The 114,519-nt window shown below is 69.6% G+C and carries 92 protein-coding genes and 1 pseudogene (2 of these 93 running past the window's edge); 49 read left to right on the top strand and 44 right to left on the bottom strand.

Translation table 11 applies throughout. From position 1 onward, the window contains the following. Both AC27L4_RS09315 and AC27L4_RS09310 read right to left on the bottom strand, forming a co-directional pair. Nucleotides 1-3,515 carry the 5' portion of a PAS domain S-box protein gene (locus tag AC27L4_RS09315; RefSeq protein ID WP_487141806.1) on the bottom strand. The gene continues 1,525 nt to the left of window position 1, outside the view, so 3,515 of the gene's 5,040 nt are visible here — the first part of the coding sequence; the start codon lies at nt 3,513-3,515; the stop codon falls past the left edge of the window. 197 nt (nt 3,516-3,712) lie between these two features. Next, on the bottom strand, nt 3,713-5,119 hold the full coding sequence (locus tag AC27L4_RS09310; RefSeq protein ID WP_487141805.1) for an aminotransferase-like domain-containing protein: 1,407 nt from the start codon (nt 5,117-5,119) through the stop codon (nt 3,713-3,715). 155 nt (nt 5,120-5,274) lie between these two features. Between AC27L4_RS09310 and AC27L4_RS09305 the strand changes: the two genes are divergently transcribed. The 15 genes from AC27L4_RS09305 (at nt 5,275) to nadC (ending at nt 20,802) form a co-directional block, all read left to right on the top strand. Beyond that, entirely contained in the window at nt 5,275-5,697 is a 423-nt protein-coding gene (locus tag AC27L4_RS09305; protein WP_487141804.1) for a DUF983 domain-containing protein, read from the top strand. 145 nt (nt 5,698-5,842) lie between these two features. After that, nucleotides 5,843-6,718 carry a MurR/RpiR family transcriptional regulator gene (locus AC27L4_RS09300; RefSeq protein ID WP_487141803.1) on the top strand — a complete coding sequence of 292 codons (876 nt, stop codon included), beginning with the start codon at nt 5,843-5,845 and terminating at the stop codon, nt 6,716-6,718. A gap of 215 nt (nt 6,719-6,933) precedes the next feature. Further along, nucleotides 6,934-8,250 (top strand): type I glutamate--ammonia ligase, encoded by a 1,317-nt coding sequence (locus AC27L4_RS09295; RefSeq protein WP_487141802.1) that lies wholly within the window; start codon nt 6,934-6,936, stop codon nt 8,248-8,250. A 2-nt stretch (nt 8,251-8,252) separates the two neighbouring features. Beyond that, nucleotides 8,253-9,047 carry an N-formylglutamate amidohydrolase gene (locus AC27L4_RS09290; RefSeq protein WP_487141801.1) on the top strand — a complete coding sequence of 265 codons (795 nt, stop codon included), beginning with the start codon at nt 8,253-8,255 and terminating at the stop codon, nt 9,045-9,047. A 1-nt stretch (nt 9,048) separates the two neighbouring features. Next, on the top strand, nt 9,049-9,846 hold the full coding sequence (locus tag AC27L4_RS09285) for an ABC transporter ATP-binding protein (RefSeq protein WP_487141800.1): 798 nt from the start codon (nt 9,049-9,051) through the stop codon (nt 9,844-9,846). Further along, nucleotides 9,839-10,567, top strand: coding sequence for an ABC transporter ATP-binding protein (locus AC27L4_RS09280; RefSeq protein WP_487141799.1), 729 nt, complete (start codon nt 9,839-9,841; stop codon nt 10,565-10,567). Before AC27L4_RS09285 ends, AC27L4_RS09280 begins: the two co-directional genes overlap by 8 nt. Further along, nucleotides 10,564-11,466 (top strand): branched-chain amino acid ABC transporter permease, encoded by a 903-nt coding sequence (locus AC27L4_RS09275; protein WP_487141798.1) that lies wholly within the window; start codon nt 10,564-10,566, stop codon nt 11,464-11,466. Before AC27L4_RS09280 ends, AC27L4_RS09275 begins: the two co-directional genes overlap by 4 nt. Next, complete coding sequence (locus AC27L4_RS09270; protein WP_487141797.1) at nt 11,463-12,512, top strand: branched-chain amino acid ABC transporter permease; 1,050 nt, start codon at nt 11,463-11,465, stop codon at nt 12,510-12,512. The genes AC27L4_RS09275 and AC27L4_RS09270 overlap by 4 nt, the downstream gene beginning before the upstream one ends. Continuing rightward, nucleotides 12,509-13,687, top strand: coding sequence for an ABC transporter substrate-binding protein (locus tag AC27L4_RS09265; RefSeq protein ID WP_487141796.1), 1,179 nt, complete (start codon nt 12,509-12,511; stop codon nt 13,685-13,687). The genes AC27L4_RS09270 and AC27L4_RS09265 overlap by 4 nt, the downstream gene beginning before the upstream one ends. Before the next feature lies 1 nt (nt 13,688). Beyond that, nucleotides 13,689-14,438: a cyclase family protein gene (locus AC27L4_RS09260; protein ID WP_487141795.1), complete on the top strand. Its 750-nt coding sequence runs from the start codon at nt 13,689-13,691 to the stop codon at nt 14,436-14,438. Between the two features lie 658 nt (nt 14,439-15,096). Next, nucleotides 15,097-16,251 carry an IS4 family transposase gene (locus AC27L4_RS09255; protein ID WP_487141794.1) on the top strand — a complete coding sequence of 385 codons (1,155 nt, stop codon included), beginning with the start codon at nt 15,097-15,099 and terminating at the stop codon, nt 16,249-16,251. Between the two features lie 168 nt (nt 16,252-16,419). Next, nucleotides 16,420-17,367, top strand: a complete 948-nt coding sequence (locus tag AC27L4_RS09250; protein WP_487141793.1) for an NUDIX hydrolase — start codon at nt 16,420-16,422, stop codon at nt 17,365-17,367. A gap of 58 nt (nt 17,368-17,425) precedes the next feature. Next, the gene (gene nadA, locus AC27L4_RS09245; protein WP_487141792.1) at nt 17,426-18,409 is read left to right on the top strand and encodes a quinolinate synthase NadA; all 984 of its coding nucleotides are present in this window, start codon (nt 17,426-17,428) and stop codon (nt 18,407-18,409) included. Further along, nucleotides 18,406-19,947, top strand: a complete 1,542-nt coding sequence (locus AC27L4_RS09240; protein WP_487141791.1) for an L-aspartate oxidase — start codon at nt 18,406-18,408, stop codon at nt 19,945-19,947. Before nadA ends, AC27L4_RS09240 begins: the two co-directional genes overlap by 4 nt. A gap of 3 nt (nt 19,948-19,950) precedes the next feature. Then, nucleotides 19,951-20,802, top strand: a complete 852-nt coding sequence (nadC, locus tag AC27L4_RS09235; protein ID WP_487141790.1) for a carboxylating nicotinate-nucleotide diphosphorylase — start codon at nt 19,951-19,953, stop codon at nt 20,800-20,802. 170 nt (nt 20,803-20,972) lie between these two features. Here the strand turns inward: nadC and AC27L4_RS09230 are convergent, their stop codons facing one another. After that, nucleotides 20,973-22,766, bottom strand: a complete 1,794-nt coding sequence (locus AC27L4_RS09230; protein ID WP_487139914.1) for an IS1634 family transposase — start codon at nt 22,764-22,766, stop codon at nt 20,973-20,975. A 638-nt stretch (nt 22,767-23,404) separates the two neighbouring features. Between AC27L4_RS09230 and AC27L4_RS09225 the strand changes: the two genes are divergently transcribed. After that, on the top strand, nt 23,405-23,575 hold the full coding sequence (locus AC27L4_RS09225; RefSeq protein WP_487141789.1) for a hypothetical protein: 171 nt from the start codon (nt 23,405-23,407) through the stop codon (nt 23,573-23,575). Nucleotides 23,576-24,051: 476 nt separating this feature from the next. Here AC27L4_RS09225 and AC27L4_RS09220 read toward each other — a convergent pair whose 3' ends face one another. The 6 genes from AC27L4_RS09220 to AC27L4_RS09195 form a co-directional block, all read right to left on the bottom strand. Beyond that, entirely contained in the window at nt 24,052-24,450 is a 399-nt protein-coding gene (locus tag AC27L4_RS09220; RefSeq protein ID WP_487141788.1) for a VOC family protein, read from the bottom strand. Between the two features lie 42 nt (nt 24,451-24,492). Further along, entirely contained in the window at nt 24,493-25,446 is a 954-nt protein-coding gene (locus tag AC27L4_RS09215) for a glucokinase (RefSeq protein ID WP_487141787.1), read from the bottom strand. 136 nt (nt 25,447-25,582) lie between these two features. After that, nucleotides 25,583-26,980 (bottom strand): NAD(P)(+) transhydrogenase (Re/Si-specific) subunit beta, encoded by a 1,398-nt coding sequence (locus AC27L4_RS09210; RefSeq protein WP_487141786.1) that lies wholly within the window; start codon nt 26,978-26,980, stop codon nt 25,583-25,585. A 9-nt stretch (nt 26,981-26,989) separates the two neighbouring features. Further along, entirely contained in the window at nt 26,990-27,460 is a 471-nt protein-coding gene (locus tag AC27L4_RS09205) for an NAD(P) transhydrogenase subunit alpha part 2 (RefSeq protein ID WP_487141785.1), read from the bottom strand. A 113-nt stretch (nt 27,461-27,573) separates the two neighbouring features. Then, nucleotides 27,574-28,713, bottom strand: a complete 1,140-nt coding sequence (locus tag AC27L4_RS09200) for a Re/Si-specific NAD(P)(+) transhydrogenase subunit alpha (RefSeq protein ID WP_487141784.1) — start codon at nt 28,711-28,713, stop codon at nt 27,574-27,576. Nucleotides 28,714-28,980: 267 nt separating this feature from the next. Next, complete coding sequence (locus tag AC27L4_RS09195) at nt 28,981-29,268, bottom strand: aa3-type cytochrome c oxidase subunit IV (protein ID WP_487141783.1); 288 nt, start codon at nt 29,266-29,268, stop codon at nt 28,981-28,983. Nucleotides 29,269-29,483: 215 nt separating this feature from the next. Here AC27L4_RS09195 and AC27L4_RS09190 point away from each other — a divergent pair, with 215 nt between their 5' ends. Continuing rightward, nucleotides 29,484-30,245, top strand: coding sequence for a motility protein A (locus AC27L4_RS09190; RefSeq protein WP_487141782.1), 762 nt, complete (start codon nt 29,484-29,486; stop codon nt 30,243-30,245). 9 nt (nt 30,246-30,254) lie between these two features. Continuing rightward, nucleotides 30,255-31,091 (top strand): OmpA/MotB family protein, encoded by an 837-nt coding sequence (locus tag AC27L4_RS09185; RefSeq protein WP_487141781.1) that lies wholly within the window; start codon nt 30,255-30,257, stop codon nt 31,089-31,091. 3 nt (nt 31,092-31,094) lie between these two features. On the opposite strand, the gene AC27L4_RS09180 is transcribed toward AC27L4_RS09185, so the two are convergent. Then, nucleotides 31,095-32,639 (bottom strand): trimethylamine methyltransferase family protein, encoded by a 1,545-nt coding sequence (locus AC27L4_RS09180; RefSeq protein WP_487141780.1) that lies wholly within the window; start codon nt 32,637-32,639, stop codon nt 31,095-31,097. Nucleotides 32,640-32,825: 186 nt separating this feature from the next. On the opposite strand from AC27L4_RS09180, the gene AC27L4_RS09175 reads away from it, so the two are divergent. Further along, nucleotides 32,826-33,326: a TspO/MBR family protein gene (locus AC27L4_RS09175; protein ID WP_487141779.1), complete on the top strand. Its 501-nt coding sequence runs from the start codon at nt 32,826-32,828 to the stop codon at nt 33,324-33,326. Nucleotides 33,327-33,332: 6 nt separating this feature from the next. Here AC27L4_RS09175 and AC27L4_RS09170 read toward each other — a convergent pair whose 3' ends face one another. Beyond that, nucleotides 33,333-33,932, bottom strand: a complete 600-nt coding sequence (locus tag AC27L4_RS09170) for a hypothetical protein (protein WP_487141778.1) — start codon at nt 33,930-33,932, stop codon at nt 33,333-33,335. A gap of 98 nt (nt 33,933-34,030) precedes the next feature. Between AC27L4_RS09170 and leuD the strand changes: the two genes are divergently transcribed. The 3 genes and pseudogenes from leuD to AC27L4_RS09155 form a co-directional block, all read left to right on the top strand. Next, a complete protein-coding gene (leuD, locus tag AC27L4_RS09165; RefSeq protein ID WP_487141777.1) occupies nt 34,031-34,639 on the top strand; it encodes a 3-isopropylmalate dehydratase small subunit in 609 nt (202 codons plus the stop codon). A gap of 276 nt (nt 34,640-34,915) precedes the next feature. Beyond that, the gene (htpX, locus tag AC27L4_RS09160) at nt 34,916-35,896 is read left to right on the top strand and encodes a zinc metalloprotease HtpX (protein ID WP_487141776.1); all 981 of its coding nucleotides are present in this window, start codon (nt 34,916-34,918) and stop codon (nt 35,894-35,896) included. 52 nt (nt 35,897-35,948) lie between these two features. Next, nucleotides 35,949-36,032: pseudogene (locus AC27L4_RS09155) on the top strand (type II toxin-antitoxin system RelE/ParE family toxin); the annotation flags it as partial. A gap of 8 nt (nt 36,033-36,040) precedes the next feature. Here the strand turns inward: AC27L4_RS09155 and AC27L4_RS09150 are convergent. The 4 genes from AC27L4_RS09150 to AC27L4_RS09135 form a co-directional block, all read right to left on the bottom strand. Beyond that, nucleotides 36,041-38,179 carry a CHASE2 domain-containing protein gene (locus tag AC27L4_RS09150; RefSeq protein ID WP_487141775.1) on the bottom strand — a complete coding sequence of 713 codons (2,139 nt, stop codon included), beginning with the start codon at nt 38,177-38,179 and terminating at the stop codon, nt 36,041-36,043. Continuing rightward, the gene (locus tag AC27L4_RS09145) at nt 38,172-38,903 is read right to left on the bottom strand and encodes a Crp/Fnr family transcriptional regulator (protein ID WP_487141774.1); all 732 of its coding nucleotides are present in this window, start codon (nt 38,901-38,903) and stop codon (nt 38,172-38,174) included. Before AC27L4_RS09145 ends, AC27L4_RS09150 begins: the two co-directional genes overlap by 8 nt. 153 nt (nt 38,904-39,056) lie before the next feature. Continuing rightward, complete coding sequence (locus AC27L4_RS09140) at nt 39,057-39,869, bottom strand: DUF72 domain-containing protein (protein WP_487141773.1); 813 nt, start codon at nt 39,867-39,869, stop codon at nt 39,057-39,059. A 209-nt stretch (nt 39,870-40,078) separates the two neighbouring features. Further along, nucleotides 40,079-42,532, bottom strand: a complete 2,454-nt coding sequence (locus AC27L4_RS09135; RefSeq protein WP_487141772.1) for a hypothetical protein — start codon at nt 42,530-42,532, stop codon at nt 40,079-40,081. Between the two features lie 226 nt (nt 42,533-42,758). On the opposite strand from AC27L4_RS09135, the gene AC27L4_RS09130 reads away from it, so the two are divergent. Next, nucleotides 42,759-47,483, top strand: coding sequence for an alpha/beta fold hydrolase (locus tag AC27L4_RS09130; protein WP_487141771.1), 4,725 nt, complete (start codon nt 42,759-42,761; stop codon nt 47,481-47,483). A gap of 23 nt (nt 47,484-47,506) precedes the next feature. Here AC27L4_RS09130 and AC27L4_RS09125 read toward each other — a convergent pair whose 3' ends face one another. From AC27L4_RS09125 to cysK, 3 genes are all read right to left on the bottom strand, one after another. Continuing rightward, a complete protein-coding gene (locus tag AC27L4_RS09125; RefSeq protein ID WP_487141770.1) occupies nt 47,507-48,787 on the bottom strand; it encodes a flavin-containing monooxygenase in 1,281 nt (426 codons plus the stop codon). Nucleotides 48,788-48,867: 80 nt separating this feature from the next. Next, nucleotides 48,868-49,452, bottom strand: a complete 585-nt coding sequence (locus tag AC27L4_RS09120) for an OsmC family protein (RefSeq protein ID WP_487141769.1) — start codon at nt 49,450-49,452, stop codon at nt 48,868-48,870. A gap of 193 nt (nt 49,453-49,645) precedes the next feature. Beyond that, a complete protein-coding gene (gene cysK / locus AC27L4_RS09115; RefSeq protein WP_487141768.1) occupies nt 49,646-51,160 on the bottom strand; it encodes a cysteine synthase A in 1,515 nt (504 codons plus the stop codon). Nucleotides 51,161-51,517: 357 nt separating this feature from the next. On the opposite strand from cysK, the gene AC27L4_RS09110 reads away from it, so the two are divergent. The 6 genes from AC27L4_RS09110 to AC27L4_RS09085 all read left to right on the top strand — a co-directional run bounded on the left by AC27L4_RS09110 (nt 51,518) and on the right by AC27L4_RS09085 (nt 55,629). Then, on the top strand, nt 51,518-52,471 hold the full coding sequence (locus tag AC27L4_RS09110) for a helix-turn-helix domain-containing protein (RefSeq protein WP_487141767.1): 954 nt from the start codon (nt 51,518-51,520) through the stop codon (nt 52,469-52,471). Between the two features lie 166 nt (nt 52,472-52,637). Beyond that, nucleotides 52,638-52,913 (top strand): hypothetical protein, encoded by a 276-nt coding sequence (locus tag AC27L4_RS09105; protein ID WP_487141766.1) that lies wholly within the window; start codon nt 52,638-52,640, stop codon nt 52,911-52,913. A 305-nt stretch (nt 52,914-53,218) separates the two neighbouring features. Next, nucleotides 53,219-53,989, top strand: a complete 771-nt coding sequence (locus AC27L4_RS09100) for a ComF family protein (protein ID WP_487141765.1) — start codon at nt 53,219-53,221, stop codon at nt 53,987-53,989. Between the two features lie 62 nt (nt 53,990-54,051). Continuing rightward, entirely contained in the window at nt 54,052-54,309 is a 258-nt protein-coding gene (gene grxC, locus AC27L4_RS09095; RefSeq protein ID WP_487141764.1) for a glutaredoxin 3, read from the top strand. A gap of 10 nt (nt 54,310-54,319) precedes the next feature. Beyond that, nucleotides 54,320-55,168 carry a carbon-nitrogen hydrolase family protein gene (locus AC27L4_RS09090; protein ID WP_487141763.1) on the top strand — a complete coding sequence of 283 codons (849 nt, stop codon included), beginning with the start codon at nt 54,320-54,322 and terminating at the stop codon, nt 55,166-55,168. Next, a complete protein-coding gene (locus AC27L4_RS09085; protein WP_487141762.1) occupies nt 55,165-55,629 on the top strand; it encodes a DUF1178 family protein in 465 nt (154 codons plus the stop codon). The genes AC27L4_RS09090 and AC27L4_RS09085 overlap by 4 nt, the downstream gene beginning before the upstream one ends. A gap of 34 nt (nt 55,630-55,663) precedes the next feature. Here the strand turns inward: AC27L4_RS09085 and ubiG are convergent, their stop codons facing one another. The 3 genes from ubiG to AC27L4_RS09070 form a co-directional block, all read right to left on the bottom strand. Beyond that, nucleotides 55,664-56,416 carry a bifunctional 2-polyprenyl-6-hydroxyphenol methylase/3-demethylubiquinol 3-O-methyltransferase UbiG gene (ubiG, locus tag AC27L4_RS09080; protein ID WP_487141761.1) on the bottom strand — a complete coding sequence of 251 codons (753 nt, stop codon included), beginning with the start codon at nt 56,414-56,416 and terminating at the stop codon, nt 55,664-55,666. A 72-nt stretch (nt 56,417-56,488) separates the two neighbouring features. Continuing rightward, a complete protein-coding gene (locus tag AC27L4_RS09075) occupies nt 56,489-57,034 on the bottom strand; it encodes an isoprenylcysteine carboxyl methyltransferase family protein (RefSeq protein ID WP_487141760.1) in 546 nt (181 codons plus the stop codon). Further along, complete coding sequence (locus tag AC27L4_RS09070) at nt 57,031-58,077, bottom strand: type III polyketide synthase (protein WP_487141759.1); 1,047 nt, start codon at nt 58,075-58,077, stop codon at nt 57,031-57,033. The genes AC27L4_RS09075 and AC27L4_RS09070 overlap by 4 nt, the downstream gene beginning before the upstream one ends. A gap of 191 nt (nt 58,078-58,268) precedes the next feature. Here AC27L4_RS09070 and AC27L4_RS09065 point away from each other — a divergent pair, with 191 nt between their 5' ends. Next, a complete protein-coding gene (locus AC27L4_RS09065; protein WP_487141758.1) occupies nt 58,269-63,092 on the top strand; it encodes an NAD-glutamate dehydrogenase in 4,824 nt (1,607 codons plus the stop codon). Between the two features lie 18 nt (nt 63,093-63,110). Here AC27L4_RS09065 and AC27L4_RS09060 read toward each other — a convergent pair whose 3' ends face one another. Continuing rightward, complete coding sequence (locus tag AC27L4_RS09060; RefSeq protein ID WP_487141757.1) at nt 63,111-63,911, bottom strand: TrmH family RNA methyltransferase; 801 nt, start codon at nt 63,909-63,911, stop codon at nt 63,111-63,113. A gap of 4 nt (nt 63,912-63,915) precedes the next feature. Further along, nucleotides 63,916-64,944, bottom strand: coding sequence for a histone deacetylase family protein (locus AC27L4_RS09055; protein WP_487141756.1), 1,029 nt, complete (start codon nt 64,942-64,944; stop codon nt 63,916-63,918). Nucleotides 64,945-65,076: 132 nt separating this feature from the next. On the opposite strand from AC27L4_RS09055, the gene AC27L4_RS09050 reads away from it, so the two are divergent. After that, entirely contained in the window at nt 65,077-65,949 is an 873-nt protein-coding gene (locus tag AC27L4_RS09050) for a class I SAM-dependent methyltransferase (RefSeq protein WP_487141755.1), read from the top strand. A gap of 8 nt (nt 65,950-65,957) precedes the next feature. On the opposite strand, the gene AC27L4_RS09045 is transcribed toward AC27L4_RS09050, so the two are convergent. The 4 genes from AC27L4_RS09045 to AC27L4_RS09030 all read right to left on the bottom strand — a co-directional run bounded on the left by AC27L4_RS09045 (nt 65,958) and on the right by AC27L4_RS09030 (nt 68,923). Beyond that, the gene (locus AC27L4_RS09045; protein WP_487141754.1) at nt 65,958-66,161 is read right to left on the bottom strand and encodes a Flp family type IVb pilin; all 204 of its coding nucleotides are present in this window, start codon (nt 66,159-66,161) and stop codon (nt 65,958-65,960) included. 28 nt (nt 66,162-66,189) lie between these two features. After that, the gene (locus AC27L4_RS09040) at nt 66,190-66,633 is read right to left on the bottom strand and encodes a (deoxy)nucleoside triphosphate pyrophosphohydrolase (RefSeq protein ID WP_487141753.1); all 444 of its coding nucleotides are present in this window, start codon (nt 66,631-66,633) and stop codon (nt 66,190-66,192) included. A 34-nt stretch (nt 66,634-66,667) separates the two neighbouring features. Beyond that, nucleotides 66,668-67,906, bottom strand: coding sequence for a bifunctional glutamate N-acetyltransferase/amino-acid acetyltransferase ArgJ (gene argJ / locus AC27L4_RS09035; protein WP_487141752.1), 1,239 nt, complete (start codon nt 67,904-67,906; stop codon nt 66,668-66,670). A 111-nt stretch (nt 67,907-68,017) separates the two neighbouring features. Beyond that, nucleotides 68,018-68,923 (bottom strand): peptidylprolyl isomerase, encoded by a 906-nt coding sequence (locus tag AC27L4_RS09030; RefSeq protein WP_487141751.1) that lies wholly within the window; start codon nt 68,921-68,923, stop codon nt 68,018-68,020. Nucleotides 68,924-69,350: 427 nt separating this feature from the next. Between AC27L4_RS09030 and secA the strand changes: the two genes are divergently transcribed. Further along, on the top strand, nt 69,351-72,140 hold the full coding sequence (gene secA, locus AC27L4_RS09025) for a preprotein translocase subunit SecA (protein ID WP_487141750.1): 2,790 nt from the start codon (nt 69,351-69,353) through the stop codon (nt 72,138-72,140). 415 nt (nt 72,141-72,555) lie between these two features. Here secA and AC27L4_RS09020 read toward each other — a convergent pair whose 3' ends face one another. The 3 genes from AC27L4_RS09020 to AC27L4_RS09010 form a co-directional block, all read right to left on the bottom strand. After that, nucleotides 72,556-75,732: an efflux RND transporter permease subunit gene (locus tag AC27L4_RS09020; protein ID WP_487141749.1), complete on the bottom strand. Its 3,177-nt coding sequence runs from the start codon at nt 75,730-75,732 to the stop codon at nt 72,556-72,558. Nucleotides 75,733-75,743: 11 nt separating this feature from the next. After that, nucleotides 75,744-76,913 (bottom strand): efflux RND transporter periplasmic adaptor subunit, encoded by a 1,170-nt coding sequence (locus AC27L4_RS09015; protein WP_487141748.1) that lies wholly within the window; start codon nt 76,911-76,913, stop codon nt 75,744-75,746. Nucleotides 76,914-77,639: 726 nt separating this feature from the next. Then, the gene (locus AC27L4_RS09010; RefSeq protein ID WP_487141747.1) at nt 77,640-78,275 is read right to left on the bottom strand and encodes a methyltransferase family protein; all 636 of its coding nucleotides are present in this window, start codon (nt 78,273-78,275) and stop codon (nt 77,640-77,642) included. Nucleotides 78,276-78,563: 288 nt separating this feature from the next. Here AC27L4_RS09010 and AC27L4_RS09005 point away from each other — a divergent pair, with 288 nt between their 5' ends. From AC27L4_RS09005 to AC27L4_RS08980, 6 genes are all read left to right on the top strand, one after another. Beyond that, the gene (locus AC27L4_RS09005) at nt 78,564-79,334 is read left to right on the top strand and encodes a J domain-containing protein (RefSeq protein ID WP_487141746.1); all 771 of its coding nucleotides are present in this window, start codon (nt 78,564-78,566) and stop codon (nt 79,332-79,334) included. Nucleotides 79,335-79,535: 201 nt separating this feature from the next. Further along, nucleotides 79,536-80,528, top strand: a complete 993-nt coding sequence (cobS, locus tag AC27L4_RS09000; protein WP_487141745.1) for a cobaltochelatase subunit CobS — start codon at nt 79,536-79,538, stop codon at nt 80,526-80,528. Between the two features lie 7 nt (nt 80,529-80,535). After that, on the top strand, nt 80,536-82,416 hold the full coding sequence (cobT, locus tag AC27L4_RS08995; protein WP_487141744.1) for a cobaltochelatase subunit CobT: 1,881 nt from the start codon (nt 80,536-80,538) through the stop codon (nt 82,414-82,416). A gap of 91 nt (nt 82,417-82,507) precedes the next feature. Beyond that, nucleotides 82,508-85,042: an ABC transporter permease gene (locus AC27L4_RS08990; protein ID WP_487141743.1), complete on the top strand. Its 2,535-nt coding sequence runs from the start codon at nt 82,508-82,510 to the stop codon at nt 85,040-85,042. 134 nt (nt 85,043-85,176) lie between these two features. Continuing rightward, nucleotides 85,177-85,938, top strand: coding sequence for a Bax inhibitor-1/YccA family protein (locus AC27L4_RS08985; protein ID WP_487141742.1), 762 nt, complete (start codon nt 85,177-85,179; stop codon nt 85,936-85,938). 61 nt (nt 85,939-85,999) lie between these two features. Continuing rightward, the gene (locus tag AC27L4_RS08980; RefSeq protein ID WP_487141741.1) at nt 86,000-86,530 is read left to right on the top strand and encodes a GNAT family N-acetyltransferase; all 531 of its coding nucleotides are present in this window, start codon (nt 86,000-86,002) and stop codon (nt 86,528-86,530) included. Nucleotides 86,531-86,563: 33 nt separating this feature from the next. On the opposite strand, the gene AC27L4_RS08975 is transcribed toward AC27L4_RS08980, so the two are convergent. The 4 genes from AC27L4_RS08975 to AC27L4_RS08960 form a co-directional block, all read right to left on the bottom strand. Further along, nucleotides 86,564-88,180: an AMP-binding protein gene (locus AC27L4_RS08975; RefSeq protein WP_487141740.1), complete on the bottom strand. Its 1,617-nt coding sequence runs from the start codon at nt 88,178-88,180 to the stop codon at nt 86,564-86,566. A 12-nt stretch (nt 88,181-88,192) separates the two neighbouring features. Next, a complete protein-coding gene (locus AC27L4_RS08970; RefSeq protein ID WP_487141739.1) occupies nt 88,193-88,861 on the bottom strand; it encodes a CAP domain-containing protein in 669 nt (222 codons plus the stop codon). Between the two features lie 142 nt (nt 88,862-89,003). Continuing rightward, the gene (locus AC27L4_RS08965) at nt 89,004-91,451 is read right to left on the bottom strand and encodes a DUF3772 domain-containing protein (RefSeq protein WP_487141738.1); all 2,448 of its coding nucleotides are present in this window, start codon (nt 91,449-91,451) and stop codon (nt 89,004-89,006) included. A gap of 172 nt (nt 91,452-91,623) precedes the next feature. Further along, on the bottom strand, nt 91,624-92,580 hold the full coding sequence (locus tag AC27L4_RS08960) for an AEC family transporter (RefSeq protein WP_487141737.1): 957 nt from the start codon (nt 92,578-92,580) through the stop codon (nt 91,624-91,626). A gap of 149 nt (nt 92,581-92,729) precedes the next feature. Here AC27L4_RS08960 and AC27L4_RS08955 point away from each other — a divergent pair, with 149 nt between their 5' ends. Continuing rightward, nucleotides 92,730-93,884 (top strand): ATP-binding protein, encoded by a 1,155-nt coding sequence (locus tag AC27L4_RS08955; protein ID WP_487141736.1) that lies wholly within the window; start codon nt 92,730-92,732, stop codon nt 93,882-93,884. A 21-nt stretch (nt 93,885-93,905) separates the two neighbouring features. On the opposite strand, the gene AC27L4_RS08950 is transcribed toward AC27L4_RS08955, so the two are convergent. The 3 genes from AC27L4_RS08950 to AC27L4_RS08940 all read right to left on the bottom strand — a co-directional run bounded on the left by AC27L4_RS08950 (nt 93,906) and on the right by AC27L4_RS08940 (nt 97,755). Beyond that, nucleotides 93,906-94,985: a GntR family transcriptional regulator gene (locus AC27L4_RS08950; RefSeq protein ID WP_487141735.1), complete on the bottom strand. Its 1,080-nt coding sequence runs from the start codon at nt 94,983-94,985 to the stop codon at nt 93,906-93,908. A 231-nt stretch (nt 94,986-95,216) separates the two neighbouring features. Further along, on the bottom strand, nt 95,217-96,947 hold the full coding sequence (locus AC27L4_RS08945) for an IlvD/Edd family dehydratase (protein WP_487141734.1): 1,731 nt from the start codon (nt 96,945-96,947) through the stop codon (nt 95,217-95,219). Then, nucleotides 96,937-97,755 (bottom strand): HpcH/HpaI aldolase family protein, encoded by an 819-nt coding sequence (locus AC27L4_RS08940; protein ID WP_487141733.1) that lies wholly within the window; start codon nt 97,753-97,755, stop codon nt 96,937-96,939. Before AC27L4_RS08940 ends, AC27L4_RS08945 begins: the two co-directional genes overlap by 11 nt. Nucleotides 97,756-97,979: 224 nt before the next feature. On the opposite strand from AC27L4_RS08940, the gene AC27L4_RS08935 reads away from it, so the two are divergent. From AC27L4_RS08935 to AC27L4_RS08920, 4 genes are read left to right on the top strand one after another with little or no spacing between them, the layout of a single operon-like run. Beyond that, a complete protein-coding gene (locus tag AC27L4_RS08935) occupies nt 97,980-98,963 on the top strand; it encodes an ABC transporter permease (protein ID WP_487141732.1) in 984 nt (327 codons plus the stop codon). Between the two features lie 47 nt (nt 98,964-99,010). Next, on the top strand, nt 99,011-99,964 hold the full coding sequence (locus AC27L4_RS08930) for a sugar-binding protein (RefSeq protein ID WP_487141731.1): 954 nt from the start codon (nt 99,011-99,013) through the stop codon (nt 99,962-99,964). Nucleotides 99,965-100,020: 56 nt separating this feature from the next. Next, nucleotides 100,021-100,761, top strand: coding sequence for an ATP-binding cassette domain-containing protein (locus AC27L4_RS08925; protein WP_487141730.1), 741 nt, complete (start codon nt 100,021-100,023; stop codon nt 100,759-100,761). A gap of 31 nt (nt 100,762-100,792) precedes the next feature. Continuing rightward, nucleotides 100,793-101,563: an SDR family NAD(P)-dependent oxidoreductase gene (locus tag AC27L4_RS08920; protein WP_487141729.1), complete on the top strand. Its 771-nt coding sequence runs from the start codon at nt 100,793-100,795 to the stop codon at nt 101,561-101,563. A 3-nt stretch (nt 101,564-101,566) separates the two neighbouring features. Here the strand turns inward: AC27L4_RS08920 and AC27L4_RS08915 are convergent, their stop codons facing one another. From AC27L4_RS08915 to AC27L4_RS08890, 6 genes are all read right to left on the bottom strand, one after another. Further along, nucleotides 101,567-102,028 carry a GNAT family N-acetyltransferase gene (locus tag AC27L4_RS08915; RefSeq protein WP_487141728.1) on the bottom strand — a complete coding sequence of 154 codons (462 nt, stop codon included), beginning with the start codon at nt 102,026-102,028 and terminating at the stop codon, nt 101,567-101,569. Next, the gene (kce, locus tag AC27L4_RS08910; protein WP_487141727.1) at nt 102,025-102,933 is read right to left on the bottom strand and encodes a 3,5-dioxohexanoate:acetyl-CoA acetone transferase; all 909 of its coding nucleotides are present in this window, start codon (nt 102,931-102,933) and stop codon (nt 102,025-102,027) included. Before kce ends, AC27L4_RS08915 begins: the two co-directional genes overlap by 4 nt. 11 nt (nt 102,934-102,944) lie before the next feature. Further along, nucleotides 102,945-104,303 (bottom strand): aspartate aminotransferase family protein, encoded by a 1,359-nt coding sequence (locus AC27L4_RS08905; RefSeq protein WP_487141726.1) that lies wholly within the window; start codon nt 104,301-104,303, stop codon nt 102,945-102,947. A 113-nt stretch (nt 104,304-104,416) separates the two neighbouring features. Next, nucleotides 104,417-105,307 (bottom strand): LysR family transcriptional regulator, encoded by an 891-nt coding sequence (locus AC27L4_RS08900; protein WP_487141725.1) that lies wholly within the window; start codon nt 105,305-105,307, stop codon nt 104,417-104,419. A gap of 232 nt (nt 105,308-105,539) precedes the next feature. Further along, nucleotides 105,540-106,007, bottom strand: coding sequence for an MgtC/SapB family protein (locus tag AC27L4_RS08895; protein WP_487141724.1), 468 nt, complete (start codon nt 106,005-106,007; stop codon nt 105,540-105,542). Beyond that, complete coding sequence (locus AC27L4_RS08890; protein ID WP_487141723.1) at nt 106,004-107,266, bottom strand: DUF2252 family protein; 1,263 nt, start codon at nt 107,264-107,266, stop codon at nt 106,004-106,006. The genes AC27L4_RS08895 and AC27L4_RS08890 overlap by 4 nt, the downstream gene beginning before the upstream one ends. Before the next feature lie 156 nt (nt 107,267-107,422). Between AC27L4_RS08890 and pyc the strand changes: the two genes are divergently transcribed. From pyc to nudC, 6 genes are all read left to right on the top strand, one after another. Continuing rightward, nucleotides 107,423-110,884, top strand: coding sequence for a pyruvate carboxylase (gene pyc / locus AC27L4_RS08885; protein ID WP_487141722.1), 3,462 nt, complete (start codon nt 107,423-107,425; stop codon nt 110,882-110,884). A 233-nt stretch (nt 110,885-111,117) separates the two neighbouring features. Further along, nucleotides 111,118-111,432 (top strand): ArsR/SmtB family transcription factor, encoded by a 315-nt coding sequence (locus tag AC27L4_RS08880; RefSeq protein WP_487141721.1) that lies wholly within the window; start codon nt 111,118-111,120, stop codon nt 111,430-111,432. After that, nucleotides 111,429-111,872 (top strand): SRPBCC family protein, encoded by a 444-nt coding sequence (locus tag AC27L4_RS08875; protein ID WP_487141720.1) that lies wholly within the window; start codon nt 111,429-111,431, stop codon nt 111,870-111,872. Before AC27L4_RS08880 ends, AC27L4_RS08875 begins: the two co-directional genes overlap by 4 nt. Before the next feature lie 27 nt (nt 111,873-111,899). After that, complete coding sequence (locus AC27L4_RS08870) at nt 111,900-112,505, top strand: ATP-dependent Clp protease proteolytic subunit (protein ID WP_487141719.1); 606 nt, start codon at nt 111,900-111,902, stop codon at nt 112,503-112,505. Nucleotides 112,506-112,625: 120 nt separating this feature from the next. Further along, entirely contained in the window at nt 112,626-113,048 is a 423-nt protein-coding gene (locus tag AC27L4_RS08865; protein ID WP_487141718.1) for an HIT family protein, read from the top strand. Between the two features lie 49 nt (nt 113,049-113,097). Further along, complete coding sequence (nudC, locus tag AC27L4_RS08860) at nt 113,098-114,060, top strand: NAD(+) diphosphatase (RefSeq protein WP_487141717.1); 963 nt, start codon at nt 113,098-113,100, stop codon at nt 114,058-114,060. A 134-nt stretch (nt 114,061-114,194) separates the two neighbouring features. Here the strand turns inward: nudC and AC27L4_RS08855 are convergent, their stop codons facing one another. Continuing rightward, nucleotides 114,195-114,519, bottom strand: partial view of a prephenate dehydratase gene (locus tag AC27L4_RS08855; RefSeq protein ID WP_487141716.1) — the 3' portion only. Its footprint extends 539 nt past the window's final position; the window shows 325 of its 864 coding nt (coding positions 540-864); its start codon lies beyond the right edge, outside the window; it ends in the stop codon at nt 114,195-114,197.

The following is a 114,519-nucleotide window of genomic DNA, read 5'->3' as shown; positions in this document are numbered from 1 at the left end:
CGCCCGGCTCGGATGGTGAAGCTGAAGGTGCTGCCCCGGCCCGGCGCGCTCTCGACCCAGATGCGGCCGCCCATGGCCTCGACGAGCTGGCGGCAGATGGCGAGGCCGAGGCCAGTGCCACCATAGCGCCGCGAGGTCTGGGCCTGGGCCTGGGCGAAGGGCTGGAACAGGCGGGCGATCTGGCCGGAGTCGAGGCCGATGCCGGTGTCACGCACGGCGAAGCGCAACTGGTCCTCGCCGGCGTGCTCGATGCTGACGACGACCTCGCCCTGGGCGGTGAACTTCACCGCATTGCCGATCAGATTGGTCAGGATCTGGCCGAGGCGCAGCGGGTCGCCACGCAGGTGGCGCGGCGTCTGCGGCGCGATCCGGTAGGCGATCTCCAGTCCCTTCTCCTCCGCCCGCATGGCCACCACGGCCGAGACCGTCTCCAGCACGGATTCGAGCGTGAACTCGGTGTCCTCCAGCTCCAGCTTCCCCGCGCCGATCTTGGAGAAGTCGAGCACGTCGTTGATGATCGAGAGCAGCATCTTCGCCGAGGCGTCGATCTTCTCCAGATAGTTGCGCTGCTTGGGCGCCAGGCCCGTCTGCAGGGCCAGCCGGGTCATGCCGATGACGGTGTTCATCGGCGTGCGGATCTCGTGGCTCATCGTGGCCAGGAAATCGCTCTTGGCGCTCTCGGCCGCCTCGGCCGCCTCCTTGGCCTCGCGCAGGGCCTGCGCCGCCTGCCGTTCCCGGGTGATGTCCCACATGATGCCGTCCCAGGCGGTGGTGCCGTCGGGCTGGACGCGCGGCGCCGATCGGCAATGCATCCAGATCATCCGGCCGTCGCGGCGCCAGGCCCGGAATTCGCAGTCGAACACCTCGCGCCTTGCCAGCGACGCCGCCACCGCCTCCTGGTAGCGGTCGAGATCGTCGACGTGGATGGTGCTGAGCAGCGTACGGCGGTCGGCCACGATCTCCGCCGCCGGAACGCCGAGGATGGCCTGGATGCCGCCGCTGACATAGGTCAGGCCGAACCGGCCGTCGGCCTTGTGCTCCAGCCGGTAAATCGCGCCGTTCGGCAGGTTGTCGGCCAGGGCCGCCAGGCGGGCTCGCGCCTCCTCGCGTTCGGTGACGTCCTGGAGTGTGCCGCTCAGGCCGACGATGGTGCCGACGGCGTCGCGGTTGGCCTGGCCGCGCAGATGGGCGATCAGGCGCGAGCCGTCGGGGCGGCCGCGGCGGATCTCGATGCCCCAGGGCTCGCCCTCGGCCAGGCAGCGCGCCACCGCGGCGCCGATCTCCTCGCGATGATCGGGCGCCAGCAGGGCCGGCAGGTCGGAGGGCATCAGGGCGCGCGTGACCGGGGCGACGCCGGTCATCTCATGGAACATGTCCGAGCCGGAGAAGCGGCCGGTGGCGAAATCCAGGGTCCAGCTGCCGATCTGCGCCAGCCTCTCGGCCTGGCGCAGCGCCTCGTAGCTGCGCTGGAGGCGGACCTCGGCGGCCCGGCTCTCCGTCACGTCCATGACGATGCCGACGATGCGGCGGGGCGCCTGCCCCTCGCCGCCGATCAGGCAGGCCGAGGAGGCGATGAAGCGTTCCTCGCCGGACGGCAGGATGATGCGAAAGTCGCTCTGGACGGTCTTGCTGCCGGCTTCGAGGGCCTGGCGGTCGAGGCGCGCGATCCGCTCGGCGTCGTCGGGATGGATCCGCGACCAGAAGACGTCGCGCCCCGCGTGCATGCGGCCCGGCTCCGTCGCGAAAATCTCGTGCCAGCGCGCATCGTAGACCGCCGTCCCGCTCTCCAGATCGACGTCCCAGATGCCGATGCGGCTGGCCTCGGCGGCGAGGGTCAGGCGCTCGCGCTCGACGCGAAGCTCCTCCTCGGCCGCCCTGCGGGCGGTGATGTCGGTGTGGGTGCCGATGACCCGCAGCGGCCGTCCGTCCGGCGCGCGCCGGATGGCGCGGCCGCGGTCCAGCACCCATTTCCACGAGCCGTCCTTGGCCCGCATGCGGTGCTCGATGACGAAGTCGGCCGTCTGGCTCTTGAAATGATGCTCGACCACCTGCCAGCAGCGGTCGAGATCGTCGGGATGAACGCGGGTCGACCATTCCTCGACCGTGTCGCCGATCTCGTCGGGGCCATGCCCGAGCATGGCCTTCCAGCCGGTGGAGAAGAAGACGCGGCCGGTCTCCAGGTCCCAGTCCCAGATGCCGTCGCCGGTGCCGTCGATGGCGAACTGCCAGCGGGCCTGGCCGTCGCGCAGGGCCTCCAGCTCGCGCTTGCGCTCGGTGATGTCGCGGGCGATGCCGATCAGCCCGACGACTTCGCCCCGTTCGTTGCGTTGAGGCGTGCGCGTGGTCAGGAAGGTGCGGGTCGCGCCGTTGATCGTGTACGTCTCCTCGACCGTGACCGGCTCGCCGCTGTCGACGACCTGCTCCTCGGCCCGGCGGATCGCGAGGCCGGTGGCCGGATCGTAGAGCTGCGTGGCGTCCCGCCCCAGCATCTCTCGGAGCCCGCGGCCGATGAACCGCGCCGCCGCCTCGTTGAAGAACAGGAAGCGGCCGTCGCGGTCCTTCATGAAGATGCCGTCCGTCGCCCCGTCCATGACGGTCTGGAGCAACTCGGAGGACTTGCGCCATTGCAGGGCGCGTTCGGTGACGCGCTGCTCCAGCTCGGCGTTGAGCCGCCGGAGGCGCCGGTCGGCCTCGGCGCGCTCGGTCATGTCGCGCGCCATGGCGAAGAAGAGCTTCTGTCCCCGCACCATCAGGCAGGAGACGCGGGCCTCGACGGGATAGGTGGTGCCGTCGCGGCGGCGCTGGGTGTTGTAGGCGGTGAAGCTGGCGCCCGGCTGGGCCACGGCCCAGATCTGCTCGAGGTCGGCCTGGCCGAGCGTGGCCGAGAAGTCCGAGACGCGCAGGGCGAGCAGGTCCTCGCGCGAATAGCCCTTGTTTTCGAAGGCGATCCTGTTGGCGTCGAGGATCCGGCCGCTGGCATCGTGCAGGATGAACTCGTCGGCGGAATTGTCGACCAGCAGGCGGTAGCGTTCTTCCTCGAAGCCGTCGTGCTCGCCGGCGCCGGGCGCGCCGAGGTTCGCCAGGTGCTCCTCGACCATGGCGCGGAACTGCCCGGCCAGGCGCCGGACCGGCGCCGGCCAGGCTCCTGCCGCCGGCGCCAGCGCGCAAAGCGCGCCGAAGAGGCTGCCGTCGGGCCAGTGGATGGGCAAGCCGAGGCCGTCCCCCACGGCGAGGCCGTCGCGGCCGCCCGTCGCCGCCCGGCGGCAGAAGGCGGCAGCGGCCGGCGTCACGGGCTGGTCGCGCCCGTCGGGCGTGGCGAGGAGCTCGAAGCCGGGACCGTCGAGGCGGACGATCAGGGCGGCGGGGACGGCCGCGATCTCCGCCAGCGTGCCGAGGAAGCCGCGCCATGTCCCGACGATGGATTCGGGGACGGGCCGTTGCGCCGCAGCCGTGCCGATACCCTCCATGCGATCCGCCCGCCCGACCGGGGCACCCTCACCTTCGTCGACCGCCACTGGCACGTCCCTGCAGACCCTTGCGCTGGACAAGGGCGGCGCCGCATTCCGGCGCGGTCCGCCGCGAGCCTGGAGCTTATTACCTCTCTCGCCGGTATGTAAGTCGTTGATGCGAACCCCGTCATTCTACGGATTCACTGCCGGTCGCCCGCCCTGGAGTCTTTTCCGCCTCGGCCGCCGGCGAGTGCGTCGGGCGCTCAGACGATGGCCGGCACGGCCCGGGACGGGCCGTCGAGCACGGCGGCCAGGACGGCGAGGCCGCGCTCCAGCGCCTCGCGGCTCGGCGGCGCGCCGAGCGAGATGCGCACGGCGTCGGGAATGTCGGAGACGGCGAAGGCGTCGCTGCCGACGACGGAGAGGCCGGCGCGGCGGGCGTCGGCGCCGACATCGTGTTGACGCCGGCCGGGCGGCAGGGCGAGCCAGAGGTGGTAGCCCTGCGGATGCGCCTCGAAGCGGAAGCCGGCCAGCACCCGGGCGGCGATCGCCTGGCGCGCCGCGCTCTCGCGCCGGATCGCGGCGGTGAGGGTCGGCAGGACGCCGTCCAGGATCCAGCGCGTGGCCAGGCCGGTCATCAGCGGCGGCGCCATCAGCGTGCCGGCCCGCATCTCCGCCGCCAGGCGGAATGCGCCGCCGACGTCGGGGGCGACGACATAGGCGACGCGCAGGGCCGGCATGGCGCATTTCGACAGGGTGGCGACGTGCCAGGTGACGTCCGGCGCCAGGGCGGCCAGAGCCGGCGGCGCATCGAGCGGCAGCGCGCCATAGGCATCATCCTCGATGATCGCGAGGCCGTGGCGGCGGGCGACGGCGATCAGCTCCTGGCGCCGGCGCAGCGGCAGCGTCGTCGTGGTCGGGTTGTCGATGGTCGGCACGACATAGAGCGCCCTGGGCCTGCGGCGTAGGCACAGATCCTCCAGCGCCTCGGGAACGATGCCGTCCCGGTCGAGCGCGGCACCCGCAAGCTCGATGCCGCATTTGCCGGCGGCCGAGCGCACGCCCGGATAGGTGACCGCCCCGGTGGCCAGCACGTCGCCCGGCGCCAGGACGGCGGCGAGGACGCCGGCGAGGGCGCATTGGGCGCCGGACGTCACGGTCAGCCGGTCGACGAGCGGGCCGTCGAGACGCCCGGAGAGGAAGCGGGCGCCTGCGGCCCGGTCGGCGCCGGCGCCGGCGCTGTCCTGGTAGTGCAACTGCATCAGGCCGGCGGGCGAGCGCAGCAACGCGTCAAGCCCGTCGCGGATGCTCTCGCGCAAAAGCCCGTCGGCCGGCTGCGGCGGCATGTTCATGCTGAGATCGATGACCGGCGAGGCGTCGGGCGGCGGCTCGGCATAGCGCGCCGTCGCCGGCAGGCGCACGAAGCTGCCGCGCTTGGTCGTGCCCTCCACCAGCCCCAGGCGGCGCGCCTCGCCGAAGGCGCGGGTGACGGTGGTCAGGTCCACGCCGAGCGCCCGCGCGAGGTTGCGCTGCGGCGGCAACTGGTCGCCGGGGGCCAGCCGGCCGGACCGGATGTCGGCTGCCAGCGCCCGGGCGATCGCCAGATATTTCGGCGTGCCGTCCTCGCGCAGCTCCGGCGACCAGGCCAACTGGGTATTTTTGTCTTGCATTTGTATGCCTACAATACTATACGAACGGCATCGAGACGCTCGGCTTTCCGCTGAGATGGCGGGACTCTCAAGCTGAAGAGCGATGAATTTAGGGTGTTTTGTATGGATTTGCAATGCATACAAATAGCCGATTCACGCGGATCAAGGTGGGCGAGATGGAACAGATGTCAGCGGCTGCGCAGTCGATAGTCCGGGTCGGGCTGCGAGGCGCCTGTCCGCGCTGCGGCCGGGGCAAGCTCTTCAACGGCTTTCTGCGGCTGGCGCCGCGCTGCAATGCCTGCGGCCTGGACTATTCCTTCGCCGATCCGGCGGACGGTCCGGCCTTCTTCGTGATGATGACCATGGCCTTCCCGGTGACCGGCTTCGGCATGTGGATCGAGCTGACCTACGAGCCGCCGGTCTGGGTGCACCTGGTCACCACCCTGCCGTTCCTGCTGCTCGCCTGCATCCCGATCCTGCGTCCCTTCAAGGGCATTCTCGTCGCCAGCCAATATATCAACAAGGCCGAGGAAGGTCGCTTCGCCGTTCCTGGCGCGCCGCCGCCCGCGCCTGCAGGCCGGCCCGGCTCGACCGGCTGACGGGAGGCCGGCGCGTCGGCGGCGGGGGCATGGCGGTTCCGCCGGCGAGGCTTCCGTCGCCGGCGTAACCAGGATTCCGGAATCGGGACGCTGTTCCCTGCCGCGAACTTCGCATAACCTGTCCGCCTCATCGAGGTGACGACGGATGACCGAGAGAACCGGCGCCCCTGCCGCCGCCGACCCCGGTGCTGCGACCCTGGCCGACCGCGTCGCCGCCAGCATGGCCTCGCTCAGCGACGCCGAACGCCGCGCGGCGCGGGCGCTGCTGGCGCGCTATCCCACCACCGGCATGGAAACGGTGGCGCTGTTCGCCGAGCGGGCCAAGGTGAGCGCGCCGACCATCCTGCGCTTCGTGGCCAAGCTCGGCTTCGCCGGCTATCCCGAGTTCCGCCGGGCCCTGCGCGAGGAGATGGAGGCGCAGGCCGAGAACCCGCTGATGCGCTCGCATGGCGCGAGCCGGCCCTCGACCCTGACGGCCTTCGGCCAGAGCCTGGCCGAGACCGTGCAGGGGTCGATCGCCATGGCAGCCGAAGGCGACATCGAGCGCCTCGCCGACCTGCTCAGCGACGGGCGGCGGCAGATTTTCCTGCTCGGCGGCGATTTCACCGAGCCGGCTTCCCGCCACCTGGAATTCCACCTGCGCAAGATGCGCGGCAAGGTGCGGGTGCTGTCGCCGGGCCTGCTGCGGCGGGCCGACGAGATCACGGAGATCAGGCGGCGCGACGTCGTCATCCTGTTCGATATCCGGCGCTACCAGGCCGATACGATCCGCACCGCCCAGGCGGCCCGCGACCGGCAGGCCGTGATCGCGCTGTTCACCGACCAGTGGATGTCGGACGTGGCGGAGATCGCCGATATCGTGCTACGGGCTCGCGTCAACGTGCCCTCGCCCTGGGACAGCCTGATCGGCGTGATCGCGCTGGTCGAGGCGCTGGCCCTGGCCATCGATGCGCGGCAATGGGCGGCGGCGCGGGCCCGTTTCGAGGCGATCGAGGCGGTGCGCGTCAAGCTGCTGCCGTAGCGGGCCCAATGGGCGGGCATGTTGCTGAAAATTACAACATCGTTGCCCAATGGCGAGTCTTGTAAATTTTTCATCATGCATGCTAGCGTCCCCGCCGGCTGACATGGCCGGCGGCTCGCCGCCTCCGAAAAGACCGTGCGGCTCCATCACGACCATACCCGGCGATTCGGGCCTCCCGCGCCGGGCCGTGCTTCCAGTCCCTTTCCGGAGGGGGAATGGCTATTGAACGCGAGCGGATCGTTACCGTCTGCTGCAGCGACATCGCCGGCCAGGTGCGCGGCAAGGGCTTCCCTGGCCGCGACCTGGAAGGCCGGCGCCGCTTTGGCGTCGGCTGGACGCCCACCAACATCATGATCAATTGCTTCGGGCGCATCCCCGCGACGCCCTTCGGGCCGCGCGGCGACCTGATGCTGGTGCCGAGCCCGGACGGCGACGTCACGCTCGACTACGGCGACGGCAGCCCGGTGGAGCAGTTCATCCTCGGCGACGTCCTGACCATGGCGGGCGAGCCGTGGGAGTGCTGCCTGCGCGGCTTTCTCAAGCGGTCACTCGCGGCGCTGGAGGAGGCGGGGCTGCGGCTCGTGGCGAGCTTCGAGCACGAGTTCTGGAGCGACGGCGTCGAGGAGCGGCCGGCCGACGCCTATGCCGCCAACAAGCTGCGCGGCTTCGAGCCCTTCATCGGCGACTTCATCGGCGCGCTCCGGGCCAACGGCCTGGCGCCGGACACCTTCCTGTCGGAATACGGGCCGCGGCAGTTCGAGATCACGGTCGATCCGGCTCCCGGCCTCGAGGCGGCCGACCGGGCGGTGAAGCTGCGCGAGATCGCCCGGTCGGTCGCACGCCGGCACGGCCATCGCATCAGCTTCTCGCCGATGGTGACGCGCGGCGTCGCCGGCAACGGCGTGCACATCCATTTCAGCCTGACGGACCTCTCCGGCGCGCCGATATGCCGCGATGCCGGCCGGCCCGGCGGTCTCAGCGTCGTGGCGGGCGCCTTCGCGGCCGGCATCCTCGACCATGCCAGGGCGCTGTGCGCGGTCACGGCACCCAGCATCGTTTCCTATGAGCGGCTGAAGCCGCATTCCTGGTCCGCCTATTATGCGAACCTGGCCGACCGCGACCGCGAGGCGCTGCTGCGCATCTGCCCGGTGCCGGAGGTCGAGGGTGTCGACGTCGCGCGGTGCTACAACCTCGAGTACCGCGGCGCCGACGCGGCCGCGAGCCCCTATCTCCAGCTCGGCATGCTGGTCCGGGCCGGCCTCGACGGCATCCGGCGCAAGCTGCCATGCCCGGCGATCACGACCGGCGATCCCGGCGAGCTCACGGCCGAGGAGCGCGCCGGCCTCGGTGTCCGCGACCTGCCGCGCAGCCTCGCGGAAGCGCTCGACGCCCTTGAGGCCGATCCCGACGCCATGGGCTGGCTCGGGCCGGTGCTGGGGCAGGCCTATCTCGTGCACAAGCGCGGCGAGATCTCCATGGCGGCCGGCACCGACATCGAGGAGCTGTGCCGCCTCTACGCCAGGGCCTACTGACCATGGTCGCCGCAGCCACCCGCAAGACCCTGCTCGGCGCCGCCGATCCCGCCCCGGTCGGCGTGCGCAACGGCGAGGCGCAGTCGCCGTTCCTCCTGATCTGCGACCATGCCGGCAACGCCGTCCCGGCGGCGCTGGACGGCCTCGGCCTCGACCGGGCCGAGCTCGACCGGCATATCGGCATCGACATCGGCATCCTCGGCGTGTCGGAGCGCCTCGCCGACCTCGTCGGCGCGCCGCTGGTGTTCCAGCGCTATTCGCGCCTGGTGGTCGAGTGCAACCGCCGCCACGACGCGCCGGACCTGATCGCGCCGGTCTCCGACGGCACGCATGTGCCGGGCAATCATGCCATCGGCCCGGCCGAGCGGCAGAGCCGCCTTGCCGAGATCGTCGCGCCCTATCACGGCGAGATCGTCGCCCGGCTCGACGACCGCGCCGCCCGGGACTTGCCGACGGTGCTGGTGTCGATGCACAGCTTCACCCCCTCGCTTCGGTCGCGGCCGGTGCCGCGGCCCTGGCATGTCGGGCTGTGCTACGGCGCCGACGAGCGTTTCACCCGCCCGGTGCTCGCTGCGCTGGACGCGGAACCGGGCCTGGTCGTCGGCCGCAACGAGCCCTACGGTGTCGACATGGACCACAGCTATTCGATCCCCGTGCATGGCGAGGAGCGAGGCCTGCCCTATGTCGAATTCGAGATCCGGCAGGACCTGATCGGCGATGCCGCCGGCCAGGAACTCTGGGCGGGCATCGTCGCGCGCGTCCTGCGCCGCGCCCATGCGGCCTTTGCGGGAGACTGAGATGGCGGACGCCGTGACCACCGGGGAGAAGGCCCGGCCCGTCGTCCTGAGGACGTCCGGGCTCACCAAGTCCTTTCGCGGGCTGGTGGCGCTGCGCGCCCAGGCGATCGAGCTGCGCGAGCGCGAGATCATGGGCGTGATCGGCCCGAACGGCTCGGGCAAGAGCACGTTCTTCAACCTGATCACCGGGTTTTCCCGGCCGGATTCCGGCGAGATCGAATTCCGCGGCCGTTCGATCGTCGGCGCGACGCCGGCGCGGATCGTGTCGCTCGGCATGGCCCGCACCTTCCAGGGATCGCGGCTGTTCGGCTCGCTGACCGTGGCGGAGAACGTCCTGGCGGCGGCGCAACTGCGCCACCGTGTCGGCCCCCTGGCCGCCGTGCTGCGGGGCCCGCGCTACCGCGCCCATGTCGGCGCGGCGCAGGCCATCGCCGACCGCCTGCTCGACCTGATGGGCCTGGCGAGCCAGGCCGGCCGCCCGGCCGTGGACCTGCCCTATGGCGACCAGCGGCGGCTGGAGATCGCCCGGGCGCTGGCGACCGAGCCGAGCCTGCTGCTGCTGGACGAGCCGGCGGCCGGGCTCAACTCCGGCGAGACGAAGGCGCTCACCGTCCTGATCCGCCGCATCCGCGACCTGTTCGGCACCACCATCGTCGTGGTCGAGCACGACATGGACCTGATCATGAACCTGTGCGAGCGCATCCAGGTGCTCGCCACCGGCGAGGCGATCTGCCTCGGCACGCCCGACGAGGTTCGCAGCCACCCCAGGGTAAGGGAGGCCTATCTCGGCCATGCCTGACGCCAGCCAGTCCCTGCTCAGTATCGACCGGCTCGCCGTCAGCTTCGGCGCGGTGCGGGCTCTCAAGGACATCACGCTCGAGGTGCGCGAGGGCGAGGTGGTGGCGTTGGTCGGCGCCAACGGCGCCGGCAAGAGCACGACGCTGCGCGCCATATCGGGCCTCGCCCGGCCGAAATCCGGGGCCATCGTCTTCGCCGGCGCCTCGATCGCCGGGTTGCCGCCGGTCCAGATCGTGCGCCGCGGCATCGCCCACAGCCCGGAAGGCCGGCGCCTGTTCGGCAGCCTGACGGTGGCCGAGAACCTCAGGCTCGGCGCCTGCACCCGCGGCGACAAGGCGGCGGTGGCGCGGGACGTCGAGCGCATGTTCGCGCTCTTCCCCATCCTCAAGCAGCGCTGGCACCAGCTGGCCGGCACCATGTCGGGCGGCGAGCAGCAGCAGCTGGCGCTGGCCCGCGCCCTGATGGCGGCGCCGCGCCTGCTCCTGCTCGACGAGCCCTCTCTCGGCGTCGCGCCGCTGCTGGTGCGCCACATCTTCGCGGCGCTGGCCGAGCTGAAGCGCCAGGGGATGACCATGCTGCTGGTCGAGCAGAACATCGCCCTGGCCCTCGACCTCGCCGACCGGGCCTATGTGCTGCGCACCGGCGCGGTGGCCCTGTCGGGTCTTGCCGCCGACCTGCGGTCGGACGACCGCATCGCTCAGGCCTATCTGGGGGCGGAATGACCAGCCTCGACTACATCATCCAGCAGATCATCAACGCCATCAGCCTCGGCAGCCTCTACGCGCTCGTGGCCGTCGGCCTGTCGATCGTGTTCGGGGTGCTGCGCCTGACCAATTTCGCCCATGGCGACGTGATGATGGTCGGCGCCTTCACCACGGTGGTGCTGAGCGGCTTCGGCCTGCCCTTCGTGCCGGCGCTGGTCTGCGGCGTCGCCGGCGCGGCGATCGCCGGGTTCCTGATCGAGCGCATCGCCTACCGGCCGATCCGCAGCGCACCGGACGTGACGCGCCTGCTGACCAGCCTCGCCGTCACCTACATCCTGGAGAATCTCGGCATCCTCCTCTTCACCTCCTCGCCGCGGAACTTCCCGCTGCCGGACCTGCTGAACGGTTCCTGGCAGGTCGGCGCCGGCGCGATCACCTTCACCAGCATCAATCTCCTGACCATCGCCCTGACCTTCGTGTCGCTGATCCTGCTCGGCTGGTTCATCACCCGCACCACGGTGGGGCTCGGCATGCGGGCGGCGGCCGAGGACATGGCGGCGGCCCAGCTCGTCGGCCTCGACGTCAACCGCCTGGTGATCATCGCCTTCCTGGTGGCCTCCGCCTATGCCGGGCTCGCCGGCGTGCTCTGGGCGGCCCAGGCCGGCGTGGTCCAGCCGCAGATGGGCTTCACGCCGCTGCTGAAAGCCTTCGTCGCGGCGATCATCGGCGGCTTCGGCTCGATCGCCGGCGCGCTGGTCGGCGGCTACATGCTGGGGGCGCTGGAGATCTTCATCGTCGCCTTCCTGCCCGACGCCGTGTCGCCCTATCGCGACGCGATCGTCTTCGCCCTGCTCATCGCCTTCCTGCTGTTCCGGCCGGGCGGGCTGCTGCAGCCGAACCGGGAGATCAAGCTGTGAGCAGGCCGGCGCGCATTCCCCTCGCCGTGGCGGCGGCGCTGATCGTGGCGACCGCGGTCGCCTTCGGCGCCCCGCATGTGATGGGCGATTACTTCGTCCGCATCCTGCTCCTGATGGCGCTGAACAGCATCCTGGTGCTGTCGCTCTCGCTCAGCAACGGCTTCACCGGCGTGTTCTCGCTCGGCCATGTCGGCTTCATCGGCGCCGGAGCCTATGTCTCGGGCATCCTGTCGCTGACCGTGCAGCAGAAGGCGGCGCTGCTGCCGCACCTGCCGGCCTTCCTCGGCAGCTTCAGCCTGCCCTTCCTGCCGGCGACGCTGGCGGCCGGGCTGTTCGCCGCGGTGCTGGCGGTGATCGTCGGCTATCCCCTGATGCGCCTCTCCGGCTATTTCGTCTCCGTGGCGACGATGGGCTTCCTGATCATCGTCAACGTCGTGCTGATCAACGCCTCGGACTTCACCCGCGGCGCCCGCACCTTCACCGGCGTGCCGCTGGAGACGACGCTGCCCTGGGTGTTCGGCTGGCTGGCGGTGACGCTGATCGTGCTCGCCCGCATGATCAGCTCGCCGTTCGGGCGGACGCTGAAGGCGGTGCGGGACGACACCATCGCGGCGAGCGCCATCGGCGTCGACGTGCTCAAGGCCCGGCTGATCGCCTTCGCCGTCGGCGCCTTCTTCGCCGGCGTCGGCGGCTCGCTCTATGCCCACTATCTCGGCTCGTTCTCGCCGACCACCTTCTACTTCGCCATGACCATGAACCTGATCGCCATGCTGGTGCTCGGGGGCATGGGCTCGCTCTCGGGCGCCATCGTCGGCGTGGTCGGCGTCACCATCCTGTCCGAGCTGCTGCGCTCGGTGGAGCGGGGCTTCTCGATCGGCGATCTCAAGGTTCCGGCGCTGTTCGGCGCCAGCCAGATCGTCCTCGGCTTCCTGTTCATCCTCATCATGATCTTCCGGCCGAAGGGGATCATGGGCGAGCGCGAGTTCACCTTCGGGCTCTCCGCACGATCGGCATCACACCGCCAGGCAGAAGGACAAGACAGATGATCACGCTGACACGACGCGGAGCCCTGCACCTGGGTCTTTGCGCGGCCGTCGTCTTCGGCGCCGCCGGCGCCGCACAGGCCGCAGACCCGATCAAGATCGGCTATTCCGCCAATCTCACCGGTGTCCAGGCCTCGCTGGACGGGCCGATGCTGAACGGCGCCAAGCTCGCCGCGGCCGAGATCAATGCCGCCGGCGGCGTGCTCGGCCGGCCGATCGAGCTGGTGATCTACGATTCCAAGAGCGACGCCACCGTCATCTCCACCGTGGCGAGCCAGCTGATCGACAGCGACAAGGTGGTCGGCATCATCGGCTTTGCCGATTCCGACAGCGTGCTGGCCATCGGCCCGCAGGTGCAGAAGGCGCAGGTCCCCTTCATCACCCCCGGCGCCACCTCGCCCAAGCTGCCGGGCCAGCTCGGCAACGAAATCTTCCTCGCCGCCTTCGGCGACAATGTGCAGGCGGCGGTCGGCGCCGAGTTCGCGCTGAACAAGCTCAACGCCAAGACAGCCTATCTGCTCACCGACATCGGCACCGAATACACCACCCTGCTGTCCGACTATTTCGTCAAGGCCTATGAGCACGGCGGCGGCAAGATCCTTGGCCAGGACAGCTACAAGATCGGCGACAAGACCTTCACCGCCCAGATCGCCAAGATCAAGGCGCTGCCCGAGAAGCCCGCCTTCATCTATTCCTCCTCGAATGCCGAGGAGATCGGCCTCATCCTCAAGCAGTTGCGGCAGGCGGGAATCGACCTGCCGGTGGTCGGCGGCGACGGCTACGACACGCCGCTGCTGCTCCAGGTCGGCGGCGACGCGGCCAACAACGCCTATTTCACCACCCATGCCTATATCGGCGACGGCGCCAGCGCCAATGTCCAGGCCTTCATGGACGCCTACAAGAAGACGACCGGCAACGTGCCCGAGAACGCCTTCGCGGCGCTCGGCTACGACGCGGTCAAGCTGATGGCCGATGCGATCAAGCGCGCCGGCGAGCCCGACCCGGCCAAGATCCGCGACGCCCTCGCCGCCACCTCCGGCCTGGCCGGCGTCACCGGCACCATCAGCTACCGCCCGGGCATCTCGGTGCCGGACAAGTCGGTGTCGGTGATCGGGGTCAAGGACGGCAAGCTGATGCTGGCCGGCGAAGCCGCCCCGTCCTTCGTCGCGGAGCCGTGACATGGCCGGCGGCAACGTACTCTGGGACCTGTTTCGCTCGCATCTGGCCGGCGCGACCTTCACGGACCTGACGCACCCCTTCCAGCCGGGGCAGCCGCATTTCGCGGCGTTCCCGGACGAGGAGCGCAGCATGGTGTTCGACTTCGCCAAGGGGGACGCCTTCCAGGTTCACCGCTACGGCTTCGTCGGCCAGTGGGGCACCCATGTCGACCCGCCCATCCACTTCATCAAGGGCGGGCGGACGCTGGACGCGATCCCGGTGACGGAGATGCTGCTGCCGCTGGTCGTGCTCGACATCGCCGCCCGGGCGGCGGCCGACCCCGACGCCATGCCGACGCTCGAGGATGTCGCCGCCTGGGAAGCCCGGCACGGCCGCATCCCGGAGAAGTCCTTCGTGGCGCTGCGCACCGGCTGGGCCTCGCGCTGGCCCGACGCCGAGCGCTTCTCCAACCGCTCGGCCGACGGCGTGTCGCACACGCCCGGCTGGTCGCAGCCGGTGCTGACGCAACTGTTCGAGGAGCGCGGCGTCACCGCGATCGGCCATGAGCAGATCGATACCGACCCCGGGATCGCCATCTCCGCCGGCGATTACCGGCTCGAGCACTATGTCCTGTCGATCGACCGCTGGCAGATCGAGCTCCTGGCCAATCTCGACAAGGTGCCGGAGGCCGGCGCCCTGATCATGGCGACCTGGCCCAAGGCCAAGGACGGCTCCGGCTTTCCGGCGCGGGCGATCGCCATCCACCGCTGACCGCCGGGATGCAGTCCCGCAGGACCCTCCCGGACCGGAGCAATAGGCGTGGGGACCCCTCTCCCTCCGGGCTGGCTCCCGCAGGGAGAGGGGGCTCGCGCCTCTCTTGACAGCCGGTCGCGCCAAGTGAACGCATCCGGGGATGGTCTTTCAAGCTGCCGCAACATCGTCGAACGCCCCCCAAGGTGAATGCGCACACAGGGCCGGCCCCCATAGGCGCTAAGGCGGCGTCCGGGACTAAGTGCTTCACCTCTATTTTGTGAAGCCCCCCTGTGGGCGAGATGGGCTCCATGCCGGACTTGCCGCGCCGCCCGCGTCTTCCCTCCGCAAGGGGGATGGGACCGGCCGGTGTCGCGCCTGGAACACTTATTCGCGGACGACGCCTAAGATAAGTGATCGTGGGAGACACGGGCTTGCCCGCTCCATCGCGTCATGGCCGGACTTGATCCCCCATCTCGACGAGATCGCATGCGATCTCGTAAGGGAACGTGACGATTGCAGAGCTGCCGCCACCCGATCCTGTGTCGTTGCGTGCGCGTGGATGGCCGGATCAAGTCCACGGCTGTCCGGTTGGTTTTGGTAGACAGGTTGCATGGCATTGATTCTACTTGTTTCCAAGCACTTGCCGGTGTTTTGGACACGAGAAGGAGCCAACGCCATGCGTCACCACAATAGCGTATTGCACGGGCTTCTGAAGCATGTGCCGTGGTCGGTGTTCGATCGGCTTGTGGATGAACAGGGAACGGATGCCCGGGTTCGGCGGCTGAGCACCAAGAGTCAGTTTGTGGCGCTGCTTTACGCGCAGCTTTCCGGCGCCGCCTCGCTGCGCGAGATCGAAACGGCGATGTCCAGCCACGCGGGCAGGCTCTATCACCTGGGCGTGCGTCAGGTGTCGCGCTCGACCTTGGCCGACGCCAACGCCCTGAGAACGCACGAGGTCTTCTCGGGCCTGTTCGCCCATATGGCGGCCCAGACCAGCCGGGGCTTTCGTCGGTCGAGCGCCGAGGTGGTGCGCCTGATCGACTCGACGAGCCTGCGGCTGTCGGGGATTGCTGCGGCCTGGGCACGCTTCTCCCGCAGCGCCGTCGGCGCCAAGGCGCACATCATCTACGACCCGGACGCCGACCGGCCGCTCTACCTTGAAGTCACGCCCGCCAAGGTCAACGACATCACGGCCGCGCACGCCATGCCCATCGAGCCCGGCGCCACTTATGTCTTTGATCTCGGCTATTATCATTACGGTTGGTGGGAGCGCCTGAACGCAGCCGGCTGCCGGATCGTCACCCGGCTCAAGAAGAATACGCCCCTGGCTCCGGTCGCCGAACAGCCTCTGCCGCCCGGATCGACCCTGCTCTATGATCGGATCGGCCACCTGCCCGAACGCCTGACGACGACGCGCATCAACCCCTTCCAGGATCCCGTGCGCGAGATCGGCGTCGTTCTCGATGACGGCAAAACACTGCGCATCCTCACCAACGACCTGGACGCCCCAGCCCAGGAGATCGCCGACCTCTACAAGCGCCGCTGGGCCATCGAACTCTTCTTCCGATGGGTCAAGCAGACCCTCCGCATCAAGCACTTCATCGGGCAATCGGAGAACGCCGTGCGCATCCAGATCGCCGTCGCCCTCATCGCCTACCTGCTGCTGCGCATCGCCAACGACGCCGTCAAAATCGTCGACAGCCCACTCGCCTTCGCCAGGCTCGTCCGCGCCAACATCATGCACCGTCGCAGCATCGACCAATTGCTCAAGCCGCCCACCATCCCAAAAAGCGACCCTCGCCAAGTCCATCTGGACTTACTCCCAACATGAACCGGACAGCCGTGGATCAAGTCCGGCCATGACGCCCACGTTGATTCGCTTGTTCGCGAACGGCCCCTTAGCGCCTATGGGGCCGGCCCCGGGGGGCCGGGCCGCTTTGCGCCGTGACGGGGCGATGCGCTATGTCATTCCCGTCGGGAACAGCCGAACGGAGAGGGAATGACCGCATCGCAGCAGGCGCAGGAGGCTGCGGGGAACGCCGTGGCGGCGGATCTGATCGCGGTGCTGGTGGCGGTTTCGGCCGGGGAGCCGCGGGTGCTGACGATTCGCGACGCGGCGGCGCTGCCGTCCGGACCGCTCGAGGCCGGCCATCGCTCGCTGCAATCGGGCCTGCGCGCCTGGGTCGAGCGGCAGACCGGGCATCCCGTCGGCTATGTCGAGCAGCTCTACACCTTCGCCGACCTCGACCGGGCGGGAGACGGCGACGGGCAGCGCGTCATTTCGGTCAGCTATCTCGGCCTGACCCGCGAGGGGGCGGCGCGGGAGCAGGCGCCGGGCTGGCGCAACTGGTACGATTATTTCCCCTGGGAGGATCATCGCGCCGGGGCGCCGGCCTGCCTGGAAGACGGGCTGGTGGCGCGGCTGCGGGCCTGGGCCGAGGCGGGCGCGGAGGCGGCGCGGAGTGAGCGCCGGCAGCGCGTCGCCATCGCCTTCGGCCTCGAGGGCAGCGACTGGAACGAGGAGCTGGTGCTGCAGCGCTACGAGCTGCTCTACGAGGCCGGCCTGGTGCCCGAGGCGCTGCGCGGCCGGCCGGAAGGGGCGGTGGTGCCGGCCGCCGGCCGGCCGATGACCGTCGACCATCGCCGCATCCTCGCCACCGGCATCGCCCGGCTGCGGGCCAAGATCAAGTACCGGCCGGTGGTGTTCGAGCTGATGCCCGCCACCTTCACGCTGCTGCAACTGCAGCGCAGCGTCGAGGCGCTGGCCGGGCGGCTGGTGCACAAGCAGAACTTCCGCCGGCTGATCGAGCAGCAGGACCTGGTCGAGGAGACCGGCGCCACCACCGCCGACACCGGCGGGCGGCCGGCGAAGCTGTTCCGCTTCCGCCATGCGGTGCTGGCCGAGCGGGCCGTGGCCGGCACGAAATTGCCGCTCACGCGGGCTTGACATCTCTTATGCTCAGGATCAGCATATGGCCACAATATGCTCATAGAGAGTATAAGACATGGCAAGCCTCAACGAAGCCCTGGCGCGCACGGCGCCGCTCTACGATCGGGTGCGGCGGGTGATCCCGCCGATGGAATGGCCGGTCTTCGCCGGGGACGTCGACGCCATCCTGGACCTGAAGCGCGAGCGCAATGCGGTGATCCTGGCGCACAACTACCAGACGCCGGAGATCTTCCACTGCGTCGCCGACCTCGTCGGCGACAGCCTGGCGCTGGCGCGCATGGCCGTCGACACCGAGGCCGACACCATCGTGCTGGCCGGCGTGCACTTCATGGCCGAGACCGCCAAGCTGCTCAACCCGGACCGCACCGTGCTGATCCCCGACATGCGGGCGGGCTGCTCGCTGGCCGATTCGATCACGGCCGCGGACGTGCGGCTCCTGCGCCAGCGCTATCCCGGCGTGCCGATCGTCACCTATGTCAACACCTCGGCCGCGGTGAAGGCCGAATCCGACATCTGCTGCACCTCCGGCAATGCCAAGGCCGTGGTGGAATCGCTCGGCGTCGACCGGGTGATCATGATCCCGGACGAGTTCCTCGCCCGGAACGTCGCGGCCGAGACCAAGGTGGAGATCATCGCCTGGAAGGGCCATTGCGAGGTGCATGAGCGCTTCTCGGCCGCGGAGGTCCGCCAGCTGCGCGAGGACCATCCCGGCGTCACCGTGCTCGCCCATCCCGAATGCCCGCCGGAGGTGGTGGCCGAGGCCGACTTCTCCGGCTCGACGGCGGTCATGTCGGACTATGTCCGCACCCGCCAGCCGGCCCGCGTCGTGCTGCTCACCGAATGCTCGATGAGCGACAACGTCGCGGTGCAGCACCCGAACGTCGAGTTCATCCGCCCCTGCAACCTCTGCCCGCACATGAAGCGGATCACGCTCAAGACCATCCGCGAGGCGCTGGAGCAGAACCGGCACGAGGTCACCATCGATCCGGCCGTGGCCGGGCGGGCCCGGCTGGCGGTCGAAAGGATGCTGGCGATATGACCCTCTCCCAACTCGCGGGGCGGCCGGTCGTCATCGGCGCCGGCCTCGCCGGCCTGATGACGGCGCTCAGGCTGGCGCCCGAGCCGGTGGTGCTGCTCTCCAAGGCGCCGCTCGGCGCCGACGCCTCCAGCCCCTGGGCCCAGGGCGGCCTCGCGGCCAGCCTGGGCGAAGACGACGACCCGGCTCGGCACCTCGCCGACACCCTCGCCGCCGGCGACGGGCTCTGCGACCCCGCGGCCGCCGGGCGCATCCTCGACGCCGCCCCGGCGGCGATCGCCGAGCTCGCCCGGCTCGGCGCCCGCTTCGACCGGGCGGCCGACGGCGCGCTGCAGCTCGGCCTCGAGGCCGCCCATAGCCGCAACCGCATCGTCCATGCCGCCGGCGACGGCACCGGCCGGGAGCTGATGCGCGCCCTGATCGAAGCGGTGCGCCGCACCCCGTCGATCGTCGTGGTCGAAGGGGTCGAGGCGCGGCGGATCCTGGTGGAGGACGGCGCCGTGGCCGGCGTGCTCGCCGCAGGATCCGCCGGCGCCGTGGCCCTGGCCTCGGACCGGGTGGTGCTGGCCACCGGCGGTATCGGCGGCCTGTTCCTCGACAGCACCAATCCCCTGGCCTGCTTCGGCCAGGGCCTCGCCCTGGCGGCGCGGGCGGGGGCGGTGCTCGCCGACCTCGAATTCATCCAGTTCCACCCGACGGCGCTGGACGGGCCGTCGCGGCCGATGAAGCTGGTCAGCGAGGCGGTGCGCGGCGAAGGCGCGGTGCTGATCGACGAGACCGGCCGGCGCTTCCTCGCCGGGATGCCGGGCGCCGAGCTCGCCCCGCGCGACGCGGTGGCGCGCGGCGTCTGGCGCCATCTCGCCGCCGGCCACCAGGTCTTCCTCGACGCGCGGCGCCGGCCCGGGGCGGATTTCGCCCGGCGCTTTCCCGGCATCGCCGCCCTCTGCCGCGAAGCGGGGTTCGACCCGGCCACCCAGCCGGTGCCGATCCGGCCGGCCGTGCACTACCACATGGGCGGCATCGCCGTGGACGAGGCCGGCCGCAGCTCGGTCGCCGGCCTATGGGCCTGCGGCGAGGTGGCCAGCACCGGCCTGCATGGGGCCAACCGGCTGGCCAGCAACTCGCTGACCGAGGCGGTCGTCTGCGCCGGCCGCGTCGCCGGGAGCGTGGCCGCGGCGGCGCCCGGCCGCGGCCGGCGGCTCGCCGCCCAGCCGCTGCCGCCGGCGGCGGATCCGGCGGCGGTGCGGCCGATCCTGTCGCGCGGGGTCGGCGTGCTGCGCGACGCGGCCGGCCTCGGCGCGGCGGTGGACGCGCTGCTGCCGCTCGCCGCCAATCCCGGCCCGGCGGCCGACCCGGCCGCGGTCGGGCTGATGATCGCCGTCGCGGCGCTGGGCCGCCGCGAGAGCCGTGGCGCCCATCACCGCACCGACTTTCCGCGGCCGGCGGCGGTGGCCCGCCGCTCGCGCCTCACCCTCGGCGAGGCCCTGGCCGCGGCCCGAGACCTCGCATCCCCCGTCCTGCCGCTCGCCAGGAGTGCCTGAGCCATGACCCTGTCGCCGCTGCCCCAGATCATGCTCGAGCCGCTGGTGCGGGCCGCCTTGCTGGAAGACCTCGGCCGGGCCGGGGATCTCACCACCGACGCGATCGTGCCGGCCGATTGCCGCGCGACCACGGTGCTGGCTGCGCGCCAGCCGGGCGTCGTCGCCGGGCTCGACCTGGCGGCGCTCGCCTTCCGCCTGATCGACCCGGCGATCTCGGTCGCCGCCCTGCGCGGCGACGGCGCCGCGGTCGCGCCGGGCGACGTCGTCGCCACCGTCGCCGGGCCGGCGCGCGGCCTGCTGACGGCCGAACGCACGGCGCTCAACTTCCTCTGCCGGCTCAGCGGCATCGCCACCGCCACGGCCGCCGTGGTCGCGGCGGTGGACGGCCACAAGGCGCGGATCGTCTGCACCCGCAAGACCACGCCGGGCCTCAGGGCGGTGGAGAAATATGCGGTCCGGGCCGGCGGCGGCAGCAACCACCGCTTCGGCCTCGACGACGCCGTGCTGATCAAGGACAACCACGTCGCCATCGCCGGCGGCATCCGGCCGGCGGTGGAGCGGGCCCGGGCCGGCGTCGGCCACCTCGTCAAGATCGAGCTGGAGGTCGACACCATGGCCCAGCTGGAGGAGGCGCTCGGCCTCGGCGTCGATGCGGTGCTGCTCGACAACATGACGCCGGAGGAACTCGGCCGGGCCGTGGCCATGGTCGGCGGCCGCGCCATCACCGAGGCGTCGGGGCGGGTGACGCGCGAGACCGCGCCGGCGATCGCCGCCACCGGCGTCGACCTGATCTCGATCGGCTGGCTGACGCACAGCGCGCCGATCCTCGACATCGGGCTGGATTATCGGGGGTAGGAGAGGGGGGGCGAGCGCGGCGGTCTCGAAGTTCGGCGCAGCGTCGCGCTTCACCGCGGGCCTAATGGGGGTTATCGCGGAGGTCGGGGGCCTCCGTGGCCGCCGCGCTCTAACCCGTCTTCGCGGATTGGGGGCAGATTGAGGCATCCCCGCGGTTGGCGATCAATGGGTTAGGCTAAAAGGTCTTCACTACGTCGACTGGCTTGGGCGAGGACGGAGGAGGTGATTCTGGGCGGGGGCTGTGGCGGCAATTGGAGCTTGAGGCGGCTGATGAGGAGGCTGAGTTCGGGCTCGGGCTGGGTGTAGCGGGTCAGCTGGATCTCGCGACCATCGGTGGTGGGCAAGTGGACGTCGATCATCTGGATGGCAACGAACTTTTCCAGAGCACTTCGAGCGGTCAGTCCCGGGGCCAGGGCGTGGAGGCGGCGGGTCAGGGTGATCTGCAGGCAATAGGCCAGGAAGGCGATGAAGATGTGGGCTTCTATCCGCCTCTCATCCTTGTGGAAGACCGGGCGGATCGCCAGGTCGCCTTTCAGGGTCTTGAAGACCTCTTCGACGGCGACGAGCTGAATGTAATATTGCCATAGCAGGGCGGGATCGTTGTCGGTGAGATTGGTTCGCAGCAGATAGCGCCCTTCACGCCGTCTGATGGTTCGCAGCCTCTTGCGGTCGAGGCGGAAGGTCAGCCCGCCGTTCTTGTCGATGTCGACATCGACCAGGCGCCAGGCGGTCGGCGCCTTGGAGCGCGCGGCGCCCAGCTTCATCAGGAGCTCCTCGCGGGAGACCGCCATGGCGGCGATCTGCCGGAGCCGCTTCCACAGCCATTTCAACTGCCGCCGCCGCATGGCCCGTTCCTTGGAGACGCGGTCGAGGCTCTGGGCGAAGACATAGAGTTCGCCATCCTCGGCCAGCAGCTTCACCTGAACGCCCTGCCGCGCCTCCTGCCAGGGCTTGTCCAGCAGGTGCTTTTCCAGGCGGTTCAGCCGTCCCTTGGGCGTTCCCACCAGATACTGGACCGGCGGGTCACTGGCCCGCATCTGTGCCAGGGCCGCCTCGGTGGGAATGCCGCGATCCATCACCCAGACGCGCCGCGCCTTGCCGTATTGCTGCTCGATCTTGCCGAGGAACATCCCCAGCGTCTTGCTGTCGGCGGTGTTGCCGGCCAGCACCTCGTAGGCCAAAGGCAAGCCCTCCGGGGTGACGACCAGGGCGATCACCACTTGCGGACAGTCCGGCCGCTTGTCGCGGCTATAGCCGTGACGGCGCTTGTCGCCCTCGGGCAGATCCGAGGCGTTGACCTCAAAATAGGTGCTGGTCAGATCGTAGAGCAGCACGTCGAAGCGGGCGTTGAACAGATCGCGCCAGCGCTCCGCCAGATGAGCGAACAGGGTCTGCCTGTGCGCCAGGAGCAGGTCGTGGCAGGCATACAGTTTGTGCGCCTCGGCCAACCCGAAGTCCGCCCCCAAGAGGTCGGCCATGGCGCTACGCTCGAACCATTCGCGATGCAGGCGCCATTCGCTGCCCGGTGCGATCAGGCGATAGGTCACCAGAACCTGAAGCACCTGGTCCCAGCGTGTCCCCTTGCGGCTCGGCGGCAGGCGGTCGGCCCAGAACCGATCGAGGTGCAGGTCGCGCCATAGGAGCCCGGCCAGCCAACAGGCACCCCATTGGCGCGGCCGGCACAGCCGGAGCTCCGACAAGCGAAGCTGCACCACTGAGGCATCGGCCGCGACGGCTTGGCAGCGATCCTCCGGAAACAGAGCCAGCGTCTGTCGATCGCCGGTGTCGGTATCGAGCACCTCGATGGCTTTGCGCCAGGCGGCGGCCTGAGAAGAGTTGATTTCACCCAAATACAAAACCTGCCGCTGCACCACCCGGCCATCGTCGAGACGCTTGTTCTCGACGATGTTCCAGTAGGTATGCGTCTTGCCGTCCTTCCTTCGCTCGGTTCGTCGCAGAAACATGGCGACATGAATCTATGCACGCCAAACCGTATCTTGGAAATAGCCTAGGTCTTCACTACAGCCGATTCCGGTAGAACATGCGAACCTCGCCTCAATCAGATCAAATACTTACGCGCTCAAAAAACCTCGAAATCGACGTTTCCGCGCGCGAATCCGCGAAGACGGGCTAAGTGTAGGCGGCTTTGCCAGAGCGCGACCAGACCGGGGATGAAAATCGCTCCTGCCGGGACGAGGGCACCGAATGCGAGAAGCTGCCGAACAAGCAATGATTGGGAAGGGCCAGCCAGCAGAACGACAAAAAAAGAAGGAGTGAATGTCAAGTAAGATGCAAAATAAACGAAGATGCCCAGTCCTAGTTAAATGTCATAATCAATGTTTCGCCGACTGTCATGAATGCGACAAAAAAAGGCGGCGGCAAAGCTATGCAGTGGGTTGAGGAATAATTTCTCTATGCCAAGTTTCGCCATCAAAAATACTGGATAATAAAAAATCGCGATCACGAGTCCCGCCTTCCACGGAGATACGTTCATGCGTGGTCCGCTTTTGCCTACGAACTGTTCCGCCTCTTCCGTTGATCTATGGTAGTATCCGATTGCGTCACAAAGTTGGGTGACTCCACCCTGCGATGGAAGAACCCGATGCTTGTGACGATCCTGTCGAGCCTTGGGTTCAATCGGGACATCGGCCGGACGGCGGCCCGGCTGACCGATCGCAGCGCCCCGACGACGAGGCCGTGCGGGTCAGGAGCGCTTCTGGTTCCGGTGGAGGATTACGAAGCCGACGATGAAATTCGCGCCGGCCGACGCTAGGGCCCCAGACACGAGAATTTCACGGAAGAGAGGTGATTGAGGAATTCCGGCCAGCATGACGACGACGAATGAGGGGATTACAGAGATATACGTGAAAATGATCGTCCAATACCTCGACTCTCGGTGCCCAAGTTCGATCATCAAGTCTCCTGACATTAATAATATTATATAATAGATCACGTATTCACTATGCATCGAATTTGGAAATATTGTATCTATACCAAGTTTATAGAATAGAAAGTTAGGAAAATATATAAGTGTAGAAACGATTGAATAGGAAAATATTTGTTTCCACCAGGTTTGGCTGCCTATCCGAGGGTCCATGATGACGCCCGAACTCTCTGGAATTATCTGTCTTCCCGTTAGTCCGTAGCTTGGGATTGTGGCCTAAACCGGATCAACTTGTCGTCGAAGCGAAGCAAATCGTCAGGGCGCGACATGGATCAGATTGAACGTCAGGAATGCCTCCGCGCAGCCTATCCCGCCGACTTGCAGACCGCCTCAATGGGATGCCCGTCCGGGTCGATGACGAAGGCCGCGAAATAATCCGGCCCATAGTGCGGCCGCAGCCCCGGAGGGCCGTTGTCCGTGCCGCCATGGGCTAGGGCGGCGGCGTGGAACAGGGCGACGGCCTCGCGGCTGGGCGCGGCGAAGGCGAGGTGGAAGCCCGGCCCCGGAGGCCGCAATCCCTCGGCCCGCAGCTTGATCGCGAACTTGTCGCCGCCGCCGGGCGGGCCGTAGCCGACGGCCTGGTTCGGATCGCCTGGGTTCAGGTCTTCCCAGACGCGGACATAGCCGAGCGGGGCGAGGGCGGCATCATAGAACGCCGCCGCGCGCTCGATGTTCGAGACCCCGAAGGACAGATGGTGCAGCATGCCATTTGGGCTCGCGTTCGGGCAGTCCGGTCCGTCCCCGCCCTACCAGTCGGCCGCGGCCGCCGCGCAGCCGGCGAGACCCGGCGTCGGGCTGGTGATCAGGCGCACCGGGATCGGCCGCAGGAACGCCTCCATCGGCGACTTGGCCTCGAAGGTGGCGCGGAAGCGGTCGGGGGCGATCAGCGACGACAGCTTCTGCACCACGCCGCCATAGAGGAACACGCCGCCCTTGGCCGCGAACATCAGCGCCACGTCGCCGGAGAAGCGGGCGAGGTAGTCGAGGAACAGGTCGGCGCTGTCGCGGGCGACGGCGTCGCCGCCGGCGAGGGCCAGCGTGCCGATCTCGGCGGCGTTCAGCCGTCTGATGTCGCCGGCCAGCTCGCGCAGGGCGGCGTCGATGCGCTCCAGGCCCGGGCCGGACAGCACGTGCTCGCCGGAGACGCGCCCGACCTGCCGACGGATGAGGTCGTGCGCCGCGGCCCAGCGTCCGTCCGGCGGGCCGATCTCGGCATGGCCGCCCTCGGAGGGCACGGCCGTCCAGTGGCCGCCGCCGCGCACCAACGCGCCGACGCCCAGGCCCGTGCCCGGGCCGAGCACGGCGACATTGCCGTCCGGGACGCCGTCGGCCACGTCGCCGATCACCTGCAGCTCGTCGCGCTGCAGGTGCGGCAGGGCGCGGGCGACCGCCTCGAAATCGTTGATCACGTCCAGCCGGGAGAAGCGCAGTGCCGCGGTGAGCTCCGGCGGGCGGAAGCGGAAGCGCGCCAGGTTGGTCGGGCCGACGACCTCGCCCGCCACCGGGCCGGCGATGGCGACGACCCCGGCATCGGGCCGCTCGCCGACCTCGGCGATATAGGCTTCGATCGCCGCCTGGAAGGTCGGGAAGGCCGCGTTCTTGTAGTGGCGCACCGAACGCGGCGCCGTCTCGCCGCGTCGCACCAGGGCGAACCGGCTGTTGGTGCCGCCGATATCGCCCAGCAGGATCAGTTCGCCCATCGGTTCGCTCCCCGGGCGGGATGCCGGAACCCGCCGAGGCGGCGAATCCGGCATCGCGCGGATAGTCCCATTCCAGCAAAGCGCCCGGACCGGACCTCAGGTTCCGTCCGGGCGGGTGATCCGGTCCCCGTCTTCGTCAGAGGGACTTCAGGATCTCTTCCACCATCTTCTTGGCGTCGCCGAACAGCATCATGGTGTTGTCCTTGAAGAACAGCTCGTTCTCGACGCCGGCATAGCCCGAGCCCATGCCACGCTTGATGAACAGCACGGTCTTGGCCTTCTCGACGTCGAGGATGGGCATGCCGAAGATCGGCGACTGCGGGTCGGTCTTGGCGGCCGGGTTGGTCACGTCGTTGGCGCCGATGACGAAGGCGACGTCGGCCTGGCCGAACTCGGCGTTGATGTCCTCCAGCTCGAACACCTCGTCATAGGGCACGTTGGCCTCGGCCAGCAGCACGTTCATGTGGCCGGGCATGCGGCCGGCGACGGGGTGGATGGCGTATTTGACGTCCACGCCCTCGGCCTTGAGCCGGTCGGCCATCTCGCGCAGCGCGTGCTGGGCCTGCGCCACGGCCATGCCGTAGCCCGGCACGATGATGACCTTGGAGGCGTTCTTCATGATGAAGGCGGCGTCGTCGGCCGAGCCCTGCTTGACCGGCCGGGTCTCGACCGCCCCGCCGGCGCCGGCGGCGGTGTCGCCGCCGAAGCCGCCGAGGATCACGGAGATGAACGAGCGGTTCATCGCCTTGCACATGATGTAGCTGAGGATGGCGCCGGAGGAGCCGACCAGCGCGCCGGTGATGATCAGCGCGAGATTGCCCAAGGTGAAGCCGATGCCGGCAGCGGCCCAGCCGGAATAGGAGTTCAGCATCGACACGACCACCGGCATGTCGGCGCCGCCGATCGGGATGATGATGAGGCCGCCGAGCACCAGCGACACCAGTACGATCAGCCAGAACAGGGCGTGGCTCTCGCTCGTCACGAAGGCGACGATCAGCACGACCAGCAGCACCGCCAGGGCGATGTTGATGAGGTGGCGGCTCGGCAGCATGATCGGCTTGCCCGACATGTTGCCGTTGAGCTTGGCGAAGGCGATGACCGAGCCGGTGAAGGTGATGGCGCCGATGGCCACGCCCAGCGACATCTCCACCAGCGAGGCGCCGTGGATGGCGCCGGACTCGCCGATGCCGAAGGCGACCGGCGCGTAGAGCGCGCCGGCGGCGACGAACACCGCCGCCAGGCCGACGCCGGAATGGAAGGCGGCGACGAGCTGGGGCATCGCCGTCATGGCGACGCGCCGGGCGATCACCGCGCCGATGCCGCCGCCGATGGCGATGCCCAGCACCACCAGCAGCCAGCCGGAGACGCCCGAGGGCGGCGCGACGGCCAGGGTGGTGACGATGGCCAGCGCCATGCCGATCATGCCGTAGCGGTTGCCCTGGCGCGAGGTGGCGGGCGAGGACAGGCCGCGCAGCGCCAGGATGAACAGCACGCCGGCGACGAGGTAGAGCAACTGGACGAGGTTGACCGACATCGTCCGCTCCTAGTGCTTCTTGGACGGCGCGGCGCCGTCCTTGGGCTTGTACATCGCCAGCATGCGCTGGGTGACCAGGAAGCCGCCGAAGATGTTGATCGAGGCCAGGATCAGGGCGAGAAAGCCGAGCGCCCGGGCCCAGAGCGGGCCGGTGTCGAGCCCGTCGCCGACCGCGACGCCGACCGAGAGCAGCGCGCCGACCACGATCACCGAGGAGATGGCGTTGGTCACCGACATCAGCGGCGTGTGCAGCGCCGGGGTCACCGACCAGACGACGTAGTAGCCCACGAAGATCGCCAGCACGAAGATGGCGAAGCGGAAGACGAAGGGGTCGATCGCCCCCCCGGTGACGGCGTGCGCGGCCCCGCCGACGGCGGCGGCGATCTGGTCGGCATATTGCTGGGCCGAATCGGCCGCCTGGCGCGCCATCTCGGCGGATTGCCGGGCATGTTCGAGCAGTTTCTCAGGAGATTCCGGCATGGTGGGCCCCGATGTGCATGGGAGCGGCGCGGAAGCCGCCGATGGCAAGGGATGGGTAGCGTCCGCTGCCCCGGTTGGGAGGTGGTCCGATATGGCTTTCAAACCATATCCGATCACGCACCCGAGGTCTTGGGCTGGAAGCCGGGATGGACGACGGCGCCGTCGCGGGTGAGCAGCGTCGCCTTGACCAGCTCGTCGTCCCAGTTGGGCTTGAGCACCTTCTCCTTCTTGTCGACCAGAGTCTCGACGAAGGCGTAGAGGTTGCGGGCATAGAGGCTGGAGGAGGAGGCGGCGAGGCGCCCGGGCACGTTGAGGTGGCCGACGATCTTGACGCCGTTGGCCGTGGTGACCACCTCGCCCGGCACGGCGCCCTCGACATTGCCGCCGCGCTCGACCGCAAGGTCGACGATCACCGAGCCGGGCCGCATGCCGGCGACCATGGCGGCGGAGACCAGGCGCGGCGCCGGGCGGCCGGGGATCAGCGCCGTGGTGACGACGATGTCCTGCTTCCTGATGTGGTCGGCCACCAGCGCCGCCTGCTTGGCCTGGTATTCCGCCGACATCGGCTTGGCGTAGCCGGCTGATGTCTCGGCCTGCTTGAACTCCTCGTCCTCGACCGCGACGAACTTGGCGCCGAGCGAGGCGACCTGTTCCTTGGCGGCGGGGCGCACGTCGGTGGCGGTGACGATGGCGCCGAGGCGCCGGGCCGTGGCGATCGCCTGCAGGCCGGCGACGCCGGCGCCCATGACGAAGAGCTTGGCCGCCGGCACGGTGCCGGCCGCGGTCATCATCATCGGCAGGGCCCGGCCGAACTCGGCCGCGGCATCGATCACGGCACGATAGCCGGCGAGGTTGGCCTGCGAGGACAGGACGTCCATCACCTGGGCACGGGTGATGCGCGGCATCAGCTCCATGGCGAAGGCGCTGACGCCGGCGCCGGCGAGCTCGCCCAGCGCGGCCTCGTTGCCGTAGGGGTCCATGATGGCGACGACCAGGGCGCCGGCCTTGTAGCCCGCCAGCTCGGAGGCGGCCGGGCGGCGCACCTTCAGCACGATGTCGGCGTCGCGGACGACGTCGGAACCGATCTGAGCCCCGGCGGCCTCATAGTCGGCGTCGGGGATGCCGGAGCGGTCGCCGGCGCCCGCCGCCACCGCGACGCCGGCACCCAGGCCGATGAGCTTCTTCACCGTCTCGGGCGTCGCCGCGACGCGTGGTTCCCCCGCCTCGATCTCCGCGGGTATGGCGATACGCATGGCTCCCGTCTCCGCAATTGTGCGGCGATCGCGCCCGCTCGTCGGTGCGAAGACATGGCTATCCGTGTCGCGGACGCCCCTTTCCGCTCCGGTTCGCGCGGCGGATTCTGCCGGCTCGTGTCTCCAAGCAGGGTCTCTCGAACCTGCTTCCACTTGTGAATCCGAGCAGCGCCGACCTTGCTTCAAAAGCGCAAAGTCAATCGTGGCGAGGGCCGCGAGACGCTGCTTGGGACCGCGCTTGGCGCGGGGTCGAATCCAGGAACGATGTCAGTGCGTGACCATCAGCAGCGTCGCCAGCATCACGACGAGGACGACCACGCCCGGCTTCCAGTCGAGGCTCTTGATGGCGAGGCCGAGAACCGAAGCGACGGTCGCGACGACCAGCCAGAAGCCGCCGAGGACCCAGCGATGGGTGGTGCCGCCGATGGCGAGCGTCACCACGACGCACAGGACCCAGACCAGGGCGATGGCGCTCAGGCGCATGAAGCCGTCATAGGTCCGCTGGTGCTCGGCAAAGTCGCCGGCGGTCATCGTGCTTTCGGTATGGTCGGCCATGGGCATCCTCGGCAGGCTCGGTCTCCGAGGCTTTAGCGCGAAGCGCCCGTGGGTGCAATCACGCCGTGGCGGCTTTACGACGCAGCGGCGGGGCGCCTCCGGGGGTCTGCCTCGCCGTCAACGTTAACGCGGCGCTCATCTTCCCCGGCCAAGATGCGGCGAGGTTCGACGGTCGTCCGGCCGCTTCGCGCCGCGTGCTGCGTCAGGGTTCCCAGATGGATATCGCAACCGGAATCGGCCTCGTTTTCGGCTTTGCCGTCTTCATCTTCCTGATGATGGACGGCGGCGGGCTGATGATGTTCATCTCCGAGCATGCCGGCATCGTGATCTTCGGCGGCGCCACGGCCGCCACGATGATCCGCTTTCCCTTCTCCACCATCGCGCACGGCCTGCCGCTGGCGATGAAATACGCCTTCACCTCGCGACGGCTGTCGCAGCGCGAGGTGGTCGACGAGATCACGCGCCTGGCCGAGATCGTGCGCAAGAGCGGGCCGATCGCCCTGGAGAACGAGGCGATCGAGGACGAGTTCCTGGCCAAGGGCATGCGCATGGTCGCCGACGGCTACGACCGGGACTTCATCCGCGACACGCTGGAGCGGGACCGAGACAACACCTTGTTCCGCCTCGACGAGGCCCAGAAGGTCTACCGCGCCATCGGCGACTGCGCCCCCGCCTTCGGCATGGTCGGCACGCTGGTGGGCATGGTCCAGATGTTCGCCAACATGGACGATCCCTCCAAGCTGGGCCCGTTCATGGCGACCGCCCTGCTGGCCACGCTCTACGGCGCCGTGCTCGCCAACCTCGTCTGCATGCCGATCGCCGACAAGGTCAGCCTCAAGGCCGAGGATCTGGAGGTCAATTCGACCCTGATCATCGACGGCGTGCTGGCGATCCGCGAATCCAAGAGCCCGACCCTGGTGCGCGAATTGCTGATGGCCTACCTGCCCGAGCATTCGCGCCACGAAGCGCTCGCCTGAGGACCGCTCATGTCCAGGAAGAAGAAGGGACATGCCGGGGGCCATGGCTGGTTCGTCACCTTCGCCGACCTGATGGGCCTCCTGATGAGCTTCTTCGTGATGCTCACCGCCTATTCCACCATGGACCAGAAGAAGCTGCAGATGGTGGCAGGCTCGATGGCGCAGGCCTTCGGCACGCTGAAGGAGAGCCGCTTCGCCGGCGTGGTCGAGATCGACGGCGTGCCCACCCGCCCGAACCTGAAGCATGTGGAGAATATCGACGTCTCGCAGGCGACCGACCGGCCGGCGCCGCGCAAGCGCGACGTCCAGGTCGAGGGCGTCGTCGACCCGGCGATCGAGCAGCGCCGCGCCAGCGCCGCCGCCTCGATCCGCCAGGCCCTGCAGGCGAGCCCGGAATTCTCCGACCTCGTCAGCAATCTGCGGGTGACGGAGACGCCGAAGGGCCTCAACATCGAGCTGGTCGACCAGGACGGCCGTTCGATGTTTGCCCCCGGCTCGCCGAACCCGAACACGCGGGCGCTGGCCATGCTGTCGCGCATCGCGCCGGTGCTGGTGCGCCTGCCCAACCGCGTCGAGGTCACGGGGCACACCGCCTGGAGCGGCCTCGCCGGCGGCGAGACGGACGGCGGCTCGGCCGCGCATTGGCGACTGTCCTCGGACCGGGCCCTGGCCGTGCGCGACGTGCTCGCCGCCGGCGGCGTGGCCGACGACCGCTTCGCCGCCGTGGTCGGCAAGGCCGATGCCGAGCCGGCCATGGTCGACGACCCGTCGATGGCGATGAACCGCCGCGTCTCCATCCTGCTGCTCGACAGCCCGCCGCCGGTGCCGAGCGGGCTGAAGCCCTGAGAGTCAGTACCAGGCGTCGGGCGCCGCCGCCTTCTTGCGCGCGACATGGTCGGCCAGCGCGTCGCGGACACCCTCCTCCAGCGGCGGCGGCTCGTGCGCGGCCAGCATGGCCTTCCAGCGGGCATTGGCGCGCTGTACGATGTCCTTGGACCCTTCCTCCGACCATTGCTCGTAGGAATTGTTGTCCGACAGCGGGAAATCGTAGAAGGCCGTCTCGTAGTTGCGCATGGTGTGGGCCGAGCCGAGGAAATGCTTGCCGGGGCCGACCTCCCGGAAGGCGTCGAGGGCGAAGGCGTTGTCGTCGACCGGCAGGCCGGCGGCCAGGGTGTGGAAGGCGCCGCACTGCTCGGCGTCCATGACGAACTTCTCGTAGGACATGGCCAGCGCCCCTTCGGCCCAGCCCGCGGCGTGCAGGATGAAATGCGCGCCGCAGAGGAAGGCCGGCCACATCGAGTTGGCGCTCTCGTAGGCGGCCTGGGCATCGGGGATCTTCGAGGCGCAGAGGTTGCCGCCGCAGCGCAGCGGCACGCCGAGCCGGCGGGCGAGCTGGCCGATGGCCAGGTACCCCAGCGCCGGCTCGGGCGTACCGAAGGTCGGCGCGCCCGATTTCAGCGACATCGAGGACAGGAAATTGCCGAGGATCGCCGGCGCGCCGGGACGCTCCAGCTGGGTGAGCGCGACGCACATCATCGCTTCGGCGAAGCACTGCGCCAGGGCGCCGGCGGTGGTCACCGGCCCCATGGCGCCGCCGAGGATGAAGGGCACGCACACCGCCGCCTGGTTGGCGGCGGCATAGGTGCGGATGACCCGGCTGGCCTCGCCGTCGAGCACCAGCGGCGAATTGGTGTTGACGTTGCCGAGGATGACGCAGTTGGCGTCGACGAAATCGGCGCCGAACAGGATGCGGCACATCTCGATGGAGTCGGCGGCCCGCGGCGCGGTCGTGACCGAGCCCATGAAGGCCTTGTCGCTCAGCGTCATGTGCGCCAGCACCATGTCGAGATGGCGCTTGTTCACCGGCACGTCGACCGGCTCGCACACGGTGCCGCCGGAGTGGTGCAGCCAGGGCGAGGCGTAGGCGAGCTTGACGAAGTTGCGGAAGTCCTCGAGCGAGCCGTAGCGGCGGCCGCGGTCGGCGTCGGTGACGAAGGGCGAGCCGTAGGCCGGCGCGAACACGGTGTGGTCGCCGCCGATCACCACCGAGCGCGCCGGATTGCGCGCGTGCTGGACGAAGCTCGCCGGGCAGGATTTCCGGATGATGGCGCGCACCAGGCCGCGCGGCGGGCGGATGCGGCAGCCTTCGGTCTGCGCGCCGGCGGCGCGGAACAGGTCGACCGCCTCCTGGTCGCCGCGGATCTCGAACCCGACCTCCTCCAGGATGCGGTCGGCGTGCTCCTCCACCAGCACCAGGGCTTCCTCGGACAGGAGCTCGTAGGGCGGGATGCGCCGGGTGATGCAGGCCGGCGCGGCAAGGCCGCCGCGCCCGCTCCGCCTGGCCTCCCGCCCGCCGCGTCCCCGCCGTGCCGTCGTCTCCGCCTCGGGCGCCATGGCCGATCTCTCCCGCATCCCGGCCATGCTATCGGCGCGGGAACGGGCGAAAGACCGGAAACGGACATTTCGTGGCCTGCAGGCGACGTTTCCTGCCGCCGTTGCGGCGCGGCAGCCGCCCCGGCCGATTTGACAGGGCGGTGAAATCACAATAGCCTGAACAAATACGGAACATCGGAGAGGCCCTTGTCCTTCGCCCTCACCAGGCCACACACGGTCTCGCCGTGGGTGGCCTTTCCGCTGGCCTTGGCCGCGAGCACCGCGGTGGCTGCGCTCGACGCCTGGATCGCAGCCTCGGAGATCGCAAGCTGGTATGCGAATCTCCGCAAGCCGGCCTTCGCGCCGCCGGACTGGATGGTGCTGGCGGCGTGGCCGCTGCTGCACGGGGTGATGGCGCTCGCCGCCGGCCGCGTCGCCACCCTGCCGCGCGGGACACCGCTGCGGCGCGAGGCGCTGGTGCTGTTCGCGGTTCAGCTGGCTCTGAGCGTGGTCTGGTCGCTGCTGTTCTTCGGCCGGAACAATCCGGAGGCCGGCCTGCTCACCAGCGTCCTCCTGCTGGCGGCGGCGGCAGCCACGACCGCGGCGTTCTGGCGGCTCGACCGCGCCGCCGGCCGGCTGATGCTGCCCTGCCTCGCCTGGGTCGGCTTCGTCAGCATGCTGAACGGGACGATCGTGGCGCTGAACTGAGCGCCCTCAGTGCACCGGTTCGATCAGGGTGACCGAGCGCTCGGACGAGAGGCGGCGGATGGCGGTCTCGGCTTCGAGCACGTCGTCGATGCCGGTGAGGATGGTCTCGGCCGTGTCGCCGCGGCCGGGATCGGCGGCCTCGTGGCGGACTTCCAGTGTGCCGTAGCCACGCTCGACCTTGCGGCGCTCGACGCCGAGGATGGCGTTGGCAGGCAGGGTGCGGACCGGCCTGCCCGACAGCGAGAGCGTCATCAGCCGCCGGTCGGTGACGAGGATGACCGTGTCGCGAGCCCGGCGCGCCGCGGCGTGCGGCGTGAGCATGAGGTAGCAGCCCATCAGCACCACGGGCACGGCGATCAGCGCCATGGCGATGGGAAAGGCCAGGGCGCCGCCGAAGCGCAAAGCCCCCCACACCGCCTGCAGCGCCAGGACCGCGATCGGCGCAGCCAGCGTCGCCAGGAGCCCGCCGGCCACGGCGGTCGGCCAGGCCTGGCGCGCCGCCTCGCGCGGGTCGGGCATGGTGACGAAGACGATCGGTTCGGCCGGCTGCAGGGCCTTCACCACGGTGCGGCGCGCCGCCTCGCTCAGGCGCAGCAATCCCGACATGACTCCTATCCCTCGCGCCACCAGCGACCTTGCCGACGGGCCATGGAACCCCTAAAAGGTGCGCCGATCAAGCTTCAAGACCGTGGGGCTCCCAGGCCATGGACAAATTCACGACACTGACGGGCGTCGCCGCGCCCCTGGACATCATGAACGTCGACACGGACATGATCATTCCCAAGCAATATCTCAAGACCATCAAGCGCACGGGCCTGGGCGCCGGCCTGTTCGCCGAGATGCGCTTCAAGGACGACGGCAGCGAGAACCCCGACTTCGTGCTGAACAAGCCGGCCTATCGCCAGGCCAAGATCATCGTCGCCGGTGACAATTTCGGCTGCGGCTCCTCGCGCGAGCACGCACCCTGGGCACTGCTCGATTTCGGCATCCGCTGCGTGATCTCGACCTCCTTCGCCGACATCTTTTACAACAACTGCTTCAACAACGGCATCCTGCCGGTGGTGGTCTCGCCCGAGGATCTGGAGAAGCTGCTCGACGACGCCGGCCGCGGCGCCAACGCCACGCTGACCGTCGACCTGATGGCGCAGGAGATCCGCGGCCCCGACGGCGGCGTGGTCACCTTCGACATCGACCCGGCCCGCAAGGAGAAGCTGCTCAACGGCCTCGACGACATCGGCCTCACCATCGAGAAGAAGGCGCCCTCGATCTCGACCTTCGAGAAGAAGACCGCCGAGGCGCGCCCCTGGATCTGAGGGGCGGCAACGGCCCGCAGGGAGCCGCGTCGGTATGCGGCAGGGGAACGGCGCTGCGGAAGTGACCGGTCGCCGTTCCCGGGCGGGACCGCCGGCCTGACGGGCGCATCCCGCAAGGAGCCGGGGTTGTCCGTCCCGGCAAGCAATGCGAGGCTGCGTGCCTAGATCGGGCGATCGGCGGTTCGCGTCGCGGGACCGTCGGCAGGCCCTTGCAAGCGGCGCAAATCCCACCATCCTTATGCGTGACCCCGCGACGGGGCCGCAACGGGATGTCACATGAACTATTTTCGCACCGCCATCCTCCTCGCCGGCATGACCGCGCTGTTCATGGGCGTCGGCTTCCTGATCGGCGGTTCGGGCGGCATGCTGATCGCGCTGGCCGTGGCGGTCGCCACCAACCTGTTCGCCTTCTTCCGCTCCGGCGACATGGTGCTCGGCATGTACGGCGCGCGCGAGGCGAGCCCGGCGTCGGAGCCGGCCCTGCATGCGATGACGGCGGAGCTGGCGCGCCGTGCCGGCCTGCCCATGCCCAGGCTCTACGTCATCGACGACCCGCAGCCCAACGCCTTCGCCACCGGACCGAACCCCGACAAGGCCGCCGTCGCCGTCAATTCCGGCCTGATGCAGATCCTGACCCGCGACGAGGTCGCGGGCGTGGTGGCGCATGAACTCGCCCATATCAAGCATCGCGACACGCTGCTGATGACCGTGACGGCGACGCTGGCGGGCGCCATCTCGATGCTCGCCAATTTCGGCATGTTCTTCTCGGGCAACCGCGACAACAACAACGGCATGGGGCCGATCGCCACCATCCTGATGATGATCCTGGCGCCCTTCGCGGCGATGATCGTGCAGATGGCGATCTCGCGGTCGCGCGAATACGAGGCGGACCGGCTCGGTGCGGAGATCTGCGGCCAGCCGCTGGCGCTCGCCTCGGCGCTGGCCAAGATCCACAACGCCGCGCACCAGATTCCCAACCAGGCGGCGGAGGCCAATCCGGCGACCGCGCACATGTTCATCATCAATCCGCTGTCGGGCGCGCGGATGGACAACCTGTTCTCGACCCATCCCGACACCGAGAACCGCATCGCCGCGCTCGAGGAGATCGCGCGTCGCTCCGGCCCGCCGCGGCGGCCGGCAGGCCCCGGCTTCGTCGACGGCGTGACGCTCGACGATATCGGCCGCGAGCCCGGCGGACGGCACAATCCCTGGGGCGGGCAGGGGGCTTCGGAGCCGCGCAGGGGACCGTGGGGTTGAACAGGCTGCCGCCCGCGGCATCGCTCGTGGCGATCTTGCGTGATGACGACGAGATGCCGTCTACGGGCTGCACGCCTTCCGGAAGAAGACGCAGCAGACGGCAAAACGGGATTTGGACCTTGCCGCAGCGCGAGTGGTGACGGTTCAGGCCGAAGGGGGCGGGAGGGAGCTGCCGGTCCCCGCCGGTCCCGCCCCGCCGGCCGCCAGCGTCCGCACCCAATAGGCCGTGGCCGGATCGTCCGGCCAGTCGCGCGCCAGCGCCTCGAACAGCGCGAGGGCCTGCGGCGCACCGTCCTGCATCGCCGCATAGGCGGCGTCATAGGCGCGCCGGCGATCATCGGTGGCGTCGTCCGGCCAGGGACTGTAGACGGCGGTCGCCGCCGCCCGGCCGCGCAGCGTCACCGTGCCGAGGGGACGCAGGCGTTCGGGCTGGCCGATGGCGCCGGCGGCGCGGGCGCCCAGGCAGATGGTGGTGCCGAACTGCTTGTTGATGGCCTCGAGCCGCGCCGCCGAGTTCACGGCGTCGCCATGGGCGGTGTAGTCGAGATGGCCGAGGCCGCCGACGTCGCCGACGATCACCGGCCCGGTCTCGAAGCCGATGCGGGTGCGCCCGAAGCCGAGGCGCCGGGCATCCTCGCGCTCGCGGAAGGCGGCGGTGAAGCGGCCGATCTCGATCGAGCAGTCCAGGGCCGCCCGGGCGTGGCCGGGCACGTCGAGCGGCGCGTTGAACAGGCCGTGCACCGCATCGCCGACGATCTTGTCGACCATGCCGCCATGGCGGATGACGATGGCGCAGACCCCCTCGAAATAGGCGTCGAGCGCGCCGACCAGGGTGCGCGGCTCGGCGGTCTCCGACATGGTGGTGAACCCCTCGATGTCGGAGAACAGGGCGGTGACCTCGCGCAACTCGCCCTCGATCTTCAGCTCCTCGGGCGCGGCGGTGAGGCGGCGTACGATGGCGGGGGAGAGATAGCGGCCGAACTTGCGCTCGATGGCGCTGCGCAGCTTGCGGGTGCGGGCGAACAGCACCAGCGCCCCGGCGTTGAAGGTGGCGACGGCCGGGATCAGCGGTCCGGCCGGGTCGACCAGCAGGTCCATCCGGGCGAAGAGGGCAAGGGAGGTGGCGATCCAGGCGACGATGATCAGGGCCAGGACACCGGCAGCCGCCATCGGCCCGAGCATCAGGGCCGAGGCCAGGGCGATCAGCCCGAGCACCGCCGCCACCGCCGGTTCGACCACGCCGGGCAGGTCGATCCGCTGGATCACCCGGCCGGCCCGGATGTTCTCGACGATCTCGGCCTGGAGCTGCACGGTCGGCGTCAGCGGGTCGGCCGCCGTGGCGAAGAAGGCGCCGGCCTCCGGCGCGCTGGTCCCGATCAGCACGATGCGGCCGGCAAAGCGGCCGGCCGGCACCTTGCCGTCCATGACGTCGGCGGCAGAGACGGTGCGCGCCGGCCAGGTCGAAGCGGCAGCCAGATGCAGGCGCATCGTCGCGCCCTCGCGCAGCGGCAGCTTGAGCGGGCCGATCGACACCGCCTCGCCGTCGTCTTCCAGCACGAAGGTCGAGGCCTGCTCGGCGTCGCGCACCACCTCGAAGGCGAAGCCGGCATAGATTTCGCCGGCGCCGCGCACGAAGATCGGCGCGTCGCGCACCCGCGCTCCCGGCCCGGCGGATAGGGACAGCACGCCGACGGCTGCGGCGCTGTCGGCGAGCTGGGGCAATGGCGCGGCCACGCCGGCGGCCTCGCGCAGGCGCTGCTGGCCGGGCTTGCCGTTGACGACGATCGGCGCGGGGAAGGGGGCGGCGTCGCGGCTGACGTCGTCCAGCACCAGGCCGAGCACGACATCGCTGCGGGAGATGACGTTGGCAAGGTCGGTGTCGTCGTCGCGCAGCGTGTCGGCGAAGGCGGCGAGATCCTCGCGCCGCGCCTCCTTGGCGACGGCGCGCAGCACCGGCGCCGGCGCGCGGCGGTCGGCACCGCGCAGCAGGATGTCGAGGCCGACGACGGCGGGCTGTCCCTGCTGGACGCGTTCGACCAGGGCGGCCAGCATGCCGCGCCGCCAGGGCCAGGAGCCCTTGGCGGCCAGGCTCGCCCGGTCGAGGTCGACCACCACCACGCCCTCCGGCTTGCGGGCGGGTGGCACCAGCATACCCATCAGGTCGAAGGCGTTTTCGCGCAGCCGTGTCGCCGCGCCGCCGGGATCGGTCAGGAGGAAGGCCATGCCCAGGCCGAAGGCGACGAGCCCCGCCGCGATCGCCGGGCGGTGGCCGGGATCAGCCACGCCGTTCGGCCTTGTCGCGTGAGGCGTGCTCGCTGCTGGTCTGCGCCAGGCGCATCAGGGCCGGCACGTCGCATTGGATGATGGCGCCGCGCCGCTCGATGGCGCCCGCCGCCTCGAAGGCGGCGATCAGGCGGTTGACCTTGGGGCGGCTGGCGCCGACGAAACTGGCGATGGCGCCCTGCGAGATGGTCAGCGGCGCGATGCGGGCACCGTCGGGCCGGGTGCGGCCGTGGCGCTTGAGATGCCAGAGCAGGAAGCGGGCGACGCGCGCCTCGAGCGGATAGAGCGCGATCGATTCGAGCTGGTCGGTGGTCTCCCGCACGCGGGCGCACAGCACCTGCAGGATCGGCATGTGCAGGGCCGGACGCTCGGCCAGCAATCGGGCGAAGGGCGGCTGGCCGATGAAGCCGGCGACCACGGGCGAAGCCGCGACCGCATCGGCCGAGCGCCGGCCGCCGTCGATGACGGCGATCTCGCCGATGACGTCGCCGGCCTCGGCCTCGCGCAGGATCAGTTCGCGGCCCTCGGCCGAGACGATGGAAAGGCGGATGCGCCCCTGCAGCAGCACGATCATGCCTTCGCCGGGATCGCCGCGCAGGAACAGCGTCTCGCCGTCGGCATAGCGACGCTCCACGGCCAGGGCCACGACGGCGTCGAGATCCGCCTCGCTGACTTGCGCGAACAGTTCGAGGCGGGCGAGAGCGGCGCGAAGCGGCGTGGTCATGGGCACTCGGCTGGGGAACTGGCAAGGCGGGGCGGCACTATGCAGCCGAGGCGGCCGAACGGCAAATCCCCGGCCGCCCGGTCACGAAAATGTAACGCTCAAGCGCCGCGCCGAGCGGCCCTTGTCCAGAGGCTGCGGGGGCTCCCCGAGCTTCTAGCCGAGGCGCTCGATCATCGTCATCGCCGCGGCTGGGTTGCGCACCTTGAAGCCGCTGATGACATAGAGGAAGACGTCGCGCGCCCCGCCGCCGCCGGTTGCCGGCGGTGCCGCGGTCTGAAGGTCGGCCGGCGCCGTCCCCGCCGACCATTGGCGGGCCCGCTCGACCCACGCGCCGATCTCGGCGTCGGAATAGCCCTTCTCCTCGCTTTCGCGCGTACCCATCAGGCGGGCATAGACGAAGGGAGCGGTGACGTCGGCGATCTGCGGGTAGTCCGAATCGGCGGCGACCACGATGGCGACGCCGTGCTCGCGCGCCAGGGCGACGAAGTCGGGCGAGCGGAAGCTGTCGTGGCGCACCTCGACCGCATGGCGGATCGCCTGCCCGTCGACGCTCTTGGGCAGGAGCTTCAGGAAGGCCTCGAAATCGGCGGGGTCGAACTTCTTGGTCGCCGCGAACTGCCAGTTGATCGGCCCGAGCTTGCGCTTGAGCTGCGTGACGCCGCTGGTGAGGAAGCGCTCGACCGATTCGCCCGCCTCGGCCAGCACGCGCCGGTTGGTGGTGAAGCGCGGCCCCTTCAGCGAGAACACGAAGTCGTCCGGGGTCTCGTCATGCCATTTGGCGAAGCTCTCGGGTTTCTGCGAGCCGTAGAAGGTGCCGTTGATCTCGATCGAGGTCAGCTTGCTGCTGGCATATTCGAGCTCGCGCTTCTGCGGCAGGCCGTCGGGATAGAACGGGCCGCGCCAGGGCTCGTAGGTCCAGCCGCCGATTCCGATGCGGATGGTCGGCTTTGCGTCTGTCTGCGGCATGGCGGGCGTCTCCCGGGTAGCTTGAGCGAGGCGGCCGGCAGCCTACACCGAGGGGCCGGCCGGGCCAAAGCCGTCGGGGACGGTGCGGCCGGCCGGCGCGTGGTCCGACCATGTTGGGGGCACGGCGGCCCGCACGACGGAAGGGAGGGCGAGGCTTCCTCGCCCTTGCCGATCGCCCGGCGGCCGACCGCGGACCATGGGCTCGACCGTCAGGTCACCAGGAAATCGCCCGCCGTGAGCGCTGCATGGTTGCCGAGCGTCGCGATCTGTATCGCCCCGCCGGCGCCGCTACCGTTGGAATCGTAGAACAGCGCGCCCGTCGACGGATTGTAGACGATGTAGTCGTCGGCATCGGCTGCCGCCGCGCCGACGTGGAAGAAGGCTGGGTCCAGCGCGTGCGCGGCTCCGGCCCCGAGCTTGGTGAAGATCGCGTTCTCCAGCCAGATCGTGTCGTCGTTGCCGGCGACGTTGGAGAAATCCCGGATGGCGTCGCGGTTTGCCGTGGCGTTCGGCGCCGTGTCGAAGACAAAGCTGTCGTCGCCCGTGCCGCCGGTCAGGGCGTCGACGCCGGTGCCGCCGCGGAGCTGGTCGTTGCCGCCGCCGCCGTTGAGCGTATCGTTGCCGGCACCGCCGCTCAGCGTGTCGTTGCCGGCCATGCCGGCGAGCGCGTTGCTGAAGCTGTTGCCGGTGATGACGTTGGCGACGGCGCTGCCGGTGCCGTCGAGCGCCGTTGCGACGTTGGACAGCGTCAGGTTCTCGACGCCGGTGACGCGAGCGGTGTTCGACAGGCTGAGGCTGATCGTCGAGATGATGGTGTCGAGGCCATCGGTGTCGACGCCGGCCAATTTCTCGTAAACGCCGTTGTCGTCGACGGTGTCTCCAACGTTGTCGACGAAATAGACGTCGTTTCCGGAGCCTCCGCTCATGTAATCGGCGCCGCTGCCGCCATCGAGCCGGTCATTGCCCGCATTGCCCGACAGATAGTCGTTGCCGCCGCCACCCTTCAGGATGTTGGCGCCGTCATTGCCGGTTATGTAGTTGTCGCGATCGTTGCCGGTGCCGTTGATGTTGGCCCTTCCCGCGAGCGACAGGGACTCGACCAGGCCTCGCACCGCGGCGGTGTCGGCCAGGCTGAAGCTGATCGACGACGTCACGCTGTCATTGCCTCCGGAACCGGGGGAGGCCTCGTCGACCACGTCGCCGGCGTTGTTGACGACATAGTGGTCGCCGCCGGCGCCGCCCCGCATGATGTCGGCCCCCGAACCGCCGTCGAGACTGTCGAAGCCCGCCCCGCCGATCAGGGTGTCGTTGCCGGCGCCGCCGAAAAGACGGTCATCGCCGCCGCCGCCGTCGAGGACATTGGCGGCGCCATTGCCGGTGATCTGATTTCGCAGATCGTTGCCGGTGCCGGCGAGGGCGGCCGTACCCGTGAGCATGAGGTTCTCGACCTGCCCGAGGACGGAGGCGGTGTTGGCGAGGCTGAAGCTGATCGAGGCGACGACAAGGTCGTCGTTGGAGTCGCCGGTGGTCTCGTCGACGGTGTCTCCGGCATCGTCGACGAAATAGGTGTCGTCGCCGCCGTCGCCGCGCATCCAGTCCACGCCCGTGCCGCCGACCAGCCTGTCCTGGCCGGTCCCGCCCATCAGCATGTCGTCGTCCGCGCCACCGCGGAGAACATCGTCGCCGGCTTCACCCCGCAGCTCGTCGGAACCGCCCTCGCCGACGATGACATCGTTCCCGTCCAATCCGAATATCACGTCGCTCGCCGTCGAGCGGCCGCGCAGCGTGTCCCCGAAGCTGGAGCCGACGACGACCTCGATGCCGTCATAGGTGTCGCCGCGGGCGTCTCCCGCGGTGCCGCCGGTATCGAGGTCGAGGACCACGGCAGCCTTCGCATCCGTATAGTCGGCGATGTCGACGCCCGCTCCGCCGACGAGCGCATCGGCCCCCGAGCCTCCGAAGAGCCTGTCGTTGCCGCTGCCTCCGAAAAGACTGTCGTCGCCGCTCTTGCCGTGCAGGACATCGTCGCCGTCCATGCCGAAAATCATGTCGGCCGCAGCCTCCCGGCCCCTCAGGCCGTCCCCGAACCTGGAGCCGGAGACGGCCTCGATGCTGTCGAAGGTATCCCCGTTCGCGTCGCCGCCGGTGCCCCCGACATCGAGGTCGAGCGTCACCCCGGCACCGGCGCTCGAATAGTCGGCCGTATCGATGCCGATTCCGCCGCTCAGCCGATCGGCTCCGGCGTCGCCGCTGAGCCGGTCGTCACCGCCGCCGCCGAAAAGCTCGTCATTGCCTCCGCGCCCGCCGAGCAGATCGTTGCCGTCATTGCCGATGAGGACATTGGTCCCGTCGTCGCCGCCCAGGCCGTCGTCGAGATCGGAACCGGTGAGGTTCTGAATCGCGATATAGGTGTCGCCGGCCGCGTCGCCGGTATTGCCGGCGGAAAACAGGAGATCGGCCGCCACGCCGGCCAGTGCATCCTGATAGGACGCAGTGTTCACGCCGATGCCGCCGTTGAGGACATCGGCGCCGGCGCCGCCGATGAGAACATCGTCGCCCCCGCGGCCGTATAGTGTGTCGTCGCCATCCAGTCCGAAGATGAAGTCGATATCGACAGTGCCGCCGATGTCGTCGGCGCCGTCGGTCCCCCTGATGTTTGCCATGCCTGCGTCTCCTGGTTGATGGCTTCGGTGCCGGCCTCGTGCCGGACGGCCTGACGGCGGCACCGCGATCCCGACGTCACTGGCGGCGCACCGTGGAGACGAGCGTTGAAATCGACGTTGAAAATCCGCCGTTTCGACGAATCGACGCGGTCCGGTGGCGGAGACAGGCACTTTCCGCGATGGGACCGGGCTGCTAGATTCGAAGGCGGACGGGAGGCTCGCCGGGGTGTCGTTGGAGATTCGCGTTCTCGGGAGCCTGACCGCTTTTCGCGGCGGCGAGGCCGTCCTGCTCCCGCCCTCGAGGAAGACCCGCGCGCTTCTTGCCTATCTGGCGCTTGTCGACCGGCCGCAGCGGCGCGAGCGTCTGTGCGAGATGTTCTGGGAGATTCCGGACGACCCGCGCGGCGCACTCCGCTGGAGCCTCTCCAAGATACGGCAAATTCTCCCGTCGGGGCGCGACGGCATTCTGAAGGCCGACCGCAATGTCGTGGGCCTGGACACCAGCCGAATCATTGTCGACATCAAGCCGTTGCGCGAGCTGGGCCATCGCGACATCGAGGCTCTCGACACCGAAGCACTGGAGAAACTCGTCGGCCTCTTCCGAGGCGGCTTTCTCGATGACCTGTCGCTGCCCCGCTGCCCGGAATTCGAGGCTTGGCGGGTGGCGATCGGCGATGAACTCGGCGTGACGCGCCTTCGCCTTCTGCGCACGCTGATCGATCGCCTCGCCGACGAGCCGTCTCGTGCGCTGCCGCATGCGCACGCATTGCAGGCACTGGAACCCGATGACCACGGCGTTCGCGCCGAGATCCAGAGGCTGTGCGACGCTGCCCGGCAGTCGGTCCTGCTTCAGCGCAGGCCTGCGGAGGACGATGCGCACAGAGGGACGGTCCGGACCGGAGAACAGCCACCCCAGGTCGGAGGGACGCAGCTTCCCGCCGCGGAGAAGCCTCTCCTCGTCCAGGAAATCCGCGGATGCGTGACGCCCGATGGCGTTCGGCTCGCCTACGCGCTGAGCGGCGACGGTCCGCCCCTGGTCAAGGCGTCCCACTGGATGTCGCACCTGGAACGCGACTGGGACAGCCCCATCTGGAAGCACTGGATGGAAGCGCTTTCGGCACGCTTCCGGTTCGTGCGCTACGACCAGCGGGGAAACGGCCTGTCGGACCGCGATCCCGCCGATCTGTCCTTCGCAGCGATGGTCTCCGACCTGGAGAGCGTCGTCGACGCAGCCGGGTCTCGCCGTGTGTTCCTGCTCGGCATTTCGCAGGGCTGCGCGGTGTCCATCGCCTATGCCGCGCGTCACCCCGAGCGTGTGGCCGGCATGGTCCTGTACGGCGGCTTCGCCCGGGGCTGGCGCAAGAGGGCGGATGCGCGCGGGGCTGCCCGGCGCCAAGCCATGAGCGCGCTGATCCGGGAGGGGTGGGGGCAGGACGATCCGGTCTTCCGCCAGATGTTCACATCCATGTACATCCCGGAGGCAACGCCCGAGCAGAAGGAATGGTACAACGAACTGCAGCGTGCCACGACCTCCGCCGACGTCGCGCATCGGATATTCGAGGAAGTTGCCGACATCGACGTGGAGGCGCTCCTGCCCCGGATCCGCGTGCCGACGCTCGTCGCGCACGCGACACGCGACGCCGCCGTTCCGTTCGAGCTGGGGCAGGCGATAGCCGCCGGGATTCCCGGGGCGCGTTTTCTGGCGCTCGACAGCGCCAACCATGTGCTGCTGGCCCATGAACCGGCCTTCGCCACGCTCGTGGAGGAGGCGCACCGTTTCCTGACCGACCCGGAAGAGACGCGGCAGCTCGCCCTGCCGCGGACCAAGCTCGGGATCGACCGCTCGCGCCAGTACGTCACCGTGCTCGCGGCGGAGGTGGTGTCTCCCATGCACGTGTTCGAGACGGCCGATCCGGAAGTGGCGATCCGCCAGCTCCAGCCTGTCCATGATCGGCTGATCCAGGTGATCGAGGAGCATGGCGGCGTCGTGACGGCCGGCATGGACGGCGCCGTCACGGCAGCCTTCGGCTTGGCGAGAGCAACCGAAGACCATGCGTTCCTCGCCTGTCGCGCGGCCCTTGCCGCCAGGCTTGCCGTGGAGGATGCGTCGCGGGGAACCTCCCAGGTGAGGGCAGGCATCGATACCGGTGAAGTGATCGTTCGGCATCAGTGGACCGCCGACGGCAACCGCACGGAGCTGAACGGCCTCGCGCCGCGTGCGGCCAACCGCCTGATGCGGGCGCTGCACCGGGCAACAATTGCAGCCACAGCCCGGGCCCGCACGGCGGCCGGCGGCTACGCGCAGATGCAGCGCATGACACACTCCGAGTATCCACAACTCGGCCGCGACGAGCACGTCTATGAACTCCTGAGTGAGAATCAGGCGCTTTCGCGCTGGCATCTCAGGGCCAATCGCGGGCTGACCAAGCTCACCGCACGCGATACGGAACTCGAGAGCCTGCTCGCAGCATGGCGGCGGGTCAGGGAAGGCCAGGGGCAGGTCGTCGGCATCGTCGCCGATGCCGGACTTGGAAAGTCGAGGCTCGCGCACGAGTTCCTGGCTATCGGCGAGGTGGCCGCCTTCACCGTGCTCGAGAGCGGCGGCCTCGAGTTCGACTCGGCCGTCTCGCTGGGCGTCATCAAGAAGCTGCTGCTGTCCGCCTGCGATATTCGCGGCGAGGACGCGCTGCCTGAAGCGCGCGGCCGGTTTTTGCGAAAGCACGCGGAGCTGGGCCTCGACTCCCGCCATATCGCGCCGCTCTCCTTTCTTGTCGATCTGCCTGTGGAGGATGCCGATTGGCGACAGATCGATGCACGGGAACGGACGCGGCTGATCCGCGAGGCCGTCACCACGTTCCTGGTGGCGATGAGTCGGGTATCGCCCGTCGCCGTTCTGGTGGAGGATCTGCATTGGATCGATGCGGAGAGCGAGAAAGTCCTGGACCGGCTGGTCGAGACCGTCGGCGCCAACCGCATCCTGCTCCTCGCGACCTACAGGCCCCAATATCGGCACGGCTGGGGCAGGCGCGGCTATTTCCAGCAGATCAGGCTCGAGCGTTTCGTTCGCGAAGACGCGGATCGGTTCCTGTGCGAACTGCTCGGCCCCGATTCCAGCCTGCGCGAGTTGCGCCTTCTTCTTGCCGAACGCGCCGAAGGAACCCCGCTGTTCCTGGAGGAGATGGTGCGCGCACTCGCCGCAAGCGGCGCGCTTGCCGGCGAGCCGGGGCGATTCCGCCCCGTGGGCGCCATCGATACCGTCGTCATCCCGTCCTCGATCCAGTCGGTGATCGCCGCGCGCATCGGGCAGCTCAGCGATATCGAGCGGCAGGTCCTGCAGATCGCATCCGTGATCGGCAGAAACGTCCCGGCCCCCCTGATACGGCGCCTTGCACCGGAGACCGGGCTGGAAACGGCGCTGGACAGGCTCAAGGACCTGGAATTCCTCTTCGAGGTGCAGAGCTACCCGCATGTCGAGTACACGTTCAAGCATGCGCTGACGCTGAACGTCGCCTATGCTTCCCTCCTTGTGGAGGATCGCAGGACGCTGCACGCACGCGTGCTGGCGGCGATGGAAGCGCTTTACGCCGACTCGCTCACCCATCACATCGAACAATTGGCCGAGCATGCGGTCCGGGCCGAACGGTGGGAGACGGCCGCCCGCTGCCTGTTTGCCGCCGCGCAGCGGGCGGAGGAGCGCTCCGCCTATGCCGCGGCGGCGCAGTTCCTCGAAAACGCGCGCAGCGCGGTGGCTGCCTTGCCGCGGACGCCGGAGACCATCGCGCAGGCCATAGACCTGCGCGTCAGGATGCGTACCGCCTATGGCGTCCTGGGGGCCTATCGCAAGGCGCTGGAACCCCTGCTGGAAGCGCGCGGCCTGGCGGCGGAACTGGGCGATCGCCAGCGCATATCGGACGTCCTGCTGCATCTGAGTTACCTCAACAGTTGCCATGGCCGCTACGAGGAGGCGCTCGAACCGGCCGAGACGCTGAACCGAGACGCGTCGGCGGCCGGCATGGATCTCTGCATCGGCGAGTCCGACCTGGCCGCCTCGCAAGCCCATGTCCTGCGCGGCGAAGCGCGGCAGGTGCTGGCACGGCTCGCTCCTCACGAGGAGAATTTCACCAGCCGATGGCGCCATGAGCGGTTCGGCCAGATCGGCGCGCGCGCCGTCTGGTATCTGGGATGCCGCGCCCAGGCGGCGGCGCTCCTGGGCCGTTTCGGCGATGCCGATCGGGCCCTGGCCGAACTCCAACGCGTCGCCGGCGAGGTCGCCAGGCCGCTCGACACGTGCGGGGCAGCCTTCTTCTCCGGCTTCGTCGGTGTGCTGCGCGGTCCCGACCCGGACCTCGTCGCCAGCCTGCGTGACTGCGCCAAGGCGGCGGAAGCCGACGGCGTGCTCCTGGTGCAGCGTTGGCTTCTCACCATCCTCGGCCACGCCGAGTTCATGCTCGGGGAGACGGAAGCGGCCTATGCGACCCTCGAGACGGCGATCATCGAGGCGGAGCGGCTGGATTTGCCGCATTGGGAGTGCCACGCGAGGACCATGCTGGCCTATCTGCGCGCGCGGCTGCGCGAACCGGAGGCGGCGGCGAATCTCGCCCATGCCCTGGACCTGGCCCGGCGGCGCGCGGATCCCTGGAGCGAGGTCCTGGCTCTGAGGGGGCTTGCCGAGCTCAGATCGTCCAAGGCCTCCCTGGCCTTGCTGGAGGAGGCATGTGCGCTGGCGCGGGCGCGGGACCTGCGGCCGGAGCTTGCGCGGTCCCTCCGCGCCCTGGGATCGGCGCAGCATCGCGCCAGTATGGCCGCCGCGGCGTCGACCCTCGAAGAGGCCGCGGCGCTTTTCGGCGCGATGCGGCTGCGGGACAGCTTCCTCGATACCGGTGTTCCGGTTGCCGCCCGCGCCGCCGCTGCGCCATGGTCTCGGCTTGGCGGACCGCGCGCTGCGATTTGAGCGGGCGACGGCGGCGGGGGCAGCTACCGCAATCCCGGTGACGCTGATCGCCGTGGTCTCGTTTCCCGGCCGCGACAGCGGGCAGCGAGGTAGCCGTCGATGTGCGCGGCAAGGTCTTCCGCGTCGCGCCCGACGCCGTCGATGAAGCTGGAATTGCGCCGCCGCATGAAATTGAGCCCGAGCACATAGAGGCCGGGCATCGGGCAGGTGCCTCCCTCGTTCATGATCTCGCCCCGTGCATCGAGGACCGGCATGGTCAGCCAAGGATAGCTGCGGCGATAGCCGGTGGCCCAGATCACCGTCCTTATGTCCTTCCTCGCGAGATCCAGCCCGAGGGAGTCGGCCTGGAGAAGGACGGGCCTGGCAACCTCCTCCCTGTCTGCCTGCCCATATCCGCCCCTTTCGACCGCGGCATCGATACCGCCGAGGATGCGAGCCAGCCGGCGGTCGGCGGCGGCTGTCGTCTGCGCGAGGTCGCCGTCAAGCCGGACATGCGACCCGTCGATGCCCGACACGCGTCCTGCCAGTCGGACGCCCGCGCCATGCAGGACGGCAAGGTCGATCACGCGGTGGTCCGGGCTGCCGACGAGCTGCAGCGAGGGTTCCGTGCGGCCGGCGAGAATGTCCGGTACATCCGTCCTGGATCTGCTCAGGCTGCCGAGCCGGTCGAGCCACCACATGATGTCCCTGCCGCGATAGCGCCGGGGCACGCGCGTGTGCCGGCCGACGGACAGGGTGACCGGTCGCCCCGAGGCGCTGATCTCTTCGGCCAGTTGCACGCCGGTCGCGGAAGCGCCGACCACCAGGACGCCGCCATCCGCGAGCTGGCCGGGACAGCGATAGTCCGAAGGCACGACCTGCGTGATGCGCGGCGAGAGGCTCGATGCCATGGCCGGCACGCTGGGAATGTCGCAGTATCCGGTCGCGATCACCAGGACGCGTCCCGTCCATTCGCCCTGAGTGGTCACGAGACGATACCCGCCGCCGGACCGGCTGGCGGAGAGCACGTTCGCATCGCATGCCACGGGCGCGCCGACCAGGCGCGCATAGTCCCGCAGGAACCGCACCGTCTCCGCCACGGTCATGAAACCGTGCGGATCCGGGCCGCGATAGCCGCCTCCCGGCAAGCGAGTCATCCAGTTCGGCGTCAGGAGGCGAAGCGAATGCCACCGCTCGCTGCGCCAGCGCTCGCCGATCCGGCCGCGCTCCAGCACGACGTGGTCGATGCCGCGCACGGCAAGGCATCGGCTCATGGCAAGGCCGGCCTGGCCGGCACCGACAACAACGACATCCGTGCGCTTCATCTGGCTGGCAACGCGGCTCGGGCCGCATCGCGGGCCTCGATCCGGTCGAGGCGGCGATGCGGCTGTTCCGGAACGATGGCTCAGGCGTCGATGCTGACCGTGACGGGCACGCCGTTGGTCAGGACGTCGAACACGGCGGAGCGGGCGCGCGACTGCGTGACGATGTCCCTGAGCTTTTCCGCCGGAGCGTCCCCTTTCACCGAGACGCTGACGCGGACGCCCTGGTAGCCGTTGCGGACCTCCTCGGACAGACCGAGGATGCCGCGCAGGTCCATGTCGCCTTCGACCGTCGATTCCACCTCGTGCAGCGTCACGCCGCGGGCTGCCGCGATGTTGGCGATGCCTGCTGTCAGGCAGGAGGCGAGCGCATGAAGCAGGTATTCGACCGGCGTCGGGCCCTGATCCTGTCCGCAAAGCACGGCGGGGTGGTCGGCTTCGGCCTGATGGGAGAGCGCATGCGCGTGCTCCGCGCCTGCGCCGAAGAAATGCGCCATCGTGCTGGTGCTGTGCGTGCCGGACACCCAGCGGTTCCTGGCCCGAAACCTGAACCGGGCGAGATCGGGTTGCCCTGCAACGGCGTTGATGGTGGCGAACAGCGCCGGCGTGTCGACGCCGTTGCGCGGCGCCGGCGGTGCTTTCCTGCCCGCGGGCCTGTCGATCGTCATCGTGTCGTCTTGCATGTCACTCTCCTGGGGTGGGGGCGTGGCCGGGCTTTGCCCCGGGCCGACCCGATGTCTGCGCCGCCGGCGTGGAACGCGTCGTTTGAACGGCAGTGGAAATGGCGTGTTTTCGTCACGCCGGGTGATGAGAGGCGGCGCGGCTCTCTCATGTTCAAACGGGCTCTCCCGGACCTGCCGGTCACCCCTCGGAGGGCGGGCGTGACGCCTTGGACTGCATCCACCGGGGGAGCAGGCTTTCGGGATTCGGGCACGCGCCCTTGCGGTGCGGGGCACCGATCAAGTCCAGACGGGCGGCAAGCGTGCCGTCCCGCCAGGCGGCAAGCGTCTCCATGCAGCCGCCGACATGCTCGCCGCCGACGAAGACCTGGGGGATGGTCGGCGACCCGACCCGGGCCCTCAGGGCCTTGCGGATTTCGCCGTCCATCCCGTTCCTTCTGAACTCCGGCGCATCGATGTCGATCGACCGGTGAGCGATGCCGGCGTGGTCGAGCAGCTTTTTCACCGTCCAGCAGAATTCGCACCAGGCCAATGCGAACACGACGACCGCATGCCCGTGGTCGTGGATCGTTCGGTCGATCAGGGCGTCGGCCGCCGGATCGATCCGAATGTCGCCGGGGGGCGTGGCGGGCTGGGCAAAGGACGGCGGCCGGTCGAAGCGATATCCGGGCGTCGAGCGGGAGATGTGCTCCTCCTCAGGCGTCATCTCCTCGCTGACATGGTCGAACAGGACCGTGCTGAGATAACGCTCCCCGGTATCGGGCAGCATGCACACTATGTTCTGCGCCGGTCCCGGCCGCCGGGCCAGTTCGAGCGCGCCGGCGAGAGTGGCGCCGCCGGAGATGCCGACCAGGATTCCCTCCTCTTCCGCGAGCCTGCGGGCCGCGCTCAGGGCGCTACCGCCGGAAATGGGCAGGATCTCGTCGACGAGGCCATCGGTCATCGCCTCGCCGACGATCCGGGGGATGAAGTCCGGGCTCCAGCCCTGGATCGGGTGCGGCCGGAAGCGCGTGTGCGCCCGCGCCGGCCGGCCGTGTTCGTCGAAAGCCTGTGGTATGCCGCTCGACAGCAGCGCCGAGTTGTCCGGCTCGCACACCACGATCCGCGTTTCCGGCCGCTCACGCCTGAGGACGCGGGCGACGCCGGCAAGGGTTCCGCCGGTCCCCGTGCCCGTGACCCAGCAATCGAGGCGGCGGTCGTGGAAGGCCGCAAGGATCTCGCGAGCCGTCGTCCGGGCATGGATATCCGCGTTGACGGGCGTCTCGAACTGCCGGCAGAGGAACCATCCGTGCGTCTGCGCCAGTTCGGCCGCCTTGGCGATCGCGCCGCTGGCGCGTTCGACGGCGGGCGTCAGCACCACTTTGGCGCCGAAGAAACGCATCAGCCTGCGCCGTTCGAGACTGGCGTTTTCCGGCATGACGATGACAAGCGGATAGCCCTTCCTGGCACAGACCATGGCAAGGGCAATGCCGGTATTGCCGCTGGTCGCTTCGACCACGGTCTGGCCGAACCGCAGCGCGCCGGTCCGCTCCGCCTCCTCGACGATCGCCATGGCGAGCCGGTCCTTGACCGAGCCGCCGGGGTTGAACGCCTCGACCTTGGCGTAGAGCGAGGCGGAGCCGCCGCCGATGCGGGCAAGATGAACGACGGGAGTATCGCCGATCGTGTCGAGGATGCTGTTGCGGATGGCATGCATCGTACGGTCCCCTGGACGCTGTGGAGCGGGGCCGGCCCCCTCTCTCTCGTCCCCGTCGATGCAGGATGCGCGTGGTGCGCAGCGTTCGAGGAAGCATGGAAATTCGCCGCGTCCTCGTTTGAATCGGCATCCCGGCGCGGGACCCGGCGTATCGAGGCCGTGATGCCGGCGCTGGGCTCGATGCTTCGCCGCCGCGGGCTGGCGCGCACGGGCATGGCCGTCGCGGATATCAGCCGGACCGAGCCGCTGCGACGCCTCGCCGGAGGCGCCGGCCGGGCCGAAGCGGGGCGACAAAGCCGTTGTACGACAACCCCGCGATGCGCTATCCCGGTCGATGATCCTTCACGTCATCGTGCCATGCCGACCTGGTCGACGGACATCGTGCCCAAGTCCGAGCGCTTCGCCTATTGGCGGGAAGTGCGGGCGAAGAACCTGTTCGGCGTGACCGCCGAGCTGGAACGCGATGCGCATGCATCGTTCCGGGGCTCGTTCTCGGCGCTGCCGGTCGGGCCCGCCAGCGTGGTGGAGGTGCATGCCTCGCCCTATCGCGTGATGCGCCACGCGGCGGACATCGAGCGGACGCCCAGCGACAGCCTGTGCATCTACCAGCAGACCGATGGCGGCGGCTGGTTCGAGACCGGCGGCGGCGAGTTCATCGTGCCGAGCGGGGGGCTCGCCGCCAGCTATTCGGATCTGCCCTATCTCACCCGGCCGACCACGCGCGGCGGCTATCATTTCCGGATCGTGAAGATCCCGTTCTCCGTCTGCAAGCCGCTGTTCGACTGTCGGCGGATGACGCCGGGGCTGGTGCGCGAGGACACCGGCCTGGCGCCGATGCTGGCCGCCTGCTTCGCCAGCTTCGTGCAGCAGGCGCCGCGTCTGCACGGCGAGGCGGCGCAGGTGGCGATCGAGACGCTGGCCTGGCTGGCGCTCGGCGCCCGCGGCCAGGGCGGGCCGGCCGACGAGCGGACGCTCGCCGCTCAGCGGGAGGGCCGCCTGCAACTGGCGAGCCGCCTGATCGACAGGCATCTTCGCTCCCCGAACCTGTCGGTCTCGAAGGTGGCGGGCCTCATGTCCATCTCCGAGCGGCAACTGCATTCGCTGTTCGAGCCGACCGGCGTCAGCTTTTCGCGCACGGTGACGCTGCGCCGCGTCGCCCTGGCGCGCCAGCGACTGGAGCAGGGAGCCGACGCTTCGGTGGCCGCCACGGCCTTCACGTGCGGCTTCGACAGCCTGGCCACCTTCTACCGGGCCTTCAAGGCGGTCTACGGCGTGGCGCCGCGGGATTTCCTGCGCCGGTCGCGAAGCTAGGACGCGCCATGTCGTCTTGCGCAAATCGAGACGTCTTCCGCAGGCATTGAGACGACAGGCGCGGCCGCCGCGGGCCAATCTGCGGCACCGATCGCCGCGGGTGAGCGCTGGCGGCGTCGGCGGCAGGGCGGCACGGGCTCGTCGGGATCAGCGCAGGGAATGTGTCATGACCGTCTTCTTCAAGGCCGCCGCCGTGGCATCGGCGTTTGCGGCGCTCATCGCGGTGGGTCCCGCGTCCGCCAACTCCGACGATGCCGCCTGGATCAAGAAGTGCGTCTCCGACAATGCCGACCAGAACCAGTCGGCGCAGACCGTCGCCGTCTATTGCACGTGCATGAACAACAAGATGTCGTCCGACGAGACCTTGTCGATCACCGCATGGGAGAAGACTCATCCGGCCGAGCAGGAGTCCTGCTCGAAGGAGGCCGGCTGGAAGGGGTGAAGCCGATCCGGGCGCGCGCGAAAACGCCGCCTGCGTCAGCCTTGCGGCCGGGGCGGCATGCCTTGCGTCCGTGACCTCGCCGCTCCGGACCAGCCCTGTCCACGCGCCCAGGACCGCGGCGCGCGGCGTTCCCTCACGGCCGGGCTCGTCCTGTCCATCCGCATGCGACGGTTGTAGTCCGCCCGCGACGAGCAGGCGCATGTGGGTGGCCAGGACCGGCCCGGCCATGGGATTTGCGTGCGAGCGCGGACGGACTGTTCAAGGCCGCCGCGCAGTGCTTCACTCGTGCCCGGGCTGAGCGCGGCATGAGCATGGTCATCGCGGACCTCACCTGGGCCGAACCGTTGCGGCGCCTTGCCGGGCGTGCCGCCGATCTGCTGCTGCCGCCGCGTTGCCCGGCCTGCCTTGTCCCGACCGGCTCGCATCGCGCGCTCTGCCCTGCCTGCTGGGCCGCCCTGCCGCTGATCGAGCGGCCCTATTGCGAACGGCTCGGCATTCCCTTCGCCTTCGATCACGGCGACGGCGCTCTGTCGGCGGAGGCGATCGCCGATCCGCCGGCCTTCGGCAAGGCGCGCATGGCGGCGCGCTATGACGGCGTCGCCGTCGACCTCGTGCACCGGTTGAAATATGGCGACCGCGTCGACATCGCGCCCGTGCTCGGCGGCCTGATGGCACGGGCGGGCGCGGATATCCTGCATGGCGCGGACCTGGTCGTGCCCGTGCCGCTGCACCGGTGGCGACTGTGGCGGCGGCGCTTCAACCAGTCGGGCCTGCTCGGCCAGGAGATCGCCCGCCTTTCCGGCGTGGCCTACGACCCTTTCCTGGTGGTGCGCCGGCGGCGTACGGTCCAGCAGGTCGGGCTCAGCCGCAACGAGCGCGCCCGCAACGTCCAGGGCGCCTTTGCCGTGCCGGAGACGCGGCGGCCGGACCTGAAGGGGCGGCGCATCGTGCTCGTCGACGATGTCATCACCACCGGCGCGACGGTGGAGGCGGCGGCGCGGACGCTGCTGCGCGCCGGCGCGGCCAATGTCGACGTGCTTGCCTTTGCCCGGGCCATGCGCGGCGGAGTCGAGTAGGTGCCTTGTGAGGCGAGGGCAAAAGCCTATATGTTCTGTGTATCCAATACTCTGGGTGCCCCATGCCACCGGTCGTGATCTACACCAAGTCCACCTGTCCTTATTGCGATGCGGCCAAGGACCTTTTGCGTCGGAAGAACGTTCCCTTCCAGGAGATCGACGTCGGTGGCAAGCCGCAGGAGCAGGCCGCGATGAGCGTGCGCGCGCATGGCCGCCGCACCGTGCCGCAGATTTTCATCGGCGAGATCCATGTCGGCGGTTGCGACGATCTCCATGATCTCGACGCCGCCGGCAGACTCGATCCGTTGCTCGCGGCCTGAGGAGGACATCATGCGTTTCGTCGCCGCCTGCCTGCAGATGCGCTCGACCCGCAAGCCTGCTGCCAATGTCGACACCGTCGCCCGGGCGGCGCGCGAGGCCAAGGCGGCCGGCGTCGCCTATTTGCAGACGCCGGAGATGACCACCGCAGTGGAGCGGGACCGGGCCGCCCTGATGGCGGTGATCGGCGACGACCAGGTCAATCCCGAGCTCGACGCCTTCCGCGCCATCGCCCGCGACAACGGGCTGGTGCTGCATGTCGGCTCCATGGCGGTGCGTGTCGGCGACAAGGCGCGGAACCGCGCCTTCGTGATCGACGGGCAGGGCGAGATCCTCGCCGTCTACGACAAGATCCATCTGTTCGATGTCGATCTCGCCGGCGGGGAAAGCTGGCGGGAGTCCAACTCCTATGATGGCGGCGGCAAGGCCGTGCTGGCGGATCTGCCGTTTGCGCGCCTGGGCCTCGGCATCTGCTACGACGTGCGCTTTCCCCAGCTGTTCCGGGCCTATGGCGACGCCGGCGCCGAGGTGATCTCGGCTCCCGCCTGTTTCACCCGCCAGACCGGCGAGGCGCATTGGCACGTGCTGCAGCGGGCGCGGGCGATCGAGAACGGCGCCTTCATGATTTCGGCCGCCCAGGCCGGGCTGCACGAAGACGGACGCGAGACTTTCGGCCATTCCCTGATCGTCGATCCGTGGGGGCGGGTGCTGGCCGATGCCGGCAAGGAGCCGGGCCTGATCATGGCGGAGATCGACGTCCACGCCGTGGCGGCGACGCGCGGCAAGATCCCCAATCTGAGGAATGCGCGGCCGTTCGAGGTCGAGTTTGCCGAAAGCACTGTGATGAGGGCGGCCGAGTGATCCGTTATGCCCTGGCCTGCGACAAGGGCCACGACTTCGAAAGCTGGTTCCGCGATGCCGCCGCCTATGACGCGCAGGCCGAGCGCGGGTTCCTGAGCTGCCCGACCTGCGGCTCGAACAGCGTCAGCAAGGCGATCATGGCGCCGCAGGTGGCCCGCAAGGATCGCGCCCAGCGCCGTGCCGAGCCGGCGGCGGGCCCGGAGGGAGCCGAACAGCCGGTGGCGCTGGTCTCGCCGCAGGAGGCGGAGCTGCGCGAGAAGCTGCGGGAGTTGCGCAGCACCCTGATCCGCAACTCGGACGATGTCGGCAAGCGCTTTGCGGACGAAGCCCGCAAGATGCATTTCGGCGAGATCGAGCACCGCTCGATCCATGGCGAGGCGACAGCCGAGGATGCGCGCGCCCTGATCGAGGACGGGGTGGAGTTCTACCCGCTGCCGGGCGTGCCGGACGAGCGCAACTGACCGGCCGGGGCCTGAGCCGAAGGTCGTCCGGCTCTCAGGGCCGCGCCAGCGTCATCATGTAGTTGACGTCGAGGTCCGACCCGAGCCGCCACTGGTCGCGCAGCGGGTCGTAGACGACGCCGCGACGGTCGACGGTCTCGAGGCCGGCGGCGGTCGTCGCGGCCTCGATCTCCGCCGGCGTCACGAACTTGTCCCAGCGATGCGTGCCCCGGGGCAGCCAGCCCAGCACATATTCGGCCGCGACGATCGCCAGCGCATGCGCCTTGAGCGTGCGGTTGAGGGTGGAGACGATCAGGAGGCCGCCCGGCCTGACCAGGCCGGCACAGGTCGCGAGGAAGGCGGCGGCGTCGACGACATGCTCGACGATCTCCATGGCCAGCACCACGTCGAAGCGCTCGCCGGCGGCCGCGATCTCCTCGGCTGCGGCGCAGCGATAGTCGATGGCGAGGCCCGAGCGCGCCGCATGCAGCCGCGCCGCTTCGATGCTGGCGGCGGCGGCGTCGAGGCCGGTGACGGTGCCGCCCAGCCGCGCCAGCGGCTCGCTGAGCAGGCCGGCGCCGCAGCCGATGTCGGCGAGGGCGAGGCCGGCGAGGCCGTCCAGCGCCTGGGCATCGCGCCCGAACCGGTCGGCGATCCGGTCGCGGATATAGGCCAGGCGCACCGGGTTGAGCCGGTGCAGCGCCTTCATGCTGCCGCGCGGGTTCCACCAGTCGGCGGCGAGGCGGGCGAACCGGTCGATCTCGCCGGCGTCGATGGAACCTGCCGCCGCATTCGCATTCCCAGACATGACCCATCGTCCTTCGGAAGAGACCGCCGGGGTATAGCCCATTTCGCCGCAGCGGCAATCGCCGGCTGTGGTTCAGGCCTGCCGGGGCTGCTCAGGCTCGCAACTGCGGGCGGGTTCCGGAGACCTGCCGAGGGCCCGCTCCTCGGCGCGGATGCGGATGGCGAGCAGGCCGGCATTGGCGAGGCTGAAGGCGACGGCATAGCCCGCGAGGCCGAAGGCGAGGGGCAGCACCAGGATCTCGCCGGCCACCACCGCATAGTTGGGATGGCGCAGGATGCGGTAGGGGCCGCGGCTGACCAGCCTCTCCCCCGGCACGACGAGGATGCGCGTGGTCCAGCGCCGCCCGAGGCTCGCCAATGTCCACGCCCGCAGCCCCTGCAACAGGCCGAACAGCGCGAGCCAGCCGAGATCCGGGGCCCTGGACCAGGCGAGCAGCCACAGGCCGGCGAGCCAGGCGGCATGCAGGGCGACGATCAGCGGATAGTGGCCGGCGGCATGCTCGACGGCGCCGGCCCGCCGCAGCCGGGCCGTGTTGCGGCGGGCGAAAGCGAGCTCGGCCAGCCGCTCGGCCGTGACGAAGGCGAGGACGGCGGCGGCGAGCGGGTCGGGCGCGGTCATGCCGGAACCAGGCTGGCGCAGCTGAGGGTGAAGCCCGGCCCGAGCGCGGTGAGCGCCATGCGGCCGGGCGGAGGGGCGGCGAGCACGCGCTCGAGCACGAACAGGGCGGTGGGCGCGGACATATTGCCGAAATCCTCCAGCACGGCGCGCTCCTCGACCAGGGACCCGCCTTCCAGATCCAGGGCCGTCTCGATCGCCGTGAGCACCTTGGTGCCGCCGGGGTGGCAGACGAAGCGTCCGACATCCGCTCGCGACAGGCCCTGGGCGGCCAGGATCGCGTCGACGGCGGCGGCAAGATGCTGCTCGGCGAAGGGCGGGATGGCCCGGTCGAAGATGACGCCGAGCCCCTCGGCGTCGACGGACCAGCCCATGATGTCGAGCGTGCCCGGCCAGGTGCGCTCGCCCGCTCCCTCGACGGCGAGCAGGCCGCCCGGGCCGGCGCGCAGCACCGCGGCGGCCGCACCGTCACCGAACAGCGCGACGGCGACGAGGTTGGCCTTGTCGGCCTTGTCGAGTCGTACCGACAGCGTGCAGAGCTCGACCACCACCAGCAGCACGGCCGATCCCGGCCGCGCTTCGGCCAGGCGGGCGGCCAGCGACAGGCCGGTGACGCCGCCGGCGCAGCCGAGCCCGAAGACCGGGATGCGCGAGGCGTCGGCGCGGAAGCCCATCCGCGCCGCGGCGCGCGCCTCCAGGCTCGGCGTGGCGACGCCGGTCGAGGACACGGTGACGATGGTGTCGATGTCGCGGCCTGCGAGGCCGGCCTGGTCGAGCGCGCGGCCCGCGGCCTCGGCGAACAGGTCTCCCGCCACCTCCAGATAGGCGGCGGAACGGTCCGGCCAGCCATGTGCGTCGAGATACCAGGCGATCGGCCGCGCCGCCCGGCGCCGGCGGATGCCGGCGTTGTGGAAAATGCCCTCGAGCCGGCCATAGTCGCGCATGCGCGGCGCGAAGATGCGGGCGGCCTGTCGCGCCACCTCCGCCTGGTCGAGGATGTGCGGCGGCGCGGCGGTGGCGAGGGCGAGGATGCGGGCACGCGGCATGGAAACTCCGGTCCGGGCTGGGGGACGTCCTCGCCGGTGAACACGGACGCGGCGATATTATTCGCGCTGCCGTCATTATGTCGCGCCAAGATGGCGGGAGATGGCGGATAGACGCTGCCGGCCGGCGTATTTTCCGCTAACCTCCGGGGGCAATCGCCGCGGGCCAGACGGCGTGCTGATGGGAGAACATGATGGCGTGGCGGGACGACGAGGCGCGGACGGCACTGATCCGGCAGGCGGCGGATTCGATGGCTCCCGGTGGGGCTCCGCCTTCCTTTACCGAGCTGCTGTTCGGCCGCACCACGCTGGAAGACCTCTCGACCCATGATGCCGCCTCGCTCGCCGTGCTGGCGGCGCAGGCCTGGGAGCATGTGGCCAAGCGCACGCCCGGTCATCACGACATCCGCATCGTCGACCCGGTGATGCCGGATGGACGCGAGATCTCGGTGGTCGAGATCATCAACGACAACATGCCCTTCCTGTTCGACTCGACCATGGCCGAGTTCACCGAGCAGGGCATCGAGGTGCAGCTCGTCGCGCATCCCATCCTGTCGGTCGAGCGCGACGGCGAAGGCCGGCTGACCCATTTCTACGGCGACGCCGCGGCCGATCCGCAGGGGCGGGGCGGGCGCGAGAGCCTGATCCACGTCCATATCGACCGCATCGACAGCCCCGAGATCCGCGCGGCGCTGGTGGATGGGCTCGACCGCACGCTCAACGACGTGCGGGCCGCCGTGAAGGACTGGCGCGAGATGCGCGCCCGGGTCGAGCAGGCGGTGGAGGCCTTCCGCGTGGCGCCGCCCTCGCTGCCGGAGGAGGAGGTGGAGGAGGCGTGCCAGCTGCTGCAATGGCTCGCCGCCAACAACTTCACGCTGCTGGGCCTGCGCGAATACCGCTTCGCCTCCGCCGACATGGCCACGGCCGAGGTGGTGGAAGGGCCGGGCCTTGGCATCCTGCGCGATCCCTCGGTCAAGATCCTGCGCCGCGGCGCCGAGCTGGTGGTGATGACGCCGGAGATCCGCGAGTTCCTGCGCGAGCCGACGGCGCTGATCGTCACCAAGGCCAATGTGAAGAGCCGGGTGCACCGGCGCATCCACATGGACTATGTCGGCGTCAAGCTCTACGCGCCGTCGGGCAGGCTCGAGGGCGAGCTGCGCATCGTCGGCCTGCTCACCTCCACCGCCTATACCCGCTCGGTGCGGCAGATCCCCTATCTCCGTCACAAGGTGGCGCAGGTGCTGCGCCGCGCCGGCTTCGAATCCGACAGCCATTCCGGCAAGGCGGCGCTGCACATCCTGGAGGAATATCCGCGCGACGAGCTGTTCCAGATCGATGTCGAGACGCTGTTCGGCTTCGTCATGGAGATCCTGATGCTCTACGAGCGCCCGCGCCTGCGGGCGCTGGCCAGGCCCGACAAGTTCGACCGCTTCGTTTCCATCCTGCTGTTCCTGCCGCGCGAGAAGTTCAACACTGACGTGCGCGCGCGCATCGGCGACTATCTCGCCTCCGTCTACAAGGGCCGGCTCTCGGCCGCCTATGCCTCCTTCCCCGAGGGGCCGCTGGCGCGCGTTCACTACATCATCGGCCGCTACGAGGACGCCACGCCGCTGATCCCCCGCGCCGAGCTGGAGGCGGCGCTCGGCGCCATCGCCGAGACCTGGGCCGACAAGCTGAGGACCGCGCTCGGGGCGAGCACGGACGGCTACGGCGCTCGCTTCCTCACAGCCCGCTACGCGCCGGCCTTCACCCAGGCCTATCAGGAAGCCTTCGGCCCGGCCCAGGCGATCGCCGACATCCGCATCATCGAACGGCTGAGCCCGGAGCGGCCGGTGGCGATGAGCGTCCACAGGACCGCCGAGGACGAGGGCCCCGGCCGCTTCGGCCTGCGCGTCTTCGCCCGCGAGAACCCGCTGACCCTGTCCTACCGCGTGCCGGTGATCGAGAACCACGGCCTGCGCGTCGTCGACGAGCGCACCTACCGGGTGGCGCCGCACGGCGCCCCGGCCGTGCCGCAGGTCTGGCTGCACGACATGACCATCGAGACGGCCGACGGCGGGGCCGTCGACATCACCGACGAGCTGGTCGGGCGTCTGGAAGCCTCGATCATGGCCGTGGTCGGCGGCCGGGCCGAGTCCGACGGCTACAACGCGCTGGTGCTGCGCAGCGCGCTGGGCTGGCGCGAGGTCGCGGTGATCCGGGCGCTGTCCCTCTATCTGCGCCAGATCCGGGCCCGCTTCAGCCAGGACTACATGTGGGCGACGCTGACGCGCAACATCGGCATCGCCAGCAAGCTGGTCGACCTGTTCAAGGCTCGCTTCGACCCGCGCCAGCAACTGACGCCGAGCGAACGGGCGGCCCGGGAGGCCATGCTCGTCGCGGCGATCGAGGAAGATCTGAAGGCGGTCACTTCGCTGGACGAGGACCGCATCCTGCGCCGCTTCACCAACCTGATCCAGGCGGCGGTGCGCACCAATGTCTGGCAGGTCGGCCCCGACGGCCAGCCGCGCGGCGTGATCAGCTTCAAGTTCGAATCGCAGAAGGTCGAGGGCCTGCCGGCGCCCAAGCCGCTCTATGAAATCTTCGTCTATTCGCCGCAGGTCGAGGGCATCCATCTGCGCTTCGGCAAGGTGGCGCGCGGCGGCCTGCGCTGGTCGGACCGGCCCCAGGACTTCCGCACCGAGGTGCTGGGCCTGGTCAAGGCGCAGCAGGTGAAGAACGCGGTGATCGTGCCGGTGGGGGCCAAGGGCGGCTTCGTGCCGAAACTGCTGCCGTCGCCCTCCAACCGCGATGCCTGGCTGGCCGAGGGCACCGAGGCCTACCGCATCTTCATCCGCTCGCTGCTGGAGCTGACCGACAACATCGACGGCGACCGGATCGTGCCGCCGGCCGACACGTTGCGCCATGACGGGGACGACCCCTATCTCGTCGTCGCCGCCGACAAGGGGACGGCCACCTTCTCCGACGTCGCCAACGCCATCTCGGCCGAGAAGGGACACTGGCTGGGCGATGCCTTCGCCTCCGGCGGCAGCCAGGGCTACGATCACAAGGGCATGGGCATCACCGCCCGCGGCGCCTGGGAGGCGGTGAAGCGGCATTTCCGCGAGCTCGGCACCGATATCCAGGCCACGCCCTTCACGGCCGCCGGCGTCGGCGACATGTCCGGCGACGTGTTCGGCAACGGCATGCTGCTCTCCGAGGCGACCCGGCTGGTCGCCGCCTTCGACCATCGCGACATCTTCCTCGACCCCGATCCGATCCCGGCGCGCAGCCATGCCGAGCGGGTCCGCCTGTTCGCCCTGCCGCGCTCGAGCTGGCAGGACTACGACCGGGCGCTGATCTCGGAAGGCGGCGGCGTGTTCCCGCGCTCGCTCAAGGCCATCCCGCTGACGCCGCAAGTCCGGGCCATGCTCGACCTCGACAAGGCGGAGGCGACGCCGGCGGAGGTGATGACGGCAATCCTCAAGGCCCGGGTCGATCTGGTGTTCTTCGGGGGCATCGGCACCTATATCCGCGCTTCGAGCGAGACCGACGACCAGGTCGGCGATCGCGCCAACGACCCGATCCGCATCACCGGCGCCGACGTGCGCGCCAAGGTGGTCGGCGAGGGCGCGAATCTCGGCGTCACCCAGCGCGGGCGCATCGAGGCGGCCCAGGCGGGCGTGCGGCTCAACACCGACGCCATCGACAATTCGGCCGGCGTCAACACCTCCGACGTCGAAGTGAACATCAAGATCGCACTCACCCGGCCCGAACGCGACGGCCGGCTGACCACGGCCGACCGCAATGCCCTGCTCGCCGCCATGACCGACGAGGTGGGGGGGCTGGTGCTGCGCAACAACTACCTGCAGACCCTGTCCCTCTCCCTCGCCGAGCGGCGCGGCGTGGCGGAGACGGGTTTCCTCGCCCGGCTGATGCAGAGCCTGGAGAGCCGGGGCCTGCTCGACCGGGCGGTCGAGTATCTGCCGGACGACCTGGCGCTGGCCGAGCGCACGCGGCGCGGCCAGCCGCTGACCCGGCCGGAGCTGGCCGTTCTGCTGGCCTATGCCAAGCTGACGCTGAAGGACGACCTGCTCGCCACGGGCGTGCCGGATGACCCCTATCTCGCACGCGAACTGGTGCGGTACTTCCCGTCGGCGCTGCGCGAGCGTTTCCCCGACGCGATCGAGAATCACCGGCTGCGGCGGGAGATCATCGCCACGGGCTTGGCGAACTCGGCGATCAACCGGGCCGGCCCGGCGGCGGCGGTGCGGCTGATGGACGAGACCGGTGCCGACCTCACCACCCTCGCCATGGCCTTCGCCGTGGTGCGCGACGCCTATGGCATGAGCAGCCTCAACGAGGCGCTGGATGTGCTCGACAACCGCATCGACGGCGCCCTGCAGCTCCAGCTCTATGCCCGCATCCAGGACCTTCTGCTCTCGCGCGTGGTCTGGTTCGTGCGCAATGTCGACTTCAGCGCGGGCCTGGACGTGGTCGTTCCGAGGTTCCGGGCCGGTATCGACCAGATCGCCGCGGCGCTGGACTCGGCCCTGCCGGCCGAGGCCGCCGCCGTCCGCGCCAAGGCCGGGCAGGATCTCGAGGCGGCCGGCGTGCCGGCGGACACCGCCCGGCGCCTTGCCGATCTCGATGCGCTCGCCGCCGCGCCCGACATCGTGCTGGTGGCCGAGCGCACGGGCATGCCGCTCGCCGATGCGGCGGCGACCAATTATGCGGCACAGGCCGTGTTTCGCCTCGACCGACTGGCCGGGGCGGCGCGCGACATTTCGGCCAGCGACTATTACGAGCGCCTGGCCGTGGACCGCGCCGTCGACCAGATCGCGGCGGCCGAGCGGCGGCTGGTCGCCGACATGCTCGGCAGCGGCAAGGCGGGGGCGGCGGCTGTCGATGCCTGGCTGGGGGCGCATCCGGAAGCGGCGCGCATCCGCCGCGCGGTGGAGGAAATCGCGGCCGGCGGCCTGACCCTGGCCAAGCTCACCGTGGCGGCCAATCTCCTGGGCGACCTGGTGAAGGGCTGAGCGGGCGGCGGGCCGGGCTCACCCGGCCCGCAAATGATGCAGGACGATGCCGCTGGCTGTGGCGACGTTGAGCGAGTCGAAGCCGCCGGCCATGTCGATGCGCACGCTGCGCAGCCGGTCGAGCAGGACCTGGGGCAAGCCGGGGCCCTCGGCGCCGAACAGCGCCGCAGCCCTGGCTGGCGGCGCGACCTCGCCGAGGCGCTCGGCGCCGCGCGGGCTGGTGGCCAGGACGTCGAAGCCCTGCGCCAGCAGGGCATCGCAGAGCGCGACGGCGGACGGGCCCTGGGCAAAGGGCGTGACCAGGGCCGCGCCGGCGGAGACGCGGATGCTCTTGCGGTAGAGCGGATCGCAGCAGGCCTCGTCCAGCAGCACGGCGTCGGCGCCGAAGGCGGCGGCGTTGCGGAACAGGCCGCCCATGTTGTCGTGGTTGGCGATGGCCGAGAGCACGACCACCAGCGCCCGCCGCGGCAGTCCGGCGATCAGCGCCGCCGGTGCCAGGGCTTCGCCGCGCAGTCCCATCGCCAGGACGCCGCGGTGCAGCGGGAAGCCGGCGATGCGGTCGAGCACGGCGCGGCCGGCGACATAGACCGGCACGGTCTCGTCGACATGCGCCAGCAGCGGCGCCAACGGCTCGACGCGGTTCTCCGCCAGCAGCAGGGACTCGACTGCGAAGCGCCCGAGCCTCAGGGCGGCGGCGAGCACCACCTCGCCCTCGATGACAAAGCGGCCGCCGCGCCCCTTGAGGTCGCGCTCGCGAATGTCGCGATAGGGTTCGACACTGGGATCGGACGGATCGTCGACGGCGATCAGGCGGGGCATGGCGTCAGGCTCCGGCGAAGCCTTCCAGCGTGTTGGCGACGTTGACGCCGATCGCCTCCACCGCGTAGCCGCCCTCCATGACGAACAGCGTCGGCCTGCGCAGGGCGGCGATGCGGGCACCGATCGCCAGGTAGTCCGGGCTGTCCAGCCGGAACTGCGAGATCGGATCCTCCTTGTAGGTGTCGACGCCGAGCGACACCACCAGCGCGTCGGGCGCGTAGGCCGCCAGCCTTCCGCAGGCGGCCTCCAGGGCTGCGCTCCAGGCGTCGAACGCCGCGCCCCAGCGAAGGGGCAGGTTGAGGTTGAAGCCTTCGCCTTCGCCGGAGCCGGTCTCGTCGGCATAGCCGAGGAAATAGGGGTATTCCTGCCCGGGATGGGCATGGATGTTGCAGACCAGCACGTCGGAACGGCCATAGAAGATCGACTGGGTGCCGTTGCCGTGATGATAGTCGATGTCGAGGACGGCGACGCGCGTGGCGCCACGGTCCCGGAAGGCCTGCGCCGCTACCGCGGCATTGTTGACGTAGCAATAACCTCCCATGGTGCCGGCATGGGCGTGGTGGCCGGGCGGGCGGCAGAGGGCGAAGGCGGAGCTTTCGCCGGACGAGACCAGGGCGACGCCGGTCAGGGCGACGTCGGCGGACGCGCGGATCGCATCGAAACTGCCGGCGACGATGCAGCAGCCGGCGTCGAAGGAGAAATGGCCGAGCTTGCCGTCGAGCGTTTCGGGCTCGATGGCACGCATGCCCGGCGCCCGCCAGAAGCTCGGCAGGGCCGGGCCGTCGCGGCCGTCGGCGATCCAGAGATCCCAGGCCTGCGAGAGGAAGCGGACATAGCCGGCCTCGTGCACGCGCAGGACGGGATCGAGGCCGTGGGCCTCGGGCTCGACCACCGGGCCGAGGCGGCGTGCCTCGACGGCGGCCCGGATCATCTCGGCGCGTTCGGGTTTCTCGAAGGCCGGCACGATGCGGCCATTGTTCAGTTCGACGTGGCCGGCATGGCCGAGATGGCGGGAGGTGAACACGGTCTTCATCGATGTCGCACGGGCTCCGAGACGGGTCGCGGCCCGCCGGCTGCAGTGATAGACAGCGCGGCGGGGTGCTGTCATCCCGCGCCGGTCCAACTCCCTCCGTCCCTGGCCGGCGGACCGCACCATGGAGACGCCATGACAGCGCCTCGCCTGTTCGATCGCCATCTCCTGGCCCAGCGCCACCGCCGGGCCGCTGCCGCGCCGGCCGATTTCCTGCTGCGCCACGTCGCCGCGGACATGGCCGATCGCCTGTCGACGGTGCTGCGGCGCTTCGAGCGCGCCGTGGAGGTCGGCTCGCTGTCGCCGGCGGTCGCCGACGCCGTCGCGCCGGTGGTCGGGACGCTGCTGCGGCTCGGGCCGGCGGCGGCGGCGCCGCAGGTGGTGGCGGACGAGGAGATGCTGCCTCTGGCTCCCGGCAGCACGGATCTCGTGCTCTCCGGCCTGGCGCTGCACGCGGTCAACGACCTGCCGGGCGTGCTGGTGCAGATCCGCCGGGCGCTGCGGCCCGATGGCCTGTTCCTGGCGGCGCTGGCGGGCGGGACGACGCTGACCGAGCTGCGCCAGGCCTTCACGGCGGCGGAGGCCGAGGTCGAGGGCGGCGCCAGTCCGCATGTCTTTCCCTTTGCCGACGTGCGCGACATGGGCGGATTGCTGCAGCGGGCCGGCTTTGCCCTGCCGGTCACCGACAGCGAGGTGCTCACCGTGCGTTACGATCACGCCTTCGCCCTGATGGCGGATTTGCGGGCGATGGCGGCGACCAACATCCTGGCCCAGCGCCGTCGGACACCGGCGAGGCGCGCGACGCTGCTGCGCATGGCGGAGATCTATCGCGAGCGCTTTTCCGACGCCGACGGGCGCATCCGCGCCACGTTCGAGGTCGTCTGGCTGTCGGGATGGGCGCCGCACCAGAGCCAGCAGCAGCCGCTGAAGCCGGGCTCGGCGAGGATGCGGCTGGCCGATGCGCTCGGCACGGTGGAACTCGGGCCGTCCGGCCGCGCAAGGCGATAGCGCCGGCGTCAGCCGCCGTTGGCCTGGACCACGCCAGCCTCGATCTTGTCCCAGAAGTTCGTCATCAGAGTGTCGGACAGGGCGTAGACAGCCCCGGCGAAGACCAGGAACACCAGGCTGCAGATCAGCCCGTATTCGAGGGCGGTGGCACCGCGCTCGTCCGCGAGGAAGCGCCGCGTCTGCCGTCGGATCGTTCGTGTTGCGCCAGCCATCGCGGTCCCCCGTGCACGTCGATCCCGGTCAGACGAGATCGATGAGCGCGGGGATGAGGGGCGCATCGGCCGGCGGCATCGGGAAGTCCCTGAGCCGCTTCGGCGACACCCATTTGAGAGCCTGCCCCTCCTGCCCCACGGGATTGCCGGACCAGCGGCGGCACACCCAGAGCGGCATCAGCAGCACGAAGTCGTCATAGGCGTGGCTCGCGAACGTCAGAGGTGCGAGACAGGCCTCCTGGACCTCGATTCCCAGCTCTTCCCTCAGCTCCCGGATCAACGTCTCCTCAGGGCGCTCGCCGGGCTCGACCTTGCCGCCGGGAAACTCCCAGAGGCCTGCCAGCGCCTTGCCCTCCGGCCGCTGCGCGATCAGCACGCGGCCGTCGGCATCGAGAAGGGCGCAGGCGGTGACAAGAACGAGGCGACGGCTCACGCGATCTTCTCCGAGCCTAGCGGACAAGTGTTTACGCATTCCCTCATGATTGCTTCTCCTTTGAGGGACATGGTCAGGAGCGGTAGTCGCCGTTGATGGCGACATATTCCTTGGTGAGGTCGCAGGTGTAGACCCGGTCCCGGGCCCGCCCCAGGCCGAGATCGACACTCACCCGGATGTCCGAACCGCGCATATAGGCGGTGGTCGCCTGCTCGTCATAGGTCGGATCGCGCTCGCCATCGACCGCGACGCGGATGTCGCCGAACGAGATCGACAGCCTGTCGCGCTCCGCCGGCTCGCCGGCCTTGCCCACGGCCATGACCACGCGGCCCCAATTGGCGTCCTCGCCCGCGATGGCGGTCTTCACCAGCGGCGAATTGGCGATCGACATGGCGATGCGGCGCGCGGAGCGCTTGCTGGTGGCGCCGGTGACTTCGACGGTGACGAATTTGCGCGCGCCTTCGCCGTCGCGCGCCACCTGCTGGGCGAGATCGAGCAGCACGCCCTGCAGCGCCTTGGCGAAGCGCTTCAGGCGCGGGTCGGCGGCGTCGGTGATCGGCTTTCCACCCGCCTTGCCGGTGGCGAACATCAAGAGCGTGTCGGAGGTGGAGGTGTCGCTGTCGACGGTGACGGCGTTGAAGCTGTCGACCACGCCCTTCGACAAGAGCGCCTGCAGCACCGGCGCGGCGATCGGCGCGTCGGTGACGACGAAGGCGAGCATGGTCGCCATGTCGGGCATGATCATGCCGGCGCCCTTGGCGATGCCGGCGATGGCGACGGGCACGCCGTCGAGCTCGACGGCGGCGGTCGCGCCCTTGGGGAATGTGTCGGTGGTCATGATGGCGCGGGCGGCCGCCTCGAAGGCGCCGGGCGCGGCCCGCCCGGCCGTCTCGTCCAGCACGCCGGCAAACTTGGAGGCGTCGAGCGGCTCGCCGATGACGCCGGTGGAGGCAAGGTAGACTTCCTCCGGCCGGCAGCCGGCGGCCTTGGCGGCGATGTCGGCGGTCATCGCCACGGCATCGCGTCCCTTGATCCCGGTGAAGGCGTTGGCGTTGCCGGAATTGACGACCAGGGCTCGTGCCGTGCCGTGCTTCAGCGCCGCGCGGCACCAGTCAACCGGCGCCGAGGGGCAGCGCGAGCGGGTGAACACGCCGGCGACCGTGGTGCCCGGGTCGAACAGGGCCAGCAGCACGTCGGTGCGGCCCTTGTAGCGGATGCCGGCTTCGGCCGTGGCCAGGCGAGCCCCGGCGATCGCCGGCAGGTCGGGAAAGCGGGCGGGCGCAAGGGGCGAGAGTGGCGCGGGCTTCGCCATGGGGACGGTCCATCGGTTCAGGGGATCGGAGAGGGACAGGGCCGGGCAGGAGAGAAGGCGGGCCGGCCGGGGAGGCCGGCCCGCGGATCGCGTGCGGCAAGCGGAAGCCGCTCAGGGCTTGGGCGCGTCCGTGCTCGGAGCGGCGCCCGGCTGTGCCGGCGCAGCCGGGGCGGCGGGAGCGGCCGGCTTCGGCGGCTCGGGCTTCTCGATCTTGGCGTCGGCGCGCAGCTTCAGGATCAGGTCCTGCTGGGCCTTGCGAGCAAGGTAGCTCTCGATCTGCGGCTTGACCTGGTCGAAGGTCGGCATCGGCTTCTGCCGGCGCTCTTCCAGCTTGATGACGTGCCAGCCGAACTGCGACTTGACCGGCTGCGAGATCTCGCCCGGCTTCAGGGCGAAGGCGGCGTCGGCGAATTCCTTGACCATGCGGTCCTTGGTGAACCAGCCGAGGTCGCCGCCGTCGGACGAACCGGGGTCCTTGGACGTTTCCTTGGCGACCTTGCCGAAGTCCTCGCCGCCCTTGACCCGCTCGTACACCTTCTTGGCATCGTCCTCGCTCTCGACCAGGATGTGGCGGGCGTGGACCTCCTCCTCCGGCTGGATCGACTTGGCGGTCTCGTCATAGAGCTTCTTCATCGCCTCCTCGGTGACGGCGTCCTTGCCGACCTTGGTGAGGAGCTGCTCCATCAGGATCTTGCGGCGGTAATAGTCGAGGCGCTGGTCGAGCTCGGCCTGGGACAGGATCTTCTCCTTCTGCGCCTCGTCCGCCGCCAGCTTCATGTCGATGCTGTAGGAGGTCAGGTAGTCGAGCTTCTGCGCCGGCGACATCTGCTGCTGCTGCAGGCTGGCGGCCAGGTCCTCGCCGGCGAGGGTGAGGTCGAGCTCGGTGATCGGCTGGCCGTTGACGGTCGCCAGCGGCTTGGCCGCGTCCTCGGCGAAGGCGGGCAGGGCGGTCAGCGCCAGCAGCGCGGCGCCACTCAGCATGGATGCGACAAGGCGCGTGCGTTGCGAGGAGGTCATGGGTCGTTTCCTTGAGATCGATGGTGTGTGGGAAAAACTGCGTCGTTCCGCACGGCGCGCCCTTGGCAGGACATCCGGGCCTGTCCAGAGGCGGGCCCGGAAATCCTGCATGTTGTCAATGCCTTGATCGGAACACCCGGTTCGGAGCACCGCTCCGGCCCGGTCCTTCCCGCTCGCGGGGACATTGGCAACATCCCCGCTCGATTGACAAGCCCCGACCCCGATACTTATGTGACGGCGAGGCGTGCCGCTTGCCGGATGCGCCGCGTCGACAATGAATTCACGGGCCGGCCCGCCCCTCATCCTCTCGGAATGCGCCCGCATCATGGTGATGGCGCGTCATTCTGACGCCACATCGCGCTGCGATGGGACCGGGTCGCCCCTCAACCCGCGCGCCGCTCGGTGCGCGTAGACCTGAAGGTCCCCGATGTTCGGCTCGCTCGCCAAAAAGCTTTTCGGTTCCGCCAACGATCGTCGCGTCAAGAGCTACCAGCCGCGGGTCGCGGCGATCAACGCGCTCGAGCCGGAAGTCGCCGCCCTGTCCGACGAGGCGCTGCGGGCCCGCACCCAGATGTTCAAGGAGCAGCTCGCCGCCGGCAAGACGCTCGACGACATCCTGGTTCCCGCCTTCGCCACCGTGCGCGAGGCTGCCAAGCGCGTGCTCGGCCAGCGTCATTTCGACGTGCAGCTCATCGGCGGCATGGTGCTGCACGAGGGGCGCATCGCCGAGATGAAGACCGGCGAAGGCAAGACGTTGGTGGCCACCCTGGCGGTCTACCTCAATGCCCTGGCCGGCAAGGGCGTGCATGTGGTCACCGTCAACGACTACCTGGCCAGCCGCGACGCCGAGTGGATGGGACGGGTCTACGGTTTCCTCGGCCTGACCACGGGCACGATCGTGCACGGGCTCGACGACGACCAGCGCCATGCCGCCTATGCCAGCGACATCACCTACGGCACCAACAACGAGTACGGCTTCGACTATCTGCGCGACAACATGAAGTATGACATGCATGCCATGGTGCAGCGCGGTCATGCCTTCGCCATCGTCGACGAGGTCGATTCGATCCTGGTCGACGAGGCGCGCACGCCGCTGATCATCTCCGGCCCGCTCGACGACCGCTCGGACCTCTACGTCACGATCGATGCGATCATGCCGAATATCGAGCGGGACGACTACGATCTCGACGAGAAGCAGCGCACCGTCAGCCTGACCGAGAAGGGCAACGAGCGCGTCGAGCAGATGCTGATCGGCTCGGGCCTGCTGCGCGACGGCGGCCTCTACGACGCCGGCAACGTCACCGTCGTCCATCACGTCAACCAGGCGCTCCGCGCCCACAAGCTGTTCACACGCGACAAGGACTACATCGTCCGCAACAACGAGGTGGTGATCATCGACGAGTTCACCGGCCGCATGATGCCCGGCCGGCGCTATTCGGAAGGCCTGCACCAGGCGCTGGAAGCCAAGGAGCGGGTGCAGATCCAGCCCGAGAACCAGACCCTCGCCTCGATCACGTTCCAGAATTATTTCCGCCTGTACGACAAGCTGGCGGGCATGACCGGCACGGCCGCGACCGAGGCCAACGAGTTCATGGACATCTACAATCTCGACGTGGTCGAGATCCCGACCAATCGCGGCATCCAGCGTATCGACGACGACGACGAGGTCTACCGGACCGTCGCGGAGAAATCCGCCGCGATCATCGCCCTGATCGACGAGTGCCGCCAGCGCGGCCAGCCGCTGCTGGTCGGCACCACCTCGATCGAGAAATCGGAGCACCTTGCCGATCTCCTGAAGAAGCACGGCTACAAGCAGCGCGACTTCTCCGATCCCAACGCTTTTGCCGGACTCTATGACGGCAACACCACGGAGAAGGTGTTCGCGGTGCTGAACGCCCGCTACCACGAGCAGGAAGCCTTCATCGTCAGCCAGGCCGGCGTGCCCGGCGCCATCACCATCGCCACCAACATGGCCGGCCGCGGCACCGACATCCAGCTCGGCGGCAACGCCGACATGCGTATCAAGGTCGAGCTGGCCAGCCTGGAGCCGGGCCCGGAGCGCGATGCGCAGGAAGCGCGCATCCGCGCCCAGGTCGAGCAGCTGAAGAAGAAGGCGCTCGCCGCCGGCGGCCTCTACATCATCGGCACCGAGCGCCATGAGAGCCGGCGCATCGACAATCAGCTGCGCGGCCGCTCCGGCCGCCAGGGCGATCCCGGTCATTCCAAGTTCTTCCTGTCGCTGCAGGACGACCTGATGCGGATCTTCGGCTCCGACCGCATGGACGGCATGCTGCAGAAGCTCGGCCTCAAGGAGGGCGAGGCCATCGTCCATTCCTGGATCAACCGGGCCCTGGAGAAGGCGCAGCAGAAGGTCGAAGCCCGCAACTTCGACATCCGCAAGAACATCCTCAAGTTCGACAACGTGCTCAACGATCAGCGCAAGGTGATCTTCGAGCAGCGTCGCGAGCTGATGGCGCAGGACTCCGTCGCCGACACCATCACCGATTTCCGTCACCAGGTGGTGGACGACCTGGTCTCGGCCCACGTGCCGGAGAACGCCTATCCCGAGCAGTGGGACACGGCCGGCCTGCACCAGGCGGTGGCCAACGCCCTCAACCTCGACCTGCCGGTGATCGACTGGGCCAAGGAGGAGGGCATCGCCGACGAGGAGCTCCGGGCCCGCATCCTCAAGGCGGCCGACGAGGCGGCGGCCGGCCGCGTCGCCCGCTTCGGCCCGGACATCATGCGGCAGGTGGAGAAGGCGGTGCTGATGCAGACGCTCGACCATCTGTGGCGCGAGCACATCGTCACGCTCGACCATCTGCGCCAGGTGATCGGCTTGCGCGGCTATGGCCAGCGCGATCCGCTGATCGAATACAAGGCCGAAGGCTTCAACCTGTTCGAGGAGATGACCAAGCGCCTGCGCGAGGCCGTCACCGGCCAGATGATGCGGGTCGAGGTGATGCAGGAGGCGCCGCAGGAGCCGACCCTGCCGCCGATGCTGGCGCACCACATCGACCCCTCGACGGGCGAGGACGAGCTGGCGCTGGCCAACGCCGCCTTCATGCAGCCGGGCGCCGCCTTCGGCCTGACGGCGGAGCCGGCGGGGCAGCGCAACCCGGACGATCCTTCGACCTGGGGCCGCGTCGGCCGCAACGAGGCCTGCCCCTGCGGCTCGGGCAAGAAGTTCAAGCACTGCCACGGCCAGATCGCCTGACGCGATCGCGACCGGCGCCGCGCCGCGGCCGTGCGAGACGCCACGATTCCAGTCTCGCCGAGGAGGTGATAAGGCGCGTGCGGTTCCGAAAGGGGCGCGAAAAGCCTTCTCCGCGCAAGTCGGATGTTTCCGATTTGCTCTCTTGCATGCCGATCTCGGGAACACCCGGGATTGGAGGCGGGGAAGGTGCCCCGACGCGGTTGGGGCGGATGGGGTGTGGTCCGCAAGACTCGACCTTACTTCGCCTGCACCACCGTCGTGCCATGCCGGCGAAGCTGGAGCCCTGCCTGCCCCCCACCCGCGTCGCCGCTTCGCGGCGCCCCCCCTCCCCACCTTCGGTGGAGAGGGCCTGCCTGCGCCCTTCCTGTTGCGAATCAGCCCCTGCGACGAGCAGGGCGGCGGATCGGATCGGGGATCAGACCCCCGGCGGTTCGTGCAGTGTCTCCGGCGTCAGCGTCTCGCGCTTCTTTTCCTTGGTGAAGAACAGGATGATGCCGCGGATGGTGACGTAGAACACCGGCGTCAGGAACAGGCCGAGGAAGGTGACGCCGGCCATGCCGAATGCCACCGCCACGCCGATGGCCTGGCGCAGCTCCGAGCCCGGGCCGGTGGCGACCGCCAGCGGCACCACGCCGAGGATGAAGGCGAAGGAGGTCATCAGGATCGGACGCAGGCGCAGGCGGCACGCATCGATCACCGCCTGTACCGGCGTGTCGCCGTGATCCTCGCGCTGGCGCGCGAACTCGACGATCAGGATGGCGTTCTTGGCGGCGAGGCCGATCAGCACCACGAAGGAGATCTGCGTCAGGATGTTGTTGTCCATGCCGCGCAGCATCACGCCGCCCAGTGCCGCCAGGATCGCCAGGGGCACGATCAGGATGATGGCGAGCGGCAGGCTCCAGCTTTCATATTGCGCCGCCAGGAACAGGAAGACGAACAGCACGGCGATGGCGAAGACATAGTTCGCGGTGTTGCCGACATGGCGCTCCTGGTAGGATAGGTCGGTCCATTCGAAGCCGGCGCCCTCGCCCAGCGTCTCCGCCGCGATTTTCTCCATCATGTCGAGGGCGGTGGTGGAGGAGATGCCGGGCTGGACCGAGCCCTGCACCGGGATGGCGGGATAGATGTTGTAGCGCGTCACCGAGGACGGGCCGGTGGTGTTGCGGAACGTCACCAGCGAGCCGAGCGGCACCAGCGCGCCGCTGGTGGAGCGGACCTTGATATTGACCAGGTCGTTGGTGTCGACGCGGAACGCCCCTTCGGCCTGGGCATTCACCTGGTAGGACCGGCCGAGATAGGAGAAGTCGTTGACATAGGCCGAGCCGACATTGATCTGCAGCGCCGAGAAGATCGCGCCGATCGGCACGCCGAGCATGCGCGCCCTGGTGCGGTCGATATCGACATAGACCTGCGGCGAGCGTGTCGAGAAGGTGGTGAACACCATCGACAGGCCGTTGGTCTGGTTCGCCGCGCCCAGCAGCTTCTCCGTGCGTTTCTCCAGCTCGCGCAGGCCGATATTGGCGCGGTCCTGCACCATCATGTTGAAGCCGCCGCCCTGGCCGAGGCCTTGGATCGACGGCGGCGGGATGACGTAGATGGCGCCGTCCTGCAGGGCGAACAGGCGCTGCTGCAGATCGCCGACGATGGCGTTGGCGCTCAGCCCCTTGGCGATGCGCTCCTCGAACGGGCGCAGCGGCACGAAGATCGCCGCGGCGTTGGAGGCGGCGGTGAAGGTCGCGCCGGAAAAGCCGCTGACGCCGATGGTGTGGCCGACGCCGGGCGCGTCCTTGATCAGCTCGAGGGCCTTGTTGACGGTGGCGTCGGTCCGCTCCAGCGAGGCACCGTTCGGCAGCTGCGCCGCGACGATGACGTAGCCCTGGTCGGTCGCCGGGATGAAGCCGGTCGGAACCTTGTTGAACACCCAGAACGTGGCAAAGCCCAGGCCGCAATAGATCAGCAGGAACAGGAGGCGGTGGCCGGTGACGAAGCCGACCGTGGCCGCATAGCCGTTCGACAGCCTGTCGAAGTTGCGGTTGAACAGGTCGGCGAGGCGCTCGCCGATGCCCTTGCGGTGGCGGTCGGTGTTGTGGGGCTTCAGCAGCAGCGCCGCCAGCGCCGGCGACAGCGTCAGCGAGTTGAAGGCGGAGATGATGGTCGCCGCCGCGATGGTGATGGCGAATTGCTGGTAGAACTTGCCGGAGATGCCGGGGATGAAGGCGGTCGGCACGAACACGGCCGAGAGCACCAGCGCGATGGCGATAACGGCGGTGCCGACCTCGTCCATGGTGCGGTGCGCCGCCTCGCGCGGGCTCATGCCCTCGCGCATGTTGCGCTCGACGTTCTCGACCACGATGATCGCGTCGTCCACCACGATGCCGATCGCCAGGATCAGGCCGAACAGCGTCAGCATGTTCACCGAATAGCCGAACGCGCTCATGATGAAGAACGTGCCGATCAGCGACACAGGGATGGCTATCACCGGGATGATCGCCGCGCGGATCGACTGCAGGAACACGATGATGACGAGCACGACCAGGATGATCGCCTCGATGAACGTTTCCTGCACCGCCGTGATGGAGGCCTGGACGAATTCGGTCGGGTTGTAGACGATGGCGTAGTCGAGGCCCTTGGGGAACGAGGCCTTGAGCTCCTGCATCTTGGCCTTGACCGCATCCGAGGCCGACAGGGCGTTGGAGCCTGGGCGCTGCTGCACGGCGATGCCGACGCTGGGCGAGCCGTCGAGCGTCAGCGTCGTGGTGTAGGAGCGAGCGCCGATCTCGACCCGGGCGATGTCGCGAAGGCGCAGCAGGCGACCGTCGCCGGTGGACTTGACGATGATCTCCTTGAACTGTTCCGCATCCTGGAAGCGGCCCTGGGTGGTGACCGTCATCTCGAAGGCCTGGCCCGTCGGCGTCGGCGGCGAGCCGAGCGTTCCGCCCGACACCTGGACGTTCTGCTCCTGCAGGGCGGTGACGATGTCGGCCGCGGTCAGGCCGAAGGCGGCCAGGCGGCTCGGGTCGAGCCAGACGCGCAGCGAGGGCTCGCGCACGCCGAACAGGAAGGTGTCGCCCACGCCGTAGACGCGGCTGATCTGGTCCTTGATGTTGACCAGCGCGAAATTCGACATGTCGTAGGAGCTCTGCGACCCGTCGGGCGAGATCAGGCTGATGATCAGCAGGAAGTCGGAGGCGGCCTTGTTGACGGTGACGCCGAGCGCCCGGACTTCGGCCGGCAGGCGCGGCTCGGCCGCCGAGACGCGATTCTGCACCTGCACCTGGGCAATGTCGAGGTCGGTACCGGTCTCGAAGGTGACGGTGATGGTCAGCGTGCCGTCGTTGGTCGCCTGCGACGTCTGGTAGATCATGCCCTCGACGCCGTTGATCTGCTGCTCGAGCGGCGTCGCCACGGTTTCGGCGATGGTCTCGGCATTGGCGCCGGGATAGATGGCGCTGACCTGCACGGTCGGCGGGGCGATCGAGGGATATTGCGCCACCGGCAGCCGGACGAGCGCGACCAGGCCGATGACGACGATGACGATCGAGACGACGGCCGCGAAGATCGGCCGGTCGACGAAGAAATGCGAGAACTTCATGGCGGCGCCTCTTATTGCGGAACCGCCGGCGCCTGGGCGGCCGCCAGATCCTCCGGCACCTTCAGCTCGGTGAGCTGCGGCACGACCTTGCCGCCGGGCATGGCGCGCATCAGGCCGTTGACGATCACCTGGTCCTCGGCGGCCAGGCCCGACCTGATCACGCGGAATTCTCCGAACTTCGGCCCGGTCACCACCGGCTTGAGGGCGACGACGCCGTCGGCTGCCGCCGCGAGGACGTAGTTGCCCTGGTCGGACGTGCCGACCGCCACTTCCGGCACCACCAGCGCGTCATAGGTCGGCGTGGTGTTCATGCGGATGCGCCCGAACAGGCCCGAGGTCAGGAGGCCGTCCTTGTTCGCAACCTTGGCCCGGGCCGTCACCGTGCCGGTGGCAGCATCCATCTGGTTGTCGAAATAGTCGAGCGTGCCGGGATGGCTGAAGCTCTTCTCGTCGGGCAGGGCCAGCGTCACCGCGGCATTGTCGCCGCTGTCCCCCTTGCCGCCCCGGGCGCGCAGATAGGCAAGGTAGCTCGCCTCGTCGACGTCGAAATAGAACAGGATCGGGTCGACGGCGACGATGGTGGTCAGCGGCGTGGCGGCGCCGGCCAGGACGAGATTGCCCGGCGAAATCATCTTTCGGCCGATCTTGCCGCTGATCGGCGCCTTGATCTGGGAGAATTCGAGGTCGAGCTTGGCGGTCGCCAGCGCGGCATTGGCGGCCTCGAGCGTGGCCTGGCCTTCCAGGAAGGCCTGCTGCGTCGCCTGATAGAGCGCCTCGGTGACGTTGCCCGTGCGCTTGAGTTCCTCGGAGCGTGTCAGGTTGGTGCGGGCGAGGTCGAGCTTGGTCTGCGCCACCCGCACCTGGGCCGAGGCCTGGTCGACGGCCGCCTGGAAGGGGCGGGGGTCGATGGTGAACAGGATATCGCCTTCCTTCACCATCGAACCTTCGAGGAAGGTCGCCTTGTCGAGATAGCCGCTGACGCGCGAGGTCACCTGCACCGTCGGCCAGGCCTGGAAGCGGCCGGTGAACTCGGCGGTCTCGGTCACCTTTCGGCTCACGGGCTTGGCCGTGGTGACCGGCATGGGCCCCATCTGCGCCCCGGCGACGGAGGTCAGGGCCAGCAAGGCGGCGAGCGCGGCGACATGGAGGCGAACGGCGGCGCGGCTGGTGCGAACGGTCATCCCTGGCTCCCTGACGGCAGATACGGCACGCCCGGGCAACTTCGCCCGGATCGGGCGGAAAAGGCGGCAGTTTTCCGGTATCTGCGACGATCTTGCGCAATGCAACCGCCGGGAGGTGGTAAAGCCGGCGCCGGCGCCGCCCGTGGACCGGCATGATGCAAATCCGCAACGCCGAAGCCCGGCGCGATGCCCCGATCCGCGGCCGTCGCATCGATCCGGCCGCCTGCCTTCTTCCTGCCAGAGGTCCACGCGTGGCTTGCCATCGCCGGTACGGCTGGGCATTTTTTGTCTCTATCAGGTGCGCATTGGATCAAGATCGGTCCATGATTGCCGGTATGTCTATGTGCAATTCCTGTAATTATTGTCGCAACTATTGCGGATCTGATGTTGAATTTAGAATAAATTCAATTCAAATATTATCAATATGGGCAGAAATTGCTTGCGCCATGCTGTCCGGCCCGACAGCGGCTGTCGCTGCCGGCGGTGAGCATGAAGCGCGGCGGCCTGCCCAGCCTGTCGCAGATCATGCGGGCCTTGGCCGTCAGTCCGCCTCGGGAGTGGCCCGGCGCCTGGGTCCCGGACCTTCTTTTCCGTCCGCTGCCTGCCGGCGGAAGTGGACATGGGCGGTGTCGAGCATCAGGTACTTGCCCCTTCAGGCCAGGGGGGCCTGAATGTGGGGCGGTCCCGGGCCATCCGGCCAACCGTGGACGCGAGCCGTGCAGGCTTTCAGGGCATGACCCACAGGACCGGCAGGACATGGGCGTCCTGCAGCATCTCCAGCGTCTCGGCCAGCGGCACCGCGGCGAAGAAGACGCAGGCATCCAGGAAGGTCCGGGTGACCAGCGATATCTGCACCTCCATCGTCGGGACCGAGCGCCACAGCGCAAAGTTCGGGAGGAAGCGCGGCACCCTGGCGCAATAGGCGCGGTAGCTGTCGCCGAATTTGGCGGTCAGATAGTCTTCCTCGCGGCGGACCACGACGGTGAAGACCACGATGGTGATCAGCAGGGCGACGATCGCCGCGGTGAAGCTGCCGAACTGCGCCCCGGCGCCGGCGGCGCCGAAGAAGGAGAAGACATAGAGCGGGTTGCGGCAGATCGAGTAGGGGCCGACATCGACGAGCTCGCGCTTCTTGCGCCCGCCGATATAGAGCGAGCACCAGGTCCGCCCCAGCACGCACAGCACGATCAGGGCAAGCCCGAACCCCTCGATCCCCTCGTGGACCTGGCTGCCGAGGTCGCGATCCCAGGAGGGTTCGCTCAATGCGAGGGCGAGCACGACCAGCAGCAGGACGACGAAAAGCGCCGCTCGGCGGATGGCCTGCACGGCGCCGAGGTCGTTATGGCTCAGAGTCTTGCGCACGAAGGGACCACCCAGCTTGGTTCCGATCGGCCATACTACAACGCCGCCCCGCATTTTGGCAAAACGATGACAGACTGCCGCCCGGGGCGGGCACGGCGGCGCAGGTCCTTGATTCCGAAGGGGTTCCCGCCCAGATTGCAGCGGCGATTTGTGACATCAAAGACACATCGTCTCGCATTGCGCGCCGCAGCCCGGGATTGTGATCCCGCTCCCCTTGAAATTCCCGGTCGGCGGGAGCATTTTCGGCATGCAAAGGGATGGCATTTCGGCCTCTCTTCGCAGCCCTCCTTGGGCGTTTCCTCCCTAGACTTGGGCCGCCTCCGGGCGGCCTTTTTGTCGTTGGCGCAAGGGCGCTCGCCGCCGTGCGGCCGCGGCAGGCTGTGCAGTGCGTGCTTGCCGGATGGCGGCCGCGATCCCATAGTGTGGGTCATCATGGATCTCGACTCGCCCATTTTCGACCGCATCCGGGTCCGCCCGCGCGCCGAACGCGTGGAGGAGAAGAGCGATCCGTCGTCCGGCTGCCAGCATGCCGGTTGCCGGGCGCCCGGCGAATTCCGCGCGCCGAAGGGACGGGGCCAGGAGGGGCGCTTCTGGCAGTTTTGCCTGGATCACGTGCGCGCCTACAACCAGTCCTACAATTACTTCGCCGGCATGCCGGACGATGCGGTGTCGGCCTTCCAGCGCGACGCTTCGACCGGCCATCGACCGACCTGGGCGATGGGCGTCAATCCGGCGGCGCAGAAGCGCGGGGCTGAGTATCCGCCCCACGACTTCGACATGGCGGGGGAGGATCTGCTCGGCATGTTCGGCCCGTCGCGGGCGCGCCGCACCCGGCCGGTGCCGCAGCCGGAGCGCCGCAGGCTCAGCCTGACCGAGCGCCGCGCCTATGCGACGCTGGACATGCCCGAGCATGCGCCGCCCGCCGAAATCAAGACGCGCTACAAGACGCTGGTCAAACGCCTGCATCCCGATGCCAATGGCGGCGACCGATCCAGCGAAGATAAATTGCGCGGGATCATCCAGGCCTATAATACGCTTCGCAGCGCCGGGCTTGGCTGAGCAGCCGGAGCAGGGGCGCGGTCCGGACGAGGGGTCCGGGGCGCGGCTGCGTGCGACGGCTTCGAGGTCTGCAGGATTTCATACCCGCTCCGGGGACGGTCGGAAATCCTGCATGGTGTGACAAGCGGCCTCCTTTCCCGAGGAGGCGTTCGGACTATCCTTCCAGACGCAAGCCCCGCACCCCGGCGGGGCAAGGTAGGCATGATGACAGACGCGACTGCGCCGGCGCCCGGTTTGCCGGATATCAAGGTTTCGGCCAAGAAGCTGTTCGGCTTCGATACCGACATGATGGTTCCCGCCTATTCCGTGGCCAGCGACCATGTCCCCGATCTCGATCCCGACTATCTGTTCGACCGGGCGACCACGCTGGCGATCCTGGCGGGCTTCGCCCACAACCGCCGCGTCATCGTCTCGGGCTACCACGGCACCGGCAAGTCCACCCATATCGAGCAGGTCGCCGCCCGCCTCAACTGGCCCTGCATCCGCATCAACCTCGACAGCCACGTCTCGCGCATCGACCTCGTCGGCAAGGACGCCATCGTCCTGCAAGACGGCAAGCAGGTGACCGAATTCCGCGACGGCATGCTGCCCTGGGCGTTGCAGAACAATATCGCCCTGGTGTTCGACGAGTATGACGCCGGACGCCCCGACGTGATGTTCGTCATCCAGCGCGTGCTGGAGGTCTCGGGCAAGCTGACGCTGCTCGACCAGAAGCGCGTCATCCGTCCGCATCCGGCCTTCCGCCTGTTCGCCACCGCCAACACGGTCGGCCTCGGCGACACCTCCGGCCTCTATCACGGCACCCAGCAGATCAACCAGGGCCAGATGGACCGCTGGTCGATCGTGACGACGCTCAACTACCTGCCGCACGACAAGGAGGTCGACATCGTCCTGGCCAAGTCGCGGAGCTACCAGGCCTCGGCCGCCGGCCGCGACACGGTCAACAAGATGGTGCGCGTCGCCGACCTGACCCGCAACGCCTTCATGAACGGCGACCTCTCCACGGTGATGAGCCCACGCACCGTGATCACCTGGGCCGAGAACGCCGATATCTTCCACGATATCGGCTTCGCCTTCCGCCTGACCTTCCTCAACAAGTGCGACGAGCTGGAGCGGCCGCTGGTGGCCGAGTTCTATCAGCGCGCCTTCGGCTCGGAGCTGACGGAAAGCGCGGTGAACGTCGCCTTGACCTGAGCGCGCAATGTCCTCGAACCGCAAACCCGGCGAGAAGCCCAAGGACGCGCCCAACGAGCCGTTCAAGCGTTCCGTGGCCGGCGCCCTGCGCGCCATCGCCCGCAAGCCCGGCCTCGAGGTCGCCTACGCCTCGGAGAAGCCGGCGCTGATCGGCGACAAGGCGCGGCTGTCCGAGCCGCCGCGCAAGCTCGACGCCCAGGCGGCGGCGATCGTGCGCGGGCAGGCCGATGCGATCGCGTTGCGCCTGGCCTGCCACGACGAGGCGCTGCACCGCCGGCTCGCGCCGCAGTCGGACCAGGCGCGCGGCGTGTATGACGCCGTCGAGCAGGCCCGCTGCGAGGCGATCGGCTCGCGGCGCATGGCGGGCGTGGCCAGGAACCTCTCCGCCATGCTGGAGGACCGCTATTTCCGCGGCGGCAAGTACGAGGACATCCGCGCCCGCGAGGATGCCCCGGTGGAAGACGCCATTGCGATGCTGGTGCGCGAGAAGCTGACCGGGCTCGAGCCGCCTCCTTCCGCCCGCAAGCTGGTCGACCTCTGGCGTCCCTGGATCGAGGAGAAGGCCGGAGGCGACCTGATGCGGCTCGACCGGGTGGTCGAGAACCAGCGCGCCTTCGCCCGTACGATCAACGACCTGCTCGCCCATCTCGGCATGGCCGAGCTGTCGGACGCCGATCAGCAGGACGACGAGAAGACCGAGGCCGACAGCGAGGACCAGGAGGAATCCGAGGGCGAGGAGGGCGAGAACCAGGCCGAGGACCAGTCCCAGTCCGCCCAGGTCGAGGAAGCCGAGGAAGGCGAGGACGAGGGCGACGAACGCGAGGCGCAGGAGGCGGAGTCGCCGTCCTCCGACATGCCGGACGAGAGCGAGGCTGACGATGCCGAACAGGCGAGCCAGCCCTGGCGGCCGCCGGAGAGCCGCGGCGGCGACCGGCACGGCCCGGACTACAAGGCCTTCTCCACCCGCTTCGACGAGGTGGTGGATGCAACCGACCTGTGCGACCCGGAAGAGCTCGAGCGCCTGCGCGCCTATCTCGACAAGCAGCTCGCCAGCCTGTCGGGCGTGGTGGCTCGCCTGGCCAACCGGCTGCAGCGCCGGCTGATGGCGCAGCAGAGCCGCGCCTGGGATTTCGACCTGGAAGAGGGCATGCTCGACCCGGCCCGCCTGTCGCGCGTCATCGTCGACCCGACCTCGGCGCTGTCCTTCATGCGCGAGCGCGACACCGATTTCCGCGACACGGTGGTGACGCTGCTGATCGACAATTCCGGCTCGATGCGCGGGCGGCCGATCACCGTGGCGGCGACCTGCGCCGACATCCTCGCCCGCACGCTGGAGCGCTGCGGCGTGCGCGTCGAGATCCTGGGCTTCACCACCCGGGCTTGGAAGGGGGGGCAGTCGCGCGAGGCCTGGCTGCAGGCCGGCAAGCAGGCCAGTCCCGGCCGGCTCAACGACCTGCGCCACATCATCTACAAATCCGCCGACGCGCCATGGCGCCGGGCCCGCAAGAATCTCGGGCTGATGATGCGCGAGGGCCTCCTGAAGGAGAACATCGACGGCGAGGCGCTGCTCTGGGCGCATCAGCGCCTGCTCGGCCGCTCCGAGAGCCGCCGCATCCTGATGGTGATCTCGGACGGCGCGCCGGTCGACGATTCCACCCTGTCGGTCAACACCGGCAACTATCTGGAGCGGCACCTGCGCTGGGTGATCGAGGACATCGAGACCCGCTCGCCGGTGGAACTGATCGCCATCGGCATCGGCCATGACGTGACGCGCTACTATCGCCGCGCCGTGACCATCGTCGACGCCGAGGAACTCGGCGGCGCCATGACCGACAAGCTGGCCGAGCTGTTCGACGAGACGGCGACGCCGAAGCGACGGGCGGCGTAGCTCGCTCGCCCCCTGCCCGCCGCCGCGGCGGGCGGGGCCTTGCGCTGCTTCCGCGCGTGCCTATCTGCGGACGAAGCCATCCGGATCCCGCATGCCGTCCGCCATTCCCCTGCCGTTGCGCTTCGCCGTCCGTGAGCTGCGCACCGGCGCCCAAGGATTCTTCGTCTTCCTGGCCTGCCTGGCCCTCGGCGTCATGGCGATCGCCGGCGTCGGCTCGGTGTCGCGCTCGCTGTCGGAGGGGCTGGTCCGGGAGGGGCGGGTCATCAACGGCGGCGACATCGCCTTCTCGCTGATCTCGCGGGAGGCGACCGAGGCGGAGCGCGCCGTGCTGGCGCGCGAGGGCCGCCTGTCGGTCATCGCCACGCTGCGGGCCATGGCCCGCACCGCCGACGGGCGCTCGGCGCTGGTCGAGATCAAGGCCGTGGACGGCGCCTATCCGCTGACCGGCCAGGCGACGCTGACCGGCGGCGAGGCGCTCCATCAGGCGCTCTCGCCGCGCGATGGCCAGATGCGGGTCGTCGCCGACACCGCCCTGTTCGCCCGGCTCGCCCTCAAGCCGGGCGACCGGCTGGCCATCGGCGGGGCGCGTGTCGTCCTCGCCGATTCCCTCGCCTCGGAGCCGGACAAGCTCGCCGGCGGCATCGGTTTCGGGCCGAGGCTGATGATGTCGCTCGACACGCTGCGGGCGACCGGCCTGATCCAGCCGGGCTCGCTGATCCGATGGCACTACCGCCTCGACCTGCCGGCCGGCGTCCAGCCCAAGGCCGTGGCCGACCGCGCCAATGCCGCCGCCCCCGCGGCCGCCTGGGAGGTGCGCAGCCGCGACGACGCCACGCCGGCATTGCAACGCAACATCGAGCGATTCACCCTGTTCCTGACCCTGGTCGGGCTGACGGCGCTGCTGGTCGGCGGCGTCGGCGTCGCCAATGCGGTGCGCGCCTTCGTCGAGCGCAAGCGCGACACAGTGGCGACGCTGAAGACGCTCGGTGCGCCGGGAGCGACCGTCGTCGGCATCTATCTGACGCAGACCATGATCCTGGCGCTGTTCGGCGTGGCGGCGGGCCTCGCCCTCGGCGCGGCGCTGCCCTTCGTCACCGCCTGGACGGCCGGTGCCCTGCTGCCCCTGCCGCTGCAGCCGGCCGTCTATCCGCGGGAGCTGCTGCTGGCACTCGCCTACGGCCTCGTCACCGCCTTCGCCTTCTCGATCTGGCCGCTGGGACGCATGCACGACATGCCGGTCGCGGCCCTGTTCCGGGACGGCATCGACCCGGTCGCAGGGCGGCCGCGCCGGCGCTACCTGCTGCTTGGCGGCGCGGCCACGCTCGGCCTGATCGGACTTGCCGTCGCCTTCGCCTCCGACCGGCGCATCGCCCTGGTCTATGTCGGCTCGGCACTCGCCGCTTTCCTGGCCCTGCGCCTGGTGGCGATCCTGGTGATGGCGGTCGCCCGCCGCTTGCCGCGGCCGCGCTCGACCGAGCTTCGGCTGGCGCTGGCCAATATCCACCGCCCGGGTGCGCTGACCCCTTCGGTCGTGCTCTCGCTCGGGCTGGGCCTGTGCCTTCTGGTGACGCTCGCCCTGATCGACGGCAATATCCGCCGGCAGCTGTCGGCGGCGATCCCGGAGCGGGCGCCGAGCTTCTTTTTCGTCGACATCCCCGACGCAGAGGCCGCGCGCTTCGACAGCTTCGTCCGCGCCCATGCCGACAAGGCCAGCCTCAACCGCGTGCCGATGCTGCGCGGGCGCATCGTCACGGTGAAGGGCGTGCCGGCCGAGCGGATCAAGCCGCCCTCCGACATCGCCTGGGTGCTGAACGGCGACCGCGGCATCACCTTCTCCGCCGCCGTGCCGGCAGGCTCGCAGGTGACGGCGGGCCAATGGTGGCCGGCCGACTACGCCGGCCAGCCCCTGGTGTCGGTGGAGGAGGGGGTGGCCAAGGGCCTGGGCCTCGGCATCGGCGACGCGATCGGCGTCAACGTGCTGGGCCGGACCATCGCCGCGAAGGTCGGCGCCATCCGCAAGCTGGAATGGGAGAATCTCGGCATCAACTTCGTCATGGTGTTCTCTCCCAACACCTTCGCCGGTGCGCCGGTGATGCACCTGGCGACGCTCAGCTACCCCGGCGGGACCAGCGTCGATACCGAGGTCGGCCTGCTGAAGGCGGTTGCCGAGGCGTTCCCGACCGTGACCACGGTACGGGTCAAGGATGCGCTGACGGCGCTCGCCGACATCGCCGCCCAACTCGCCATCGGCATTCGGGGCGCCGCGTCCATCGCCATCGTCGCCTCGGTGCTGGTGCTGGCCGGCGCCCTGGCGGCCGGCCACGGGGCGCGGCTCTACGATGCGGTGGTGCTCAAGGTGCTCGGGGCGACGCGCCGGCGGCTGCTTCTGGCCTTCCTCCTGGAATATGGCCTGCTGGGCCTGGCCACCGCGGTCTTCGGCGTCGCCGCCGGCACGGCCGCGGCCTGGCTGATCGTGACGCAGATGATGGATTTTTCCTTCGTCTTCCTGCCCGGCGCCGCCTTCGCCGCGGCATTCGGGGCGATGATGCTGACCATCCTGTTCGGCCTCGCTGGCACCTGGCGCATCCTGGGGCAGAAGCCGGCGGCCCATCTCAGGGACCTATGACGGTCTCAACCATGACCGGGGATGGCGCCGGACGCCACCTTACATTACGGTCATGTCACTTACATCCGGTATGGTTTCGCACTACATTGGTTCCAAACGTCCTGGCGGCCGTCCGCCGCCTCCTGGAGATACCCATGGCTTCGAATGATCCTCGGTTCTCGATCGGCTCCGTCGCCGACGCCCGCGCCGGGGCGCCTGCGATCGATCAAGGCCTGCGCGCCTTCATGCTCGCGATCTACAACCATATGGCGCTGGGTGTCGCCATCACCGGCGCGGTCGCGCTCGGCGCCTTCATGATGGCGGTGAACCAGGTCGACGGCCAGATCGTCGGCCTGACCGCCTTCGGCGACCTGATCTTCCGCAGCCCGCTGAAGTGGGTCGTGATGCTCGCGCCTCTCGGCGTGGTGCTGTGGATGAGCTTCGGCGCCGGCCGCCTGTCGGCCTCGGGCGCGCGCACCCTGTTCTACGTCTACGCCGCGCTGGTCGGCCTGTCGCTGTCGACGATCTTCCTCGTCTACACCGGCGCTTCCATCGCCCGCGTCTTCTTCGTCTCGGCGGCGAGCTTCGGCGCGCTGAGCCTCTACGGCTACACCACCAAGCGTGACCTGTCGGCGATGGGCTCGTTCATGATGATGGGCCTGTTCGGCCTGATCATCGGCTCTGTGGTCAACATGTTCATGGCCTCCTCGGGCTTCCAGTTCGTGCTGACCATCGGCGGCGTGCTGATCTTCGCCGGCCTGACCGCCTGGGACACGCAGAAGCTGAAGTCGATGTATTCCGGCGCCTACAGCGCGGAAGAGGGCCAGAAGCTTGCCATCTACGGCGCGCTCAACCTCTATCTCGACTTCATCAACCTGTTCCTGATGATGCTGCGCTTGCTCGGCGACCGCCGCTGAGCCAGCATGGCCCGGCGGACCGGATCTCGGTTCGCCGGATCGTGCGTTCAGGGCAAGCATCGTGCATGAGACAAGGCTGAGGCTGGTCGAGGGGCGTGACATTCCCTCGATCGGCGACATCTACCGGGAGGCGGTGCGGTTCGGCAGCGCCTCCTTCGAATTGGACCCGCCCAGCGACGAAGAGATGACGCGCCGGATGCGCGGCCTCGTCGATGGCGGGTTTCCTTATTTCGTGGCGACACGCGGCTACGAGATCCTGGGCTATGCCTATGCCGGCCCCTACCGACCGCGTCCGGCCTACCGCTTCACCCTGGAGGACTCGGTCTATGTGGCGGCCCACGCCCAGGGAACGGGCCTGGGGCGACGCCTGCTGCAGACTCTGGTCGCCGAGAGCGAGAAGCGGGGCTTCCGGCAGATGATCGCGGTGATCGGCGACAGCGCCAACCGGGCCTCGATCGCGCTGCACGAGCGCGCCGGCTTCCGGCACACCGGCACGTTCGAGGCCGTCGGCTGGAAACACGGCCGCTGGCTCGACAGCGTGCTGATGCAGCGCTCCCTCGGCGATGGCACCGGGAGTCCGCCGGCCGAATGAGGCAGTGAGGCCGGCAGGCTTTGTGCGAGGCTCCTACGCCTGTTCGCGCAGGGCCCTGCGGATGATCTTGCCCGAGGCGGTCAGCGGCAGCGCCGCCACATAGGCAATCTCGCGTGGATATTCGTGGGCGGACAGGCGCGTGCGCACGAAAGCCTGGATCTCTGCGGTGAGGGCGTCGGAAGCGGCGAAGCCCGGCCTCAGCACGATGAAGGCCTTGACGATCTCGGTGCGCACCGCGTCCGGCCGGCCGACGGCCGCTGCGAAGGCGACCGCCGGATGGCGGGCCAGGCAGTCCTCGATCTCGCCCGGGCCGATGCGGTAGCCCGACGAGGTGATGATGTCGTCGCTGCGCCCGATGAAGCGCACCATGCCGTCGGCATCGCGCACCGCCTGGTCGCCGGTCGTCATCCAGTCGCCGATGAATTTTTCAGCCGTGGCCTCGGGATTGTTCCAGTAGTGCAGGAACATCACCGGATCGGGGCGGGCGACGGCGATCTCGCCGGGCTCTCCCGCAGCGCATTCGCTGCCGTCCGGGCGAATCACCGCCACGCGGTGGCCGGGGACCGGCCGCCCGATCGCGCCCGGCCTGGAGACGCCGAGCGCGGCGCAGGAGCCCAGCACCAGGTTGCACTCGGTCTGGCCGAACAATTCGTTGACGGCGAATCCGAAGGCGTCCCGGGCCCAGGCATAGGTGTCGGGACCGAGGGTCTCGCCGGCGGACATGATGCTGCGCAGCGGCAGGTCGTAGCTGGCGCCGGGCTGATGGGCGGCCTTCAGCATGCGCAGGGCCGTCGGCGGCAGGAAGGCGTTGCGCACGCCGAGCTCGCGCACCATGGCCAGCGCCTCGTCGGGCGCGAAGCGGTCATGCGGCCAGGCGACGACGGGCACGCCGAGCGACAGGCTCGGCAGCAGGGCGTTGAGCAGGCCTCCGGCCCAGGCCCAGTCGGCGGGAGTCCACATCAGGCTGCCGGCTTCGCCGAGATCGGGATGGGCGAAGGTGACGCCCGGGACATGGCCCGGGACGACGCGGTGCCCGTGCACGGCCCCCTTGGGCTGGCCGGTGGTGCCGGACGTGTAGATCATCATCGCCGGATCGTCGGGGGACGACGGCACGGCGGTGAAGTCGGCCTCGGCGGTGGCGAGGGCCTCATGGTAGCCGATCGCCTCGCCGTCCGGGCCGTCGACGCAGACGATGACGCCGAGCGCGGGCAGGCGGTCGCGGATCGGGCGCAGCTTGGCCAGCCCGGCCGCATCCAGCACGATCGCCTTGGCGGCGGCATCGGCCAGGCGGTATTCGAGGGCATCCGGACCGAACAGGGCGGTGAGGGGCAGCGACAGTCCGCCGAGCTTGGCTGCGGCCGCATGGGCGACCACCACCTCCGGCGATTGCGGCAGCAGCACCGCCACGCGGTCGCCCGGACCGACGCCGGCCCGGCGCAGCACATGCGCCAGCCGGTTGGACGCCCACCGCAACGCACCGTAGCCGACGGGCGTCGCCGCCTCGCCGGGCCGTCTCTTGTAGAGGATGGCGAGGCGATCGGGCTCGATCGCCGCCCATTTGTCGCAGACGTCGACGCCGAAATTGTAGCGGGCCGGCAGGGCCCAGCGGAAGTCGCGATAGAGCCGGTCGTATTTGGTCTGACCTGTCATCCCACGCCTCGCTCAGGGGCTGAACAGGGTGGAGAAGGGCGCCTTGACCACGTCGACCAAGCCTTGGCCGACCGTCCCGGTCCGCACCACGCGCCGGCGCATAGGCGCTTCGGTCATGATCGGCGGGGGCGGCGGCTCGGCCGCGACCACCATCGCCCAATAGGTCTTGTACCGGGTGTCCGGAGCCTTGGCGAGAGCGATGCCGAAGCGCGTGGCCTGCGGCATCAGCAGGTTCTTGTCGTGCGCCGGCGAGTTGCGCCAGCTCTCGAAGGCCGCTTCCTGGCTGAAATAACCGGCAGCGACGTTTTCGCCCGCGTTGGTGGTGCCGATCCCGGCCTGCCTGAGGCGCGCGGCGAAGGGGCCGGCGGCATCGTGCGACAGCACGCCCTGCGCGGCCATGGCGTCGGCTTGCACCTGGGCCATGGCGTTCAGGGCAGGGTCGAGGCGCACGGCCTGCAGGCCGCTGGCGCGGCGGTATTGCGACAGCATGTCGCGCACCGTCGGTGGATCGAGGGTGACGGCGCCGACGTCGCCACGAACCACCGGGCCGCCCTTGCGCGCCGTCGGTGTCGAGCAGGCGGCGAGCGCCAAGAGCGAGATGGCGAGCGTCCCGGCGAGGCGGGCGCGGCGCGGCGCGGATCGGCGGGGAAGGACGGCCTTGGCGATGGGCAGGGTTCTCACGTGGAGCAGGATCCTTACGGGACGCGACCGGTCCGGCAAGGGAGCGGGCCGCGGCCGGCGGCGAAGGTCCGGCAGCGCAGGCCGGGCCGTGGCCGGTGGCCGATATCATTTTCTCCGACCATTGGGAACTCGGCGCGCCGGGTTATGGCCGGGCGCCGTCCGGGGCCTCGCCGCGCAGCTTGGCGGCTGCGACCGCGCCCAGCGCCTCGTCGAGGCTGACCACCACCGGCGCGGGCGCCGCCGGCAGCTGGGCGGCGACACGGATGCCCCTTTCGCGGAAGTTCTTCAGCATGCGCAGATGCAGGTCGCTCTTTACCGCGGCCATGGTCTCGACGCTGGTGACCACCGCGGTCAGCTCGAACTCCAGCGAGGCGCTGCCGAGCTTGGCGAGGAAGACGCGGGGCGGCGGTGTCGGCAGGATGCGCGGATCGTCCTCCGCGGAGGCGAGCATGGCCGCACGCACGGCGTCGACATCGGCGTCGTAGCCGACATCGACGACCACCCGCACCCGGCTCCAGGTGTTGCCGTAGACCCAGTTCTTCACCACGCCGGTGATGAGCTGGGAGTTGGGGATGATCAGCGTTGCCCGGTCATAGGTCTCGATCTCGGTGGCGCGCACGCTGATGCGGCGCACGAAGCCTTCCTCGCCCGCCGCGGCGATAATGTCGCCGACCCGGATCGGCCGTTCGGCCAGCAGGATCAGGCCGGAGATGAAGTTCGACACGATCGACTGCATGCCGAAGCCGATGCCGAAGGACAGGGCGCCGGCGACGATGGCGAAGTTCTGCAGGTTGACGCCGATCTGGAACAGGCCGATCGAGATCGCCAGGAACACGCCGACATAGCCGATCATGGTGGCGATCGAGTTCTGCAGGCCGGCGTCGAGGGTGGTGCGCGGCAGCAGCGTGTTGCGGATCCAGCCGCGGATCAGGGCGGTGGCGCCGAGCACGGCGATGACGAGGATGATCGCCAGCAGGATGCCGGACGGCGAGATGGTGATCTCGCCGATCTGGAAGCCGAAGAAGGCGCGCTCGGCCAGCGTCAGGATGTCGACGGAGTAGAAGCCGAGCGGCACCACGAAGGTGGTGACGGCCGCGAGCAGGATGAAGAAGCGCAGCAGGCCGGAGAGCAGCGTGGCGCTGAAGGCGACGTTCTTCGGGCTGACGCCGAGGGCGCTGGCGATCTCGCGCCCGAGCGATTCGTTGGCGGCCAGGCGATCGGTCAGCAGCGCGTCGACCAGCGTCATCAGGATGAAGGCGGCCGCGGCGACGAACAGCGCCGCCAGTGTCAGGATGACGATGAAGTTGGCGAAGGCGACGTAGCCGGTCAGCAGGGCGCCGACCACCACCGCGATCACCAGCCAGGTGATCGGCCGGAGGATGTCGAGCTTGTTGCCCTCCTCCGCGCCGGGGATCGGCTCGCCGGACGGCGTCGTGGTCGGCGCACTGCGCAGGCGCAGCAGCAGCTCGGCGCCGACGATGCAGAACAGCACGGAGAATACGCCGATCGCCGCGACGGTGAGGGAGACCGGCGCGTAGATCACCTTGCCGATGCTGGGCAGCAGGATGTCGGCGCCGATGATGACGGCGATCCAGCGCGTGCGGCGATGGATCTGATCCACCGCCCAGTCGCTGAGCGGCAGCAGCCGCAGCTGCGGCCGCCCGACCGCCATGACGCCGACGGCCATGGCGTCGAAGACTGCCGGTATCAGGAGGGCGAGGACCAGCGGCATGCCGAAGTCGAACAGCAGCCGCTCAGGCACCAGCTCGGCGACCTTCAGGGCGACGAGCGGCACCAGGGCCATCATCGGCAAGCCGAGCACGGCGTGCACGATGTCGAGCACGGCGTCGAGCGAACCGGTGAAGCGGCGGGAGGCGCCTTCCTTGGCGGCCAGCTTGTCCCGCCAGCGCACGGCGCGCCAGCGCAGGAAGCGGCAGGCGGCCGCGCCGGCAAGGACGATCACCAGAGCCAGGGCGATCGAGGACCAGCCGATCGCGGCGATGAAGGCCGACCAGAGCTGCGACAGGGCGCTGGTGAGGCTCCGCAGGGCCTGGGGGATGTCGGCGATCACCGTGCCCCAGAAGAACAGGTCGAGGATGCTGGCGCTGCGCTCGAAGATCTGTCGGGCGAATTCCGAGCGAAGCCGCTCGACGATGGTGTTGTTGAGCTGGTCGACCCGGATGATCTGGACCTGGGCTTCCTTGGCCACGCCGTCGATGTCGCCGAACACGACGTTCTCGCGCTCGCGCGCCGCGGCGACGTCCGTGCTTTCCTTGGGGTCGCCCGCCTTGGGGGCGGGGCCGAGTTTCTCCAGGCGCTGCTTGGAGGCTTCGCGCGGAGCGGCGATGTCGGCCAGCAGGGCGGCGAGGGCGTTGCGGGCGGGCTCGAGGTTGTCGCGCAGCCTGGTCAGCGTCTGCCGGCTGAGGTCGGACTGGGCGAGCGGGGTCTCGACGCGGTCGATGGCCGACTTGACCTCGTTCAGCCGGTCGCGCGGCGTCGCGGCGGCAGTGGATTGCGCCAGGGCCGGGCCGGTGGCGAAGAGCAGGGTCGCAAGGAGGAAGAGGCGGCAGGCCGCCAGAATCAGAGCCATGGCGACGAAGCTATGCGAAAACCGATGGCCTTTATGAGGCATGTCTGGGGTGTGTGATCCGAAACGGTTCGGGGTGAGACACAGCGACTTTGGCCGAGCGGCAGGAGCGGCGCGACTTGCATCTGGCCATTTTTGACCTCATCCCGCTGCAAACCATATCGGATCACACACCCTACCCTCCGACCTGCAGGAAGACCAGCCAGGCCGAGACGGTCAGCAGGGCAAGGGCGGTTGACAACGACACGGCCGCGGATGCCGCCGCCTCGCCGGTCTTCATGCGCGTGGCGAACAGATAGGCATTGATGCCCGACGGGCATGCCGCGAACAACAGGCCGGTCGCGGCCCAGACCGGCGGCAGGCCGAAGACCTGGCGGGCCATGACATAGACGATCAGCGGATGCAGCACGAGCTTGAGGCCGGAAATGGCCAGGGCCGCGCGCCATTCGCCGCGCACGCCGTAGCGGTCGAGCGCGATGCCCATGGCGACGAGCGAACAGGGCGTGGCCGATCCGGCCATCAGGTCGATGAGCCGCTCGATCGGGTCGGGGGCGGCGAGGCCGGCCTGGCGCGCCAGGATGCCGAGGGCGATGCCGATCAGGATGGGATGGGTGACGATGGATCGCAGCACCCGCTGGGCCATCCGGCGCGGGGATGGAGGCTGGACAGGCTGGCCCTGCGGGCCGGCGATCTCGAACAGCAGCGTGGCGGCGGTCATCGTTACCGGCAGGTGGATGGCGAGCAGCAGCACCAGCGGCGCGGCGGCGTCGTGGCCGAGCGCGCTCAGGATCAGCGGCACGCCGACCATCACGGTGTTGGCCTGGCCGGCGGAAAAGCCGAAGATGACGCCCTCCGCCTTGGAGCGGCCCAAAAGCCGCCGTGCGACCATGGTAGCAAGGGCCCAGCAGGCGAAGACTCCGACGAAGTAGGAGGTCCAGTATCCCCAGGGCAGGCCGTCCGACAGGTTCGCGTGGACGATGGTGCGAAACAGCAGGAAGGGGATCGCCAGGGCGAAGACATATTCGGCGAGGCCGTCGCCGGTGCGTTCGGAGACGATGCGCGTGCGTGCCGCGAGGAATCCCAGGCCGATCAATCCGAAGACGGGAGCGACAACGCCGAGGATTTCAAGCATGGCCATACATGAAAAGGCAGGGGAGATGTTCGTCGCCGCGGGCGAAAGGGTTGACGCCTCGTAACCAAATTTCAAGACTGACGGCAATGTGTTGTACGCATTCAGGCCCTAGACGTCGCGAGGCCGCCATCGCCGCCGAAGACTCAGACATGCTCGCCAAGCCCGCCGTCGCCGCTGCCCCGCCCTCCGAGCTCGACGAGGCCCGCGCGGAGCTGTCGGCGATGCGCCGGCGCCTGCGCGCGGCCGCGCACGAGATCCGCACGCCGCTGACCGGGGCCGCGACCATCGTCGATATCCTGGCCGTGAGCGAACTCGCCTCCGGCCCGACCCGCGACTATGTCCTGCTGCTGAAGGAGGCGGTGGCCCAACTGGTCGCGGTGGCCAACGACATTCTCGACCTCGGCCGCCTGGAAGCCGATCTCGGGCTCGGCGCGCGCGAAGCCTTCTCGCCGGCGGCGTTGCTGGCGTCGGTCGTCGGCCTGGCCAGGCCGCGCGCCGAGGCCAGGGGGCTCGGCGTCGTGGTGCAGGCCGCCGGCCTGCCGGAGCGGCTGATCGGTTATCCCGTCACGGTCCGGCGCGCACTGGAGAACCTGGTCGACAATGCGGTGAAGCACACCGCCGAGGGCACCATCACCGTCAGCGGCGCGGTCGAGCGCGAGCGGTCGCTGGTGATTTCGGTGGCCGACACCGGTACCGGCATCGCCCGCGAGGACATGTCGCGGCTGTTCGAGCCCTATGCCCAGCTCGCCGCCGGCGTGCATGCCGGCGGCACGGGGCTGGGGCTGTCGCTGGTCAAGGCGGCGATCGAGCGGATCGGCGGCTCGATCGAGGTCGAGAGCGCCCTGCTCCAGGGCACGACCTTCCGCTTCGCCGTGCCGGTCGACCCGGCCCAGGCGGTGCTGCATCCGGTGAGGAAGGTGCAGGCGCCGCGCAAGCTGCTGCGCATCCTGGTGGCCGAGGACAACCCGGTCAACCGCATCGTCATCGGCGCCATCCTCGGCGAGTTCGGGCATCGCGTCTCTTTCGCGCCGGACGGGCGGGCCGCCGTCGGGCTGCTGCAGAGGAACGACCACGACCTGGTGTTGATGGACATCGAGATGCCGGACCTCGACGGCCCTGCCGCCCTCGCGGCGATCCGCGCCCTGCCGGGTCGGCGGGCCGCCACGCCGGTGGTGGCGCTGAGCGCCCGCGGCGCCGAGGCCCGCGGCGAGGCGCTGGGCCAGGGCTTCAATGCCTATGTCGCCAAGCCGATCGATCCTGCGGCCTTGTTCGAGGCGATCGAGGACGCGGCCCGCGGCGTGTAGGCGGGCTCGCCGCCGGCTCGCCTATGAGGATGGCGGGCCGAGGCTCCTGTGGGCATGCAGCAGGGGCGGGTCGTAGACCGTGCCGAAGGGTTCCTGCGGGTTCTGCCAGCGCCAGCGCAGGCGCGCCAGCACGGTCTCCGCCGCCTGGACGCTCGGGCGCCCGGCCACGGCGATCTGGCCGAGATGCTCGCTCTCGATGTCGGGTGTGCCGATGCGCACGACGCTGACATCGTCGGGGATGGCGAGGCCGATGGTCTGGAACGCCTTGATGATGGAGGCCCCGCTCTCATAGGTCGCCAGCATGATGGCGGTGGGCCGCTGCTCGCGCGGGCCGCCGAGGACCTGCGCCAGGGTGCCGGTGAGGTCCTCGAAGCCGAACTGCCCCTTCTTCGAGGGCGAGAACAGGATGGGCGCTTCGGCGTCCGTGCGCCCGGTCCAGGTGCGGAACACGTCGAAGAGCCGGGCGGCGCGCTCGAAGAAATAGTCGCCGCAATCCTCGACCACCCAGGCGATGCGGCGATGGCCGAGCCGGGTCAGCTCCGTCAGGACCAGCCGGGACAGCACGCCGGGATCGTTGGAGATGGCGTCGATGTCGAGCTGGTCGACGGCCCGGCTTTCGACGATGACCGAATTGCCGATCTCGCGCAGCAGGCCGAGCAGCCGCACCGGGACGATCGAGGAGCGCGGCTGCAGGATGCAGCTGTCGTAGCGCGGCCCGTCGCGCAGCATGGCCATGGCGTGCTCGACGTCGTTGTAGGTCAGCACCACCGAGGTGTGTCCCTCCGCGGTCAGGCGCTGGTGAATGGTCTGGGCGATGATGTCGCCGCGCTCGTAATGGGTGTGGTGCAGCAGCGTCAGCACCTGGCGCGATCCGGGGCGCGCCAGGCCGGCGGCGGGCTGGCTGACGAAGGTACCGCGGCCGACATGGGTGGCGATCAGCCCCTCGGCGCTCAACCGCTGCAGGGCCTGCTGGACGATGTGCTGGCTGACGCCATAGCGGGTGATCAGGGTGCGGACGGTGGGCAAGCGCGAACCGGGAGGCAGTTCGCGCGCCATGCGCCGCAACTCCTCCAGAATGCTGACGTTCGTGTCGACAGCCACCCTCGGTCCTTTCGTCCCAGATGCGCCGGCCGGCCGGGGGCGGCTTGGTTCGAAGCAGCATTCCCCGGCAGATTCTGCAAGCCAATCATACGCTTTCCCCGCGGCTGCGCCGGCGCCGGCCACAGGATTCGGTCCAAGAGCGTTTTGCGATTTGACGGGATCGCGTCAAGTCGCAAAGACGCGCCGAAACAAGGAGGTAGAGCAAAGCGTTTCCCCAAAACGCGCTTTGCTCTAATGGCTTTCCCGTTGCACCACCGAACCGCGGCAGCCGACGAGGAAATCGAAGTCGGCGCCGCGATCGGCCTGCAGCACGCGCTCGACATAGAGGCTGGCATAGCCGGCGCCCGCGCCCGGCGGCCGGGCCGGTGGCTTCCAGGCGCCGCGGCGGTCGGCGAGCACGGCCTCGGGGACGTCGAGATGCAACCGGCGCGCCTCGACGTCGAGCTCGATCATGTCGCCGCTCTCCACCAGAGCCAGCGGACCGCCGACATGGGCCTCCGGGGCGACATGGAGAATGACGGTGCCGTAGGCGGTGCCGCTCATGCGCGCATCGGAGATGCGCACCATGTCGGTGATGCCGCGCTTCAGCAGCTTTTCCGGAATCGGCATGTTGCCGACCTCCGCCATGCCGGGATAGCCGCGCGGGCCGCAGTTCTTCAGCACCATCACCGAGGTCTCGTCGATGTCGAGGCCGGGGTCGTCGGTGCGGGCGCGCAGGTCCTCGATCGTCTCGAACACCACGGCCCGGCCGCGATGCTTCATCAGGTGCGGCGAGGCTGCCGACGGCTTGATCACGGCGCCGTCCGGGGCGAGGTTGCCGGAGAGGACGGCGATGCCGCCGCGCGGCTTGAACGGCCGGTCGAGCGTTGCGATCACGGTGCGGTCATGGCAGGCCGCGCCGGCGACGTTCTCGCCCATGGTGCGCCCGTTCACGGTCAGCACGCCGCGGTGGATGAGGTCGCCGAGCTCCCTGATCACCGCCGGCAGGCCGCCGGCATAGAAGAAGTCCTCCATCAGGAACTGGCCGGACGGCATCAGGTTGACGAGGCAGGGAACGTCGTGGCCCAGCGTGTCCCAGTCGCGCAGCGACAGCGGCACGCCGACCCGCCCGGCAATGGCGAGGAGGTGGATCACCGCATTGGTCGAGCCGCCGATGGCGCCGTTGACGCGGATGGCGTTCTCGAAGGCCTGGCGGGTCAGGACCTTCGAGATGCGCAGATCCTCGTGCACCATCTCGACGATGCGCCGCCCGGCCATGTGGGCGAGGACGTAGCGGCGGCTGTCGACCGCCGGGATGGCGGCGTTGGTCGGCAGGGCCAGCCCGAGCGCCTCGACCATGCTGGCCATCGTCGAGGCGGTGCCCATGGTCATGCAATGGCCGGCGGAACGCGACATCGCCGACTCCGCCGCCATGAAATCCTCCAGCGAGATCGCGCCGGCGCGCACCTCCTCCGACAGCCGCCAGACGTCGGTGCCCGAGCCGATGGTGCCGCCGCGCCAGCGCCCGTTGAGCATCGGCCCGCCGGACACGACCAGGGCCGGCAGGTCGCAGCTCGCCGCGCCCATGACCAGCGACGGCGTGGTCTTGTCGCAGCCGGTGAGCAGGACGACGCCGTCGAGCGGGTTGGCGCGGATGCATTCCTCCACGTCCATGCTGGCGAGGTTGCGGAACAGCATCGCCGTCGGCCGCATCAGGTTCTCGCCGAGGGAGGAGACCGGGAACTCCAGCGGAAAGCCGCCGGCCTCGTAGACGCCGCGCTTCACATGCTCGGCGATCTTGCGCAGATGCGCGTTGCAGGGCGTCAGCTCCGACCAGGTGTTGCAGATGCCGATCACCGGGCGGCCATCGAAGAGATGGGCGGGAAAGCCCTGGTTCTTGGTCCAGCTGCGATGGCCGAAGCCGTCGCGATCGGCCTTGCCGAACCAGTCGGCGCTGCGCAGCTTGCGCGTCTCAGTAGCCATGGGATGCCCGCCTTCCCGGTTGCGACGCCTCGCCGGTCCCGGCGAGGAACTGCCGGAACGCTCCGACCTCGGCCCGCGCCGCATCGCGCAGCAGCGAGATGTCGCCGGAGGGCAGCACCATGTCGAAGCCGTCGCGGAACAGGTCGGCCCAGCCGCGCCCGGCGCTCGGCACGGTGCCGACCTTGAGGCCGGCCCGGTTGGCGACCGTCCGGACATGGTCGACCATGCGGTCCACGTCCGGGTGGTCGAGGTCGAGGATATGGCCCGCGTCGGCGGCAAGGTCGTTGCGGCCGATGAAGATGACGTCGATGCCCTCGACCGCGCAGATCGCCTCGATGGCCTCGACCGCCCGCACGGACTCGATCTGGCAGGCGATGACGAGCTCCCTGGCGGTGAGGAGGGTGTAGGCCTCGTCGAGGCCGTAGCGCGCGGCCCGGGCGACGCCGGCGGCCCAGCCGCGCCGACCGGCGGGCGGATAGCGGCAGGCCGCGACGGCATGCCTGGCTTCCTCGGCGCTCTCCACCATCGGGATCATCACGCCGTCCGGCCCCTGGTCGAGCAGGGGCTTGAGCAGGGCCGGGTCGGCGCTCGGCACGCGGACCATGGCGGCAGCCGTGCGCTGCGCGCCGCGCATCATGTCGGCGGTATCGGCCAGCGAGCCGGGGCCGTGCTCCATGTCGATGAGCACGAGGTCGTAGCCGATCAGGCCCATCATCTCGGCGATGGCCGGGTGGGCGAGCTGCAGCCAGACGCCGAAGGCGGGCTTGCCCTCGGTCAGTCGCCGCCGCAGCGGGTTGGGCGTGGTCATGGAGCGTTCCTGAGGCTTGCTGCGCGCCGGCCGCGGTCGGCGCTCCTGCGGTGCGGTCCGTCGAGGGGCCGGTTCCCGACTCCTAGCCGTCCTGCGGTGCCTTGACAATACAATCAATCAATCAATACATATTATACGAAAGATCGCTGTGGCCGATGCCGGCCGGTCCCAACGCCTCCGAGAAGGCGGTGGCCGGCGAGAAGAGCGATCACGGGAGGACGGGAATGACTGCGCAAGCGCAGCCGTCGGCGCGCGCGTCCCGCTGGATGCTCGCGGGCATCGGCCAGTCGACCTGGATCACCCTCGCGGTGGTGATCATCGCGGCGGTGATGTGCGTGATCTCGCCGGCCTTCCGCACCTACGACAACCTCTACAACGACGCCCGCAACTTCGGTTTCATCGCCATCATGGCCATGGGCCAGATGGTGGTGATCATCACCGGCGGCATCGACCTGTCGGTCGGCTCGGTGATGGGCCTCGTCGGCATCGTCACCGGGCTGGTGCTGCAGGCGGGCTATCCGCTCTGGGTCGGCGTCGCGGCCGGCCTCGGCGTGGCGCTGCTGTGCGGGCTGATCAACGGGCTGGCGGTGGCCAAGCTCCGGCTGTCGCCGTTCATCGTCACGCTCGGCATGCTCTCGGTGGCGCGCAGCCAGGCGCTGGTCCTGTCCAACAACAAGATGATCTATCAGTTCGGGCCGGACGAGAAGCTGTTCATCGCCATCGGCGGCGGCAGCCTGTTCGGTATCCCCTCGGTGGTGCTGGCCATGGCCGCGCTCGGCGTCGTGCTGGTGCTGGCCCTGAACTATTCGCGCTGGGGCCGCTACGTCTATGCGCTCGGCGGCAACGAGCAGGCCTCGCGCATGACCGGCCTGCCGGTCGAGGCCGTCAAGATCTCGGTCTACATGTTCAGCAGCCTCACCGCCGGCATCGCCGCCATCCTGATGGTCGGCTGGCTCGGGGCCGTCACCAATGCGCTGGGGGTCGGCTACGAACTGCGCGTCATTGCGGCCACCGTGATCGGCGGCACCGACCTGATGGGCGGCTTCGGCACGCCGTACGGCTCGATCATCGGCGCGGCCCTCATCGAAATCGTGCGCAACGCCCTGCTGCTGGCCGGGGTCGATCCCTACTGGCAGGGCACCTTCGTCGGCGTGGTCATCGCCTGCGCGGTGCTGCTGGAGCGGCTGCGCCATCGACGTTCGGACTAACCGGACCGACGCTCCGTGCCGGAGCGGGTACAGACAGGGAGGACGACATGAAAAGCGCCGTAATGCTGGCTCTCGCCGGGCTCATGGGCCTGGCTCTTCCGGTGGCGGCCGAGGCCAAGGACAAGGTCTTCGCGCTGGTGCCGAAGGCGATGAACAATCCGTTCTTCGACCAGGCCCGCGACGGCTGCCAGAAGGCGGCCAAGGAGATCGGCGGCATCGAATGCCTCTATATCGGCCCGGCCGACGCCACCGAGCAGGAGCAGGTCGAACTGATCCAGGACCTGATCACCAAGCACGTCGACGGTATCGGCGTGTCGGCCGCCAACGCGCCGGCCATCGCCAAGGTGCTGGCCCGGGCCAAGGAGGCCAACATCCCCGTCGTCACCTGGGACAGCGACCTCCTGCCCGCCGACAAGGCCCTGCGCGCCTCCTATATCGGCACGGTCAACGAGCAGGTCGGCGTCGAGGTTGCCAAGCGCGCCATGGCGCTGAAGCCGAATGGCGGCACCTACTGCATCCAGAGCGGCGGCCCGGCCGCGGCCAACATGAACGACCGCATCAAGGGCATGGTCGAGACCCTGCCCAAGGACAAGTGGAAGCAGGTGGAGGGCTGCCCGCTCTACAACAATGACGACTTCCCGCTGTCGCTGAGCCAGCTGACCGACCTGCTGGCCAAGTATCCCGACATCGATGCGGTGCTCGACGCAGGCGGTGCCCCGCAGATGGTGACGCAGGCCTATCGGCAGCTGATGACGAAATATGACGACAAGCTGAAGAACAATCAGCTCGTCATGCTTTTCGTCGAGACGCTGCCGATGCAGATGGACCTGCTGCGCGAAGGGCTCAGCCACGGCCAGGTCGGCCAGCGGCCGTTCGAGATGGGCTACCGCGCCATGTACGTCCTCAACGACCTTACGGCCGGCAAGTCGGTGGAGGACCCGATCACCATCGGCCTCGACGTCTGCACGCCCGAGACCGCCGCGACCTGCCGCAAGCAATGACGGCCCTCCCCGGCGGAGCGCCCGCACGCCCCGCCGGGACGCCGGTGGAGACCGCCATGCCCGTCCTGGAGATGTCAGGCATAAGCAAGCATTTCGGCGCCATCCGTGCCCTTGACGAGGTCGATCTGGCGCTGGCGGCCGGCGAGGTGCTGGGGCTGATGGGCGACAACGGCGCCGGCAAGTCGACCCTCGTCAAGATCATCGCCGGCAATTTTCCGCCGAGCGGCGGCACCATCGCCGTCGACGGGCAGCGCGTCGAGTTCCGCCGGCCGGTGGATGCGCGCGGCCGCGGCATCGAGGTGGTCTATCAGGACCTCGCCCTGTGCGACAACCTGACGGCCGCGGCCAATGTCTTCCTCGGCCGCGAGCTGATGGCGTCCCTGCTCGGCCTGAAATGGCTCGACCATCGGCGCATGGTCCAGCGCGCCGGCGAGCTCTTTGCCGAGTTGCGCTCGGAGACGCGGCCGCGCGACCTCGTGCAGCAGATGTCCGGCGGCCAGCGCCAGGCCGTCGCCATCGCCCGCACGCGGCTGGCCGCCGCCAAGGTCGTGCTCATGGACGAGCCGACCGCGGCGATCAGCGTGCGCCAGGTTGCCGAGGTGCTGGATCTCATCCGCAAGCTCAAGGCCGCCGGCGTCGCCGTCATCCTGATCAGCCATCGCATGCCGGACGTCTTCACGGTCTGCGACCGGGTGGTGGTGATGCGGCGGGGCCGCAAGGTCGCCGACAAGGCCATCGCCGACACCTCGCCCGAAGAGGTCACCGGCCTGATCACCGGCGCCATCCATGTCGGCTGATTTCAAGTCCCGTCCCACAGCAGGGGGCAGCATGCCCGTTCCTTCCGAGACGATCTATCCGAGCCTTGCCGGCCGTGCGGTGCTGGTTACCGGCGGGGGAAGCGGCATCGGCGCCGCCCTGGTCAGGGCGTTCTGCCGCCAGCGGGCCCGGGTCGCCTTCCTCGACTTCGATCGCCCGGCCTCGGAAAGGCTGGCGGCAGAGATCGGCGCGGATGGCGAGGCCCCGCTGTTCCTGCCCTGCGACCTGCGCGACACAGACGCCCTGGCCGGAGCCGTGGCCGCCGCCCGCGCGGCATTCGGCCCGATCGGGGTCCTGGTCAACAATGCCGCCCGCGACGATCGCCACGACTGGTCGGAGGTGACGCCGGCCTATTGGGACGAACGCTTCGCCATCAACCTGCGTCACCAGTTCTTCGCGGCGCAGGCGGTGATCCCGGACATGAAGGCGGCCGGCGGCGGCTCGATCGTCAACTTCACCTCGACCTCCTGGATGGTCGGAGCCGGAGGCATGGCCGCCTACACCGCCGCCAAATCCGGCGTGATCGGCCTGACGCGCAGCCTTGCCCGCGACCTCGGTCCCTTCGGCATCCGCTGCAACGCCGTGGCTCCGGGCTGGGTCATGACCCGGCGCCAGGTCGACCTGTGGCTGACGCCGGAGAGCGAAGCGCGGCTGCTCGAGGACCAGTGCCTCAAGCGCAAGCTCCTGCCCGACGACATGGCGCCGCTGGTGCTGTTCCTGGCGGCGGACGACAGCGGCGTCATTACCAGCCAGACCTTCGTGGCGGATGGCGGGCTGCTGTGAGCCTCACCGCTCGGCCAGCCGGGCCATGCCGGCTTCGTCGAGGGCGAGGAAGCGCAGATCCACGTCGCGAAAGCCGAGGCGAGCATAAAGGCGCTTGGCCGCGACGTTGTCCTCCTCGACGTCGAGACGCAGGAAGCGTGCGCCCTTGTCCCAGCCGATCCGGGCGGCCTCGGCGATGAGCTTCCGCCCGAGGCCGCGGCCGCGATGCTCCGGGGCGATGTAGACGTCGACCACGAAGACGCCGTTCTGGCCGCGCCAGGTGGAGAAGGTGTCCTGGTGGATCAGGCAGCCGCTCAGCCGTCCCTCTTCCTCGACCACCAGGATGGCGATGGTCGCGCGGGGGCCGAAGGCCGCCTCGGCCAGAATCGCGGGCGTGGTGCCGGCGACGACGCCGGCCTGGCCGGCGAGGTCCTGCACCATGGCGGCGATGGCGGCGCAGTCCGAGAGGGCGGCCGGCCGGATCACGTCGGGATGCCGATGATGGCGCGGGCCTCGGCCGGCGTGGCGATCTCGAGCGACAGCTCCTCCAGGATGCGGCGGATCTTCGCCACCTGCTCGGCATTGCTGCGGGCGAGCTGGCCGGGACCGATCCACAGATTGTCCTCCAGGCCGACGCGGACATGGCCGCCCATGACCGCCGCCATGGTGCCGAGCGCCATCTGGCTGCGTCCGGCGGCGAGCATCGACCAATGATAGTCCCGGCCGAACAGCTTGTCGGCGGTGCGGCGCATGTCCATGACGCTGTCGGGATTGGCGCCGATGCCGCCGAGGATGCCGAGCACGGTCTGCACGAACAGCGGCGGCGTCACCAGCTTGCGGTCGAGGAAATGCGCCAGGGTGTAGAGGTGGCCGACGTCGTAGCATTCGAACTCGAAGCGGGTGCCGAAGGCGCCCATGGTGGTGAGGATGGCCTCGATATCGGCGAGCGTGTTCTTGAACATGCCGGCGCGGGTGGCCTCCAGGAACGGCACCTCCCAGTCGTGCTGCCATTGCCGCGGCCGGTCGAGCATGGGGTAGAGGCCGAAATTCATGGTGCCGAGGTTGAGCGAGCACATTTCGGGCTTCAGGCTTGCCGGCCCCTGCAGCCGCTCCTCGATGGTCATGCGGGCCGAGCCGCCGGTGGTGATGTTGACGATGGCGTCGGTGGCGGCGCGGATGCGCGGCACGAAATCGGCGAACAGGGCCGGATCGGCCGAGGGCGCGCCGGTCTTCGGGTCGCGGGCATGCAGGTGCAGCACCGCGGCGCCGGCCCCGGCCGCCTCGATCGCCGAGGCGGCGATCTCGTCGGGCGTGACCGGCAGGTGCGGCGACATCGACGGCGTGTGGATCGAGCCGGTGACGGCGCAGGAGATGATGACTTTGCGGGCCATGGGATGTCCTTTCAGCCGGCGCCGATCTCGGCGAGGGCCTTGCGCGCCGCCGTCCCGAACTTGTCGGCGATCTCGGCCAGCTCCGCGTCGGTGGCGATATAGGGTGGAGCGATGATCACGGTGTCGCCGTCAATGCCGTCGACATTGCCGCCGGAGGGATAGCAGATCAGGCCGCCGTCCATGGCGTGCTGGCGGATGCGCAGGAACAGGCCGCGGTCGATCGGGAAGGGGCGCTTCGACGCCCGGTCGGCGACGAACTCGATGCCGACGAAGTAGCCGCGGCCGCGGATGTCGCCGACGGACTCGATCCCGGCCAGCGCGTCCGCCAGCAGGCGCTGCAGCAGCGGCCCCTTTTCGTGCACACGCTCGACCAGGCGCTCGCGCGCCACGATGCGCTGCACGGCGGCGCCGGCGGCACAGGCAGCGGTGTGCCCGGTAAAGGTGTGGCCGGTCATCGGCCCGCCATGCACCCGCAGGATCGGCTCGGCGATGCGATCCGAGTAGACCGCGGCGCCGAGTGGCAGATAGCCGCCGGCCAGGCCCTTGGCGATCGGCATGATGTCCGGGGCGACGCCGTCATGCTCCAGCGCCCGCCAGGTGCCGCAGCGCCCGGCGCCGCACATCACCTCGTCGGCGATCATGACCACGCCGTGGCGGTCGCAGATCTCGCGCACCAGACGGGCATAGCCGGGCGGGGCCGGCACCACGCCGCCGGCGGCGCCGACCACCGGCTCGAACACGAAGGCCGCCACCGTCCCGGGGCCGAGCTCCAGGATCTTGTCCTCCAGCTCGCGGGCGCAATGGGCCGCCACCTCATCCGGCGCGACGCCGGCGGGCGGGCGATAGGCGTTGACCGGCGAGAGGCGCGGCACCTCGACCAGCGCGCCCTCGAACACGGCGCGGCGCTCGCGAAACCCCGACAGCGCCAGGGCGCCGAGGGTGTTGCCATGCCAGGAGCGCTCGCGGGCGATGAAGCGCCGGCGCGAGGGCTCGCCGCGTGCGGCCTGGACCTGCAGGGCGAGCTTCAGCGCCGATTCGACCGCCTCCGAGCCGCCGGAGACGAACACCATGTGCCGGAGGTCGCCGCCGCAGGCCTGGGCGACCTGCTCGGTCAACTCCTCGAGCGGATCGGAGGTGAAGTTGTAGCGGTAGCCGTGGGCGATGCGGTCGAGCTGCTGCCGGATCGCCTCGTTGACCTCCTCGTTGCCGTGGCCGAGGCAATAGACGGCCGGGCCGCCGGAGCCGTCGATGTAGCGCCTGCCCGCGGTGTCGGCGAGATAGACGCCCTTGCCCCAGGCGATCTTGGGCAGCCGGGCGGCGGCGATCGCGGTGCTTTCCGCCGGGGCGGAGCCCCGGGCGGCGTCGGTCATGCGTCCTGTCATCTGCGTCCGTCCCTCGCGCGAGTTATGACGGGGGGGCGGCGGCAGCGTCAAGGCGGGGATGCCGGTGGGAGGCGGCCCGTATCCGCCGAACCCTTGGCGTGTCAGGCGGCCCTGGCGGCGAAACGGCGGGCCTCGGTGATGAGGGCCGCGACCAGCGGCGTCTGCGGCTCGCGCCGCGGCACCACCAGGCCGACGAGATGGTGCACGTCCGGCTCGACGATCGGGATCGAGCGCACCCGCTCGCCGACGCCGAGCGTCTCGACCAGGATCGAGGGCATGACGCTCGACCAGCGCCCGGTGCGGACATGGCTGAGCAGCACCTGCATGGAGTTGGAGACCAGCGTCGGCGCCACGTCGACGCCGGCGCCGCGCAGCAGCTGGTCGACGATGCGGCGGTTCTGCATGTCGGGCGTGAGCAGGCAGAGCGGCACCCGGCCGACCTCGGCCCAGCTGACGCGTTCGCGCCGGCCGAACTCGCCGTCCGCCGCCGTGAGCAGGCGATAGCTCTCGCGATAGAGCTCGACCGCGGAGACCTTCCCGAGCGGCTCGTTGTCGAGATAGCTGATGCCCGCGTCGATGGCGAGGTCCTCCAACTCCTTCAGCACCTCGGCGGATGTCCGCGACAGGATGGTGAAGGTGACGTTGGGGTGGCGGGCGCGATAGGGCGTGGTCAGGGAGGCGATCATCGACAGGGCCGTCGGGATCACCGAGATGGTGAGGTGGCCGTGGAGGCCGCGCTTCAGGCTGTCCACCTCCTGGCGCATGGCGCGGGCGTCGCCGACGATGCGGCGAGCCCAGTCCAGCACACGCTCGCCTTCCGCGGTGAAGCCCTGGAAGCGCGAGCCGCGCGCCACCAGGAGGACGCCGAGCTCGCCCTCGAGCTGTTTCAGGCCGGCCGAAAGCGTCGGCTGGGTGACGCCGCAGACCTCCGCGGCCCGGCCGAAATGACGCTCGCGCGACAGCGCGATCAGGAATTCGAGCTTGTCGATCATGGCTCTTCATAGGCCGGCGGCGGGAATCGCGAAAGGCGCGGCGTCCGCTGTGCCATTGCGCACGCCGCGCGCGGCGGCGTCGGGGTAGAACCGTGATCAGCGCAGACGCGCTGCCAATCGAGATCGGGGGTCGAGCCACCGTCGCGCCCGGACATGGCCTCGGCACTCGAGGAAGCCCCGCACACCCCTGCGGGGCTTCCTGCCGTTCAGGACCCGGCTCAGGGCTCAGAGCTCAGGCCGGCGGCGGGCCACTGCCGCCACCGCCGGTGGGATCGTTGCCCTCGCCGCCGAAGAGCCGGTCGAGATAGGCGCCGACCAGCAGCAGGATGATGGCCAGGACCGTGCCGCTGATCACCGGCACCCAGGCGCCGGCGCCGGCGGCGGCGCCGAGCATGGCGGTGACCCAGATGGCGGCAGCCGTGGTGAGGCCGCGCGGCACATCCTCGTTGGCCCGGTGCAGGATTACGCCGGCGCCGAGGAAACCGACGCCGGTGAGCAGGCCCTGCACGGCGCGGCTGGCGGCGTTCGCGTCGGAGGCGCCGTCGAAGAGCGCGACGGCGAGGGCGGAGCCGAGGCCGACCAGCCCGAGCGTGCGCACGCCGATGCCGCGGTGGTGACGGGTGCGGTTGGCGCCGATCATCATGCCTGCGGCCATGCCGGCGAGCAGGCGGGCGGCGAGGTGCAGGTCGGCTTCGATCATGCTGTCTCCGTCAGGGCCGTCAGCCTGGGGTCGTGTGCCTGCCAGGCCTCGGCGAAGACCGCGTGATCGGCCGCGGACTGGGCCTCCAGCGACACGGCCGCGGCCAGCCAGGCCGGCGAGCGGGCGCCGTCGCGGCCGAAGGCCCGCCAGGCTTTGGCTGTGTCGGCACCCTTCCAGCCGGCGGTGCGCAGGGCGCTCGAGGCGGCGAGGCTGGCCATGGTGTTGAAGGCGCTGGCGAGCTTGCGCGGCCGGTTGGCGAGGTCCGCGAGCTCCAGCCGGCGCTCCCGCGGCTGGAGCTCGCGGACGACGAAGGAGCGGTCGCCCACGGCCAGGGACGCGAGCAGGGCCATGGGAGAGGCCTGGGCCCGCGCCTGCACGGTGACGACGCGGGTGGCCTCGTCCGGCCAGGCCGGCTGGGCCTGGCCGAGGATCGGGGCGGTGGACGGCGGCATGGCGTGCTTGAGGTCGATCAGCGCGCCGGAGGCGGGGGCGCCCTTGCCGCGGACCAGCACCAGGTAGCGCTCGGTGCCGCGCGAGCCGGCGCCGGCGATGCGGGCGACGACGTCGCGCACGGCGAAGAAGGCGGGATCGGGCTGGGTCCGGGCGAAGGCCTCCAGGGCGGCGATGACGGGGGCGACGTCGCGGTCCGCCCGGAGCGGCAGCGCCTTGCCGTTGGCGGTGATGATGGCGCGGCTGCCGTCCTCGACCACGGTGCGGGCGGCGATGAAGCCGGCGCGGCGCCGCGCCCGGAGCTCCGTCACCAGGTCGGCATAGACGCCGCGGGCATCGGTCCCGTCGATCGCCTGCGCCTCCCCCGCGGCGAGGGTGGCGGCATAGCGGTGCTGCGCGCCCTCGGCGAGGCTGCGCGCCTCCCCGTCCGGCATGCCGAGGCTATGCAGGGCCGACAGGATGCTGGCCATGAGACGCACGAGGTCGACGCCTCCCGGCAGCAGCGCGGCCTCGTCATAATCGTCGAGGTCGATGGCGATCTCGCCGTCGGCGTCGCGATAGGCGCCGACATTCTCGACATGCAGGTCGCCGGTCATCCAGCCGAGCGGCGAAGGCGGCAGGCCGTGCTCGACCAGGCGGGACATGAACAGCGGCGCGCTGGCGCGAAAGAACACGAAGGGATTCTGATCCATGCCGGCGAACAGCGGTCCCATCATGCGTGGATCGCGGCCGGCCATGTCGGCGGCGACGGTGCCGACCGGATCGATCCGGGGCGTTGCGGGCTGTATCTTCCGGGCGGTGTCGGCCATGGCGGCATCTCGTCGCGTATCGGGCTCCCCGGCGGACCTTCAGGATAAGTGATCCTCGCCCGGCTCCCAGGCAAGCCTCGAGATTTGGCGCCGAAGCGATTGCGTGTTCTCTTGCGTTGCAACAAGAATGCCGCCCCTCCGGAGTCCCGAACGCCCATGCGTCCGCCCTTCCGCCGCCTCCTCGTCGCCAACCGTTCCGAAATCGCCATCCGCGTGTTCCGTGCCGCGACCGAGCTCGGCATCTCCACCATCGCGGTCTATGCGGAGGAGGACAAGTTGTCGCTCCACCGCTTCAAGGCTGACGAGGCCTACCAGATCGGCAGGGGCAAGGGGCCGGTCGAGGCCTATCTGTCGATCGACGAGGTGATCCGCGTCGCCCGCGACGCCAGGGCCGACGCCATCCATCCCGGCTATGGCCTGCTCTCGGAAAGCCCGGAATTCGCCGAGGCCTGCGCGGCGGCGGGCATCGTCTTCATCGGTCCCTCGCCCAAGACCCTGCGCACGCTCGGCAACAAGGTGGACGCGCGCAACCTGGCGGTCTCGGTCGGCGTGCCGGTGATGCCGGCGACCGAGCCGCTGCCGGACGATGCCGAGGCGATCCGGCTGATGGCCCGGGAGATCGGCTACCCCGTGATGCTGAAGGCCTCCTGGGGCGGGGGCGGGCGCGGCATGCGGCCGATCGAGAGCGAGGACAAGCTGATCGACGCGGTGACGACCGCCAGGCGCGAGGCCAAAGCGGCGTTCGGCAAGGACGAGGTCTATCTGGAGAAGCTGGTGCGCCGCGCCCGCCATGTCGAGGTGCAGATCCTCGGCGACCGGCACGGCACGCTGGTGCACCTCTATGAGCGCGACTGCTCGATCCAGCGCCGCAACCAGAAGGTGATCGAGCGCGCCCCGGCCCCCTATCTCGCCCCGGACACGCGCGAGGCCCTGTGCGAGGCGGCGCTGAAGATCGGCCGCGGCACCGACTATGCCGGTGCCGGCACGGTCGAGTTCCTGATGGATGCCGACACGGGCAGGTTCTACTTCATCGAGGTCAATCCGCGCATCCAGGTCGAGCATACGGTGACCGAGGTCGTCACCGACCTCGACATCGTCAAGGCGCAGATCCGCATCGCCGAGGGCGGGCGCATCGGCAAGCAGGTGGCGGACGGCGCCTATGAGGTGGGCATCCCGCCGCAGGCCGATATCTTCATGCGCGGCCATGCCATCCAGTGCCGGCTGACCACCGAGAATCCCGAGAACAACTTCATCCCGGACTATGGCCGCATCACCGCCTATCGCGGCGCCATGGGCTTCGGCATCCGCATCGACGGCGGCACGGCCTATTCGGGCGCGGTGGTGACGCGCTGGTACGACCCGCTGCTGGAGAAGGTCACCGCCTGGGCCAACACGCCGAACGAGGCGATCGCCCGCATGGACCGGGCGCTGCGCGAATACCGCATCCGCGGCGTGGCGACGAACCTGCCCTTCCTGGAAGCGGTGCTCAAGCATCCGAAGTTCCGGACCAACGCCTACACCACCCGCTTCATCGACGAGACGCCGGAGCTGTTCCAGTTCGCCAAGCGGCGCGACCGGGCCACCAAGCTGCTGACCTACATCGCCGACGTCACCGTCAACGGCCATCCCGAGGCTCGCGGCCGGGCGCGGCCGCCGGCCGAGGCGCGCACGCCGGTGGCGCCGGTCTTCCCCGGCAAGGCCGAGCCCGGCACCCGGCAGCGGCTGGAGGCCCTCGGGCCGGCGAAGTTCGCCGCCTGGATGCGCGACGAGAGCCGGGTGCTGGTCACCGACACCACCATGCGCGACGCCCACCAGTCGCTGCTGGCGACGCGGATGCGCACCCACGACATTGCCGGCATCGCCGCGGCCTATGCCGTCGGCGTGCCGCAGCTCCTGTCGCTGGAATGCTGGGGCGGCGCCACCTTCGACGTCGCCATGCGCTTTCTCAGCGAAGATCCGTGGGAGCGCCTGGCGCTGATTCGCGAGCGGGCGCCGAACGTGCTGACGCAGATGCTGCTGCGCGGCGCCAATGCGGTCGGCTACACCAACTATCCCGACAATGTGGTCAGGCACTTCGTCGGGCGCGCCGCGGCGGCGGGCATGGACCTGTTCCGCGTGTTCGACTGCCTCAACTGGGTGGAGAACATGCGCGTCGCCATCGACGCGGTGCTGGAGGCCGGCAAACTGGCCGAAGGCGCGATCTGCTACACCGGCGACATCTTCGATCCCGCACGCTCCAAATACGACCTTGCCTATTACGTCCGCACGGCCCAGGCACTGGAGAAGGCCGGCTGCCACATCCTGTGCATCAAGGACATGGCCGGCCTGCTCAAGCCGGCCCAGGCCCGGCGGCTAGTGTCGGCGCTGAAGCGCGAGGTCGGCCTGCCGATCCACCTGCACACCCACGACACCTCCGGCATCGCCGGTGCCACGGTGCTGGCGGCGATCGAGGCGGGCGTCGATGCCGTCGACGCGGCGATGGACGCGATGTCCGGCACGACCTCGCAGGCCTGCCTCGGCTCGATCGTCGAAGCGCTGCGCCATGGCGAGCGGGACACCGGCCTCGACCCTGAGGCGATCCGGCAGATCTCGTTCTACTGGGAGGCGGTGCGCACGCAGTACGCCGCCTTCGAAAGCGACCTGAAGGCCGGCGCCTCCGAGGTCTACCTGCACGAGATGCCCGGCGGCCAGTTCACCAATCTCAAGGAGCAGGCCCGGGCGCTCGGCCTCGACACGCGCTGGCACGAGGTGGCCAAGGCCTATCGCGCCGCCAACGACCTGTTCGGCGACATCGTCAAGGTGACGCCGTCCTCGAAGGTGGTCGGCGACATGGCGCTGATGATGGTGGCGCAGGGCCTGACGCCGCAGGAGGTGGCGGATCCGGCCCGCGACGTCGCCTTCCCCGCCTCGGTGGTGGAGATGCTGCGTGGCGATCTCGGCCAGCCGACCGGCGGCTGGCCGAAGGCCCTGCAGCACAAGGCGCTGAAGGGCGAGGCGCCGATCACGGCGCGGCCGGGCTCGCTGCTGCCGGCGGCCGACCTCGACAAGGCGAGGGCGGAGGCCGAGGCGAAGATCGGCCGGGCCGTCGACGAGGACGAGCTCGCCTCCTACCTGATGTACCCCAAGGTCTTTGCCGAATATGCCGGGGCGCTGCGCAAATATGGTCCGGTGGCGGTCCTGCCGACGCCGGTGTTCTTCTACGGCATGAAGCCGGGCGAGGACCTGACCATCGAGATCGAGCGGGGCAAGGCGCTGCTCATCCGCCTGCTGACGCTGGGCGACACCGACGAGGAGGGGCAGGTCCGCGTCTTCTTCGAGCTGAACGGCCAGCCGCGCATCATCCGCGTGCCGAACCGCTCGGCGGTCGCCAAGGTGAAGGCGCGCCGCAAGGCCGAGGACGGCAACGAGGCGCATGTCGCCGCGCCCATGCCCGGCGCGATCTCGACAGTGGCGGTGCGCGAGGGCCAGCCGGTCAAGGCCGGCGACGTGCTGCTGACCATCGAGGCCATGAAGATGGAGACGGCCCTGCACGCGGCGCGCGACGGCACGGTGGCGGAGATCCTGGTGGCTCCCGGCGCGCAGATCGACGCCAAGGACCTCCTGGTGGTGCTGGGATAGGCGCACGGGACGGCTCGCCGCCCGCAGGGCGGGCGAAGCGCCGAACCACAATGATCGGCGGCCAGTCCTGTGTCTATGGCGTCGGCAAGGCCGACTTCTCCGTCCAGGCCCAGGGCGTGAGCGGAGGTCCGCTGCCGTTTGGCGGGCCTCTCCGCACCCGGTCGGGTCGCATGGCCCGGCAGCCTGGCAGGAGGGGCTTGCACGATTCATAAGTATCTGCTTATGTTTCCGGCATGATCGAAACCGACATCTTCCGGGCCCTGGCCGATCCCACCCGCCGCGCCGTGTTCGAGCGGCTGAGCCAGGGCGAGATGAGCGTGTCGGCGCTGAAGGCCGGCTTCGACATTTCCCAGCCGGCGATCTCGCAGCATCTGGCGGTGCTGCGGGGGGCCGGGCTGGTGGCGGAGCGGCGCGACGGCCGCCGCGCCTATTATCGCGTCGAACCGGACGGACTGGCGCCGATCGTCGACTGGATTGGCCGCTACCGGGCCTTCTGGCCGTCGCGGATCGAGAAGCTCAAGCATCTGCTCAGGGAGATCGACCAATGACCGGGCATGGCGACCTGGACGGCCCCGACGACGCCGTCGTCACCGAATGCGAGCTCGACGCGCCGCCCGAGACGGTCTGGCGGGCCCTGACGGTGCGCGAGATGGTCGCCGCCTGGCTCTTGCCGAACACGCTCGATCCGGCAGTCGGCTCGACGTTCTCCTTTGCCGGCAAAGCGGCCGGCCTGAGCGAGCGGATCGACTGCACGGTGCTGGCGGCCGAGCCGAACCGGCTGCTGCGCTACAGTTGGCAGGAGAGCCGGGGCGACGGCGAGGACGGGCGCGGCCCGGCCAGCGCGGTCACCTTCCATCTTGCCGGCACCGCCGCCGGCGGCACGCATCTGCGCATCGTCCATAGCGGCCTTGCCGGGACGCGCCGGACCGGAGAGCCGGCACCGGCCGCCAATTGCAACAGGCCCGGCGGCCTGCGCTGCGCCGCCTGAACCGAACTCCGTGACGAGAGGTCATCGATGACCAACGCCCTGAACCTCGTGCCGATGGTGGTCGAGCAATCGAACCGCGGCGAACGATCCTTCGACATCTATTCGCGCCTGCTGCGCGAGCGGATCATCTTTCTCAACGGTCCGGTCGACGACACCGTCGCCGCCCTGATCTGCGCGCAGCTGCTGTTCCTGGAAGCGGAGAATCCGGCGAGGGAGATCGCGCTCTACATCAACTCGCCGGGCGGCGTGGTGACCAGCGGCCTCGCCATCTACGACACGATGCAGTACGTCCGCTGCCCGATCTCGACCCTGTGCATGGGCGCGGCCTACTCCATCGGCTCGTTCCTGCTGATGGCCGGCACGGCCGGGCTGCGCATCGCCCTGCCCAACGCCAGCATCATGGTGCACCAGCCCTCCGGCGGCTTCCAGGGCCAGGTCTCCGACATCGAGCTCCATGCCGCGAACATCGCCCGCACCAAGCGCCGGGTGAACGACCTCTATGCCAGGCATTGCGGCCGCACCCTCGAGGAGGTCGAGCGCACCCTCGACCGCGACCGCTTCATGACGGCGGAGGAGGCGCTGGCCTGGGGCATCGTCGACCACGTCCATGCCGGCCGCAGCGAAGCCGCCTGAAGGCGCGGACGGGGGGCATGCGGGCTCGGCGCACCACCCTGGAGTGAGCGGGCCGCGATCGGCGCTCGCGCATCGCGGCCTCGCCCGCTATGGTGCGGCCTCCCCGCGACGCGATAGCCCATGCCCGAATCCGGTTTCTCCCTTCATCCGCAGCTTGCCAAGGACACCGTCCCGCTCGGCGACCTCGCCCTGTCGCACGTGCTGCTGATCGACGACGCCACCTATCCCTGGCTGCTGCTGGTGCCGCGCCGGCGCGACGTGTCGGAGATCACCGAGCTCGGCGCCGTCGAGCGGGCGCATCTGATGACCGAGATCACCGCGGTCGCCGAGGCGCTGAAGGCCGAGACGGGCTGCCACAAGCTCAACGTCGCAGCGCTGGGCAACGTCGTGCCGCAGTTGCACGTCCATGTCATCGCCCGCTTCCGCACCGACGCCGCCTGGCCGCGGCCGGTGTGGGGGCAGGTGCCGGCGGCGCCCTATGGCGAGGCGGCGCGGGCCGACATGGTGGCGCGGCTGCGGCGGCGCATCTGGCTCGCGCCTTGATCCGGCCGTCTTTCCGATCACGCTGTCCCTCGACCTGGACGAGACTCCCATGCATGCCACCCCGCCCTTCGATCGTTCCGCCGCCGTCGGCTTTTCGCTCAACCCGCTCGACCGACTGTCCGACAGGCGCGACGACGAGGCCTTCGTCGCCGGCCGGCGGGACGATCCGGCGACGCGCTTCTTCGTGCTGGCCGGCGACCAGCCGGTGCTGAAGGTCCGGGGCGAGGGGCGCGATCCGCTGTTCTCCCAGGCCGAGGCCGCTTCGTTCGGCGAGACCGTCCGCGAGGTGTTCCTGGGCGTCGACCCGGCCGGGCCGGCGCTGTTCGCCATGACCATCGACAAGGCGCTGGCCGAGCCGCTGGGCGCGCGCGAGGGCCTGGAGGTTGCGGACGTCCGCTCCATCGCCATGCGCGGCCTGTTGTCGGAGGCCACGCTCGGCGAGCTCGGCGGCGCCAAGGCCATGCTCGACTGGCACGCCCGGCACCGCTTCTGCGCCAATTGCGGCGCGGCGAGCCGGGTGGCCGCGGCCGGCTGGCGGCGCGAATGCGATGCCTGCGGCGCGCAGCACTTCCCCCGCGTCGATCCGGTGGTGATCATGCTGGCGATCGACGGCGAGCGCTGCCTGCTCGGGCGGCAGGCCCGCTTCGCCCCGGGCATGTACTCGGCTCTTGCCGGCTTCCTCGAGCCGGGCGAGACGGTGGAGGACGCGGTGCGCCGCGAGATCCGCGAGGAGGCGGGCGTGCCCTGCTCGCGCGTCAGCTATTTCGCCTCGCAGCCCTGGCCCTTCCCGTCCTCGCTGATGATCGGCTGCTTCGCCGAGGCCGAGAGCGAGGAGCTGGCGATCGACCACAACGAGCTGGAGGATGCACGCTGGTTCTCGCGCGACGAGGTGGCGGCGATGCTGGGCGGGACTCATCCCGGCGGGCTCGCTGCGCCGCTGGCCTTCGCCATCGCCCATCACCTCCTGAAGGCCTTCGTGGAAGACAGCAGCGCCGTGCTCGACCGGGGCTGAGGGCCTTCGCCCCAGCGGGCCGCGCGGGCCCGGGATCGATCGTGCGCGGAAAGCCTCCGGCGCGGTGCTGGCGTCGATCAACTCCGCCGGCCAGGACCCCGGGCCGGCAGAGCCGAGGATGATCCGTCCTCGCCCTATTCCGCCGACGGCAGGCGTTCCCAGCGGGCCGGGTGAGGCGGGTAGACGCCGAGGATGCGCATGTCGGTGGAGAAGAAGGCGAGCTCCTCCAGCGCCCGGCGCAGGCCCGGGTCCTCGGGGTGGCCCTCCACGTCGGCATAGAACTGCGTGGCGGCGAAATGGCCGCCGACCATGTAGCTTTCCAGCTTGGTCATGTTGACGCCGTTGGTGGCAAAGCCGCCCATCGCCTTGTAGAGCGCCGCCGGCAGGTTGCGCACGTTGAAGATCAGCGTCGTCACCGCCTTGCCGTCGGCGTCGCGCGTCCAGTCCGGCTCGCGGGCC

It is taken from the genome of Labrys sp. Lb11 (genome assembly GCF_057554225.1).
Note: the sequence above shows the minus strand (reverse complement) of the source record. Positions and strands in the feature narration are given on the sequence as shown.

Excerpts from the sequence above, each read along its gene's own strand:
- AC27L4_RS09310 (WP_487141805.1), bottom strand. The coding sequence starts at position 5,119 with ATGCAAGACAAAAATACCCAGTTGGCCTGGTCGCCGGAGCTGCGCGAG.
- AC27L4_RS09305 (WP_487141804.1), top strand. The coding sequence starts at position 5,275 with ATGGAACAGATGTCAGCGGCTGCGCAGTCGATAGTCCGGGTCGGGCTG.
- AC27L4_RS09300 (WP_487141803.1), top strand. The coding sequence starts at position 5,843 with ATGACCGAGAGAACCGGCGCCCCTGCCGCCGCCGACCCCGGTGCTGCG.
- AC27L4_RS09295 (WP_487141802.1), top strand. The coding sequence starts at position 6,934 with ATGGCTATTGAACGCGAGCGGATCGTTACCGTCTGCTGCAGCGACATC.
- AC27L4_RS09290 (WP_487141801.1), top strand. The coding sequence starts at position 8,253 with ATGGTCGCCGCAGCCACCCGCAAGACCCTGCTCGGCGCCGCCGATCCC.
- AC27L4_RS09285 (WP_487141800.1), top strand. The coding sequence starts at position 9,049 with ATGGCGGACGCCGTGACCACCGGGGAGAAGGCCCGGCCCGTCGTCCTG.
- AC27L4_RS09280 (WP_487141799.1), top strand. The coding sequence starts at position 9,839 with ATGCCTGACGCCAGCCAGTCCCTGCTCAGTATCGACCGGCTCGCCGTC.
- AC27L4_RS09275 (WP_487141798.1), top strand. The coding sequence starts at position 10,564 with ATGACCAGCCTCGACTACATCATCCAGCAGATCATCAACGCCATCAGC.
- AC27L4_RS09265 (WP_487141796.1), top strand. The coding sequence starts at position 12,509 with ATGATCACGCTGACACGACGCGGAGCCCTGCACCTGGGTCTTTGCGCG.
- AC27L4_RS09260 (WP_487141795.1), top strand. The coding sequence starts at position 13,689 with ATGGCCGGCGGCAACGTACTCTGGGACCTGTTTCGCTCGCATCTGGCC.
- AC27L4_RS09255 (WP_487141794.1), top strand. The coding sequence starts at position 15,097 with ATGCGTCACCACAATAGCGTATTGCACGGGCTTCTGAAGCATGTGCCG.
- AC27L4_RS09250 (WP_487141793.1), top strand. The coding sequence starts at position 16,420 with ATGACCGCATCGCAGCAGGCGCAGGAGGCTGCGGGGAACGCCGTGGCG.
- nadA (WP_487141792.1), top strand. The coding sequence starts at position 17,426 with ATGGCAAGCCTCAACGAAGCCCTGGCGCGCACGGCGCCGCTCTACGAT.
- AC27L4_RS09240 (WP_487141791.1), top strand. The coding sequence starts at position 18,406 with ATGACCCTCTCCCAACTCGCGGGGCGGCCGGTCGTCATCGGCGCCGGC.
- nadC (WP_487141790.1), top strand. The coding sequence starts at position 19,951 with ATGACCCTGTCGCCGCTGCCCCAGATCATGCTCGAGCCGCTGGTGCGG.
- AC27L4_RS09230 (WP_487139914.1), bottom strand. The coding sequence starts at position 22,766 with ATGTTTCTGCGACGAACCGAGCGAAGGAAGGACGGCAAGACGCATACC.
- AC27L4_RS09225 (WP_487141789.1), top strand. The coding sequence starts at position 23,405 with ATGCTTGTGACGATCCTGTCGAGCCTTGGGTTCAATCGGGACATCGGC.
- AC27L4_RS09220 (WP_487141788.1), bottom strand. The coding sequence starts at position 24,450 with ATGCTGCACCATCTGTCCTTCGGGGTCTCGAACATCGAGCGCGCGGCG.
- AC27L4_RS09215 (WP_487141787.1), bottom strand. The coding sequence starts at position 25,446 with ATGGGCGAACTGATCCTGCTGGGCGATATCGGCGGCACCAACAGCCGG.
- AC27L4_RS09210 (WP_487141786.1), bottom strand. The coding sequence starts at position 26,980 with ATGTCGGTCAACCTCGTCCAGTTGCTCTACCTCGTCGCCGGCGTGCTG.
- AC27L4_RS09205 (WP_487141785.1), bottom strand. The coding sequence starts at position 27,460 with ATGCCGGAATCTCCTGAGAAACTGCTCGAACATGCCCGGCAATCCGCC.
- AC27L4_RS09200 (WP_487141784.1), bottom strand. The coding sequence starts at position 28,713 with ATGCGTATCGCCATACCCGCGGAGATCGAGGCGGGGGAACCACGCGTC.
- AC27L4_RS09195 (WP_487141783.1), bottom strand. The coding sequence starts at position 29,268 with ATGGCCGACCATACCGAAAGCACGATGACCGCCGGCGACTTTGCCGAG.
- AC27L4_RS09190 (WP_487141782.1), top strand. The coding sequence starts at position 29,484 with ATGGATATCGCAACCGGAATCGGCCTCGTTTTCGGCTTTGCCGTCTTC.
- AC27L4_RS09185 (WP_487141781.1), top strand. The coding sequence starts at position 30,255 with ATGTCCAGGAAGAAGAAGGGACATGCCGGGGGCCATGGCTGGTTCGTC.
- AC27L4_RS09180 (WP_487141780.1), bottom strand. The coding sequence starts at position 32,639 with ATGGCGCCCGAGGCGGAGACGACGGCACGGCGGGGACGCGGCGGGCGG.
- AC27L4_RS09170 (WP_487141778.1), bottom strand. The coding sequence starts at position 33,932 with ATGTCGGGATTGCTGCGCCTGAGCGAGGCGGCGCGCCGCACCGTGGTG.
- leuD (WP_487141777.1), top strand. The coding sequence starts at position 34,031 with ATGGACAAATTCACGACACTGACGGGCGTCGCCGCGCCCCTGGACATC.
- htpX (WP_487141776.1), top strand. The coding sequence starts at position 34,916 with ATGAACTATTTTCGCACCGCCATCCTCCTCGCCGGCATGACCGCGCTG.
- AC27L4_RS09145 (WP_487141774.1), bottom strand. The coding sequence starts at position 38,903 with ATGACCACGCCGCTTCGCGCCGCTCTCGCCCGCCTCGAACTGTTCGCG.
- AC27L4_RS09140 (WP_487141773.1), bottom strand. The coding sequence starts at position 39,869 with ATGCCGCAGACAGACGCAAAGCCGACCATCCGCATCGGAATCGGCGGC.
- AC27L4_RS09135 (WP_487141772.1), bottom strand. The coding sequence starts at position 42,532 with ATGGCAAACATCAGGGGGACCGACGGCGCCGACGACATCGGCGGCACT.
- AC27L4_RS09125 (WP_487141770.1), bottom strand. The coding sequence starts at position 48,787 with ATGAAGCGCACGGATGTCGTTGTTGTCGGTGCCGGCCAGGCCGGCCTT.
- AC27L4_RS09120 (WP_487141769.1), bottom strand. The coding sequence starts at position 49,452 with ATGACGATCGACAGGCCCGCGGGCAGGAAAGCACCGCCGGCGCCGCGC.
- cysK (WP_487141768.1), bottom strand. The coding sequence starts at position 51,160 with ATGCATGCCATCCGCAACAGCATCCTCGACACGATCGGCGATACTCCC.
- AC27L4_RS09110 (WP_487141767.1), top strand. The coding sequence starts at position 51,518 with ATGCCGACCTGGTCGACGGACATCGTGCCCAAGTCCGAGCGCTTCGCC.
- AC27L4_RS09105 (WP_487141766.1), top strand. The coding sequence starts at position 52,638 with ATGACCGTCTTCTTCAAGGCCGCCGCCGTGGCATCGGCGTTTGCGGCG.
- AC27L4_RS09100 (WP_487141765.1), top strand. The coding sequence starts at position 53,219 with ATGAGCATGGTCATCGCGGACCTCACCTGGGCCGAACCGTTGCGGCGC.
- grxC (WP_487141764.1), top strand. The coding sequence starts at position 54,052 with ATGCCACCGGTCGTGATCTACACCAAGTCCACCTGTCCTTATTGCGAT.
- AC27L4_RS09090 (WP_487141763.1), top strand. The coding sequence starts at position 54,320 with ATGCGTTTCGTCGCCGCCTGCCTGCAGATGCGCTCGACCCGCAAGCCT.
- ubiG (WP_487141761.1), bottom strand. The coding sequence starts at position 56,416 with ATGTCTGGGAATGCGAATGCGGCGGCAGGTTCCATCGACGCCGGCGAG.
- AC27L4_RS09075 (WP_487141760.1), bottom strand. The coding sequence starts at position 57,034 with ATGACCGCGCCCGACCCGCTCGCCGCCGCCGTCCTCGCCTTCGTCACG.
- AC27L4_RS09070 (WP_487141759.1), bottom strand. The coding sequence starts at position 58,077 with ATGCCGCGTGCCCGCATCCTCGCCCTCGCCACCGCCGCGCCGCCGCAC.
- AC27L4_RS09065 (WP_487141758.1), top strand. The coding sequence starts at position 58,269 with ATGGCGTGGCGGGACGACGAGGCGCGGACGGCACTGATCCGGCAGGCG.
- AC27L4_RS09060 (WP_487141757.1), bottom strand. The coding sequence starts at position 63,911 with ATGCCCCGCCTGATCGCCGTCGACGATCCGTCCGATCCCAGTGTCGAA.
- AC27L4_RS09055 (WP_487141756.1), bottom strand. The coding sequence starts at position 64,944 with ATGAAGACCGTGTTCACCTCCCGCCATCTCGGCCATGCCGGCCACGTC.
- AC27L4_RS09050 (WP_487141755.1), top strand. The coding sequence starts at position 65,077 with ATGACAGCGCCTCGCCTGTTCGATCGCCATCTCCTGGCCCAGCGCCAC.
- AC27L4_RS09045 (WP_487141754.1), bottom strand. The coding sequence starts at position 66,161 with ATGGCTGGCGCAACACGAACGATCCGACGGCAGACGCGGCGCTTCCTC.
- AC27L4_RS09040 (WP_487141753.1), bottom strand. The coding sequence starts at position 66,633 with ATGCGTAAACACTTGTCCGCTAGGCTCGGAGAAGATCGCGTGAGCCGT.
- argJ (WP_487141752.1), bottom strand. The coding sequence starts at position 67,906 with ATGGCGAAGCCCGCGCCACTCTCGCCCCTTGCGCCCGCCCGCTTTCCC.
- AC27L4_RS09030 (WP_487141751.1), bottom strand. The coding sequence starts at position 68,923 with ATGACCTCCTCGCAACGCACGCGCCTTGTCGCATCCATGCTGAGTGGC.
- secA (WP_487141750.1), top strand. The coding sequence starts at position 69,351 with ATGTTCGGCTCGCTCGCCAAAAAGCTTTTCGGTTCCGCCAACGATCGT.
- AC27L4_RS09020 (WP_487141749.1), bottom strand. The coding sequence starts at position 75,732 with ATGAAGTTCTCGCATTTCTTCGTCGACCGGCCGATCTTCGCGGCCGTC.
- AC27L4_RS09015 (WP_487141748.1), bottom strand. The coding sequence starts at position 76,913 with ATGACCGTTCGCACCAGCCGCGCCGCCGTTCGCCTCCATGTCGCCGCG.
- cobS (WP_487141745.1), top strand. The coding sequence starts at position 79,536 with ATGATGACAGACGCGACTGCGCCGGCGCCCGGTTTGCCGGATATCAAG.
- cobT (WP_487141744.1), top strand. The coding sequence starts at position 80,536 with ATGTCCTCGAACCGCAAACCCGGCGAGAAGCCCAAGGACGCGCCCAAC.
- AC27L4_RS08990 (WP_487141743.1), top strand. The coding sequence starts at position 82,508 with ATGCCGTCCGCCATTCCCCTGCCGTTGCGCTTCGCCGTCCGTGAGCTG.
- AC27L4_RS08985 (WP_487141742.1), top strand. The coding sequence starts at position 85,177 with ATGGCTTCGAATGATCCTCGGTTCTCGATCGGCTCCGTCGCCGACGCC.
- AC27L4_RS08975 (WP_487141740.1), bottom strand. The coding sequence starts at position 88,180 with ATGACAGGTCAGACCAAATACGACCGGCTCTATCGCGACTTCCGCTGG.
- AC27L4_RS08965 (WP_487141738.1), bottom strand. The coding sequence starts at position 91,451 with ATGGCTCTGATTCTGGCGGCCTGCCGCCTCTTCCTCCTTGCGACCCTG.
- AC27L4_RS08960 (WP_487141737.1), bottom strand. The coding sequence starts at position 92,580 with ATGCTTGAAATCCTCGGCGTTGTCGCTCCCGTCTTCGGATTGATCGGC.
- AC27L4_RS08955 (WP_487141736.1), top strand. The coding sequence starts at position 92,730 with ATGCTCGCCAAGCCCGCCGTCGCCGCTGCCCCGCCCTCCGAGCTCGAC.
- AC27L4_RS08945 (WP_487141734.1), bottom strand. The coding sequence starts at position 96,947 with ATGGCTACTGAGACGCGCAAGCTGCGCAGCGCCGACTGGTTCGGCAAG.
- AC27L4_RS08940 (WP_487141733.1), bottom strand. The coding sequence starts at position 97,755 with ATGACCACGCCCAACCCGCTGCGGCGGCGACTGACCGAGGGCAAGCCC.
- AC27L4_RS08935 (WP_487141732.1), top strand. The coding sequence starts at position 97,980 with ATGACTGCGCAAGCGCAGCCGTCGGCGCGCGCGTCCCGCTGGATGCTC.
- AC27L4_RS08930 (WP_487141731.1), top strand. The coding sequence starts at position 99,011 with ATGAAAAGCGCCGTAATGCTGGCTCTCGCCGGGCTCATGGGCCTGGCT.
- AC27L4_RS08925 (WP_487141730.1), top strand. The coding sequence starts at position 100,021 with ATGCCCGTCCTGGAGATGTCAGGCATAAGCAAGCATTTCGGCGCCATC.
- AC27L4_RS08920 (WP_487141729.1), top strand. The coding sequence starts at position 100,793 with ATGCCCGTTCCTTCCGAGACGATCTATCCGAGCCTTGCCGGCCGTGCG.
- kce (WP_487141727.1), bottom strand. The coding sequence starts at position 102,933 with ATGGCCCGCAAAGTCATCATCTCCTGCGCCGTCACCGGCTCGATCCAC.
- AC27L4_RS08905 (WP_487141726.1), bottom strand. The coding sequence starts at position 104,303 with ATGACCGACGCCGCCCGGGGCTCCGCCCCGGCGGAAAGCACCGCGATC.
- AC27L4_RS08900 (WP_487141725.1), bottom strand. The coding sequence starts at position 105,307 with ATGATCGACAAGCTCGAATTCCTGATCGCGCTGTCGCGCGAGCGTCAT.
- AC27L4_RS08895 (WP_487141724.1), bottom strand. The coding sequence starts at position 106,007 with ATGATCGAAGCCGACCTGCACCTCGCCGCCCGCCTGCTCGCCGGCATG.
- AC27L4_RS08890 (WP_487141723.1), bottom strand. The coding sequence starts at position 107,266 with ATGGCCGACACCGCCCGGAAGATACAGCCCGCAACGCCCCGGATCGAT.
- pyc (WP_487141722.1), top strand. The coding sequence starts at position 107,423 with ATGCGTCCGCCCTTCCGCCGCCTCCTCGTCGCCAACCGTTCCGAAATC.
- AC27L4_RS08880 (WP_487141721.1), top strand. The coding sequence starts at position 111,118 with ATGATCGAAACCGACATCTTCCGGGCCCTGGCCGATCCCACCCGCCGC.
- AC27L4_RS08875 (WP_487141720.1), top strand. The coding sequence starts at position 111,429 with ATGACCGGGCATGGCGACCTGGACGGCCCCGACGACGCCGTCGTCACC.
- AC27L4_RS08870 (WP_487141719.1), top strand. The coding sequence starts at position 111,900 with ATGACCAACGCCCTGAACCTCGTGCCGATGGTGGTCGAGCAATCGAAC.
- AC27L4_RS08865 (WP_487141718.1), top strand. The coding sequence starts at position 112,626 with ATGCCCGAATCCGGTTTCTCCCTTCATCCGCAGCTTGCCAAGGACACC.
- nudC (WP_487141717.1), top strand. The coding sequence starts at position 113,098 with ATGCATGCCACCCCGCCCTTCGATCGTTCCGCCGCCGTCGGCTTTTCG.